The organism is Rhizobacter sp. P2_G4 (assembly GCF_056403575.1).
The window spans coordinates 55,535-167,039 of sequence record NZ_JBFUFG010000011.1 but is presented as its reverse complement, the minus strand read 5'-3'; the positions used below and the strand labels follow the sequence as shown (position 1 = coordinate 167,039).

The 111,505-nt window shown below is 65.7% G+C and carries 106 protein-coding genes and 1 pseudogene (2 of these 107 cut by a window edge); 75 read left to right on the top strand and 32 right to left on the bottom strand.

Annotated features, from left to right (window positions below):
- A protein-coding gene (gene rpoD, locus AC1DYS_RS27400; protein WP_477904727.1) for an RNA polymerase sigma factor RpoD crosses the window boundary here: on the top strand, positions 1-1,789 show its 3' portion. 218 nt of this gene lie to the left of the window's left edge; the window shows 1,789 of its 2,007 coding nt (coding positions 219-2,007); its start codon lies off the left edge, out of view; the stop codon is at positions 1,787-1,789.
- A gap of 42 nt (positions 1,790-1,831) precedes the next feature.
- Here the strand turns inward: rpoD and AC1DYS_RS27395 are convergent, their stop codons facing one another.
- Positions 1,832-2,434, bottom strand: a complete 603-nt coding sequence (locus AC1DYS_RS27395; RefSeq protein ID WP_477904726.1) for a TetR/AcrR family transcriptional regulator — start codon at positions 2,432-2,434, stop codon at positions 1,832-1,834.
- A 144-nt stretch (positions 2,435-2,578) separates the two neighbouring features.
- Between AC1DYS_RS27395 and AC1DYS_RS27390 the strand changes: the two genes are divergently transcribed.
- Positions 2,579-4,375 carry a feruloyl-CoA synthase gene (locus AC1DYS_RS27390; protein WP_477904725.1) on the top strand — a complete coding sequence of 599 codons (1,797 nt, stop codon included), beginning with the start codon at positions 2,579-2,581 and terminating at the stop codon, positions 4,373-4,375.
- On the opposite strand, the gene AC1DYS_RS27385 is transcribed toward AC1DYS_RS27390, so the two are convergent.
- On the bottom strand, positions 4,362-5,150 hold the full coding sequence (locus AC1DYS_RS27385) for an alpha/beta fold hydrolase (protein WP_477904724.1): 789 nt from the start codon (positions 5,148-5,150) through the stop codon (positions 4,362-4,364). The two genes, AC1DYS_RS27390 and AC1DYS_RS27385, sit on opposite strands and share 14 nt — an antisense overlap.
- Positions 5,147-6,712, bottom strand: a complete 1,566-nt coding sequence (locus tag AC1DYS_RS27380; RefSeq protein ID WP_477904723.1) for a benzoate-CoA ligase family protein — start codon at positions 6,710-6,712, stop codon at positions 5,147-5,149. The genes AC1DYS_RS27385 and AC1DYS_RS27380 overlap by 4 nt, the downstream gene beginning before the upstream one ends.
- Positions 6,713-6,826: 114 nt before the next feature.
- Between AC1DYS_RS27380 and AC1DYS_RS27375 the strand changes: the two genes are divergently transcribed.
- The 4 genes from AC1DYS_RS27375 to boxA all read left to right on the top strand — a co-directional run bounded on the left by AC1DYS_RS27375 (position 6,827) and on the right by boxA (position 12,211).
- Positions 6,827-7,738, top strand: a complete 912-nt coding sequence (locus AC1DYS_RS27375) for a helix-turn-helix transcriptional regulator (protein ID WP_477904722.1) — start codon at positions 6,827-6,829, stop codon at positions 7,736-7,738.
- 88 nt (positions 7,739-7,826) lie between these two features.
- On the top strand, positions 7,827-9,488 hold the full coding sequence (boxC, locus tag AC1DYS_RS27370) for a 2,3-epoxybenzoyl-CoA dihydrolase (RefSeq protein ID WP_477904721.1): 1,662 nt from the start codon (positions 7,827-7,829) through the stop codon (positions 9,486-9,488).
- Positions 9,489-9,506: 18 nt separating this feature from the next.
- The gene (gene boxB, locus AC1DYS_RS27365) at positions 9,507-10,934 is read left to right on the top strand and encodes a benzoyl-CoA 2,3-epoxidase subunit BoxB (protein WP_477904720.1); all 1,428 of its coding nucleotides are present in this window, start codon (positions 9,507-9,509) and stop codon (positions 10,932-10,934) included.
- Positions 10,935-10,936: 2 nt separating this feature from the next.
- Positions 10,937-12,211 carry a benzoyl-CoA 2,3-epoxidase subunit BoxA gene (boxA, locus tag AC1DYS_RS27360; protein ID WP_477904719.1) on the top strand — a complete coding sequence of 425 codons (1,275 nt, stop codon included), beginning with the start codon at positions 10,937-10,939 and terminating at the stop codon, positions 12,209-12,211.
- Between the two features lie 10 nt (positions 12,212-12,221).
- Here boxA and AC1DYS_RS27355 read toward each other — a convergent pair whose 3' ends face one another.
- Positions 12,222-12,845, bottom strand: a complete 624-nt coding sequence (locus AC1DYS_RS27355; protein ID WP_477904718.1) for an HD domain-containing protein — start codon at positions 12,843-12,845, stop codon at positions 12,222-12,224.
- Positions 12,842-14,344 (bottom strand): 2OG-Fe(II) oxygenase, encoded by a 1,503-nt coding sequence (locus AC1DYS_RS27350; RefSeq protein ID WP_477904717.1) that lies wholly within the window; start codon positions 14,342-14,344, stop codon positions 12,842-12,844. Before AC1DYS_RS27350 ends, AC1DYS_RS27355 begins: the two co-directional genes overlap by 4 nt.
- Before the next feature lie 117 nt (positions 14,345-14,461).
- Between AC1DYS_RS27350 and AC1DYS_RS27345 the strand changes: the two genes are divergently transcribed.
- A complete protein-coding gene (locus AC1DYS_RS27345) occupies positions 14,462-15,079 on the top strand; it encodes a TetR/AcrR family transcriptional regulator (RefSeq protein ID WP_477904716.1) in 618 nt (205 codons plus the stop codon).
- 11 nt (positions 15,080-15,090) lie between these two features.
- Here the strand turns inward: AC1DYS_RS27345 and AC1DYS_RS27340 are convergent, their stop codons facing one another.
- Positions 15,091-16,686, bottom strand: a complete 1,596-nt coding sequence (locus AC1DYS_RS27340; RefSeq protein WP_477904715.1) for a rhodanese-like domain-containing protein — start codon at positions 16,684-16,686, stop codon at positions 15,091-15,093.
- Between the two features lie 2 nt (positions 16,687-16,688).
- Complete coding sequence (locus AC1DYS_RS27335; protein ID WP_477904714.1) at positions 16,689-17,300, bottom strand: cysteine dioxygenase family protein; 612 nt, start codon at positions 17,298-17,300, stop codon at positions 16,689-16,691.
- 211 nt (positions 17,301-17,511) lie between these two features.
- Here AC1DYS_RS27335 and AC1DYS_RS27330 point away from each other — a divergent pair.
- Positions 17,512-17,699: pseudogene (locus AC1DYS_RS27330) on the top strand (ABC transporter substrate-binding protein); the annotation flags it as partial.
- A gap of 117 nt (positions 17,700-17,816) precedes the next feature.
- Here the strand turns inward: AC1DYS_RS27330 and AC1DYS_RS27325 are convergent.
- Entirely contained in the window at positions 17,817-18,176 is a 360-nt protein-coding gene (locus AC1DYS_RS27325; protein ID WP_477904713.1) for a thioredoxin family protein, read from the bottom strand.
- A 136-nt stretch (positions 18,177-18,312) separates the two neighbouring features.
- Here AC1DYS_RS27325 and AC1DYS_RS27320 point away from each other — a divergent pair, with 136 nt between their 5' ends.
- Complete coding sequence (locus tag AC1DYS_RS27320; RefSeq protein WP_477904712.1) at positions 18,313-18,654, top strand: hypothetical protein; 342 nt, start codon at positions 18,313-18,315, stop codon at positions 18,652-18,654.
- Positions 18,655-18,680: 26 nt separating this feature from the next.
- Here AC1DYS_RS27320 and AC1DYS_RS27315 read toward each other — a convergent pair whose 3' ends face one another.
- On the bottom strand, positions 18,681-19,640 hold the full coding sequence (locus tag AC1DYS_RS27315) for an aliphatic sulfonate ABC transporter substrate-binding protein (RefSeq protein WP_477904711.1): 960 nt from the start codon (positions 19,638-19,640) through the stop codon (positions 18,681-18,683).
- A gap of 192 nt (positions 19,641-19,832) precedes the next feature.
- Between AC1DYS_RS27315 and ssuE the strand changes: the two genes are divergently transcribed.
- The 3 genes from ssuE (at position 19,833) to AC1DYS_RS27300 (ending at position 21,422) form a co-directional block, all read left to right on the top strand.
- Positions 19,833-20,486: an NADPH-dependent FMN reductase gene (ssuE, locus tag AC1DYS_RS27310; protein ID WP_477904710.1), complete on the top strand. Its 654-nt coding sequence runs from the start codon at positions 19,833-19,835 to the stop codon at positions 20,484-20,486.
- Positions 20,487-20,589: 103 nt separating this feature from the next.
- Positions 20,590-20,808, top strand: coding sequence for a TOBE domain-containing protein (locus tag AC1DYS_RS27305; protein WP_047489750.1), 219 nt, complete (start codon positions 20,590-20,592; stop codon positions 20,806-20,808).
- Between the two features lie 23 nt (positions 20,809-20,831).
- Positions 20,832-21,422 carry an RBBP9/YdeN family alpha/beta hydrolase gene (locus tag AC1DYS_RS27300; RefSeq protein ID WP_477904709.1) on the top strand — a complete coding sequence of 197 codons (591 nt, stop codon included), beginning with the start codon at positions 20,832-20,834 and terminating at the stop codon, positions 21,420-21,422.
- Here the strand turns inward: AC1DYS_RS27300 and AC1DYS_RS27295 are convergent.
- The 4 genes from AC1DYS_RS27295 to AC1DYS_RS27280 are packed head-to-tail and all read right to left on the bottom strand — an operon-like array spanning position 21,392 to position 23,275.
- The gene (locus AC1DYS_RS27295; protein WP_477904708.1) at positions 21,392-22,057 is read right to left on the bottom strand and encodes a DUF599 domain-containing protein; all 666 of its coding nucleotides are present in this window, start codon (positions 22,055-22,057) and stop codon (positions 21,392-21,394) included. The genes AC1DYS_RS27300 and AC1DYS_RS27295 overlap by 31 nt on opposite strands.
- A gap of 9 nt (positions 22,058-22,066) precedes the next feature.
- Positions 22,067-22,507 carry a DUF6691 family protein gene (locus tag AC1DYS_RS27290; protein ID WP_477904707.1) on the bottom strand — a complete coding sequence of 147 codons (441 nt, stop codon included), beginning with the start codon at positions 22,505-22,507 and terminating at the stop codon, positions 22,067-22,069.
- An 11-nt stretch (positions 22,508-22,518) separates the two neighbouring features.
- Positions 22,519-22,953 (bottom strand): YeeE/YedE family protein, encoded by a 435-nt coding sequence (locus AC1DYS_RS27285; protein ID WP_477904706.1) that lies wholly within the window; start codon positions 22,951-22,953, stop codon positions 22,519-22,521.
- A 1-nt stretch (position 22,954) separates the two neighbouring features.
- Positions 22,955-23,275, bottom strand: a complete 321-nt coding sequence (locus tag AC1DYS_RS27280) for a metalloregulator ArsR/SmtB family transcription factor (RefSeq protein ID WP_477904705.1) — start codon at positions 23,273-23,275, stop codon at positions 22,955-22,957.
- An 87-nt stretch (positions 23,276-23,362) separates the two neighbouring features.
- Between AC1DYS_RS27280 and AC1DYS_RS27275 the strand changes: the two genes are divergently transcribed.
- Positions 23,363-24,247 (top strand): MBL fold metallo-hydrolase, encoded by an 885-nt coding sequence (locus AC1DYS_RS27275; RefSeq protein WP_477904704.1) that lies wholly within the window; start codon positions 23,363-23,365, stop codon positions 24,245-24,247.
- A 10-nt stretch (positions 24,248-24,257) separates the two neighbouring features.
- Positions 24,258-25,076, top strand: a complete 819-nt coding sequence (locus tag AC1DYS_RS27270; RefSeq protein ID WP_477904703.1) for a class I SAM-dependent methyltransferase — start codon at positions 24,258-24,260, stop codon at positions 25,074-25,076.
- A 33-nt stretch (positions 25,077-25,109) separates the two neighbouring features.
- Here the strand turns inward: AC1DYS_RS27270 and AC1DYS_RS27265 are convergent, their stop codons facing one another.
- Entirely contained in the window at positions 25,110-25,493 is a 384-nt protein-coding gene (locus AC1DYS_RS27265; protein ID WP_477904702.1) for a DUF427 domain-containing protein, read from the bottom strand.
- 182 nt (positions 25,494-25,675) lie between these two features.
- On the opposite strand from AC1DYS_RS27265, the gene AC1DYS_RS27260 reads away from it, so the two are divergent.
- A complete protein-coding gene (locus AC1DYS_RS27260; protein ID WP_477904701.1) occupies positions 25,676-30,046 on the top strand; it encodes a DEAD/DEAH box helicase in 4,371 nt (1,456 codons plus the stop codon).
- 64 nt (positions 30,047-30,110) lie between these two features.
- Positions 30,111-30,323, top strand: coding sequence for a hypothetical protein (locus AC1DYS_RS27255; RefSeq protein ID WP_477904700.1), 213 nt, complete (start codon positions 30,111-30,113; stop codon positions 30,321-30,323).
- 1 nt (position 30,324) lies between these two features.
- On the opposite strand, the gene AC1DYS_RS27250 is transcribed toward AC1DYS_RS27255, so the two are convergent.
- A complete protein-coding gene (locus AC1DYS_RS27250) occupies positions 30,325-30,603 on the bottom strand; it encodes a hypothetical protein (protein WP_477904699.1) in 279 nt (92 codons plus the stop codon).
- A 171-nt stretch (positions 30,604-30,774) separates the two neighbouring features.
- Here AC1DYS_RS27250 and AC1DYS_RS27245 point away from each other — a divergent pair, with 171 nt between their 5' ends.
- Entirely contained in the window at positions 30,775-31,131 is a 357-nt protein-coding gene (locus AC1DYS_RS27245; RefSeq protein WP_477904698.1) for a hypothetical protein, read from the top strand.
- A 24-nt stretch (positions 31,132-31,155) separates the two neighbouring features.
- Here AC1DYS_RS27245 and AC1DYS_RS27240 read toward each other — a convergent pair whose 3' ends face one another.
- The 3 genes from AC1DYS_RS27240 to AC1DYS_RS27230 are packed head-to-tail and all read right to left on the bottom strand — an operon-like array spanning position 31,156 to position 32,794.
- Positions 31,156-31,671 carry a DUF6714 family protein gene (locus tag AC1DYS_RS27240; protein ID WP_477904697.1) on the bottom strand — a complete coding sequence of 172 codons (516 nt, stop codon included), beginning with the start codon at positions 31,669-31,671 and terminating at the stop codon, positions 31,156-31,158.
- Between the two features lie 29 nt (positions 31,672-31,700).
- Entirely contained in the window at positions 31,701-32,273 is a 573-nt protein-coding gene (locus tag AC1DYS_RS27235; RefSeq protein ID WP_477904696.1) for a GNAT family N-acetyltransferase, read from the bottom strand.
- A 23-nt stretch (positions 32,274-32,296) separates the two neighbouring features.
- On the bottom strand, positions 32,297-32,794 hold the full coding sequence (locus AC1DYS_RS27230; RefSeq protein ID WP_477904695.1) for a hypothetical protein: 498 nt from the start codon (positions 32,792-32,794) through the stop codon (positions 32,297-32,299).
- A 206-nt stretch (positions 32,795-33,000) separates the two neighbouring features.
- Here AC1DYS_RS27230 and AC1DYS_RS27225 point away from each other — a divergent pair, with 206 nt between their 5' ends.
- The 10 genes from AC1DYS_RS27225 to AC1DYS_RS27180 all read left to right on the top strand — a co-directional run bounded on the left by AC1DYS_RS27225 (position 33,001) and on the right by AC1DYS_RS27180 (position 43,176).
- Positions 33,001-34,212 carry an acyl-CoA dehydrogenase family protein gene (locus tag AC1DYS_RS27225; RefSeq protein ID WP_477904694.1) on the top strand — a complete coding sequence of 404 codons (1,212 nt, stop codon included), beginning with the start codon at positions 33,001-33,003 and terminating at the stop codon, positions 34,210-34,212.
- Positions 34,209-35,039, top strand: a complete 831-nt coding sequence (locus AC1DYS_RS27220; RefSeq protein WP_477904693.1) for a methionine ABC transporter ATP-binding protein — start codon at positions 34,209-34,211, stop codon at positions 35,037-35,039. The genes AC1DYS_RS27225 and AC1DYS_RS27220 overlap by 4 nt, the downstream gene beginning before the upstream one ends.
- The gene (locus AC1DYS_RS27215) at positions 35,032-35,700 is read left to right on the top strand and encodes a methionine ABC transporter permease (RefSeq protein ID WP_477904692.1); all 669 of its coding nucleotides are present in this window, start codon (positions 35,032-35,034) and stop codon (positions 35,698-35,700) included. Before AC1DYS_RS27220 ends, AC1DYS_RS27215 begins: the two co-directional genes overlap by 8 nt.
- A gap of 114 nt (positions 35,701-35,814) precedes the next feature.
- Positions 35,815-36,636, top strand: coding sequence for a MetQ/NlpA family ABC transporter substrate-binding protein (locus tag AC1DYS_RS27210; RefSeq protein WP_477904691.1), 822 nt, complete (start codon positions 35,815-35,817; stop codon positions 36,634-36,636).
- 7 nt (positions 36,637-36,643) lie between these two features.
- Positions 36,644-38,044 carry an LLM class flavin-dependent oxidoreductase gene (locus tag AC1DYS_RS27205; RefSeq protein WP_477904690.1) on the top strand — a complete coding sequence of 467 codons (1,401 nt, stop codon included), beginning with the start codon at positions 36,644-36,646 and terminating at the stop codon, positions 38,042-38,044.
- Between the two features lie 43 nt (positions 38,045-38,087).
- A complete protein-coding gene (locus AC1DYS_RS27200) occupies positions 38,088-39,062 on the top strand; it encodes an aliphatic sulfonate ABC transporter substrate-binding protein (protein WP_477904689.1) in 975 nt (324 codons plus the stop codon).
- The gene (locus AC1DYS_RS27195) at positions 39,059-40,039 is read left to right on the top strand and encodes an aliphatic sulfonate ABC transporter substrate-binding protein (RefSeq protein ID WP_477904688.1); all 981 of its coding nucleotides are present in this window, start codon (positions 39,059-39,061) and stop codon (positions 40,037-40,039) included. Before AC1DYS_RS27200 ends, AC1DYS_RS27195 begins: the two co-directional genes overlap by 4 nt.
- Positions 40,039-40,884 (top strand): ABC transporter permease, encoded by an 846-nt coding sequence (locus tag AC1DYS_RS27190; protein WP_477904687.1) that lies wholly within the window; start codon positions 40,039-40,041, stop codon positions 40,882-40,884. Before AC1DYS_RS27195 ends, AC1DYS_RS27190 begins: the two co-directional genes overlap by 1 nt.
- Before the next feature lie 750 nt (positions 40,885-41,634).
- On the top strand, positions 41,635-42,360 hold the full coding sequence (locus AC1DYS_RS27185; protein ID WP_477904686.1) for an ABC transporter ATP-binding protein: 726 nt from the start codon (positions 41,635-41,637) through the stop codon (positions 42,358-42,360).
- 21 nt (positions 42,361-42,381) lie between these two features.
- Positions 42,382-43,176 (top strand): MetQ/NlpA family ABC transporter substrate-binding protein, encoded by a 795-nt coding sequence (locus tag AC1DYS_RS27180; RefSeq protein WP_477904685.1) that lies wholly within the window; start codon positions 42,382-42,384, stop codon positions 43,174-43,176.
- Here the strand turns inward: AC1DYS_RS27180 and AC1DYS_RS27175 are convergent.
- Positions 43,148-44,032 (bottom strand): helix-turn-helix transcriptional regulator, encoded by an 885-nt coding sequence (locus tag AC1DYS_RS27175; RefSeq protein ID WP_477904684.1) that lies wholly within the window; start codon positions 44,030-44,032, stop codon positions 43,148-43,150. The genes AC1DYS_RS27180 and AC1DYS_RS27175 overlap by 29 nt on opposite strands.
- A 116-nt stretch (positions 44,033-44,148) precedes the next feature.
- Here AC1DYS_RS27175 and AC1DYS_RS27170 point away from each other — a divergent pair, with 116 nt between their 5' ends.
- Both AC1DYS_RS27170 and AC1DYS_RS27165 read left to right on the top strand, forming a co-directional pair.
- A complete protein-coding gene (locus AC1DYS_RS27170; protein ID WP_477904683.1) occupies positions 44,149-45,018 on the top strand; it encodes an alpha/beta fold hydrolase in 870 nt (289 codons plus the stop codon).
- A gap of 27 nt (positions 45,019-45,045) precedes the next feature.
- A complete protein-coding gene (locus AC1DYS_RS27165) occupies positions 45,046-46,851 on the top strand; it encodes a DUF885 domain-containing protein (RefSeq protein ID WP_477904682.1) in 1,806 nt (601 codons plus the stop codon).
- Between the two features lie 18 nt (positions 46,852-46,869).
- On the opposite strand, the gene AC1DYS_RS27160 is transcribed toward AC1DYS_RS27165, so the two are convergent.
- Both AC1DYS_RS27160 and AC1DYS_RS27155 read right to left on the bottom strand, forming a co-directional pair.
- Positions 46,870-47,856 carry an AraC family transcriptional regulator gene (locus AC1DYS_RS27160; RefSeq protein WP_477904681.1) on the bottom strand — a complete coding sequence of 329 codons (987 nt, stop codon included), beginning with the start codon at positions 47,854-47,856 and terminating at the stop codon, positions 46,870-46,872.
- A complete protein-coding gene (locus tag AC1DYS_RS27155; RefSeq protein WP_477904680.1) occupies positions 47,856-48,383 on the bottom strand; it encodes an OsmC family protein in 528 nt (175 codons plus the stop codon). Before AC1DYS_RS27155 ends, AC1DYS_RS27160 begins: the two co-directional genes overlap by 1 nt.
- Positions 48,384-48,633: 250 nt before the next feature.
- Here AC1DYS_RS27155 and AC1DYS_RS27150 point away from each other — a divergent pair, with 250 nt between their 5' ends.
- The 3 genes from AC1DYS_RS27150 (at position 48,634) to AC1DYS_RS27140 (ending at position 51,114) form a co-directional block, all read left to right on the top strand.
- Positions 48,634-49,449 carry a class I SAM-dependent methyltransferase gene (locus tag AC1DYS_RS27150; RefSeq protein ID WP_477904679.1) on the top strand — a complete coding sequence of 272 codons (816 nt, stop codon included), beginning with the start codon at positions 48,634-48,636 and terminating at the stop codon, positions 49,447-49,449.
- Between the two features lie 2 nt (positions 49,450-49,451).
- On the top strand, positions 49,452-50,312 hold the full coding sequence (locus tag AC1DYS_RS27145) for a class I SAM-dependent methyltransferase (protein WP_477904678.1): 861 nt from the start codon (positions 49,452-49,454) through the stop codon (positions 50,310-50,312).
- A 103-nt stretch (positions 50,313-50,415) separates the two neighbouring features.
- The gene (locus AC1DYS_RS27140) at positions 50,416-51,114 is read left to right on the top strand and encodes an alpha/beta family hydrolase (protein WP_477904677.1); all 699 of its coding nucleotides are present in this window, start codon (positions 50,416-50,418) and stop codon (positions 51,112-51,114) included.
- A 15-nt stretch (positions 51,115-51,129) separates the two neighbouring features.
- On the opposite strand, the gene AC1DYS_RS27135 is transcribed toward AC1DYS_RS27140, so the two are convergent.
- A complete protein-coding gene (locus AC1DYS_RS27135) occupies positions 51,130-52,005 on the bottom strand; it encodes an SDR family oxidoreductase (RefSeq protein ID WP_477904739.1) in 876 nt (291 codons plus the stop codon).
- A gap of 207 nt (positions 52,006-52,212) precedes the next feature.
- Here AC1DYS_RS27135 and AC1DYS_RS27130 point away from each other — a divergent pair, with 207 nt between their 5' ends.
- The 13 genes from AC1DYS_RS27130 (at position 52,213) to AC1DYS_RS27070 (ending at position 70,631) form a co-directional block, all read left to right on the top strand.
- Positions 52,213-53,205: a Bug family tripartite tricarboxylate transporter substrate binding protein gene (locus AC1DYS_RS27130; protein WP_477904676.1), complete on the top strand. Its 993-nt coding sequence runs from the start codon at positions 52,213-52,215 to the stop codon at positions 53,203-53,205.
- 25 nt (positions 53,206-53,230) lie between these two features.
- On the top strand, positions 53,231-54,103 hold the full coding sequence (locus AC1DYS_RS27125; protein WP_477904675.1) for an SDR family oxidoreductase: 873 nt from the start codon (positions 53,231-53,233) through the stop codon (positions 54,101-54,103).
- Between the two features lie 4 nt (positions 54,104-54,107).
- A complete protein-coding gene (locus AC1DYS_RS27120) occupies positions 54,108-55,691 on the top strand; it encodes a class I adenylate-forming enzyme family protein (protein WP_477904674.1) in 1,584 nt (527 codons plus the stop codon).
- Complete coding sequence (locus AC1DYS_RS27115) at positions 55,688-57,142, top strand: acetate--CoA ligase family protein (protein WP_477904673.1); 1,455 nt, start codon at positions 55,688-55,690, stop codon at positions 57,140-57,142. The genes AC1DYS_RS27120 and AC1DYS_RS27115 overlap by 4 nt, the downstream gene beginning before the upstream one ends.
- Complete coding sequence (locus tag AC1DYS_RS27110) at positions 57,135-58,316, top strand: acetyl-CoA C-acyltransferase (protein WP_477904672.1); 1,182 nt, start codon at positions 57,135-57,137, stop codon at positions 58,314-58,316. The genes AC1DYS_RS27115 and AC1DYS_RS27110 overlap by 8 nt, the downstream gene beginning before the upstream one ends.
- A 142-nt stretch (positions 58,317-58,458) precedes the next feature.
- The gene (locus tag AC1DYS_RS27105) at positions 58,459-59,493 is read left to right on the top strand and encodes an alpha/beta fold hydrolase (protein WP_477904671.1); all 1,035 of its coding nucleotides are present in this window, start codon (positions 58,459-58,461) and stop codon (positions 59,491-59,493) included.
- Positions 59,494-59,831: 338 nt separating this feature from the next.
- On the top strand, positions 59,832-61,784 hold the full coding sequence (gene epsE, locus AC1DYS_RS27100) for a polysaccharide export protein EpsE (protein ID WP_477904670.1): 1,953 nt from the start codon (positions 59,832-59,834) through the stop codon (positions 61,782-61,784).
- A gap of 242 nt (positions 61,785-62,026) precedes the next feature.
- Positions 62,027-62,206, top strand: a complete 180-nt coding sequence (locus AC1DYS_RS27095) for a hypothetical protein (protein ID WP_477904669.1) — start codon at positions 62,027-62,029, stop codon at positions 62,204-62,206.
- 298 nt (positions 62,207-62,504) lie between these two features.
- Complete coding sequence (locus tag AC1DYS_RS27090; RefSeq protein WP_477904668.1) at positions 62,505-64,061, top strand: type I restriction-modification system subunit M; 1,557 nt, start codon at positions 62,505-62,507, stop codon at positions 64,059-64,061.
- Positions 64,058-65,257, top strand: a complete 1,200-nt coding sequence (locus tag AC1DYS_RS27085) for a restriction endonuclease subunit S (RefSeq protein ID WP_477904667.1) — start codon at positions 64,058-64,060, stop codon at positions 65,255-65,257. Before AC1DYS_RS27090 ends, AC1DYS_RS27085 begins: the two co-directional genes overlap by 4 nt.
- 1 nt (position 65,258) lies before the next feature.
- The gene (locus tag AC1DYS_RS27080) at positions 65,259-66,452 is read left to right on the top strand and encodes an AAA family ATPase (RefSeq protein ID WP_477904666.1); all 1,194 of its coding nucleotides are present in this window, start codon (positions 65,259-65,261) and stop codon (positions 66,450-66,452) included.
- A gap of 38 nt (positions 66,453-66,490) precedes the next feature.
- On the top strand, positions 66,491-67,540 hold the full coding sequence (locus AC1DYS_RS27075) for a PDDEXK nuclease domain-containing protein (protein ID WP_477904665.1): 1,050 nt from the start codon (positions 66,491-66,493) through the stop codon (positions 67,538-67,540).
- Positions 67,518-70,631, top strand: a complete 3,114-nt coding sequence (locus AC1DYS_RS27070) for an HsdR family type I site-specific deoxyribonuclease (RefSeq protein ID WP_477904664.1) — start codon at positions 67,518-67,520, stop codon at positions 70,629-70,631. The genes AC1DYS_RS27075 and AC1DYS_RS27070 overlap by 23 nt, the downstream gene beginning before the upstream one ends.
- Before the next feature lie 27 nt (positions 70,632-70,658).
- On the opposite strand, the gene AC1DYS_RS27065 is transcribed toward AC1DYS_RS27070, so the two are convergent.
- Positions 70,659-71,378: a TetR/AcrR family transcriptional regulator gene (locus tag AC1DYS_RS27065; RefSeq protein WP_477904663.1), complete on the bottom strand. Its 720-nt coding sequence runs from the start codon at positions 71,376-71,378 to the stop codon at positions 70,659-70,661.
- Entirely contained in the window at positions 71,375-72,283 is a 909-nt protein-coding gene (locus tag AC1DYS_RS27060; protein ID WP_477904662.1) for a LysR family transcriptional regulator, read from the bottom strand. Before AC1DYS_RS27060 ends, AC1DYS_RS27065 begins: the two co-directional genes overlap by 4 nt.
- A gap of 342 nt (positions 72,284-72,625) precedes the next feature.
- On the opposite strand from AC1DYS_RS27060, the gene AC1DYS_RS27055 reads away from it, so the two are divergent.
- The 9 genes from AC1DYS_RS27055 (at position 72,626) to AC1DYS_RS27015 (ending at position 82,341) form a co-directional block, all read left to right on the top strand.
- Positions 72,626-73,606, top strand: coding sequence for a Bug family tripartite tricarboxylate transporter substrate binding protein (locus AC1DYS_RS27055; RefSeq protein WP_477904661.1), 981 nt, complete (start codon positions 72,626-72,628; stop codon positions 73,604-73,606).
- A 12-nt stretch (positions 73,607-73,618) separates the two neighbouring features.
- Positions 73,619-75,133, top strand: a complete 1,515-nt coding sequence (locus AC1DYS_RS27050; protein WP_477904660.1) for a class I adenylate-forming enzyme family protein — start codon at positions 73,619-73,621, stop codon at positions 75,131-75,133.
- Positions 75,134-75,191: 58 nt separating this feature from the next.
- Entirely contained in the window at positions 75,192-76,388 is a 1,197-nt protein-coding gene (locus AC1DYS_RS27045; protein ID WP_477904659.1) for a CaiB/BaiF CoA transferase family protein, read from the top strand.
- A gap of 23 nt (positions 76,389-76,411) precedes the next feature.
- Complete coding sequence (locus tag AC1DYS_RS27040; RefSeq protein ID WP_477904658.1) at positions 76,412-76,822, top strand: Zn-ribbon domain-containing OB-fold protein; 411 nt, start codon at positions 76,412-76,414, stop codon at positions 76,820-76,822.
- Positions 76,819-77,994, top strand: coding sequence for a thiolase family protein (locus AC1DYS_RS27035; protein ID WP_477904657.1), 1,176 nt, complete (start codon positions 76,819-76,821; stop codon positions 77,992-77,994). Before AC1DYS_RS27040 ends, AC1DYS_RS27035 begins: the two co-directional genes overlap by 4 nt.
- Entirely contained in the window at positions 77,994-78,854 is an 861-nt protein-coding gene (locus tag AC1DYS_RS27030; RefSeq protein WP_477904656.1) for an HTD2 family dehydratase, read from the top strand. Before AC1DYS_RS27035 ends, AC1DYS_RS27030 begins: the two co-directional genes overlap by 1 nt.
- 91 nt (positions 78,855-78,945) lie before the next feature.
- A complete protein-coding gene (locus tag AC1DYS_RS27025) occupies positions 78,946-80,106 on the top strand; it encodes an acyl-CoA dehydrogenase family protein (protein WP_477904655.1) in 1,161 nt (386 codons plus the stop codon).
- Positions 80,107-80,146: 40 nt separating this feature from the next.
- Positions 80,147-81,502 carry an MmgE/PrpD family protein gene (locus AC1DYS_RS27020; protein ID WP_477904654.1) on the top strand — a complete coding sequence of 452 codons (1,356 nt, stop codon included), beginning with the start codon at positions 80,147-80,149 and terminating at the stop codon, positions 81,500-81,502.
- Entirely contained in the window at positions 81,499-82,341 is an 843-nt protein-coding gene (locus AC1DYS_RS27015) for an HpcH/HpaI aldolase/citrate lyase family protein (protein ID WP_477904653.1), read from the top strand. Before AC1DYS_RS27020 ends, AC1DYS_RS27015 begins: the two co-directional genes overlap by 4 nt.
- Before the next feature lie 33 nt (positions 82,342-82,374).
- Here the strand turns inward: AC1DYS_RS27015 and AC1DYS_RS27010 are convergent, their stop codons facing one another.
- The gene (locus AC1DYS_RS27010) at positions 82,375-83,808 is read right to left on the bottom strand and encodes an NAD-dependent succinate-semialdehyde dehydrogenase (RefSeq protein ID WP_477904652.1); all 1,434 of its coding nucleotides are present in this window, start codon (positions 83,806-83,808) and stop codon (positions 82,375-82,377) included.
- Positions 83,809-84,040: 232 nt separating this feature from the next.
- Here AC1DYS_RS27010 and AC1DYS_RS27005 point away from each other — a divergent pair, with 232 nt between their 5' ends.
- From AC1DYS_RS27005 to AC1DYS_RS26985, 5 genes are read left to right on the top strand one after another with little or no spacing between them, the layout of a single operon-like run.
- Positions 84,041-85,024 (top strand): sulfonate ABC transporter substrate-binding protein, encoded by a 984-nt coding sequence (locus AC1DYS_RS27005; protein WP_477904651.1) that lies wholly within the window; start codon positions 84,041-84,043, stop codon positions 85,022-85,024.
- A 5-nt stretch (positions 85,025-85,029) separates the two neighbouring features.
- Positions 85,030-86,028: a sulfonate ABC transporter substrate-binding protein gene (locus tag AC1DYS_RS27000; RefSeq protein ID WP_477904650.1), complete on the top strand. Its 999-nt coding sequence runs from the start codon at positions 85,030-85,032 to the stop codon at positions 86,026-86,028.
- 10 nt (positions 86,029-86,038) lie between these two features.
- The gene (ssuD, locus tag AC1DYS_RS26995) at positions 86,039-87,208 is read left to right on the top strand and encodes an FMNH2-dependent alkanesulfonate monooxygenase (protein ID WP_477904649.1); all 1,170 of its coding nucleotides are present in this window, start codon (positions 86,039-86,041) and stop codon (positions 87,206-87,208) included.
- Positions 87,209-87,210: 2 nt separating this feature from the next.
- On the top strand, positions 87,211-88,032 hold the full coding sequence (gene ssuC / locus AC1DYS_RS26990; RefSeq protein WP_477904648.1) for an aliphatic sulfonate ABC transporter permease SsuC: 822 nt from the start codon (positions 87,211-87,213) through the stop codon (positions 88,030-88,032).
- A 20-nt stretch (positions 88,033-88,052) separates the two neighbouring features.
- Entirely contained in the window at positions 88,053-88,967 is a 915-nt protein-coding gene (locus tag AC1DYS_RS26985; RefSeq protein ID WP_477904647.1) for an ATP-binding cassette domain-containing protein, read from the top strand.
- A gap of 6 nt (positions 88,968-88,973) precedes the next feature.
- Here AC1DYS_RS26985 and AC1DYS_RS26980 read toward each other — a convergent pair whose 3' ends face one another.
- Together AC1DYS_RS26980 and AC1DYS_RS26975 are read right to left on the bottom strand one after the other, a co-directional pair.
- Positions 88,974-89,444 (bottom strand): hypothetical protein, encoded by a 471-nt coding sequence (locus AC1DYS_RS26980; protein ID WP_477904646.1) that lies wholly within the window; start codon positions 89,442-89,444, stop codon positions 88,974-88,976.
- A gap of 19 nt (positions 89,445-89,463) precedes the next feature.
- Positions 89,464-90,003: a hypothetical protein gene (locus AC1DYS_RS26975; protein WP_477904645.1), complete on the bottom strand. Its 540-nt coding sequence runs from the start codon at positions 90,001-90,003 to the stop codon at positions 89,464-89,466.
- Between the two features lie 257 nt (positions 90,004-90,260).
- Between AC1DYS_RS26975 and AC1DYS_RS26970 the strand changes: the two genes are divergently transcribed.
- The 7 genes from AC1DYS_RS26970 (at position 90,261) to AC1DYS_RS26940 (ending at position 97,482) form a co-directional block, all read left to right on the top strand.
- Positions 90,261-91,274 carry a sulfate ABC transporter substrate-binding protein gene (locus tag AC1DYS_RS26970; protein ID WP_477904644.1) on the top strand — a complete coding sequence of 338 codons (1,014 nt, stop codon included), beginning with the start codon at positions 90,261-90,263 and terminating at the stop codon, positions 91,272-91,274.
- Positions 91,275-91,288: 14 nt separating this feature from the next.
- Entirely contained in the window at positions 91,289-91,447 is a 159-nt protein-coding gene (locus AC1DYS_RS26965; RefSeq protein ID WP_477904643.1) for a hypothetical protein, read from the top strand.
- A gap of 85 nt (positions 91,448-91,532) precedes the next feature.
- A complete protein-coding gene (locus AC1DYS_RS26960) occupies positions 91,533-92,564 on the top strand; it encodes a sulfate ABC transporter substrate-binding protein (RefSeq protein ID WP_477904642.1) in 1,032 nt (343 codons plus the stop codon).
- Between the two features lie 28 nt (positions 92,565-92,592).
- Positions 92,593-93,435 (top strand): sulfate ABC transporter permease subunit CysT, encoded by an 843-nt coding sequence (gene cysT, locus AC1DYS_RS26955; RefSeq protein ID WP_477904641.1) that lies wholly within the window; start codon positions 92,593-92,595, stop codon positions 93,433-93,435.
- On the top strand, positions 93,435-94,340 hold the full coding sequence (gene cysW, locus AC1DYS_RS26950; protein WP_477904640.1) for a sulfate ABC transporter permease subunit CysW: 906 nt from the start codon (positions 93,435-93,437) through the stop codon (positions 94,338-94,340). The genes cysT and cysW overlap by 1 nt, the downstream gene beginning before the upstream one ends.
- Before the next feature lie 19 nt (positions 94,341-94,359).
- Complete coding sequence (locus AC1DYS_RS26945) at positions 94,360-95,436, top strand: sulfate/molybdate ABC transporter ATP-binding protein (protein ID WP_477904639.1); 1,077 nt, start codon at positions 94,360-94,362, stop codon at positions 95,434-95,436.
- Positions 95,437-95,445: 9 nt separating this feature from the next.
- Positions 95,446-97,482 (top strand): S9 family peptidase, encoded by a 2,037-nt coding sequence (locus tag AC1DYS_RS26940; protein WP_477904638.1) that lies wholly within the window; start codon positions 95,446-95,448, stop codon positions 97,480-97,482.
- 6 nt (positions 97,483-97,488) lie between these two features.
- Here AC1DYS_RS26940 and AC1DYS_RS26935 read toward each other — a convergent pair whose 3' ends face one another.
- A complete protein-coding gene (locus AC1DYS_RS26935; RefSeq protein WP_477904637.1) occupies positions 97,489-98,433 on the bottom strand; it encodes a CysB family HTH-type transcriptional regulator in 945 nt (314 codons plus the stop codon).
- A gap of 59 nt (positions 98,434-98,492) precedes the next feature.
- Positions 98,493-99,134, bottom strand: coding sequence for a peroxiredoxin (locus tag AC1DYS_RS26930; RefSeq protein WP_477904636.1), 642 nt, complete (start codon positions 99,132-99,134; stop codon positions 98,493-98,495).
- A gap of 246 nt (positions 99,135-99,380) precedes the next feature.
- Between AC1DYS_RS26930 and yajC the strand changes: the two genes are divergently transcribed.
- The 4 genes from yajC to AC1DYS_RS26910 all read left to right on the top strand — a co-directional run bounded on the left by yajC (position 99,381) and on the right by AC1DYS_RS26910 (position 105,082).
- Positions 99,381-99,716 carry a preprotein translocase subunit YajC gene (gene yajC / locus AC1DYS_RS26925; protein ID WP_477904635.1) on the top strand — a complete coding sequence of 112 codons (336 nt, stop codon included), beginning with the start codon at positions 99,381-99,383 and terminating at the stop codon, positions 99,714-99,716.
- A 78-nt stretch (positions 99,717-99,794) separates the two neighbouring features.
- Positions 99,795-101,678 (top strand): protein translocase subunit SecD, encoded by a 1,884-nt coding sequence (gene secD, locus AC1DYS_RS26920; protein ID WP_047489566.1) that lies wholly within the window; start codon positions 99,795-99,797, stop codon positions 101,676-101,678.
- Between the two features lie 29 nt (positions 101,679-101,707).
- Entirely contained in the window at positions 101,708-102,745 is a 1,038-nt protein-coding gene (gene secF, locus AC1DYS_RS26915) for a protein translocase subunit SecF (RefSeq protein WP_477904634.1), read from the top strand.
- A 42-nt stretch (positions 102,746-102,787) separates the two neighbouring features.
- The gene (locus tag AC1DYS_RS26910; protein ID WP_477904633.1) at positions 102,788-105,082 is read left to right on the top strand and encodes a DUF1631 family protein; all 2,295 of its coding nucleotides are present in this window, start codon (positions 102,788-102,790) and stop codon (positions 105,080-105,082) included.
- A gap of 60 nt (positions 105,083-105,142) precedes the next feature.
- Here AC1DYS_RS26910 and AC1DYS_RS26905 read toward each other — a convergent pair whose 3' ends face one another.
- From AC1DYS_RS26905 to AC1DYS_RS26895, 3 genes are all read right to left on the bottom strand, one after another.
- Positions 105,143-105,595 (bottom strand): Smg family protein, encoded by a 453-nt coding sequence (locus AC1DYS_RS26905; RefSeq protein ID WP_477904632.1) that lies wholly within the window; start codon positions 105,593-105,595, stop codon positions 105,143-105,145.
- A gap of 83 nt (positions 105,596-105,678) precedes the next feature.
- Positions 105,679-106,788, bottom strand: coding sequence for a DNA-processing protein DprA (gene dprA / locus AC1DYS_RS26900; RefSeq protein WP_477904631.1), 1,110 nt, complete (start codon positions 106,786-106,788; stop codon positions 105,679-105,681).
- A gap of 36 nt (positions 106,789-106,824) precedes the next feature.
- The gene (locus tag AC1DYS_RS26895; RefSeq protein ID WP_477904630.1) at positions 106,825-107,967 is read right to left on the bottom strand and encodes a LysM peptidoglycan-binding domain-containing protein; all 1,143 of its coding nucleotides are present in this window, start codon (positions 107,965-107,967) and stop codon (positions 106,825-106,827) included.
- Positions 107,968-108,195: 228 nt separating this feature from the next.
- Between AC1DYS_RS26895 and def the strand changes: the two genes are divergently transcribed.
- The 5 genes from def to AC1DYS_RS26870 form a co-directional block, all read left to right on the top strand.
- Positions 108,196-108,708 carry a peptide deformylase gene (gene def, locus AC1DYS_RS26890; protein WP_477904629.1) on the top strand — a complete coding sequence of 171 codons (513 nt, stop codon included), beginning with the start codon at positions 108,196-108,198 and terminating at the stop codon, positions 108,706-108,708.
- Positions 108,705-109,664: a methionyl-tRNA formyltransferase gene (fmt, locus tag AC1DYS_RS26885; protein WP_477904628.1), complete on the top strand. Its 960-nt coding sequence runs from the start codon at positions 108,705-108,707 to the stop codon at positions 109,662-109,664. Before def ends, fmt begins: the two co-directional genes overlap by 4 nt.
- Positions 109,665-109,719: 55 nt before the next feature.
- Positions 109,720-110,559 carry a zinc metalloprotease HtpX gene (htpX, locus tag AC1DYS_RS26880; RefSeq protein ID WP_477904627.1) on the top strand — a complete coding sequence of 280 codons (840 nt, stop codon included), beginning with the start codon at positions 109,720-109,722 and terminating at the stop codon, positions 110,557-110,559.
- A gap of 108 nt (positions 110,560-110,667) precedes the next feature.
- Positions 110,668-111,117 (top strand): hypothetical protein, encoded by a 450-nt coding sequence (locus tag AC1DYS_RS26875; protein ID WP_477904626.1) that lies wholly within the window; start codon positions 110,668-110,670, stop codon positions 111,115-111,117.
- A gap of 142 nt (positions 111,118-111,259) precedes the next feature.
- Positions 111,260-111,505, top strand: the 5' portion of a protein-coding gene (locus AC1DYS_RS26870) for an alpha-2-macroglobulin (RefSeq protein WP_477904625.1). The gene runs 5,676 nt beyond the window's last position; only the first 246 of its 5,922 coding nucleotides appear in the window; its start codon is at positions 111,260-111,262; its stop codon lies off the right edge, out of view.

The window sequence follows — 111,505 nt, the reverse complement described above, 5'->3', positions numbered from 1 at the left end:
GAGCCGCGGGTTCCTGACCCACCAGGAGATCAATGATCACCTGCCAGAAAAGCTGGTTGACGCCGAAGCGATCGAAGCCACTGTCGGCCTGCTCACTGACATGGGCATCGCCGTCTACGAGCACGTTCCTGACGCCGCCACGCTGCTGATTGCCGGGGGTACGGGCGCCGCTGCGACTGACGAGGAAGCCGAAGAAGCCGCCGAGGGTGCGCTCTCGACGGTCGATTCCGAGTTCGGGCGGACAACGGATCCGGTGCGCATGTACATGCGGGAAATGAGCTCGTTCGAATTGCTCACCCGTGAAGGCGAGATCGAGATCGCCAAGCGCATCGAAGGCGGTTTGCAAGCGATGCTGTTGGCGATTTCTGCCAACCCTGCCGTGGTCGCGGAGATCCTCGCGAGCGGCGCAAAAGTGGCTGCCGGCGAGTTGCCAATCTCCGACGTCGTCGATGGCCTGGTCATTGCCGACGAAGCCGACGACTACGTGGCCGAAGAAGACATCGACTCATTCGATGACGGCGACGAGGCGGATGACGCCGACGGCGGTGGCAGCCCCGCGACCACCCGCCGCCTGGAAGAGATGAAGAGCGCCGCCCTCGAGCGCTTCGAGGCGATCAATGCTGCCTTCAAGTCGTTGCGCAAAGCCTTCGAGAAGAGCGGCTATGGGTCGACCGCCTACAGCAAGGCCCAGAAGGCGCTCAGCGCCCAGTTGATGACGCTGCGCTTCACCGTCAAGACGATTGACAGGCTCTGCTCGATGTCACGCTTGCAGGTTGAAGAGGTCCGGCGCCATGAGCGCGAGATCCGCAGGATTGCGGTCGACAAGTGCCGCATGCCGCAGCAGCACTTTGTAGAGAACTTCCCGGCCAACGCGCTGAACTTGCAATGGGCCATCGACGAAGCCGCTGTCAGCGCGTCGTATGGTGCCGCGTTGGGCCGCAGCGTGCCCGCGATCCAGGAGCACCAGACCAAGCTGGCCGAGATTCAGGCGCAGAGCGTTGTTCCGCTCGATGAACTGAAGGCCATCAACAAGAGGATGAGCGAAGGCGAACGCGCGATGCGCGACGCCAAGGCCGAGATGATCGAGGCCAATCTGCGCCTGGTTATTTCCATCGCCAAGAAGTACACCAACCGCGGCATGCAATTCCTCGACTTGATCCAGGAAGGCAACGTCGGCCTGATGAAGGCAGTCGAGAAGTTCGAATACCGCCGCGGCTTCAAATTCTCGACTTACGCGACGTGGTGGATCCGCCAAGCCATCACGCGGGCGATCGCCGACCAGGCGCGGACCATCCGCGTGCCGGTCCACATGATCGAGTCGATCAACAAGATCAACCGTGCAAGTCGCGAGCATCTGCAGCAGTTCGGCTTCGAGCCGGATGCCGCCACGCTCTCCGCCAAGCTCGAGATTCCCGAGGTCAAGATTCGCCAGATCATGAAGATCGCCAAGGAGCCCATCTCGATGGAGCTGCAGCTTGGCGACGATGGCGACACCACGCTGGGCGACATGATCGAAGACACCAGCAACGTTGCCCCGATGGAAGCTGCGATGCAGTCGAACCTTCGGTCGGTCGTTTGTGAGCTGCTGGATGGCTTGGCGCCTCACGAAGCGAAGATCATGCGCATGCGCTTCGGCATCGACATGACGGGCGACCACACGGTGGACGAAGTCGGCAAGCAGTTCGACATGAGCCGTGAGCGTGTGCGTCAGATCGAGGCGCAGGCGCTGCGCAAGCTCAAGCACCCGAATCTGTCGGACAAGCTTCGCACCTTCGCCGACGCGCTGTAACGGCCGTCAGCCCCTGAAAACGCCGGCACTTCGCCAGCGTTTTCACTCCAGGCGAGCGAGCAGCAGCCGCTCAGCCAGGGCGCCTCGTTCACGTTTCTGCGAGGCCGTGCCCTGGTTGCCGAGCAACGACTCGGCCACCTCGTAGGCGTACAGCAAGAAGGCGCGGGAGCGCGCTTCCGCCAAGTCGAAGCCCAGCGCCGAGAAGCACTGCGCGATGTACGAGATGCGCCGTGAGTCGACGTCATCGACGGCATGGCGCGCCATCGGGTCGCGCCGTGCCCACGAGCGGATGGCCAGTTCGACGCGCGCTGCCCGCTCCGCCGCTCGCCCGCGAAACGGCAACGACAACAGCTCCCGAATCAGTTCTCGCGGCTGGTCGCGCTTGCGGTCGAAGCGCTCGATGATCAGCTCCGTGGCCGCGCTGCGCCAGCTGTCGAGCAAGTGCGTCAGCAAGTCGTTGCGGTCCTTGAAGTGCCAGTAAAAGCTGCCGCGCGTCACACCGATGCGCTTGGCCACCACGTCCACGCGCACATGATCGATGCCGCCGTCGACCAACAGCTCCGTGGCACTCTGCACCCATTGCTCTGGCGTGAGAGAGCCGCGTGCGGCGTCAGGGGCGGGAGGCTTTCGGGCGGCTTGGGGCATCGGTGATGGCATCAGCGGTGACTCGTCAAGACAGCAGTGTATGGGGCTCGGGGCAAACCACGATGCGGGATTCCTCTGGATCAGGCACGATTTCAACATACAGGGCTGTATGTTCATCTCGGCCCGTCGATCTGGGACGACGCGATGCCTGCACTGTTCGAAGAACCCGATTCACTGGCGCCAGCCAAGGTCCTGAAGTCGCTTCGTGCGGATGGCAGCTTCGTGCTGCGTTCCCCCGAGCCGCTGGGCGACTATGCGCGCTGCATCGGTGAATGGCTTGAACACTGGGCCGCGGAAACGCCCGACGCCTTGGCGCTGGCCGAACGCGATGGAGCAGGTGGCTGGCGGCGCTTGAGTTGGCGCGAGCTGCGCGGATTCGTCGGCCGCATCGCACAGAGCCTGTTCGATCTCGATCTGCCGCCTCAGCGGCCCGTGGTCGTGCTGTCCGACAACGCCATCGACCACGCACTGCTGATGTTCGCGGCCATGCACATCGGCCGCCCGGTGTGCACGGTGTCGAGCGCGTACAGCCGCCAGACGCAGGACCACAGCAAGATCCGCGGCATCCTGCAGGCGCTCAAGCCCGCGCTGGTCTATGCGTCTGACGGCGACGTCTACGGCGCAGCCATCAATGCTTCTGGCTCCGATGCGGTGGTGGTGCTGAGCCGGGCGATCGAGCGTGTGCCGGGCGCCCAGAGTTTCGACAGCCTGACCCAGGCCGACGAAGGCCCGAACGTGCAACGGGCCTTCGCTGCCATCGCACCCGACGACCACGCCAAATACCTGCTCACCTCGGGTTCCACCGGCACGCCCAAGGTCGTCATCAACACCCACCGCATGCTTTGCGCCAACCAGCAGATGATTGCGCAGACGTGGCGCTTTCTCGAGCGCGAGAAGCCCGTGCTGCTCGACTGGCTGCCGTGGAGCCACACCTTCGGCGGCAACCACAACCTCAACCTCGTGCTGCGCAATGGCGGCAGCCTGTACATCGACGAAGGCCGGCCCGCCCCCGGCCTGGTCGAGCGCACAGTGCGCAACCTGCGCGACGTGCGGCCCACCTTGCACTTCAACGTGCCCCGCGGTCTCGACATGCTGCTCCCGTTCCTCGAGGCCGATGACGATCTCGCGCGAGACGTGCTGTCCCGACTGCGCCTGGTGTTCTACGCCGGCGCGGCGTTGCCGCCTTCCACCTGGCGTCGGCTAGAGGTGCTTGCGGCACGGGTCTCCGACCAGCCGCTTTGGCTCACCACCTCGTGGGGCTCGACGGAGACATCGCCATCCGTCACCAGCGCGCACTGGCGACTCGAGGGCGCCGGCTGCATCGGCCTGCCCATGCCCGGCATCGAACTGAAGCTTGTGCCCAACGGCGAGAAGCACGAAATGCGCGTGCGCGGCGTCACCGTGTTCCCCGGCTACCGCGATGCGCCGCATCTCAGTGCTGAAGCCTTCGACGAAGAAGGCTTCTACAAGATCGGTGACGCTGGCCTGCTTGCCGACCCTGAGCGCCCCGAATGCGGCGTGGTGTTCAACGGCCGTGTGGCCGAAGACTTCAAGCTCACGACCGGCACCTGGGTGTCGGTGGGCAACGTGCGCGTGAACCTGGTTTCCGCACTCGCACCGTATGCGCAAGACGCGGTGATCACCGGCCATGACCGAGACGAGGTCGGCGCACTGCTGTTCCCCAGCGCTGCAGCCGGGCAGCTCTCGGCCGATGCGCTGGGGGACAAGATCCGGACCGCGCTGCAAGCGCTGCGCGCGCAAGGCGGCGGGTCATCGCAGTTCCCCGCGCGTGTGCTGGTGCTGAGCGAGCCGCCCAGTGCCGACGCCGGCGAGATCACCGACAAGGGCTACGTCAACCAACGCACGACCCTGGCGCGGCGCGACGCTGACGTGCAGGTGCTCTACGCTGAGCCTCCGAACTCACGGGTCATCCGCGCATGAACAGGCTCACCGCGCCGATCAGCATCTCGGGCTGATCGCGTTGCGGCGAATGGCCGCACTGGGGCAGCTCGACCAACTGCGTCTGCGGTACATGCCGTGCGATGCCGCGGATTTGTTCGATGCTGCCGTACTCGTCGTCCAGACCTTGCACGGCCAGCACGGGGCAGGTGATGGCCGCGAGCTCGTGCTCGATGTTCCAGGCCTTGAACGCAGGCGCCAGCCAGATGTCGTTCCAGCCCCAGAAAGCTGAGTCGACGTCGGCGTGGTACCGGGCGAGCTTGCCGCGCAGGTGGTCGGTCGCTGTGTAGGCTTCTCGCGCCTGGCGAATGCTCGCCAGGCCGTACTCCTCCACGAAGATGTGCGGTGCCATCACGATCAAGCCCGCCACCGACGACGGGAAGTGCGACGCATGGATGAGCGCGATCGAGCCGCCGTCACTGTGCCCCAGCAGCCAGGGCGGTTCGTCCACGCGCAACGCGCTCAGCAACGCCGGCAACACCTCATCGGCCTGGCGGTGCATGTAGTCGACGTCCCAGTGCTCGTCGGCCTGCCGCGGTGTCGAGCCACCATAGCCGGGCCGTGAATACACGAGCCCGCGCACGCCGACGGCGTCACACAGCGCCTGCGGGAAGTCCTTCCACATCGCCACCGAGCCCAGGCCTTCGTGCAGGAAGACCAGCAACGGCCTGTCACTCAGCTCGGGCGAAATCCACTGGTATTCGATGCGCGTTGGCCGGCCACGCCAGTCGATGTGCGCGAACTCCGAACCGCTCATCCGCGCCGCTCGAGTTCGCGCAGCCGGAAGCGCTGGATCTTGCCAGTGGCTGTCTTCGGCAACTCGCCCACGAACTCGATAAAGCGCGGGTACTTGTACGGCGCCAGCCGGTCCTTCACGAACGCTTTCAGCGTGGCCTCGTCGGTCTGCTGACCGGGCTTGAGCACGACGAAGGCCTTGCTCTTGGTCAGGCCCTCTTCGTCTTCCTTGCCGATCACCGCGCACTCGAGCACGGCGCTGTGCTGCATCAAGGTGGCCTCCACCTCGAAGGGCGAGACATAGAGGCCGCTCACCTTTAGCATGTCGTCGCTGCGGCCGGAGTAGGTGTAGTAGCCCTGCGCATTCCGCACGTACTTGTCGCCGCTCTTGGTCCACTCGCCCTGGAAAGTTTCGCGGGTCTTGTCGCGGTTGCGCCAGTACATCAGCGCGGCGCTCGGGCCCCTGATGTAGAGGTCGCCGATCTCGCCATCGGCCACGGGCCGGCCATCGTCGCCACGCAGTTCCAGCTCGTAGCCTGGCACTGGCTTGCCGGTGCTGCCGTAGCGCACGTCGCCCGGCCGGTTCGACAAGAAGATGTGCAGCATCTCGGTCGAGCCGATGCCGTCGATGATGTCGCAGCCGAAGTGCGCACGAAAGCGCTGGCCGATCTCGGCCGGCAAGGCTTCGCCGGCCGACGAGCACATGCGCAGCGCCACCTCGCCGCGCGCCGGCAGCTTGGGTGAGGCGAGCATGCCGGCAAAGCCGGTTGGCGCGCCGAAGAAGACGGTGGGCTGGTGCTGCGTCCAGCGCTTGAAGACGGCATCGGGCGTGGGCCGCTCGGCCATCAGCACCACGCTTGCGCCCACTGACAGCGGGAAGCTCAGCGCATTGCCCAGGCCGTAGGCGAAGAACAACTTGGCCGCCGAGAAGCACACATCGCGCTCGGTCAGCCCGAGGACGGGTTTGCCGTAGAGCTCGGCCGTCCAGTACAGGTTGCCGTGCGTGTGCACGGTGCCCTTGGGCTTGCCGGTCGAGCCTGATGAGTAAAGCCAGAAGCCGGGGTCATCTGGCGTGGTGGCGGCGGCGCGTGCCAGCGGCTCGCTGCGCGCCAACACGTCGCTGATGGATTGCCCGCCGGACGGCAGTGCCCCGTCGGCCTGCGACACGAAGATGCTGCCGACTTCATGCTCGCCCTGCACCATGGCGGCCATCAGCGTTGGCAACAGCGCATTCGATAGCAGAGCAGCCTGCGCGCGGCTGTGCTGCAGCATGAAGGCGTAGTCGTCGGTCGTCAGCAAGGTGTTCACGGCGACCGGCACCAGCCCCGCGTACAGCGCGCCGAGAAAGCTCACCGGCCAGTCGTTGTTGTCGTGCATCAGCAGCAGCACACGGTCTTCGCGGCGCAGGCCTGAATTCAACAGCGCGCCGGCCATGCGTTTGACGCGGTCGGCCAGCTCACCGTAGCTCAGCGTGCCGTGATCGTCGGTGTAGGCCGTCTTCGCCGTGCGCCCCGCGTTCAGCTCGATCAGGTGCTGGGCAAAGTTGAACGACGGGCCGAGCGGGGCTGCATGTGGGGCATTCATCGACGTCTCCTGAAGCACCTCTGCCCTTGCCGCGGACCATGGGATGCATTATTGTTCCAGCGAAGAATAGTGCCGGCCCGGTTGAGCGTCAAGCACTATAGTGCAGGAGATTCGGTGAACGAAGAGAACCCGGTGGCAGAGAGTAGCGCTGCCAAAGAAGAAGACAAGAACCCGTTGCTGGTGGCGTTGGGTGAGCGCTTGCGCACATTGCGGGCCCGACGTGGACTCACCCGCAAGGCTGTGGCGCTGGCGGCCGACGTGTCCGAGCGTTATCTCGCGAACCTCGAGTACGGCACGGGCAACGCCTCGCTGCTGATCCTCGACCAAGTGGCGCGGGCGATCCATTGCTCGATGGCCGAATTGATCGGTGATGTAAGCACATCCTCTCCGGAATGGCTCCTGATTCGCGAGCAACTCGAGGGGCGCAGCGAAGCCGATCTGCGGCGCGCCCGCATCGCCATCGGCCAGGCTTTGGGCACCGGCGGAGACTTGCAAGCCAAGAGCAAACGCGTGGCGCTGATCGGCCTCCGTGGTGCCGGCAAGTCCACGCTCGGCAAGATGCTGGCCGACGATCTGGACATGCCCTTCATCGAACTCAGCCGCGAAATCGAGAAGGTGGCCGGCTGCAGCATCCGCGAGATCCACGACCTCTACGGCACCAACGCCTACCGCCGCTACGAGCGGCGCGCGCTCGAAGAGGCGATCCAGATCTACCCCGAGATGGTGCTGGCCACGCCCGGCGGGCTGGTCTCCGACCCGGCCACGCTGAACCTGCTGCTCGCCCACTGCACCACCGTCTGGCTGCAGGCCGACCCCGAAGAGCACATGGGGCGCGTGGCAGCCCAGGGCGACCTGCGGCCGATGGCCGCAAGCGCCGAGGCGATGGAAGACCTGAAGCGCATCCTGGCCGGCCGGGCGGCCTTTTATTCCAAGGCCGACCTCAGCGTGGACACCAGCGGGCAGACGCTGGAACACAGCTTCCAGACTCTGCGCGAGCAAGTTCGGACGTCGCTCAATCTCGCGTAAGCATGAAACCGACATGCAGTTTGATGCATGTTTCCTTTGACGTGATAAAACTCATGCACTATGCTTCATTGACTCTGAAGGAGATTGCATGAGCACCGACACCTTGCGCGTGGACTACCGCACCGACCCTTCCCAATACCGCCACTGGAAGCTGAGCTTCGAGGGCGAGGTAGCCAAGCTGTTGCTCGACATCGCCGAAGAAGGTGGCCTGCGCCCCGGTTACAAGCTCAAGCTCAACAGCTACGACCTTGGTGTCGATGTCGAACTGCACGACGCGCTGAACCGCGTGCGCTTCGAGCACCCTGAGGTGCGCAGCGTCATCGTCACCAGCAACAAGGAACGCATCTTCTGCTCGGGCGCCAACATCTTCATGCTGGGCCTCTCGAGCCACGCGTGGAAGGTGAACTTCTGCAAGTTCACCAACGAGACACGCAACGGCATCGAAGATTCGTCGCGCCACTCCGGCCTCAAATTCATCGCGGCGGTGAACGGCGCTTGCGCCGGCGGCGGTTATGAACTCGCGCTGGCCTGCGACGAGATCGTGCTGGTCGACGACCGCTCGTCGTCGGTCTCGCTGCCCGAGGTGCCCTTGCTCGGCGTGCTGCCCGGCACCGGCGGCCTCACCCGCGTCACCGACAAGCGCCATGTGCGGCACGACCTGGCGGACATCTTCTGCACCAGCGTCGAAGGTGTGCGCGGCCAGCGCGCTGTGGAGTGGCGCCTGGTTGATGCGGCCGTGAAGCCCGCCAAGTTCGGCGCGCATGTTCAGGAGCGCGCCACCGAGCTGGCCCGCCAGAGCGACCGGCCCGCCGGCGCGAAGGGCGTGGCCCTGTCGCGCATCGAGCGCACGGACAGCGCCGATGCCTTGCGCTATGAGCATGTGAATGTCGAGATCGACCGCGCCAAGCGCACCGCCACCATCACGATCAAGGCGCCGACGAATGCGACGCCACAAGACGTCGCCGGCATCGAAGCCGCCGGCGCTGCCTGGTGGCCCCTCGCGATGGCGCGCCAGCTCGACGATGCCATCCTCTGCCTGCGCACCAACGAGCTCGACATCGGCACTTGGCTGCTCAAGACCGAAGGTGATGCAGCGTCGGTGCTCGCCGTCGACGCGTCGCTGCTGCAGCACCAGAACCACTGGCTGGTCCGCGAAACCATCGGCGTGCTGCGCCGCACGCTGGCGCGGCTCGATGTGTCGTCGCGCACGCTCTTCGCGTTGATCGAACCGGGTTCGTGCTTCGCCGGTACCCTCGCCGAGTTGGCCTTCGCGGCCGACCGCACCTACATGCTCGCGCTGCCTGACGACGCCGACCGCGCACCGCGCCTTGCATTGAGCGAAGCCAACTTCGTGCTCTACCCGATGGTCAACGACCAGACCCGCCTGGCCCGCCGCTTCTATGACGAAGCCGCGCCGCTGCAAGCCGCGCGCGCCGCGATCGGCCAGGCACTCGACGCCGACCAGGCTCATGCGCTCGGCCTCGTCACCGCTGCTCCTGACGACATCGACTGGGACGACGAGATTCGCATCGCCATCGAAGAGCGCAGCGCCATGTCCCCCGACGCGCTCACCGGGCTCGAAGCCAACCTGCGCTTCGCCAGCAAGGAGAACATGGCCACACGTATCTTCGGCCGTCTCACTGCATGGCAGAACTGGATCTTCCAGCGGCCCAATGCGGTGGGCGAGAAGGGGGCGCTCAAGGTCTACGGCAAAGGCGATAAAGCGCAGTTCGACCTCAACCGCGTCTGATCGAATTCAGGAACCACCATGTCCAGCATTGACTACAGCGAGAAGATCCCCAACAACGTCAACCTCGGCGAAGACCGCACGCTGCAGCGCGCGCTCGAGCAGTGGCAGCCCAACTTCATCAACTGGTGGGACGACGTGGGCCCCGAGGGTTCGACCGACTACGAGGTCTACCTGCGCACCGCCGTGAGCGTCGACCCGTCGGGCTGGGCGCAGTTCGACTTCGTGAAGATGCGCGACTACCGCTGGGGCATCTTCCTCAACCCCGGTGACGCCAACCGCGAAGTGCACTTCGGCGACCACAAGGGAGAGAAGGTGTGGCAAGACGTGCCAGGCGAGCACCGCGCCAACCTGCGTCGCATCATCGTCACGCAGGGCGACACCGAGCCTGCATCCGTCGAGCAGCAGCGCCACCTCGGGCTCACCGCGCCGTCGATGTACGACCTGCGCAACCTGTTCCAGATCAACGTCGAAGAAGGCCGCCACCTGTGGGCCATGGTCTACCTGCTGCAAAAGCATTTCGGCCGCGACGGTCGCGAAGAGGCCGGCGCGCTGCTCGAGCGCCGCAGCGGCGACGAGAACAACCCGCGCATCCTCGGCGCCTTCAACGAGCAGACGCCCGACTGGCTCGCCTTCTTCATGTTCACCTACTTCACCGACCGCGACGGCAAGTTCCAGCTGTCGGCGCTGGCCGAGAGCGCGTTCGACCCGCTGGCCCGCACGACCAAGTTCATGCTGACCGAAGAGGCGCATCACATGTTCGTCGGCGAGAGCGGTGTCTCGCGCGTGGTGTCGCGCACCGCGGCCGTGATGAACGAGCTGAAGACCGACGACCCGAAGACGCTGCGCGCCGCCGGCGTGATCGACCTGCCGACCATCCAGCGCTACCTCAACTTCCACTACAGCGTGACCATCGACCTCTTCGGCGCCGACCAGTCGAGCAACGCTGCCACCTTCTACAGCTCGGGCCTGAAGGGCCGCTACGAAGAAGGCAAGCGAACCGACGACCATGTGCTCAAGGGCCAGACCTACAAGGTGCTCGAAGTGCAGAACGGGCAGTTGGTGGAAAAAGAGGTGCCGATGCTCAATGCCTTGAACGAAGTGCTGCGTGACGATTTCATCAAAGACTCGGTGGCCGGCGTCGGCCGCTGGAACAAGGTGCTTGAGAAGGCCGGCATCCCGACCCGCCTGGTGGTCCCGCACAAGGCCTTCAACCGCCAGATCGGCGCGCTCGCCGGCATCAAGATGTCGCCCGACGGCCGTGTGGTCAGCGATGCCGAATGGGCCGCGCACCAGGACGAATGGCTGCCCACCGCAGGCGACCGCGCCTTCGTCGCCTCGCTGATGGGCCGCGTGGTCGATGCCGGCAAGTTTGCCAACTGGATCGCGCCGCCGGTGATGGGCATCAACCGGCAACCGGCGGACTTCGAGTACGTGCGGTTCAACTAGAGATGGACATGGCCGTCGAAGCTGCCGTCATCAAGCAGCACCTGATCGATCCCGAGATCTGCATTCGCTGCAACACCTGCGAAGCGACTTGCCCGATCGGTGCGATCACACACGACGACCGCAACTACGTCGTGCGTGCCGACGTGTGCGACGGCTGCATGGCCTGCATCTCGCCGTGCCCCACGGGTTCGATCGACAACTGGCGCACGGTGCCGCGCACCAAGGCGTACTCGATCGAAGAGCAGTTGACCTGGGATGAGCTGCCCCTTGAACTGACGGCCGATCAACTCGCGGCTGATGGCGTGGCCGAATCCCAGGTCGAAGCGGCGCCGGTCGCAACACCCACCGCGACCGCATCGCCCGGCGAAGAAGCCCCCTTCAACTCCGCCTCGTTCGGCGCCCGCGTGCCGCCGTGGTCGGCCGCCCACGCCTACACCAACCTCTACGGCCCAAAGCACCCCACCACCGCCACGGTGGCCGGCAACTTCAACTGCACCGAAGCCGGCTTCGCAAGCGAGACCCATCACATCGTGCTCGACTTCGGCAACATGCCGTTCCCGGTGCTCGAAGGCCAGTCCATCGGCATCGTGCCGCCGGGTGTGGACGACAAGGGCCGTCCGCATGTCGCGCGCCAGTACTCCGTGGCCAGCCCGCGCAATGGCGAGCGCCCTGGCTACAACAACGTCTCGCTCACGGTGAAGCGCGTCACCGAAGACCACCAGGGCCAGCCCGTGCGCGGCGTGGCGTCCAACCACCTGTGCGACCTGAAGGTGGGTGACGCCGTGCAGGTCATCGGCCCGTTCGGGAGCAGCTTCCTGATGCCGAACCACCCGAAGTCGAACATCGTGATGATCTGCACCGGCACTGGCAGCGCCCCGATGCGCGCGATGACCGAGTGGCGCCGTCGCCTGCGCAAGACGGGAAAATTCGAAGGCGGCAAGCTGATGCTCTTCTTTGGAGCGCGCACGCAGCAAGAGCTGCCGTACTTCGGCCCGCTGCAAAGCCTGCCCAAGGACTTCATCGACATCAACCTCGCCTTCTCACGCACCCCAGGCCAACCCAAACGTTATGTGCAAGACCTGATGCGCGAGCGCGCCGCCGACCTCGCGGCGCTGCTGCAAGACCCTGCCACCTTCATCTACGTGTGCGGACTCAAGAGCATGGAAGAGGGCGTGGTGCTGGCGCTGCGCGACGTGGCCACCGACGCCGGCCTGTCATGGGACGCAGTGGGTGCCACCTTGCAGCGCGAAGGGCGACTGCATCTCGAGACCTATTGACTGACGGCGATCAGCCGCCCAACTGATCGATCGAGCGGCGCAGGTTGCTACGCGCCTGCGCTTCCAACTCGCCGGCGAACGCCTCGGTGTTGAAGATGCGCGGCCGCTGCAGAAAGCCTTCCAGCACTTCTCGCCGCTTGCTGCGGAACAGCAACTCCGGGACGTGCCGATATTCATCGCGCACCTGCCGCTCGTACTCGTCGAAGCGAATGGGCGCCGCGCCCAGGATGGACAAGTCCACGTCGACGAGCACCTGCGCGTCGCGGGTGATGGGCATGGCATGGTGCTCCGTGGCCATCACCAGATCGTGCACGCGCTGCGTGGCTTCATCGTCTCCACCGGCCGCCCGCACGGCATCGCGTGCCATCACCGCGCTGCGAGCTTCGTTGTCGCGGTGGCCGATGTCGTACACCGCGTCATGGAACCACAGGGCAATCAGCACTTCGCCCGGTCGCTCGGCCAGGGCGGTGACGCGTGGGGCCTGGGCCAGGCACTCGCTCAGATGCTGCAGCGTGTGATAGTGGCGTTGCGGTTCGTTGTAGCGCTGCAGCAGATCGTCGAGCAGGGCGTGGTCAGGAGCGGCCCAGCCTGCTGCGGTCCATGCCGACTGCCAGCTTGCATCAAGGTCCTTCACATCGCGCTCGCAGGTGAGTGGGTGGCAATGCGCCCATCGTACGAGCAGCTCAGGTGCCCGCCATCGGGCAACGCGAGCACATCGGTGACGAAGTTGTCGTGCCGGGACTGCGACAGCAACGACCAGTCCGCCAGCCGCCAGATGCGGACCCGGTTGTCTTCTCCTGCCGTCGCCAGCAAACCGGGGCCCAGCATGCGCAGCCGGCGCACGGCGGCGTCGTGTGCCCGCAGGCGATGACGCATGTGCCAGCGACGGCCATCCGACTCCCAGACGGCAAGCCGGCCTTCGATGTCGCCGCTCAGCAGCCGGCGGCCATCGAGCGCGAGCACATCGCGCAGCGGCACGCTGCCGGGCAACGTGAACAGGCACCGCCCATCTCCACGCCGCCACAGTTTCAGCGTGCCGTCTTCCGAGGCCGAGGCCAGCACGTCATTGGTCAATGCCACGACGCTCCAGACCCAGCCCTCATGACCGTCGAGCGTCGCGAGCGCGTCGCCATTGCTACGCCAGAGTTTCACCAGCGCGTCGGCACCGCCTGTGGCGAGATCGCCACCGGGCAAGGCGGTCACGGACAGGGCGCTTGAAGTGTGGGCAGTGACGACGCGCTCACATCGCCGCACTTCCACATCCCACAAGCGCAGGCTGCGGTCGCGAGAGACGGAGGCCAGGCGCCCGCCCGGCAACGCTGCGAGCCCGAGCACCGACTGGCGGTGGCCTTGCAGCGAACCCAGCGACCGGCCGTCGTTGCGCCAGAGGCGGATGAGGCCGTCGCGCCCGCCGCTGGCCAGGGCGTTTGCGCCAGTGCGAGCCAGCGCCCACACATAGCCTTCGTGTGCGGGTTCGAAAGCGCCTGGTGGCGTGTCCGCGTTGACTGCTTGCTGGCGATAGATCACATCGCTGCGCAGGATGTGCTTCACACCCGAGGTGACGGCCTCGCCGGCGTGCCACAGCGTGTGGTCGAAGAGGATCAGGCTGCCGGCGCGTGGCCTCACGCGGCCGATGAGGCGTGCGGCCGTGCCGTGGGCGTCGCCCGCCGGGCCGGCCGAATAGAACAAGGTGTCGCCGCCGCCGAAGTCATCGCCATCGGTGAGGTAGATCATGAAGGTGAGGCACGACTGCCGGTCCCCGCCGCGGTGGTGAACGCCGTCCTGGTGGATGTTGAATTGCTGGCCCGCACGGTAGCGGCAGAAGCGAAAGCGCTCGTTGATGCCCTCCAGGGCCCAGAGCGCTTTGTCCCGAGTCAGCGTGGCCGGTGCGTGCGGAACCAGGCGCTCCAGCAAGAAGTGTGCAAACGCCGCGTCGTCGAGCACCTGCCGGTCGTTGTTGCGATACGAAGGCGGGTAGTCGCTGTCGGCCGGCGCATATCCGCGTGCCTCGCTTCGCTCGACGTGCTGCCGGCATTCGTCGGCCGACAGAATGCCGGGGACCACGGCGCAGAAGCCGAAGTTCGCGGGAAGAGGGTAGGTGACGAGGGCGTCAGGTGAAACCAGGGCATGCATAAGCCGCTTTCCGAGGGTCTGCCATTAATTGGTTGATTGACCAATTAATTGAAGTCTAGAGCCGGTGCCCATCGTGTGCAACTAGAATTTGGTCGATCAACCAAATAAATCACGCACATGGCCCGAACCGCAAGCGCAGCGAACACCGAACACCGCCGGGCCGCGATCGTGGCTGCCATGCTGCCGGTGATGGCTCGCCACGGGTACGACAAGGCGACCATTCAAGCCATTGCGCGCGAAGCCGGGCTCACGCCGGGGCTGATTCACTACCACTTCAAGAGCAAGCAGGAGATCCTGGTCTCCCTGGTCCAGGGCATCGTCGAGTTCGCACGCGCCCGCTTTGAGCATGCTGCCGCCAAGGCGGGTGGGCCCGGCGAGAGGCTGCGCGCCTACATCGAGGCTCGCCTGGGCCTGGGGGCGGGTGCCGCGCCCGACATGGTGGCGGCCTGGGTGATGGTCGGCGCCGAAGCCGTGCGCCAGCCGGAGGTGAGGGCGCTGTACCAAGAGGCCGTGGCAGCCGAGCTGGCAGAACTGACGCAGCTGGTGGCCGACTGCTGCACCGAGCGCCGCCGTTCGACGGACGGCGCTGCTGCACTCGCTGCAGGCCTGGTGGCGCTGATGGAAGGCGCGTTCCAGCTCTCCAGTGCCGCCGGTGACGTGATGCCGGCCAGCTATGCGGCTGACGCGGCAATCAGCTTTGCGATGCTCGGCATCACTGCCGCGCCGAAGGCCTAAGCCGACGCTGGTTAAGCAGCCGCGTCGATCGCCTCGGCGCTCAGCACCTCGAACCCGTGCGTGCCATCGCGCGCCAATTGAGCGACGAGGCCGAACTCCCAGTCCAGGTAACCCTGCATCGCCTCGCGCGGGTTGTCGGTGCCTTCATACGGCCGGCGGTAGCGGTCGATGCGTGGTGAGGCCAAGCGCTCTTCGCCTTTCTCGGTGTGGTGGCCCGCCGCGATCCACGCGGCGTTGCCGCCTTCGAGCGACCAGACTTCGGCTTCACCCTTCAGGCTGTCGTCGTTCACGGCAAAGGCGCTGAGGTCGCCGGTGTCGTCGGTGAGCACGATGCGTTCGTGCGGCGGCAGGGCCTTCAACGCGCTGGCGAGCTGCGAGCGCAGTGCGAACCAGGCGCTCGGCACGTGCTGCTTCCCGTAGCGGATGCTGGGGCCGAGGTCGATGACGAGCGTGGTGTCACCGCCGTCCGCGCGCCACTGGAAGAGCTGCGCGGGCGTCACCATGCGCGAGCTATCGACGGTGGGTTGGCGTTGCACAGGTTGTGTTTCGTCGAAGTCTTTCGCTTGCGCACCATCGACCACGTAAACCTCCCAGCCCATCTGGGCCAACCACGAGGCCGTCATCGAGGCGCGCACGCCGTCGTCGTCGATCAGTGCGATGCGTGCGCCACGCACCGGCGCGAACACGTCGGTCTCCTGCACCAGCTGCCCACCCGGCGCGCTGCTGAAGCCGCGCACGTGCCCGCCGGCGTAGTCCTCGGGGTGGCGCACGTCGAAGCGGTAGAGCGTGCGCCCCGGCTCCTCCAGTGCGGTGAGGGCATCGAGCGAGATGCGGCGCACGCCGGCTGCATTGGCCACCTGCCTGGCTCGGGACAAGGCGGCGCGGTGCGTGGCTTCGTCGACCGGGCCGGCGCGCCGCGCTTGCCCATGGTCCAGCGCTTGGCCTGCGAGCGTCCACCCGATGGTGCCGTTGCGCAGGGCCGCCACCGGGTTGGGCAAGCCGGCGTTCACCAGCGATTGCGTGCCGATGATGCTGCGCGTGCGCCCTGCGCAGTTCACGACCACGCGTGTCTTCGGATCGGGAGCGAGCGCACGTGCACGCAGCACCAGCTCGGCACCCGGCACGCTGATCGCGCTGGGGATGCTCATGGTGTTGTACTCGTCGAAGCGCCTTGCATCGAGCACCACCATGTCGGTGCCGGCGTCGAGCAAGGCCTTCACTTCTTCGGCAGCGAGCGAGGGCGTGTGGCGTTGCGACTCCACCAGCTCGCCGAAGGACTTGCTCGGCACGTTGACGTCGCGGAACAGCTCGCCGCCGGCATCGCGCCAGCCGGCCAGGCCACCATCGAGCAGGCTCACGTCGGTGTAGCCTAGCGCGCGCAGGCGCTCTGCGGCATCGGCGGCCAGGCCCTCGCCGTCGTCATACACGACCACGCGGGTGTCACGCCGCGGAATGCGCTGCCACGCATCGAGCTCGATCCGCGACCACGGCAGGTTGGCCGCGAACAGCGGGTGGGCCTGGGCGAACGGGTCTTCCTCGCGCACGTCGAGCACTGCGATCTCTTCGCGCGCCAGCAATGCGGCGCGCACGTCTTGGTAGGTGGTCACGGTCACTGAGTCAGTTCCTTGGAGCGGTCCCACAGGTTCGGAAGCCACGCGTTCGAATAGCCCGAGACGAAGGGCTTGCGCTGGCCGTCTTCGGTGTAGACATGGCGGTGCACCGCACCGATGTTGGCGCCGTAGACGTGGATGCTGATCGACACCTGGTCGGAGTAGAAGTTGCTCACGCGGTGCACGTCGCCGAGCGTTGGTGACACGGTTTCCACGTCACCCGGTTTCAGTGTGCGCGGCGCGCCGTGCGCCACCAATGCGCCGCCCGGACCGGGCCGGTAGTCTTGCGCGACTTCGCCGCCGCGCAGCATGCCGATCAGGCCCCACACCGTGTGATCATGGATCGGCGTGGCCTGGCCCGGCCCCCACACGAAGCTGACCACGCTGAAGCGCTCCTGCGCGTCGGCATGCAGCAGGTACTGCTGGTAGTACTGCGGGTGCGGCTTGGTCAACTCTTCGGGCAACCAGTCATCACGCGCAATCAGCTCGCGCAACAGCGCGCTGCCTTCGCGCACGAGAAGCGCTTCGTCCTGGCTGCGGTTGACCAGCGCCGTGAGCGCGCCGACGAAGCGGCGCAACGCTGCGGTGTTGGTGTGTGGTGAGGTGCTCATCGATGTTCCTTCGCGCCTGAGCCTGCAGTCTCGCAAATCTGCAGCAAATAAGCATGCTCGCTTTCATTCGCATGCCGCTGCGGCTGCCGCCGATACCTTTGCGCATGAGGCGCCGCCCGTTCAATGCCTTGATCGCGCCGAGTGCAGCGATTCCTTTCTCTCGTGAGGCCCACAGCACAGGCGCGAATGGTGGCTATGGCACGGCGGTTTTGCTGTGAGCCTCAAAGGAAAAAGTGTCGGCACGAACCGCGCTTCCATCGGTCACTTTGTCACGCTGCGCGCTTTGGCATCGGCAGGTTTGACCGGCAATGACGTCCATTTCCGCTTGTCGCCACCTGCCCAAGCCAAGCTCGCGCTGACCGCAGGCATCGGTCGATGCATGGACCCACCCGGGAGCCTTAAACCGCACTCGCCGGGACCGACAGTCACGCGCGTGTTCTGGTCAATGGGCGCGGCGCGACGTGCGCAACACCTTCGAGCGAATTCTGGAAGCCTGAGGGCTTGTTCCGCGTTGCTCTAGGCCTCGCGCGCCTGCAGGCGCTTCGTCAAGGCCTGCACATCGGCATCGACGAGCAGCGCGCCGCCGACCGTGTCGGCCTGCACCTGCAGCAGCCGCACCAGCGTTTCCTTGTGCGGCAGCATCGGCCCGAAGAAGCGTGCGCCATCGGGTGATGCAATCAGCAGCGTGGGGAAGTTTTCCACCTCCACCGGGTCCACGAAATCGGCCTCGTCTTCGATGTCGACCCACACGAAACGCATGCCGGGAAAGGCATCGGCCACTTCATCGAACGTGCTGCGGTAGTCGCGGCAACTGCCGCACCATTGGGCGCACAGGCAAACCACGAGCAAGGGCGATTGAGGCGCGGGTGAAGTCATAGGTGCGCATCATCTCAAAGGTCGACAAATCAGGCGTCGGCAAATATTGCCGGACACATTTGCCACGTGGTGCGCGGCACACCACTTGCCGGTTTCTCGGTAGGCTGGGCCGTCCAGTCGACTCATAGGAGATCGCATGAACAAAAAACTACTTGCCACCATGATTGCCGCAACCCTGAGCTATGGCGTGGCGTCTGCCCAGACGCAGCCCGATTCGCCGTCCACCCCGGAGCCCAACGTTCCGTCGCAGGAAGCGAAGGACGCGAAGGTTCACTCCAAGGCCGAATACAAGGCACGCAAGAAGATTGCCGATGCCAACAAGGAGTTGAACAAGGCTGATTGCGAGACCTCTGCCAACGGCATGGCCGAGCATGCGTGCAAGAAGGAAGCGCGCGCGACTGCGAAGGCAGACAAGGCGCATGCGCAGAAGATCCATGAAGACGAGAAGAAGGAAATCAAGGAAGGCACCAAGCCCTGATTGATTTCCTGAGTGAGGTGGGCGGGTCAGCCGCGTTTCCAGACCGGTGACTCGTTCACCACCACCTTCTTCGGGATGATGCTTTGCTGGGTGAACACGTCGGCGATGCGCTGCTGTTCGCTCAGCGAGGCAGCATCCACCGATTGCACCGCGTAGCTTCGGCGCTTGTTGGCGGCCTCCACGGTCGCTGCGTCGAGCCCGAGCACCGGTGCATTCCACTCCGCCGCAGCCACCGGGTTCGCCTTGATCCACTCGCCGGCACGCGCCAGTTCGTCGTACACCACGGTGAGCACATCGGCGCGTCGCTGGGCATACGGTGTGCTCGCCAGGTAAATGCGTCGGTAACTGGCGAGACCGGTACCGTCTTGCAAGATGCGCGCGTTGGCCTGCCTCTGCACCGCGGCGAGAAACGGGTCCCAGATCACCCACGCCGCCACGCTGCCGCGCTCGAAGGCGGCGCGTCCATCTGCTGGGGACAGGTAGGCCGGGTCGATGTCCTTGATCGTCAGGCCGTGCTTGGCCAGCGCCTCCAGCACCAGGTAGTGCGCTCCGGCGCCTTTCGCGAAGGCCACACGCTGGCCCTTCAGTTGCGCCACGCTGGTGATGGGTGAATCGTGTTTCACCACGATTGCCTGCGCGGTGGGCGAGGGCGTCTCGCTTGCGTAGTAGGTGAGCTTGGCACCCGCTGCCAACGCGAACGGCGGCACGGCGTCGGCCACGTCAGCGCTCAGATCGAGCCCACCCACGTTCAAGGCTTCGAGCAAGGGCAGGCCCGAGCTGAACTCGTGCCACTGCACCGCCACCTTTAACGGCGCGAGCGCTTTCTCGAGCGTGCCGCGAGACTTCAAGAAGATCATCAGCGTCGACGACTTCTGGTAGCCGATGCGGATCGGTTCGCTCGCCTGCGCCCACGCGGGCACGCTGCCGGCCAGCAGGCCGGAGAGCAGCAGGCCGCGGCGGCCGGTGTCGATGGAGTCGCGTGACATGAGTGCAAGCCTCTGCTGAAAAGAGGCGAGCCTAGGCTGCAGGTGCCGCGATGCAAACGTCGCATTTCGCATATGCATGCGCGGTCGATGTGCCCATCGGTATTCGGAATGCCTCTATCGAAAGCCGTTCTTGTTCGTTTACCAACTGAGGGCCGCTTCGTATCGTGGTGACCTTCCATCACGAACGCCTCTATGAAGATCGTCGGCATTCTCGGCAGCCCCTCCGTCACATCACGCTCCGGCAGCCTGCTGCACCTGGCCCAGTCGCAATTGCAAACGGTGGCGAGCAGCCTGCACACCATCTCGGTCCGCGAGCTGCCGGCCGAAGCGCTGCTGCACGCGCAGTTCGACCACCCGCTGATCCGCCAAGCGCTCGGCGAGGTGGCGCAGGCGCAGGTGGTGCTCGTGGCCACACCCATCTACAAGGCGGCCTACAGCGGGCTGTTGAAGGCCTTCCTCGACCTGCTGCCGCAAGACGGCCTGCGCGACAAGACCGTGCTGCCGCTGGCCACCGGTGGCAGCATTGCCCACCTGCTTGCGCTCGACTACGCGCTCAAGCCCGTGCTGTCGGCGCTCGGTGCGCGCGACATCCTCGACCCGGTGTTCGCCACCGACCCGCAGATTCTCAAGCACGACACGCAGGGCTACCAGCCCTCAGCCGACGTGCAGGAGCGCGTGCGCCGCAGCCTGCAGACGCTGATCGAGCGTAGCGAAGAATTCCAGCGCCAGGAAGACGCCGCCCGAGAGCGCGACGCGCTGCTGCAGCGCGCCCGCGGCGGCGATGAGCTCGCGCTCGTCGCCGCTCCATCGGCCTGGGCGAGCGGTGACGTTCGCTGGTCGGTCTGAGCCTTCGCCCTGCTGCATTTGTCATCTGTCGTCACGCATCTCTCAACGCGTCATCTCGCCCCTCAACCCACCCCTCACCCACCGTTCCTCCAGGAGTTCCAGCATGAGCATCACCGCCATCAACGTACGCAACCAGTTCCGCGGCAAGGTCAAGCAAGTCATCCTCGGCGACGTCGTTTCCGAAGTCGACGTCGAGACGCCCTCGGGCCTGGTCGTCACGTCGGTCATCACCACGCGCTCGGTCAAGGAGCTCGGGCTCGCACCGGGGCGTGACGTGGTCGCACTCGTCAAGTCGACCGAGGTGTCGATCGCGACGCTGTAAACCGTTCACCAACGCGCACCACCATGGCCTTCAGAGGCAACCCCGTTCGCGTGCTCATCGTGCCCGGCCTGCACAGCAGCGGCCCGGCACATTGGCAGACCTGGCTCGAAGCGCACTACCGCAGCTCGTCGCGCGTGGTGCAAGACGACTGGACCACCGCGGATCTCGACCGCTGGACCGAGCGCGTGGCCATGGCCATCGCGCGCGACCCCGATGCGCGCTGGGTCGCGGTGGGCCACAGCTTCGGCTGCCTCGCCATCGCTCGCCACCTGGCCCGCGGCGGCGGGGGCCTGCATGCCGCGCTGCTGGTGGCCCCGGCCGACCCGGAGAAATTCGGCGTCGCCTCGCGCTTGCCGCAAGGCAAGCTTGACGTGCCCAGCGTCGTTGTCGGCAGCGACACCGACCCGTGGATGCGCGCCGACAGTGCCCGTGCCTGGTCGCGCCTGTGGGGTTCGCACTTCGTCAACCTGGGGGACGTGGGCCACATCAACGTCGAATCGGGCTTCGGCCCCTTGCCGCAGGCGAAGACGCTGACCGAGCTGCTGATCCACCGCGTCGAACGTGCGCAGCGCATGGCGCGGTCTCACCCGCTCGAGTTCTCTTTCGCGATCTGATCGAGACCGATGCGGTCGAAGTGGAACAGCGTTGCCGTGACCGCCAACGCAGCCACTGGCCCGGCTGCCGGTTCGAGGATCGATGCGAGCACGGGCACCACCAGCACCAGGTAGCGCCAGCCCCAGCTGTAGAGCTCGCCGGCGCGGCGCACGCATGCCAGACCCGCATCGGATCGGCGTTGACGCGCGGCCGAGCCGACCCGCATGGCGACGATGAAGCTGGCGTGATGGTAGTAGCGCAAAGCCATCGCCGAGCACCACGCCGACGCGAAGAGCAGCGCCATCAACACCAGCTCCAATGCCGGGCGGGTGCCGGATGCTGACGCGCCCGGCGAGTCGCCGAAGCCTGCATGCAGCGATGGCGCGGCCAGCGTGATGCTGCCCATCAAGGCCAGCACCGCGGTCGAGGCCGTGACCGTGGCCGACATCATCGCGTTGCGCAGCGTTTGCACCGCCAGCAGCTCAGAGCCTTCCTGCGCCGACAACGCGGTGAACCATTCCTCACGCAGAGCGGCGTGCGCACTTCGGGCCAGACGCTCAGGGTGTCGGCGACGGGTACCGGCGAGGGCGGCTTCGTAGGCTGCCAGTACCGCCATGGTGGCCAGTGCAGCCAGCCATGGCCAGTGCGGGCTCATGTCCACCGTTCAGGCGCTCAGGCTCGCCGCAGCGCGCTTGCGGTGCTCCAGCCACTCGAACACGCCCATGCCCACCAGCATGGCGGCCACGAAGACGAGTGCCTTGACCTCGCCCAGCCCCACGGCCACCAACGCTGGCCCGGGGCAGAAGCCGGCGAGGCCCCAGCCGATGCCGAACAGCGTGCTGCCCACGACGAGGCGGCGGTCAATGTGGCGTGCGCTGGGGAGCTTCATCTCCGCACCAATCAGAGAGTGCGTGCGCCGACCCGCCGCCGCGAACGCGATGGAGCCGACCGCAATCGCGCCGGCCATCACGAGCGCGAGCGATGGGTCCCACGCACCGGCGAGATCCAGGAAGCCCAGCACCTTGGCCGGGTTGGCCATGCCCGAGACGATGAGCCCCAGCCCGAAGACCAGGCCGGCCAGCAGAGAAGCGAGAGTCAAGCGCATGTCGATATTCCTCAGGCCGCCAGCAGATGGCGGAGCACGAGCACCGTGGCGAAGCCGGCGGCCATGAACACGGCGGTGGCCACCAGCGAACGCGGCGACAGGCGCGAGATGCCGCACACCCCGTGGCCGCTGGTGCAGCCCGCGCCGTAGCGCGTGCCGATGCCCACCAACAGACCGGCGATGACCAGCATGGCGTACGACGCATCAATCTGCAGCGCCGGCCCTGCTGCGAACAGCGCGTACACGACGGGTGCGGCCACGAGCCCGACGACGAACGCGGCGCGCCAGGCAATGTCTCCGCGGGCCGGCCGCAGCAGCCCGCCCACGACGCCGCTGATGCCGGCGATGCGCCCGTTCAGCAGCGCCAGCATTCCAGCCGCGGTGCCGATCAGCACGCCGCCGGTCAGTGCAGACCATGGCGTGAAGGCGTTCCAGTCAATGCTCACGTCACTCCTTCGGGCAGTAGAGCCGGTAAAGCACCGGCAGGATCTCGAGCAAGGCCGGGTCGACCACGCGGTAGTAGATGTTCTTGCCCTCCCGGCGCGTGTCGACCGCGCCCTCGTTGCGCAACACGCCGAGCTGCTGCGACAAGGTGGGCTGGTGGATCTGAAGACGCTCTTCGAGGTCGCTCACGCACATCTCGCCTTGCGAGAGCTGGCACAGCAGCAGCATGCGGTCGGCGTTGGCGAGCAGCTTCATCGCCGCAACGGCTTCGCCAGCGGCGCTGCGCAAAAGGTCGGGGTCGATGGCCAGGGCCGAGCGTTTCATGTCGAACGTGATCAGGTTGGGTTGACTACAATATATGAACAAACATAATATCAGTCAATAGATTGAAGAATCGCGCACAGGAGCCCCATGAGCACACGCACCATCACCCGAGCCTTCTTTGACCCCAAGACGTGGACGGTCTCTTACGTGGTGTGGTGCCGCGCCACGCGCCGCGCAGCCATCATCGACCCGGTGCTCGACTACGACTTCAAATCCGCCCACACCGACACGGCGTCTGCCGCCAAGGTGCTGGCGTACCTGCAAGACAATGCGCTGCACGTCGACTGGATCCTCGAGACCCACGCGCATGCCGACCACCTCTCGGGCGCCCGCTACCTGCAAGAGCGCGTTGGCGGGCGCATCGGCATCGGCTACAAGATCCGCCAGGTGCAAGCCACCTTCAAGAAGCTCTACAACCTGGAGCGCAGCTTCCTGCCCGACGGTAGCCAGTTCGACCACTTATTCCACGATGGCGAAACCTTCCACATCGGCGAAGCCGAGGTCACGGCCATGCTCGTGCCGGGCCACACGCCGGCCGACATGGCCTATGCGGTGGACGGCTCGGTCTTCGTCGGCGACACGCTGTTCATGCCCGACGTCGGCAGCGCCCGTGCCGACTTCCCCGGTGGCGATGCGCATGAGCTTTACCGCTCCATGCGCCGCCTGCTCAGCCTGCCGCCCGAGACCACGATGTACGTCTGCCACGACTACCCGCCGGGCTCGCGCGAGCCGGCCTGGCAGACGACCGTGGCCGAGCAACGCGCGAGCAACATCCACGTGCGCGACGGCATCGGCGAAGATGAGTTCGTGGCGATGCGGCAGGCGCGCGATGCCACGCTCGAGGTGCCGACGCTGATCCTGCCCTCGATCCAGGTCAACGTGCGCGCCGGCCAGCTGCCGCCTGCCGACGAAAACGGTGTTGCCTACCTGCGCATTCCATTGAACGCGCTGCCCCTTCATTCCGCTCACTGAAAGACGTCCGATGAGACTTGCCTCGCTCGTGCTGTCCGCCGCCCTGGTGCTCCTGGGTGCCTGTGCTTCCACGCCGTCTGCCGACGGCCTGCTCGACCAGTCCCTCGCCGGACCGCAGCGCAGCGAAGCCAACAAGGCGCGAGACGCGGCGCGCCACCCGAAGGAGACGCTGCTCTTCTTCGGCCTGCGGCCTGACATGAAGGTGATCGAGATTGCACCCGGTGGCGGCTGGTACACGGAGGTGCTGGCACCGGTGCTGCGCGATCGCGGCGAGTTCTACGCCGCCCACTACCCGCTCGACAGCACGCCGGGCGAGCTGAAGGCGCGTGGCCGTTTCGAAGACAAGCTCAAGGCCAACCCGACGGTGTACGACCGCGTGAAGCTGGGCTCGATGCCGGTCAAGGCCGGCTTCACCGACATCAGCGTGCCCGGTGGGGCCGACATGGTGCTCACCTTCCGCAACATCCACAACTGGATCGAGGCCGGCCACTTCGACGACTCGCTGAAGGCCTTCTACGCCGTGCTCAAGCCGGGCGGCGTGCTCGGCGTTGAAGAGCACCGCGCGCCAGACGGCGCCTCGCTCGAGTGGATCAACCAGAACGGCTACGTGCCCGAGTCCTATGTCATCGAGCACGCGCGCGCCGCCGGCTTCGAGCTGGCCGGCCGCTCCGAGATCAACGCCAATCCGAAGGACGCGCACCAGCACCCGAAGGGAGTCTGGTCGCTGCCGCCCACGCTGGCCGGCGGCGATACCGACCGCGCGGCGTTTCTCGCGATCGGTGAGTCGGACCGCATGACGCTGAAGTTCGTCAAGCTCGCCAAGAACTGATGGGAGGCGCCAACGACAGAGCGGACAGGGCGCTCAGGCCTTCGGCTTGATCTCGATTCCCGGGATCTTCTCTTCGTAGAACGCCAGCCGGCCCTGCAGCGCGCGGTGCTCGTCGTAGGGGTCTTCGTAGGTCCACACCGTGTCGGGCCAGACCTTGTCGCCGATCTTCAGCGTGTAGTAGTGCGCCAGCCCCTTGAAGGGGCAGGTCGACGTGGTGTCGGTGCGCTGCAGCAGGCTCATCGCCACATCGCTGCGCGGGAAGTAGTAGCGCACGGGGCTCTTGTCTTCGACCACGCGAATCACGTCGATGGAATCCGCCACGACCTCGCCCCCGACCTCGACCTTCATCCAGATGCCGACCTGCTGTTCCTGGACCTTGTGCTCCGGGAACTGTTGGTGTCCGGGTGACTTGCTCATCTTCAAACTCCTTGCAACGGCGGGTTGTGATTTCCCTCTCGCGGCAAATGGCATTCCGCGGGTTCGGCAGGTCGCTTGATATCCCTTCGAAGGGCCCGATCTGTTCGCATCGGGGGCAGCGGCGATATGCTGTTTGCCCCCGGTGCCGGGTCACTCCCGCCACCTCTTGCCACGAGCGCGCCATGCCCCTTCAGGACTTCCATCCCGCCGTTGCCAACTGGTTCCGCCGAACCTTCCCTGCGCCCACCGAAGCGCAGGTGGCGGCGTGGCCGGCGATCCGCGCGGGTCGGCATGCCTTGGTGGCCGCGCCGACCGGCTCCGGTAAAACGTTCACCGCTTTTCTCGCCGCGCTCGACGGCCTGGTGCGCCAGGGCCTGCGGCCCGAAGGCCTGCCCGACGAGACCGTGGTGGTCTACGTCTCGCCGCTGAAGGCGCTGTCGAACGACATCCGCCTCAACCTCGAAGCGCCGCTCGCCGGCATCCGCGAAGAGCTGGCCGCGCTGGGCTTGCCCGACGTCGAGATCCGCAGCGCCGTGCGCACCGGCGACACGCCGCAGAAGGACCGCCAGCTCGCGCTGCGCCGGCCGCCGCACATCCTCGTCACCACGCCCGAGTCGCTCTACATCCTGCTGGGCTCGGCCTCGGGCCGCAAGATGCTCGGCACGGTGCGCGCGGTGATCGTCGACGAGATCCACGCCATCGCCGCCACCAAGCGCGGCAGCCACCTGGCGATCTCGCTCGAGCGGCTGCAGAACCTCAGCACCCACCCACTCACGCGCATCGGCCTGTCGGCCACGCAGAAACCGATCGACGAGGTGGCGCGCTTTCTCGTCGGCGCCGGGGCCGTCACCGACGGCGTGGCCGATTGCGAGATCGTCGACATCGGCTATGCCAAGCAGCGTGACCTCGCGCTCACGCTGCCGCCCACACCGCTGGGCGTCGTGATGTCGAACGACCAGTGGACGCAGGTCTACGAGATCGTGGCCGAGCTGGCCAGCGCGCACCGCACCACGCTGGTGTTCGTCAACACCCGCCGCATGGCCGAGCGCGCCACGCGCCACCTGGGCGAGCTGCTGGGCAAGGAGAGCGTGGCTGCGCACCACGGCAGCCTGGCGAAAGAGATCCGCCTCGATGCCGAGCAGCGCCTGAAGCGCGGCGAACTCAAGCTGCTGGTGGCCACTGCCTCGCTGGAGCTGGGGCTGGACATCGGCGATGTGGACCTCGTCTGCCAGCTCGGCTCGCCGCGTGCCATCGCCACCTTCCTGCAGCGCGCCGGCCGCTCCGGCCACGCGGTGGGCGGCGTGCCCAAGGCGCGGCTCTTCCCGCAGTCGCGCGACGAGCTGGTGGAGTGCGCGGCCCTGCTCGACTGCGTGCGCCGCGGGGAGCTCGACGCGCTGAGCGTGCTGCCCGCGCCGCTCGACGTGCTGGCCCAGCACATCGTGGCCGAGGTCGCCAGCACCGAGTGGGACGAAGACGAGCTCTTCGCGCTGATGCGCCGCGCCTGGCCGTATGCGCAGCTCAAGCGTGAAGACTTCAACGCCGTGGTGCGCATGCTGGCCGACGGCTTCAGCACCCGCAACGGCCAGCGCGCGAGCTACGTGCACCGCGACGCCGTGCACCACCGCCTGCGCGAGCGCAAGGGCGCGCGCCTGACCGCCCTCACCTCGGGCGGCGCCATCCCCGAGACGGCCGACTACACCGTGCTGCTCGAACCGCAGGCCGACAAGATCGGCACCGTGCACGAAGACTTTGCCGTCGAGAGCATCGCGGGCGACGTGTTCCAGCTCGGCAACACCAGCTACCGCATCCTGCGCGTCGAACCCGGCCGCGTGCGGGTGGAAGACGCGCACGGCGCCGCACCCAACATCCCGTTCTGGCTCGGCGAAGCACCGGGCCGCAGCGACGAGTTGTCGTTCGGCGTCTCGCGCCTGCGCGAAGAGGTGGCCACGTTGATCGCCTCGCAAGGCCCCGACGCCGCGACCGGCTGGCTCACCGGCACCCTTGGCCTGGACGCCGAGGCCGCGCGCCAGCTCGTCGACTACCTGGCGCGCGCGCTCGGCACGCTGGGCGCCGTGCCCACGCAAGACCGCATCGTGCTGGAGCGCTTCTTCGACGAATCGGGCGGCATGCAGCTGGTGGTGCATTCGCCCTACGGCAGCCGCCTCAACCGCGCCTGGGGCCTGGCGCTGCGCAAGCGCTTCTGCCGGCAGTTCAACTTCGAGCTGCAGGCCGCGGCCACCGAAGACGCGATCGTGCTGTCGCTCTCCACCAGCCACAGCTTCCCGCTGGAGGAGGTGTCGCGCTATCTGCACAGCAACACCGCGCTCGACGTGCTGGTGCAGGCCCTGCTGGACGCGCCGCTGTTCGGCGTGCGCTGGCGCTGGAACGCCACCACCGCGCTGGCCTTGCCGCGCTTCACCGGCGGGCGCAAAGTGGCGCCGCAGCTGCAGCGCATGAAGTCGGAAGACCTGCTCGCGAGCGTCTTCCCCGACCAGGTGGCCTGCGCCGAGAACCTGGCCGGCGAACGTGATGTGCCCGAGCACCCGCTGGTGGCGCAGACCATGTACGACTGCCTCTACGACGCGATGGACGCCGAGGGCTGGCTGCACCTGCTGCGTCGCATGGAAGCGGGGCAGGTGAGCATCGTGGCAAGAGACTTGCCGGCACCGTCGCCGCTGGCGGCCGAAGCCTTGAACGCGCGGCCCTACGCCTACCTCGACGACGCGCCCCTAGAAGAGCGCCGCACCCAGGCCGTGCAGAGCCGCCGCTACAGCGACCCCGACAGCCCGGACGACATGGGCCAGCTCGATGCCGAGGCGATTGCCGGTGTGCGCGAGGAGGCTTGGCCGCGGGCGCGCGGCGCGGATGAGATGCACGAGGCGCTGAGCGGGCTGGGGCTCGTCACGGCGGACGAGGTGTTCGGCAACGAAGGCTGGGCCGATTGGCTGAACGAGTTGGCGCAAGCTGGCCGGGCGACCTGTCTACAAATCGCCGTTCGGGCTGAGCCTGTCGAAGCCAGAGTGCAAAAGGAGGTGGGCCTGTGGGTCGTCGCCGAGCGCCTGTCGCAGGTCATCGACCTCTACCCCGGAGCCGAGACGCACCCGCCGATTGACATCCCCGCCGAATACGCCGACAAACCCGCCTCCCGCGAAGACGCCCTGCGCGACCTGCTGCGCGCGCGCCTGAGCGGCCTCGGCCCGATCACGGCGCCCGAGATCGCGCAGCAGCTCCAGTTGCAGCTCGCCGACATCGACCACGCCTTGCTCGCCCTGCAGGCCGAAGGCACGGTGATGCAAGGCAAGTTCACACCCAACGCGCAAAGCATCGAGTGGTGCGAGCGCCACCTGCTTGCGCGCATCCACCGCTACACGCTGAAGCGCCTGCGCCGCGAGATCGAGCCGGTGGAACCACGCGACTTCGTGCGCTTCCTCTTCGAGTGGCAGCACGTCGGCGCGACCAGTCGCGTCAGCGGCCCCGAGGCCTTGGCTGGCGTGCTCTCGCAGCTCGAAGGCTTCGAGGCCCCGGCCGCGATGTGGGAGGCCGAGCTGCTGCCCGCCCGCGTGAAAGACTATTCGTCGGCGTGGCTCGACGACCTGTGTACCGCCGGCCGCACGCTGTGGACGCGCCTGCGCCCGGTGGCCAGCGCCGGTGGGGGCGGTGGCTCGCTGCGGTCCACCCCCGTCGTGCTGCTGCCGCGCCGCAGCGCGCCGCTGTGGGGCCGCATCGCCCCGCCGCCGGCCGACGACGCGGCCCTGAGTTCGCGCACCCAGCGCGTAGCCACCTACCTGGCTGAGCACGGCGCTTCGTTCTTCGACGAGATCGCGCAAGGCGCCCGCCTGCTGCGCACCGAACTCGAAGACGCGCTCAGCGAGCTCGTGGTGCATGGCCGCGTCAACTGCGACAGCTATGCCGGCCTGCGTGCCCTGCTGGTGCCGGCAGGCAAGCGGGCTTCGGCGCATTCGTCGCGCCACCGCCGCCGCGTGGCGCTGTTCGGCATCGAGGATGCAGGCCGCTGGACGCTGATCCGCCAGCCCGCGCCGGCGAGCGCCGACGCGTCGACCGAGGCCATCGAGCACATCGCCCGCACGCTGCTGCGCCGCTACGGCGTGGTGTCGTGGCGCCTGCTGGAGCGCGAAGCCGCGTGGCTGCCTGCCTGGCGAGACATGGTGCGCGTGTACCGCCGGCTCGAAGCGCGCGGCGAGATCCGCGGCGGCCGCTTCATCTCCGGCCTGTCGGGCGAGCAGTTCGCGTTGCCCGACGCCATCGGCCTGATGCGCCAGGTGCGCCGCCAGCCGCCCGACGAGCACCTGGTGTGCCTGGCCGCCACCGACCCGGCCAACCTGCTCGGCACGCTGCTGCCTGGCGCCAAGGTGGCGCGCGTGGCCGGCTCGCGCGTGCTGTACCGCGGCGGCGTGCCCATCGCCACGAGCGTGAGCGGGCAGGTCGAGCTGCTGGTGGCCTTGAGCCCGGGTGAAGAGCGGGCCGCAGTGCGGGCGTTGGCGCTGGACCCGAACTTGCGTTTGCTGGAGATGGAGTCCGCGGCCGAGGCGTGAGGGTCACGAAAGGGCCAGGGCGCATCCGTCAGAATGGCCTTCGTCTCAGTCACGAAAGCCCGTCATGCCGAATCGCCTTTGCCTCGTCGCGCTCCTGGGCGTGCCGTTCTTCGCGGCCTGCTCGTCCCAGCAGTTCTACGGCTCCGGGCAGGAGTGGCAGCGCACCGAGTGCTACAAGATCAACGACCTGCAGGAGCGTAACCGCTGCCTGAAGAGCGCCAACACCTCGTACGAGGAATACCAGCGTCAGGCCGACGCTGCCAAGAACCCCAAATAGCTCAAGCAGCCTTGAACAGCGGCACGTGGCTGCCGCTCAGCACCTGGCTGGCGCGGGCGCGGATCACGTCCGTTGCCACGCGCATGGCGAACTGCACGGCGCGTTCGGGTTCTTCCCAGGCGTGGCCGCCCGACATGTTGACGTCGCGGAAGACTTCCACGGCCTCGGGCACGCCCCGCACCTGCTTCACCACCGCCGCGGCCGCATAGCCGCCACAGGCCACCTCGATGGCCCCCGCATAGATCTTGTAGTCCCCTACATCACGTTCATCGAAGTACATCGTTTGCTCCATATCGGCTGGCAGAGGCGGGACTATTGAGCGATCGAGGCGGCAAGACCATCGGCAAGATGGGGGACCCCCAAAGGGGGTGAAACCGATGTCCGGTTCCGACGGTGTTTTTCGTAGGGGAAGAGCCCTTGCCAGCCAGGCGCGCTGCGGCATAGTGGTCCCATGTACATCCTCAAGGCGCTCAAGGTTCTGCTCGTCGTGGAATTCGTGGCCGCGCTGGCGACCTTGGCCATCGTCGCCTACCGCGACGAGACCACCGCGCTGGGCATCTCCAACATCTCGACCATCGTTGCCATCGCGATCGGCTTGGTGGGCACCTTGATCAAGAATCGACCTCCCATGGGCGGCCTTGGCCCCATCGAGGCCGACATGGCCGCGTCGGTGGCCGACGACCCGAAGGGCGCGCGCTGGGCCCGCTACGACGACTATGTCGCCGGCCTCAGCTACGGCGTCATCCTGATCGTGGGCGCAGTGATCTGGCTGCTGATCACCGTTGGCTTCTACAACCTGCTGGTGTGAGTCGCCGGCGGCGATACGGCCTGATCACACCTCCCAATAGCCCGCCAGCGCTGCCTGGATGTGCTCGCGGTCGAGGGCGTGCTCATCCTCCTGTTCGCTGAGCCGAAGGTAGCCACGCACCACCTGTCGTTGCGCAGGCGTGAGCAAGGCGAACCGATCGGATGCGAAGGCCGTATGAGCGAGGGTGTAGGACAGATCGAACCCAAACGTCCCGTCCATGGCCGCCATCAGAAAGGCGGGTAGGTGAAAGCGCATTCCCTCTTCATCGAAGAACGAGAGGCTGCTGTAGTACCGGTTGAGCAGCTCCAGGCCGATGGCCCGCCAGTCGTGTTTCTCGTCCCTCTCGCGGTAGGCAGCGCAAGTCTTCTCATCGGCGTAGTCATCCAGCCCTTGCGCCTGGAGCAGGCCGATGCCATTCCCCAGCGCGACGCCCGCGAACGCTTCGATGGTGGCGAGCTTCAGGTCCTGCAGCACCTGGCCGCGCTTGGCAAGTTCAATCTGTTCGGCGATGACGCTTGGGTCGTAGCCGCGGGCCTTCATCTCTTCGACGTCAGATGCACTGGGGTATTTCAAGCCTTGTCCTCGCCATGCTTCAGGGCCCAGTCACTCGCCAGCAGCCCGTACAAGCCCGTGTCGGAGACCTCGCCGTTCACGATCCAGCGTTCGCGCAGGTGACCTTCCTTCTGGAAGCCCAGCCGCTCCAGCGTCTTGGCAGATGGCTGGTTGCGCGGGTCGATGTCGGCTTCGACGCGGTTCAGAGCCATCTCCGAGAAGCCATATGTGAGCAGAGCCTCCAGCGCCTCGTTGATGTAGCCCTGGCCCCAGGCCTCGTGACCCAGCGCATAACCGAGCTCCGCTCGCCGGCTTTGCTGCGACCAGTTGAAGAGCGAGCATTCGCCGATCAGCGTCTCGTCGTCACGGCGGACGACGCCGAGGCACACGTATTTGCCGGTGCTCATGGCGTCGATGTCCCTGGCGATCCGTTCGTGAGCCAACGAGATGCTCGACCACGCGCCCCGGGCCAGATACCGCGCGACGCGTGCATCGGAAAAGACGCCGAACAGGGCGGGTGCGTCCTGCTCGTTCAGCGGCCGCAGGAGCAGCCGCGTCGTGTTCAAGGCGAGCTGATGAAAGCTGGGCATGGAAGATGGTTCCGGCGGCGCGGTCAGTTCTGTTCGGTGGCCATGCCCGCGGCGAAGGCCACCACGAAGACGACGGCGATGAAGGCGAAGAAAACCAGCAGTGCGTACAGCAGCGGGCGACCCCAGCCTCTCTTCGCGTAATCGGTGCCGAAGCGCCGGGTGATGAATCGCACCTGGTCCCGCGCGCTGAGGCTGTACCACGCAATCAGCAGCCCGAGCCCTGCGCCTCGCGAGAGCAGGTCGATCTCTCGGGTGTCGGGGAGCACCATGCCGGCAGCTACCAGCAGCACGAAGAACGCGACGCTTCCCCAGACCCACTTCTTGGATTGCGCCGCCTTCTCCGTCTCACCCATCGCCTGCCAGTTCTTCATGTGCAGCATCGCGCCGAAGATCGGGCTCAACAGAAGGCTCCACCGCGCCGCGGCGCTCGGGTTCCACAGCCGTGGTGCTTCATTGCTCACCGGCACGACGGGTATGTCGTCGACATCGGCTTTCGGTGGGGCGTAGGGGTTGGTGCTCATGCGATTGGCGAGGGAGTTGAATGGCGCCGCGGTGACGGCCGGCTCAGTTCAGTTTGCCAGACGAGACCATCGCCTCGATGCGTCGCATGCCCGCGTGCTGCGATTCAAGCCCATGTTTGATTTGCGCAGAACCTAACCCGTTTTGCTTCGTTCCCAACAGCGCATGCCGCTGAAACACTGCCAGTCTTCGAATCCTTCGAGCTGGCATGTCCCCTGTGATTTCTCTTCAACGCCGCGTGACGCACGACGAGGGTTCGGCGGCGTGGGTGCGCGACGCCGTCGAGACGCTGGCTCTGCAGCTGCAGGCCACGGCCATCGAGCGTGACCGTGCCGGCGGCCATGCGGCGCATGAGCGTGAGCTGATCCGCCAGAGCGGCCTGCTGACGCTGACCATCCCCACCGAGCATGGCGGGCAGGGCGCCGATTGGCCGACGCTCTTCACATCGCTGCGGCGCCTGGCCGAGGCCGACAGCGCCCTGGCGCATCTGTTCGGCTTTCACCACCTGCAGCTGGCGGGTGTGCGCCTGTACGGCACGGCCGACCAGCAGTCGCGCCTGTTGCGCGACACGGTGGCGCAGGGCTGGTTCTGGGGCAATGCACTCAACCCGCTCGACAAGCGCCTGCTCGCCACGGAGGTCGATGGCGGCTATCTGCTCAACGGCATCAAGAGCTTTGCCTCGGGCTCGGTCGGTTCGGACCAGCTCACCGTCTCCGCCTGGCACGAGGCCTCGCAGACGCTGCTGATCGGCGCGGTTCCCACGCAGCGCGAAGGCGTGAGCGTGCAGGCCGATTGGGATGCCTTCGGCCAGAAGCAGACCGACAGCGGCAACGTGCGCTTCGACAACGTGCTGATCACCGACTTCGAGGTGCTGCAGGCGCCGCGCGCCGTGCCCACACCGCAAAGCACGCTGCGCTCGCAGGTGGCCCAGCTGGTGCTCGTCAACCTCTACCTTGGCATCGGGCTCGGCGCATTCAACGAGGCCCGGCGCTACAGCCGCGAAGAAGCGCGGCCGTGGATCAGCTCCGGCGTGGCGGTGTCGATCGACGACCCGTTCATCCAGCACCGCTACGGCGAGCTGTGGTTGCTGCTGCGCCCGGCCATAGCGCTGGCCGACCGGGCCGCGCAGCTGCTCGATGATGCCTTCCGCCGTGGCGCCGATCTCACCGCAGCCGAGCGTGGCGAGGTGGCGATTGCCGTAGCCGAAGCCAAGGTGCTGGCGCACCGCGCGGGCGTGGAAGTGAGCTCGCAGCTGTTCGAGCTGACCGGCGCGCGCTCCACCTCGGCGCGCCATGGGCTCGACCGCTTCTGGCGCAACGTGCGCGTGCACACCCTGCACGACCCCGTCGACTACAAGCTGCGCGACATCGGCCGCCATGTGCTGACCGGTGCGTGGCCCGAACCCACGTCGTACTCATGAGCACCGTCACCCCCATCGATCCTTCACCGCGCGTTGCGATCCGCCTGGACGGCGTGTCCAAGCGCTTCGTGCTGCCCAACAAACAGACGCTGGCCGCCGTGCGCAATGTCTCGCTGCAGGTGCGTGCCGGCGATGTGTTCGGCCTCATTGGCACCAGCGGCGCCGGCAAGTCCACGCTGCTGCGTCTGATCAACCGGCTCGAGCAGCCCGACGGCGGCCGCGTGTTCGTCGGCGAGCGCGAGATCACGGCGCTCGGCAAGGCCGAGCTGCGGCTGGCGCGGCAGTCGATGGGCATGGTGTTTCAGCAGTTCAACCTGTTGCAGAACGCGAGCGTGTTCGACAACGTGGCCTTCCCGCTGCGCATCCATGGCAAGCGCAGCCCCGGCGACATCTTTCGCCGCGTGCGCGAGTGCCTGCAGATCGTGGGCCTGCTCGACAAGGTCGACAGCTACCCGGCGCAACTCTCCGGCGGGCAGAAGCAGCGCGTGGCCATCGCCCGCGCGCTGGCCACCAACCCCGAGGTGCTGCTGTGCGACGAGCCCACCTCGGCGCTCGATTCCGAAACCACGCGCTCGGTGCTCGACACGCTGCGAGACATCAACCTGCGCCTGGGCGTGACCATCGTGATCGTCACGCATGAGCTCGCCGTGGTGCGCGCACTGTGCAAGCACGTGGCGGTGATGGAACACGGCGAGGTGGCCGAGCAGTTCGCGGTGGCCGAGCCGAGCTCGGTGCCACGCACGGCCCTGGGCCGTGAGCTCACACGGCAGATGGCGCAGGCCGATGCGCGTGAAGAGCTCGACCGGCTGGAGGCTGCGTATGCCTGATCTGTCGAACGTCGTCGCCATCCTGCCCGAGCTGTGGACGGCGACCGGCCAGACGCTGACCATGCTCGCCATTGGCCTGAGCGCCGCGGTGCTGATCGGCGGGCCACTCGGCGTGCTGCTCTTCCTGCTGGGGCCGGGGCAGTCGCTGGAGCGGCCGGCGCTGTTCGGCGTGCTGAACTGGTTCGTCAACACCGTGCGTTCCTTCCCTTTCATCATCCTGTTGGTCGCACTGGTGCCGTTCACGCGTGTGATCGCCGGTACCTCGATCGGGCCGGTGGCCGCTGCGGTGCCGCTGTCGTTCGCGGCGATTCCGTACTTCGCGCGCCTGGTCGAGCAGAACCTGCGCGAAGTGCCGCGCGGCGTGATCGAAGCGGCGCACGCCATGGGCGCGAGCGAGCTGCAGATCGTGCTGCGCGTGTTGCTGGTCGAGGCACGCTCGGGCCTGGTGCTCGCGCTCACGGTGCTGGCCATCAGCTTTCTCTCGTACTCGGCGGTGGCCGGCGTGGTGGGCGGTGGCGGCATCGGCGACCTGGCCATCCGCTACGGCTACTACCGCTTCCAGACCGACGTGATGGTGCTCACCGTGGCGCTGCTGATCGTGCTGGTGCAGATCATCCAGTTCACCGGCAACCGCCTGGCGCGCCGGTTGGACAAGCGATAGCCATGAACACCACCCACCGTTCAGTCTGAGGTATCGAAGGCCCGCGCAAGGCTTCGATACCTCAGCCCGAACGGGAGTGGTGGACGAACACAGAACTCAACAAGGAAACACGCCATGTCACTCACTCGCCGCTCGCTCATCGCCTTGTCCCTCGCAGCCGTCTTCTTCACCGCCCATGCGCAAGAGAAGAAGGAACTCGTCTTCGGCGCCACCGCCGGCCCGTACGCCGACCAGATCAAGCTCGGCATCAAGCCCCTGCTCGAGAAGAAGGGCTACACGGTGAAGGTGGTCGAGTTCAACGACTACATCCAGCCCAACCACGCGCTCGCGCAGGGGGCGCTCGATGCCAATGCCTTCCAGCATATCGTCTACCTGACCAAGTTCGCGGCAGAGAACAAGCTCGCGATCAGTGAGCTGATCAAGGTACCCACCGCGCCCATTGCGCTCTACAGCCACAAGCACAAGACGCTGGACGTGAAAGAGGGCGCCGTGGTCGCGCTGCCGAACGACCCGACCAACGCTGCACGCGCGCTGGTGGTGCTGCAGGAGCTGGGTTGGGTGAAGTTGAAAGACGGCACCGACCCGATCCGCGCGAGCGAGAAAGACGTGGCCGTCAACATCAAGAAGATCAAACTCGTACCGATCGAGGCCGCACAGCTGCCGCGCTCGCTGGCCGATACCGACTACTCCTTCGTCAACGGCAATTTCGCGCTCGCCTCGGGCCTCAAGATCACCGAAGCACTGGCACTGGAGAAGACAGGCCCGACCTACCAGAACGTGGTGGCCGTGCGCACCGCCGACAAAGACAAGCCCTGGGTGAAAGACATTGCCGACGCCTACCGCTCGCGCGAGTTCCTGGCCGTCACCGAGAAGAGCTTTGCCGGTTTCGTGAAGACCGATTACCAGCAGGCCCTGCTGGCTGCCAGCGCCAAGTAAGCGGGTCATGAAGAAGGCCATCCGCTTCAATGCGTTCCAGATGAACGCGGCCTCGCACCAGTCGCCGGGGCTGTGGCGGCACCCGCGTGACCGCTCGCACCAGTACACCGACCCGGACCACTGGGTCGAGCTTGCGAAGCTGCTGGAGAAGGGCCTGTTCGACGGCGTGTTCCTGGCCGACGTGCTGGGCGTGTACGACGTGTTCGACGGGTCGGCCGATGCCGCGCTGCGCCACGGCATCCAGGTGCCGCTGAACGACCCGCTCGCGCTGGTGCCGCTGATGGCCGGTGTGACCGAGCACCTGGGCTTCGGCGTGACGTGCGCGCTGACCTACGAGCACCCGTATTCGTTCGCGCGCCGCATCAGCACACTCGACCACCTGACGCGCGGCCGCATCGGCTGGAACATCGTCACCGGCTACCTCGACAGCGCAGCGCGCAACCTCGGCCTGCCGCGGCGCGCCCACGACGACCGCTACGACCAGGCCGACGAGTACATGGACGTGGTCTACAAGCTGTGGGAGCACAGCTGGGAAGACGATGCCGTGCAGCGCAACCGCGCCACCGGCGTCTACGCCGATCCGAAGAAGGTGCACCCCATCCGACACCACGGCGAGCACTACCAGGTGCCCGGCTTCCACCTCAGCGAGCCCTCGCCGCAGCGCACGCCGGTGCTGTACCAGGCCGGCACCTCGTCGCGCGGCAAGGCCTTTGCGGCCAAGCATGCCGAGTGCGTGTTCGTGAGCGGCCCCAGCAAGGCGGTGATCGCGCGCTACGTGACCGACCTGCGCCAGGCCGTGGTCAAGGCCGGGCGCGACCCGAAGAGCCTGCTGATCTACGCGCAGGCCCTGGTGATCACCGGCGACACCGAGGCCGAGGCACAAGCCAAGCGCGCCGACTACGAAAAGCACATCGACATCGAAGCCTCGCTGGCACTGCTCTCGGGCTGGACCGACGTGGACTTCAGCCGCTACCCGCTCGACGCGACCATCGAATACATCGACACCGATGCCGGCCGCGCCGCGCTTGCGTCCTTCAGCCAGGCCGACCCGAACCGCAGATGGACGGTGGGCGAGGCCGCCCGCTTCATCGGCCTCGGCGGCCGCGGCCCGGTGATCACCGGCGACGCGAAGCAGGTGGCGAGCGAACTCGAGAGCTGGGTCGACGAGACCGGCATCGACGGCTTCAACCTCACCTTCGCACTGGCCCACGAGACGATGCGCGACGTGGTGACGCACGTGGTGCCCGAGCTGCAACGCCGTGGCCGCTACCGCAGCGAGTACCCGCAGGGCACGCTGCGCAGCAAGCTGTTCCGCCAGGGCGCGCGCTTGCCGGCGAACCATGCGGGGCGGCTGGTTCGCATCGATGCCGAGCCTGCTGCCAAGGTCTTGGAGGTCTCCGTTGCTTGAACGCCTCTTCGATTTCTTCTTGAAAAAGCTCCAAAGAAAGCCCATGAAAAAAACATCAACACGCCGCGCAGCACTGCTGTTCGCAGCCGCCGCGCTCACCCTCTCCACCACGCTGGCCCACGCCCGAGAGACGGTGCGCATCAGCTTCCAGCGTTCCTCCACACTGCTCACCCTGATCAAGCAAAACGGCACGCTAGAAAAGAAGCTCACTCCGCTCGGTTACGACGTCAGCTGGCACGAACTCAACGGCAACGCACTGCTCACCGCGCTGAACACCGGCAGCGTCGACATCCATGCCGACGTGGCCGATGCCTACGCGCTGTTCACGCAGGCGGCCAATGCGCCGCTCACCTACATCGCGAAGGAAACCTCGGCGCCCACCGCCCAGGCGGTGCTCGTGCCGGTTGGCTCGCCGATCCAGAAGGTGGCTGATCTCAAGGGCAAGCGCGTCGCGGTGCTCAAGGGCTCGGGCGCGCACTACCTGCTGCTCACTGCGCTGAAGCAGGCCGGCCTGAAGGCGAGCGACATCGACTTGCGCTTCCTCGAGCCGCAAGACGGCACCACCGCATTCGCCAGCGGCGTGGTCGACGCGCTCTCGGTGTGGGACCCCCTGCTCGCCGTGCAACTGAAAGACGGCAAGAACCGCGTGCTGATCGACGGCCGCGGCGATGGGCGCACCCCGCTCGTCGAATACAGCCGCTACTACACCGCCACCACCAGTTTCGCGAAGGCGCACCCCGAGGTGCTGAAGGTGGTGTTCGACGAACTGCAGGCCACCGGCCAATGGGTCAAGGCCAACCCGAAAGAAGCGGCCGAGCGCTTGTCGCCAATCTGGGGCAACGTGCCTGCCGCCACCATCGAGCAGGTGAATGCGCGCCGCAGCTACGCCATCGTGCCGGTGCAGCGCGAAGCGCTGGCCGAGTCGCAGCGCATTGCCGACACCTTCCGCGAGGCCGCGCTGATCCCGCGCGACCTCAAAGCCGCTGACATCGCCATCTGGTCGCCGGTGCAGCCATGAAGCGCCGCCACCTGCTCCAGTGGGCCGCCGCCAGCGGCAGCACCCTCGCCCTGCCCACGCTGCGAGCCGCCGATGCCTTGAAGGAAGTGCGCCTCGACTACGCCTACTACTCGCCCACCAGCCTGGTGCTGCGCCGCTTCGGCTGGCTCGAAGACGAGCTGAAGCGCGACGGCATCAACGTCAAGTGGACGCTCAGCGCCGGCAGCAACCGCGCGCTCGAATACCTGAACAGCAACAGCGTCGACATCGCGTCGAGCGCCGGCCTGGCCGCATTGCTGTCCAAGGCCAACGGCAACCCGATCAAGACGCCGTACATCTTCTCTCGCCCCGAGTGGACGGCGCTGGTCGTGCCCAAGGACTCACCGATCAAGACGCTCAAGGACCTGAAGGGCAAGAAGATCGCCGCCACCAAGGGCACCGACCCTTATCTCTTCCTGCTGCGCGCGCTGCACACCGTGGGCCTGAAGCGCAGCGACATCGAGCACGTGGCCTTGCAGCATGCCGATGGCCGCACCGCGCTGGAGCAGGGCCGCGTCGACGCCTGGGCCGGGCTCGACCCGCTGATGGCCGCGGCCGAGCTGGAGTCGGGTGCCCGGCTGCTGTACCGCAACGTGGCGTTCAACACCTACGGCTTCCTCAACGTGCGTGAAGACTTCCTGTCGAAGCGCCCGAACGAAGTGCGGCGTGTCATCGCCGCCTACGAGCGGGCGCGGCTGTGGACTCTCGCGAATACCAGCGAGGCCGCGAAGATCCTGTCCGAAGAGGCCAAGGTCTCGCTGCCGGTGGCGCTGCTGCAGATCAAGGCGCGCACCGACCTCAGCAACCCGGTGCCGTCGAGCGAGCACGTGAAGGCGCTGCAATCGGCATCACCGATCCTGCTCGACGAAGCGCTCGTGAAGCCCGGTACTGATCTGAACAAGGTCGTCACCGATCTCGTCGATACCCAGTTCTCGCGCAGTCTCCAAGCGAAAGCCTGATGTCGGCCGACCCGCGCCTCTTGCTGCCGCGCACCTCGGCACCGCTGCCCACAAGGCCGGCGGTGCGCATCCGTGCCGCGGCAGCACCTCGTGCATGGCTCGGTGCGGTGGTGCCGCTGTCGGTGTTGTTGCTGCTGGAGGTGGCCTCGCGCGCCGGCTGGGTCGCGGCGAACCTGTTGCCGCCACCGAGCGAGGTGCTGAACACGTTGTGGTGGCTGTTGCAGCAGGGCAGCCTGCTGTCGCACGTGGTGGCCAGCACGGCGCGTGTGCTGACGGGCTTTGCGATCGGCGCCGTGCTGGCGTTGAGCGTCGGCGCACTGGTGGGTCTGAGCCACCGCGCGGAGCGCCTGCTTGATCCGAGCTTCCAAGCCTTGCGCGCGATCCCCTCGCTGGCTTGGGTGCCGTTGCTCTTGCTGTGGCTGGGCATCGATGAGTCACCCAAGCTCGTGCTGATCGCGATCGGCGCTTTTTTTCCGGTCTACATGGGCGTGGCCGCGGGCTTTCGCGATGTCGATCGCAAGCTGGTCGAGGTGGCACGGATGGCGGGGTTGTCGTCGTTGTCGCTGGTGCGGCGGGTGCTCCTGCCGGCGGCGATGCCGTCGGTGATGACGGGGTTGAGGAATGGGTTGAGTCTGGCTTGGATGTTCATGGTGGCGGCGGAGCTCATCGCCGCTACGCGGGGGCTTGGTTATTTGCTGACGGATGGGAGGGAGACGGGGAGGGCGGACATTGTGCTCGCTGCGATCGTGCTGCTGGCGTTGCTGGGGAAGGTGAGTGATTCGGGGATGGTGTTTGTTGAGCGGCGGTGGCTGTCTTGGCGCGACACGTTTGATTCGCGTGGGTGAGGGGTCTTTTGTTCCGCTTTTGCGTGTCTCTTGTTCACTGCGTGAGGCCGCGCCGGGATGTCGCCCCGGCAGGCGACCTACTTTCTTGTATCGACAAGAAAGTAGGCAAAGAAGCGACCCCTGCCGACTCGGCCCTTGCTGCGCAAGGGCTGCCCCGCGCTGCTCGGTCTTTGCAGCTCGCGCCAAACTCGCTTTGTTCGCTGCGCTCACGCCACTCAGACAAACGTCGCGAAGGCAGATTACGAAGCGTGCTGCGCACGCAGCTGCAAAGCCCTGTGCTGCTCAGCTCGTCCGAAGGGGGAGACGAACACCAGACCCGGCTCGCTTCGCATCGGCTGGATGACGCATCGCTTCGCTCGCGCCCGATGCGAAGCGAGGTGGAGGGAAGTTGCGAAGCAACGACCTGTATTGCTCTTGGGCCCCGTGGGTGGCGTCGAGGAGCGCAGGGCTTTGGGGCCGCGCGCGATAGCGCGCTTCGTCAACTGACTTCGCGCCGTTTGTCTGAGCGCAGCGGCCGCAGGCCGCGAAGCGAGTTTGGCGCGGGCCCCAGAGCACGAGCACCGCAGAGCAGTCGGCCACAGGCCGACCGCCACCGTCGGGTCCCCCTTTCTTTGGTGACTTTCTTTCGGGGAAGCGAAAGAAAGTTACTGCCCTGTCGGGGGCATATCCCGACACGGCCTCACGCCAGTGAACATGGCCACGACAAAGCGAGGCTTCGATACCCCAGCCCGAATAGCAAGTGACAACCCCATGCTGACCCTCCATCTCCCAAACAAAAAGTTCACCACCAAGCTGGTCCTCCAAAACATCCGCCTCCACATCAGCTCAGGTGAGATCGTCACCTTGGTAGGCGCCAGCGGCTGCGGCAAAAGCACGCTCTTGCGCGTGATCGCCGGCCTCGACACCGCCCACGACGGCGAAGTGCTGCTCCAAGGCCAGCGCCTGCAAGGCCCCACCAGAGACATCCGCTTCATCTTCCAGGAACCCCGCCTCTTCCCCTGGCTCACCGTCGCCCAAAACATCGCCTTCGACCTGAACGACAACAAACACGACAACCCACGCGTCACAGAGCTCCTGCGCGAAGTCGGCCTCGAAGGCCTGGGCAACGCCCTGCCCAAGCAGCTCTCCGGCGGCCAGGCCCAGCGCGTCGCCATCGCCCGCGGCCTCTTCACGCAACCGTCACTGCTGCTGCTCGACGAACCCTTCTCCGCCGTCGATGCGTTCACGCGCATGAAGCTGCAGGACCTGCTGCTGCAGCTGGCACACACGCACGGCGTGACGGTGCTGATGGTCACGCACGACATCGGCGAGGCGGTGCACCTGAGCGACCGCGTGCTGGTGATGGACGCCAACCCGGGCACCGTGCGTGCCGACCTGCCCATCGACCTGCCGCGACCGCGCGAACGCGAGCACGCCGATGCGGCTTTTTTCACCACCCGTGTGCGCCAGGCCTTGCATGCCGCGCACGCGTTCTGATCTCACCGAGGACTTTCATTCATGCTGCTGCCCACCCGTTTTATCTCCATCGCCACGCTGGCACTCTCCGCATTTGCCGCCCTCAGCGCACACGCGCAAGACGTCATCAAGGTCGCCGTCACCGCCGGCCCGCACGCGCAGATCGCCGAGGTGGCGAAGAAGGTCGCCGAACGCGACGGGCTGAAGCTGCAGATTGTCGAGTTCAACGACTACATCCAGCCCAATGCCGCGCTCGATGCGGGCGACGTGCAGGCCAACAGCTACCAGCACCTGCCTTTCCTGCAGTCGCAGATCCAGGCGCGCGGCTACAAGATCAGCGCGGTGGGCGAGACCGTCACCTTCCCGATGGGCTTCTATTCGAAGAAGTTCAAGTCGCTGGCCGATCTGCCCAAGGGCGCGAAGGTCGGCATCCAGAACGACCCGTCGAACAGCGGGCGGGCGCTGTCGCTGCTGCAGAAGTACGGCGTCATCAAGCTCAAGCCCACGGCCGGCATCAGCGCCACCGTGCTCGACGTGACCGAGAACGTCAAGGGCATCCAGCTCGTGCAGATCGAGGCCGCGCAGCTGCCGCGCTCGCTCGACGACCTCGACGCGAGCGCCATCAACACCAACTACGCGGTGCAGGCCAACCTGGTGCCCACGCGCGATGCGATTGCGATCGAAGACGCGAAGAGTCCGTATGCCAACCTCATTGCCGTGCGCACGCAAGACGCGGGCAAGCCCTGGGTCGCGAAGTTGGTGAAGGCCTTTCAGTCGCCCGAGGTGAAGACCTTCGTGCAGGCCAACTTCAGCGGCTCGATGGTGCCGGCGTTCTAGACCCGAGCATCTTGCGATCGGAGCGCCGGAAGTCTCTCGGCGAGCAACCGATATCGCGCTGGAAGGTGCGGATGAAGTTCGAGAGATCGGCCCACCCAGCCTCGTAGGCCACGCTGGTGACGGGCAGGGCACTGTCGCGCAGCAACTCCACAGCGCGCAGCAGCCGCAGGCGGATCAGGTACTGGTGCGGCGTGACGCCCATGCTGTGGCGAAACGTGCGCATCAGGTGGAATGAACCGAGGCCCACGGCGGCGGCCACTTCGTCCAGTGACAAGGGCTCCGCCGCATGGTTTTCGATGTGGCGCGCGGCGGCCAAGGCGCGCTCGCTTTGTGCAGCAGCGGGCGATGGGGCCGAGTCGTCATTCAGCGTGCGCTGAACGGCACCGACCACCGCGAGCGCCGTCTCTTCGAGCGCAAAGCCTTCGTCGCCGTCGGCGAGCAGCGTCTTCAGCAGCGCGGCCACGCGCGGCATCGGCGGCAGGCTGGCGCGGCGGAACACCGTGCCCGTGTGGCGCTGGCCGAGCGCGCTCTGCAGCTCGTCCATGCGCTGCGCCGAAATGCCGAGCACGGCGCAATCGTCGCCTTGCCCATCGTTGTGCTCGTGCGAGCAGGTGTAGCCCTCACCGTCGTTGGCGAGCATGAGCCAGCCCGGGCTCAACACGGCCTGGCCAGCCGGGCTGCGGTAGGTGAACACGCCGCGCTCCACCAGCGTGACCGAGAACGTCTGGTGCTGCTCGTCCACCGGCCGGGCATGGCGACCTGCACGGCACTGGCAGCGCGTGAGGCGCAGGCCAGTGTCGCGCTGGAGCGGGCGGTACGCGCGGTCGGCAGAAGGTGACGAAGCAGCGGCAGGCATGGGGCTCAGAACGGGGTTTGCAGCCATGTTAGTGGAAGACCGACAGCAGTTTTCTCCAAGTTTTTGCCACCCACCGTCCGCAGACTGGCGCCTCCACATCACCGGAGAGCATCAGCATGAACCAGCAGCAATTCGAGGCCAAGCGCCATTTCGTTGACACCCCCTCGGGCCGCATCGCCTATGTCGAGCACGGCAGCGGGCCCGTGGCGCTCTTCGTGCACGGCGTGCTCGTCAACGGCTACCTGTGGCGCCACCAGCTGAGCGAGTTGGCGTCGGTGCGGCGCTGCATCGCCATCGACCTGCTGGCCCATGGCGCGACCGAGATCAGCGCCCACCAGAACGTGTCGTCGACGGCCAACGCGCTGATGCTGCGGCAGTTTCTGGATGCGCTGAAGATCGACCGCGTCGACCTGGTCGGCAACGATGGCGGTGGCGGCATGGCGCAGATCTTCGCGGCACTCAACCCCGAGCGCGTGCGCAGCCTCACGCTCACCGACTGCGACACCCACGACAACTGGCCACCCGAAGCGTTCAAGCCATTTCTCGCACTGTCGGCAGGCGGCGGGCTGAGCGCTGCGCTGAACGCGATGCTTGCGGACAAAGCCGTCTACCGCTCGCCCGGCGCTCTCGGGCCGGCCTATGAAGACCCCGCCGGCGTGAGCGACGAGACGATCGAGATCTACCTGCGGCCGCATCTGGCCAGCGCCCAGCGCACGCGCGACCTGGAGCGCTTTCTCGCCGCCTTCGATTGCGCCGACACCGTGATGATCGAATCGCAACTCAAGGACCTGAAAGCCCCCACCCTCATCGTGTGGGGGACCGACGATGTCTACTTCGACGCTCGCTGGTCGCGCTGGCTGGAGAAGACGATTCCGGGCACGCGCCGGCGCACCGAGTTCGACGGCGCCAGGCTCTTCTTCCCAGAAGAGCGCTGGGCTGAATTCAACGCTGAACTGCGTGAACATTGGGCACAGGCTGCGGCCTGACCCGTGACACCCGAACGGAAAGGTCTCATGCGCATGCGCCGCTCTCGCTTCATCGCCGCTTTCGCTTTTGTTTTCACCCTCACGTGCGCGTTCACGTGTCTTCAACCCGCCGTGGCCGCCGAGCCGGGCAAAGCCGGCGCGAGCGCAGCCCTCGCCGCGCTCGCAGACACGTACTACGAAGCCCAGGCGCGCCTCGACCCGCTGTACTCCGCCACGCTGGCCGGCGACAACCGCTTCGACGACCAGCTGCCTGTCACCATCTCGCCGGCGCATCGCAAGAAGCGCTTCGCGATGTACCACCATGTGCAGCGCCAACTCGCGGCGATCGACCGCGCGGGCTTGAGCGCAGCCGATGCATTGACCTACGACCTGCTGGCGCGAGACCTGCGCACGCGCATCGGCTTCGAAGACTTCAACGACCACCTGCTGCCGCTTGAGCAACTGGGTTCCGTGCCGGTGCTGCTGGCCACGCTCGGCGGCGGGCAGGGCGAGCAGCTGATCAAGACGGTGGCCGAACACGAGGCCTACCTGAAGCGCATCTCGAAGTTGCCGGCGTGGACCGTGCAGGCCATCGTGAACATGCGCGCCGGCATGAGGCGGGGCATCGTGCGGCCCAAGGCCGTGGTGACGGCGACGCTGACGCAGCTGCGCACGCTCGGCGCAGAGAACGCGGAAGACAGCCCCTACTACGCGCCCATCAAGAACCTGCCGGCTTCGTTCTCCAACGCCGATCGCGAGCGCCTGACGCGTGGCTACCGCGATGCCATCGAGAAACGCATCGCCCCAGCCATGCGCAAGCTCGCCACCTTCGTCGAGAACGAGTACCTGCCCGCGAGCAGCGAGACCGCCGGCTGGGGCGCGCTGCCGAACGGCGCCGCGTGGTACCGCCAGTGGGTGCGCGACCAGACCACCACCGAGCTGAGCCCCGAAGAGATCCATGCAATCGGACTGAAGGACGTCGAGCGCATCCATGGCGAGCTGGCGAAGGTGGCGCCGCAGCTGGGCTACGAGGGCGACCCGCGCCAGCTGCTGACGTGGGTGAGTGCGAACAAGAAGTTCCAGCCCTTCACCAGCGAGGCCGAGATCCTCTATGCGTTTCGCGCGGTCAACGAGAAGGTGAAGCCGCAGTTGCCGCAGCTCTTCGGCCGCGTGCCGAAGGCGGCGCTGGAGATTCGCCCCGAGCCCGAGCTCACCAAGGCCACAGCGTCCGACCACTACTCGCTGCCGGCCGAAGACGGCTCGCGGCCCGGCACCTTCTGGGCGGTGATCAACGACCCGACGACGTACGACTCGACCACGATGACGACGCTCTTCCTGCACGAAGGGCAGCCGGGCCACCATTTTCAGCTGGCGATCCAGCAGGAGCTGAGCTTGCCGAAGTTCCGCAAGCGCACCTGGATCAACGCCTATGGCGAGGGTTGGGCGCTGTACGCCGAGACGCTGGGCCGCGAGATGGGGCTGTACGAGAACCCGGTGGCGTACGTGGGCCACCTGCGGCTGGAGATCTTCCGCGCGGCCCGCCTGGTGGTCGACACCGGCCTGCATGCCAAGGGCTGGAGCCGCGACCAGGCGGTGACCTACCTGATGGAGAACGTCGGCTTCACCGAGAAGCAGTCACGCAACCAGATCGACCGCTACATGGCCTGGCCCGGGCAGGCGCTGGGCTACAAGCTCGGCTCGCTGAAGATCCAGGAACTGCGTGACCGCGCGAAGCAGAAGCTGGGCGACAAGTTCAGCATCGCGGCCTTCCACGACGCGGTGCTGGCCGAAGGCGGGCTGCCGCTCTCGCTGCTCGACGCGCACATCGATCGCTGGATCGCGAGCCGTCAGTAGCCCGAAGAACGGCATCCGTCACGACACCGCAGCAGCTGCCCGTTCGCGCGTCGACTGGTTGCGCCGCCAGGCCGCCGGTGGCGAGCCGAACTCGCGGCGAAACGCGCGGCTGAAGGCCGTGTCTGTCTGGTAACCAACGTCTTCGGCGATGCGCGCAAGCGGCGCATTGCTGCGGGTCAGCAGGTTGGCGGCGAGCAGCATGCGCCACTGCGTGAGGTACTGCATTGGCGAGCTGCCCACCAGATGCTGGAAGCGCTCGGCCAGCACCGAGCGCGAGGTGCCCGCCTCGCGCGCCAGCTCCTCCAATGTCCACGCCTGCGCGGGGCGCGAGTGCAGGGCGTTCAGCGCCGCGCCGACGATGCGGTCGCCCACGCCGGCCAGCCAGCCGGTGCGGTCGGTGCTCTGCTCGTTCATGTAGAGGCGCAGCACCTCGATGAACAGCACCTCGGACAGCTTGGCCAGCACGCCCGCGCCGCCCGGCCTCGGCGAGCGCGCTTCGGCCAGCGCATAACGCACCGACGCCTCGAGCCACATGCCGGCGTTGGAGCCGCGCACGTTGACGCGCACGATTGGCGGCAGGCCGGTGAGCAGCATCTGCGCGAGCTTGTGGTCGCAGGCCAGGTACCCGCAGACCAGGCGCGTTGCCGTGCCACCGCCGCCGTACATCAGCTGGCGCGGGCGGCGTGCGAGCACCTCGCTCAGCGGCGCACCGCCTTTTGCAGGCGGCAATCCGGGCTCCGAGGCCATGCGGTGGGCATCGCCTTGCGGAAAGATCACGGCGTCGCCGGCGATCAGCCTCATCGGCGGCTCGTCACCGAGTTCGACCCAGCACTCGCCTTCGGTGATCAGGTGAAAGATCACCACGCGCTCGGCACCGGGCTCGAGGATCGGCGCGGCCGTGTCGGCGCGTGGCGACTGGTAGCACCACGGCGCGGTGAACTTGGCGTTGATGAAGATCGCGCCGACCAGGCGCACCACGCCAAGGGTCTCTGACAGCGCGTCCATCAGCCGACGTCGACCTGCAGTGCGATGGGTGTGGCGGCCAGCAGCACCGCGGGCACCGGCGAGTGCTGGTAGCTGTACGCCACCAGCTCACGCAGGCGCTCCGGTGCGGTGCTGGGGGCGCTGAGGTGCACGTGCATCGTCACGTCTTGCGATGCGGGGCTCACCGTCGTTCCATCGGCGTCGGTCATGCCGAAGATGCCACGCGTGTCAGAGCGGCTGCCGGCCACCACCTCGAGCGTGGCAAGCGTGATGCCTTGTGCGGCTGCGTTCATCGCGATGCAGGTGGTGAGGCACGAGGCCAGCCCCGCGCGGAACATCCAGCCGGGCGAGACCTGGTCGCCGGTGCCGCCTAGTTCGGTCGGCATGTCGGTGGCCATCTGGGCGCCGTTGGCGTGGCTGGAGACGACGCGCGTGCCCCCTTGCCAGCGGGCGGTGGCGGATGCGTCGTCGTGCAGGCCGTGCTCGGGGCGACGGCGCAAGACGGCTTCGACGCGCTCCATGGCGGCTGCGATGTCCTGGGTGCTCATGGCTGTGTCTCCAAGCTGCCGTGAAGGGCTCATTCTGGGCGCGTGCGCGCCTGCCGCCAAGCCGAGGGATCACCCGATGCAGGGGTGCCCGGACGATGGGACAGCAATCCCGGACGCAGCGTCAGGCACGCGGTGTCGAGCAGCAAAAACCCGGACGCTCGATCAGCCCGCGCAGACGCACGGACAGGACGCGCGCCCAGCTCGAAATCATCATCTCGCCTCACCCACCCAACACACCAGGAGACGACCCATGAACGCACCCACCACCGACCTCGTTGCCTTGAAGAGCCGCCAGCAGACCGCCTGGGCCAGTGGCGACTACGCCGTGATCGGCACCACCTTGCAGCTCGTCGGCGAGCAGCTCGCCGAGGCCTGCGACCTGCGCTATGACGAACGCGTGCTCGACGTGGCCGCCGGCAACGGCAATGCCACCCTGGCCGCCGCTCGCCGCGGCGCCCGCGTCACGTCGACCGACTACGTGGCCTCGCTGCTCGACCGCGCTGCCGAACGCGCGAGGGCCGAACGCCTGAACGTTACCTTCCAGGTGGCCGATGTCGAAGCGCTGCCTTTCGAGAACGCGAGCTTCGACGCCGTGCTGTCGACCTTCGGCGTGATGTTCGCGCCCGACCATGCCAAGTCGGCTTCGGAGATGGCGCGCGTGTGCCGCCCCGGCGGCCGCATCGGCCTGGCCAACTGGACGCCGGCCGGCTTCATCGGCCAGCTGTTCAAGGCGCTTGGCAAGCAGATGCCACCGCCCGCCGGCGTGCAGCCGCCCTCGCTGTGGGGCACCGAAGCGCATCTGCGTTCGCTGTTCGGCGAGCAGCTCGCGTCGATCCAGATCACGCCGCGCCTGTTCAACTTCCGCTACCGCTCGGCGGCGCATTTCATCGACGTGTTCCGCAACTGGTACGGGCCCGTGCACAAGGCATTCGCCGCGCTGCCGGCGGACAAGGCAGTCGAGCTGGAACGCGACATGACCGAGCTGATGAACAGCCTGAACGTCGGCGGAGAAGGGTCGCTGGTGGTGCCGAGCGAGTACCTCGAGATCGTCATCACAAAACGCTGACCGTGGACGCCAAGCTGCAGCGCCGCGTCCAGCGTTATGGCTGGGACCTGGCGGCCGCCGACTACGAGCCGCTGTGGCAATCGCAGCTCGCGCCGGCACAAGCCAGCCTGATGGCTTGCGCGGCGCTCGCGCCCGGCGAGCGCGTGCTCGATGTGGCCTGCGGCACCGGGCTGGTGAGCTTCGCTGCGGCGCGCAACGTGGGGCCGGCGGGCAGCGTCGTCGGTGTCGACCTCTCCGGCCAGATGGTCGAGGCCGCAGCGCTCCGGGCGCATGAAGGCGGTGTGACGAACGCCCGCTTCTCGCGCATGGATGCCGAGAGCCTGGCGCTGCCCGATGCCAGCTTCGACGTCGTGCTCTGCGCGCTCGGCCTCATGTACCTGCCCAACCCCGAGCAGGCGCTGCGCGAGATGCGGCGCGTGCTGCGGCCCGGCGGCCGGCTGGTGCTGGCCGTGTGGGGCGAGCGCAAGCGCTGCGGCTGGTCGGCGGTGTTGGAGATCGTCGACGCCGAAGTGAGCAGCGATGTGTGCCCGCTGTTCTTCCGCCTGGGCCAGCCGGATGCGTTGGCTCGCGCCTGCGCCGATGCGGGGTTCGTGGCCATCGAGCAGCACCGGTTCGCCACCACGCTCCACTACGCGAGTGGCGACGAAGCCTGCCGTGCCGCCTTCGTCGGCGGGCCGGTCGCACTCGCGTGGTCTCGCTTCGACGAGGCGACGCGAGCGCGCGTCTGCGGGCGCTACCTGGAAGCCATCGACGGGTGGCGCGATGTCGGTGCGGATGGCGGTGGGTACAGCGTGCCGGGGCAGTTCGTCGTCATTTCGGCGATAGCATCCACCGACCTCAGCCCGGACCCCCATTCAGGCTGACGCACTCGACGCAATTCACCACGGGCACATCTTCATGCGAACACGGCTGGCTCTCATCATTCCACTGTGCTTCGCCTTTGCCTCACTTGCTCACGCCGGAGACATGTCGATCGTCACGCCACGCGGCGTGACCTTGCGTGCCGTGGTCTCGTTCCCCCGAGGCGCGGGGCCGTTCCCGACCATCGTGCTGGCGCCCGGCGCGGGCTATCACATGGCGTTGCCCATCATGGAAGAGGCGGCCCGCCAGTTCGTCGATCGCGGCATCGCCACCGTGCGCTTCGACTGGGGCTACTTTTCTGCCGAGCCGAAAGGCCGCCCGTCCAAGGATCTGGAGCTTGAAGCGGAAGACATGAAAGCCGTGCTGGAGAGCGCGCGCCGTGATGCACGCGTCGACAAGGGCAAGCTCTTCGTTGGCGGCAAGTCGCTCGGCTCGGGCGTGGCGTGGAAACTGCTCGCCGCCGACAAGAGCGTTCGGGGCGCAGTGCTGCTGACGCCCGTGTGCAGCTCAACGAAAGACGGCGTCGTGAGTTCCGACGCCGAAGAGAACTACCCAGGCATCGCGCAGGAAAAGCGGCCGCTGCTGTTCGTGATGGGTGAACAGGACCCGTATTGCGCCGCCTCGTTGCTGTACCGGTATGCAGGCACGGCGGCAGGTGCCGTCAGAGTCGATGTGATCGGCGGCGATCACGGGTTGGGCACACAGGGGCTTTCAGGCGAAGCCGATGAAGCGGTCAAGCAGCGCAATGCGCGCATCGCGGCTCAGCTGATGGCCGACTTCGTTACGGCGAGGTCATCGCCGTAGTCGTGCCCAGCGGCCTCAGACCGGGTCCCAGCTGAACACGTCGGCCGAGCGCTCCATCGGCACGAAGGCGGCCTTGAGTGCGGGCATGCCGTGCTCGGCCAGGCTGCGGGCGGTCCAGCCTTCCTGGCGGTGGACCGAGCGCACCGGCCGCGGCTGGCTCATCAGGAAGATCTCGTTGTTGCGCACGGTGAAGATCTGCGCGTTCACCGCGGCCGCGGCGTCGCTCAGCAGGTACACCGCCAGCGGTGCGATCTTGGCCGGCGTCATCTGCTTGAACTTCTCGACGCGTGCCACCTGGTCGGGCGTGTCGGTGGGGATCGAGCTTGTCATCGCCGTCCACGCGAAGGGGGCGATGCAGTTGGAGCGCACGTTGAACTTCTGCATGTCCAGCGCAATGCTCTTGGATAAGGCCGCGATGCCCATCTTGGCGGCGTTGTAGTTGGCCTGGCCCAGGTTGCCGATGAGCCCGGAGGTCGAGGTCATGTGCACGAAGGCGCCACCGCCCTGTTCCTTGAAGTGGTTGGCCGCCGCCCGGCTCACGTAGTAGCTGCCGTAAAGGTGCACGCGGATCACCGCGTCCCATTCATCGACGCCCATCTTGTGAAAGATGCGGTCGCGCAGGATGCCGGCGTTGTTGACGACGCCGTCGATGCGGCCGAAGGCCTCCACCGCGCCGTCGACGATGCGCTGGGCGGCAGCAGCTTCCGACACGCTCTCCACGCTGGCCAGCGCTTCGCCACCCGCGGCGCGGATCTCGGCGACCACCTGGTGCGCGGCATCGCCCACGTCGTTCACCACCACGCGGGCGCCTTCCTGYGCCATGGCCAGCGCCAGGTCACGGCCGATGCCCGCGCCTGCGCCGGTGACCACCACCACCTTGCCTTGCAACATCTTGTCCGTCGTCGTGTCGGTCGTCATCAGTGAGCTCCAAAGTCGTGAACGCGGCGCCATGAAGTACGACACCGCCAAATCTAGTCGATGAAAAGATAATAGTTGGCGGGCCGGGCCTTTTGCCTAAGAGTAACCCCCAATGCCGCCCGGGAGCCAGATTCTTAAACTAGTCACTGACTAGATTAGTCGAGCTCAAAAGGTGCCGCCATGATCGTCTCCCATCGTTTTGCCCGCGTCGTGGCCTGCGTGCTCGGCGTCCTGCTCGGGGCGGTATCCGCCGGTTCGGCCCTCGCAGCCGGGTATCCCGACAAGCCCGTCCGCTTGCTGGTGCCCTACCCACCGGGCGGCATCACCGATGTGCTGGCGCGTTCGTTCGGCGAGATCCTGCGCAAGGAACTCGGGCAGCCGGTGGTCGTGGAGAACAAACCCGGTGCGAACACGGCGCTGGCGGCACAGGCGCTGGCCGCGTCGCCTGCCGACGGCTACACGGTGATGATGGCCGCGGCCGCCACCGTGGTGATGAACCCGCTGCTCTACCCCAAGCTCGCCTACGACCCGGTGCGCGACTTCACGGCCGTGGGGCGCATTGCCGAAACGCCGCTGGTGCTGGTGGTGCGCACCGAGAGCCCCACGCGCACGCTAGCCGAGCTGATCACCGCCGCCAAGGCCAAGCCCGGCGATGCCACCTATGCCACCACCGGCGTAGGCAGCACGCTGCACCTGGCCGGCGAACTGCTGCAGTCGGAAACCGGCACGCAGATGCTGCACGTGGCCTACAAGGGCAGCGCACCGGCGCTCAACGGCGTGCTCGGCGGCGAGACGCAGTTCATGATCGATTCGGTGGGCTCGTCGATCCCGCTCATCAAAGGCGGCAAGCTGCGCGCGCTGGCGGTGACCAGCGCGAAGCGACTCCCCGCGTTGCCCGACGTGCCCACCGTGGCCGAGTCCGGCGTGCCGGGCTTCGACGTCAGCACCTGGTTCGGCCTGCTGGTTCCGAAGCAGACGCCGCCTGCCATCGTGACCCGGCTCAACGCGGCCATCGCCGTGGCGGTGCGCGACCCGGCATTCCGTGCGCAGTTCGAGGCGGTCGGGCTCATCGTGCCGGCGCCCATCGATTCCGCTACCTTCGCCAAGTTCATCCAGGCCGAGACGGCGAAGTGGGCGCCCGTCATCAAGGCCAAGAACATCACGCTCGACTGAGCCCCTCAGCAACAAGGAACGCCTCATGTTTCAACGCGATCTGCTCAAGGGCAAGCGCATCCTGATCACCGGTGGCGGCTCGGGCCTGGGCCGCGAAATCACCGCCCGGTACCTCGAACTCGGTGCCGAGGTGCACATCTGCGGCCGCCGCAAGCCGGTGCTCGACACCAGCGCGGCCGAGCTGATGGCGCAGTACGGCGGCGTGGTGGTCACGCACGCGGTGGACATCCGCCATGCCGAAGACGTAGACGCGATGATCGGCCGCATCTGGAGCGACTACGGCCCGCTCGACGGCCTGGTCAACAACGCCGCCGGCAACTTCGTCAGCCGCACGCAAGACGTGTCGCCGAAGGGCTTCGACGCGGTGGCCGGCATCGTGCTGCATGGCACCTACTACGCCACCCACCACGTCGGCCGGCGCTGGATAGAAAGCGGCCACAAGGGCTCGGTCATCTCGATCGTGGTCACCTGGGTGCGCACCGGCGCGCCCTTCGTCGTGCCATCGGCCATGAGCAAGGCCGGCGTCGACGTGATGACCAAGTCGCTCGCCATCGAGTGGGGCCGCTACGGCATCCGGCTCAACGCCATCGCGCCGGGCATCTTCCCGACCGAAGGCGCCAATGCACGGCTGAGCCCGAAGGCGCAGTGGACCGACGACACCGTGCGCAACCCGATGAACCGGCTCGGCCGCATGACCGAGCTGCAGAACCTTGCGGTGTTCCTGATGGCCGACGGCGTGGAATGGCTGACCGGCGAGACCATCGCCATCGACGGTGCCGGCCACCGCCAGAACGGCGCTTCGTTCACCGACCTCGCCGAACTGAGCGATGCGCAATGGCGCGAGATGCGCGAGGCCATCCGCGGCCAGGACGAGCGCGACAAATCGAAGGCGGGTTGAGCACATGGCCGGCATCGGTGAGCTGATCGACGACGTGGTGGCGCAAGGCCGGGGCGAGCACCCGGCGTTGGTGCTCGACGATGGCAGCAGGCTGTCGTACCGCGAGCTCGCGACCCGCATTGCCGCGGCGGCGCAAGAGTTCGCGGCTGCGGGCCTGGGCCGCGGCCACCGCTTCGTGCTGGTGGGCGAGAACAGCGCCGACATGGTGGTGGCGCTGTTCGCCGCCATGCGCACCGGCGCCTGGGCGGTGCCGCTGAATGCGCGCATGTCGGGCGGCGAGATCGATGGCATCTGCCAGCACTGCGAGCCGCGCTTCGTGTACTACGCGAGCGCGTCGTCAGCCGAAGCCACGGCCCATGCCGAGCGCCGACAAGCGGGCGGCGCAACGCTCGCGCTGCAGCAACTGCCACAAGGGCGCTTGCAGGTCTGCACCGGCGCCGGCACGGCGGCCGACGTCGATGACAACAGCGACAACGACGGCGACCCCAATGACGTCGCCGTGATGATCTACACCTCCGGCAGCACCGGCCTGCCCAAGGGCGTGATGCTCACGCACGCCAACCTCGATTTCGTGACGCGTGCGTCGCTGCAGCAGGCCGTGCTGCTGCCCGACGACGTGATCTTCCACGCCTTGCCGATCTCGCATTCCTTCGGCCTCATCAGTGCACTGCTGTGCGGCCTGCGCGCCGTTGCCACGCTGCGCCTGGTGGGCCGCTTCTCTGCGCCGGTGCTGGCAAACGCCATCGCCAGCGGCGAGATCACCGCCTTCCAGGGCGTGCCGGCGATGTACGCGCGGCTGCACGAGTGGTGCGGGCAGCAGGGCCGCACGCTGGTGCCGAACCGGCTGCGCATGATCTACATCGGCGGCTCGCTGATCGACGCTGCACGCAAGGCGCAGACCGAGGCCTTGCTCGGCCTGCGCCTGCACCATGGCTACGGGCTCACCGAGTCGGCACCCGCGGCCACGCGCACCATCGGCCATGCGCCGCCGCGCGACATCACCGCCGGCTGGCCGCTTCCCGGCATCGCGGTCGAAGTGCAGGGTGCCGATGGCCACGCACTGCCCACCGGCGAGCGCGGCGAGGTCTGCATCCGCGGCCCGAACGTGATGAAGGGCTACTTTCGTGACCCGGTGCAAACGCGCGCCGCCATCGACGAGCGCGGCTGGCTGCACACCGGCGACATCGGCGTCTTCGGCCCCGATGGCGACCTGTCCATCGCCGGGCGCAGCAAGGAGATGATCATTCGCGGCGGCTTCAACGTGTACCCGGCGGAGATCGAGCGCGCCATTGCCGAGTTTCCCGGCATCGCGCAATGCGCCGTCGTGGGCCGCACCGTCCCCGGCGACGAAGAGGTGGTCGCCTACCTCGAGCCGGTCGCCGGCCGGCCGGTGGACACGCAGGCACTCAAGGCCTTTCTACGCGAGCGCTTGGCGCCGTACAAGGTGCCCAGCACGATGGTCACGCTGGCGCAGCTGCCGGCCACCAGCACGGGCAAGCTGCTGAAGGCCAAGCTCAAGGAGATGGCCAACGCCGACGTCGCGGAAGCAGCGGTCGAAACGGAAGCACACGCGGGCGGCACGCCATGACGGCCGCCTCGCATGGTTTGCAGGCCTTGCTGGGCCCTGCGTCGATCGCCGTCGTCGGCGCGTCCGACAGTCCGCACAAGGTCGGCGGTCGGCCCTTGCAGTACTTGGCGCAACAAGGCTTTCGCGGCCGCGTCTACCCGGTCAACCCGCGTGCCGAACTCATCCAGGGGCTGCAGGCCTATCCCTCGCTCGACGCGCTGCCCGAGGTGCCCGACGCGGTGATCCTGTGCGTCGGCTCCGACGCGGTCGAAGCCCAGCTCAACCTGTGCGCAAGCCTCGGAGTGCGCGCCGTGGTGCTGTTCGCTTCCGGCTATGCCGAGGTCGGTGCGCACGGGCTGGCCGAGCAGCAGAAGCTGGTCGACATCTGCCGCCGCGGTGGCATTCGCCTGCTCGGGCCCAACAGCATCGGCGTGGCCTCGTTCGACACCGGTGCGGTGCTGTCGTTCGCCTCCATCTATGCCGACTGCGCGCCGCTCGACGGGCCGGTGGCCATCGTGTCGCAAAGCGGCGCGTTCGGCGTCTCGGTGTATGCGCTGCTGCGCGAGGCCGGCATCGGCGTGCGCTGCGTCGCCGCCACCGGCAACGAAGCCGACCTCGACACCGCCGACTTCGTGGCCGCGCTGGCGCAGTCGCCAGGTGTGCGCCTGATCCTGCTCTACCTTGAGAACGTCAGTGACGCCGAGCGCATGCGTGCGGCACTGCTAGCGGCACGCCAGCATGGCGTGTGCGTGGTGGCAGTGCGAGCAGGGCGCTCGGCCGACGGCTGCCGCTCGGCGGGCCTGCACACCGGCTCCGCCGGTGCCGCCAATGACGCGCTGGACGCGCTGTTCGCCGACAGCGGCTGCCGCACCGTGGCCGACATGGGCGAGATGCTGCGCTGCGTGCCCGGCTACCTGCGTGCCGACGGGGCGCAGAGCCCCATGGCCTCGCTGCCGTCGTCCCCCCGGCTCGCCATCGTCAGCAACTCGGGTGCCTCCTGCGTCATTGCGGCCGACGAAGCCAGCCGCGCCGGCATCACGCTGGCGCAACTGTCGCCGGCCAGCCAGGCGCGCTTGAGCGAACTGCTGCCCGACTTCTCTCTCAACCGCAACCCGATCGATCTCACCGCGATGCTGCTGGCCCGCCCAGCGCTGCTGGGTGAGGTGATGCAGTGCGCCATGGCCGACCCGGCGGTCGACTGCGTCGTGCTCGGCCTCTTGGCCATCGGCGGGCCGAGCTACGACGTCGACCGCTTCTCGCGTGACTGCCGTGCCGCCACGCTGGCCAGCGGCAAGCCGCTGTGGGTCTACAGCCCGCACCCGCGCGTGCGCGTGGCCTTCAGCGAACAAGGGCTGCCGGTGTTCGCCGGCGAAGCCGAGGCGCTGCGCGAGATCGCCGGCCACGCCGAACACCTGGGCGCGCTCGCCTCGTCCGCCATCTCGAACCCTGAAGAAGACACCTTGCATGCCTGACGCAGCCATCCTGTCCTACGCCCGCACGCCGATCGGCAAGGCGTTTCGCGGCGCACTCAACCTCACGCATGGCGCCACGCTCGGCGCCCACGTGCTGCGCCACGCCGTGCAACGCGCCGGCATCGAGGCCGCCGAGGTCGAAGACGTGGTGCTCGGCTGCGCCTTCCCTGAAGGCGCCAACGGCTTCAACGTCGGCCGCATCAGCGCCTTGGCCGCCGGCTTCCCCGAGCACGTGAGCGGCATGACGGTAAACCGCTATTGCTCATCGGGCCTGCAGAGCATCGCGATCGCCGCACAGGCCATCCAGGCCGGCTCGCTCGGCATCGCCGTGGCTGGCGGCACCGAGTCCGTCAGCTGCGTGCGCGAGCACACCAACCGCTTCATGCGCGAAGAGCCGTGGCTGGCGGCCAACCGGCCCGAGGTCTACATGCCGATGATCGACACCGCCGATCTCGTTGCAAGCCGCTACGGCATCAGCCGCCAACGCCAAGACGACTACAGCGCGCAAAGCCAGCAGCGCTACGCCACCGCGCTGGCCGCGGGCTATTTCGACGCCGAGATCGTGCCCATCGAGACCACCATGTCGCGCAAGGACAAAGACGGCAAGGTCTGGCAAGAAGGCGTGACCCTCTCGCGCGACGAAGGCGCTCGCCCCGGCACCACGGCCGAGGCGCTGTCGGCCCTGAAGCCGGTGAACGAAGGCGGCTGCGTCACCGCCGGCAACGCCAGCCAGCTGTCCGACGGCGCCGCCGCTTGCGTGCTGATGGATGCCGACCAGGCGGCACAGCGCCAGCTGCCCGTGCTGGGCTGGTTTCGCGGCTTCGCCACGGCCGGTTGCGCCCCCGACGAGATGGGCATCGGCCCGGTGTTCGCCGTGCCCAAGCTGCTGAAGCAACACGGGCTGAGCGTCGACGACATCGGCCTGTGGGAACTGAACGAAGCCTTCGCCGTGCAGGTGCTGTACTGCGCCGACCGGCTCGGCATCCCGATGGACCGGCTCAACGTGAACGGGGGTGGCATCACCATCGGTCACCCGTTCGGCATGTCGGGCACCCGCATGGCCGGGCATGCGCTCGCAGAAGGCCGGCGCCGCGACGTGCGCTACGTGGTGGTGACGATGTGCGTGGGCGGCGGCATGGGCGCGGCAGGGTTGTTCGAGGTGGCGCGCGGCTGAACCACGAGCTGCTGGAGTCCGGCTGTGCGCAACGCGAGCCGTAAGTAAGTCGGCTCCTACTCGCATTTGCGATTTCGGGAGTGGCTTCGCTGGGTGCGCTGGGTCATGCTGCATTCAGGCATCTCCACTCCCTGATCGCCCCATGCAAACGAACACCACCAAGACACTTGCCCGCACGCCTCGGGCCGTCCAAATCGCGGCGGGTGCCGCGCTGGCTGGAGCCGCAACCGCTGCCTGGGTGGAATACCAGGCGCGTCGCGCACAAAAGAGGCACCCGCCATCCGGTCGTCTGATCGAGATCGACGGCACACATCTCCACTTTGTGGAGCGCGGCGACGGACCGCCTGTGGTGTTGATCCATGGCAACACCGTGTCGCTGCTCGACTTCATGGCCAGCGGCCTTGTCGATCGCCTGGCGCTCAATCACAGGGTCATCGCTTTCGATCGGCCCGGCTTTGGCTACAGCGATCGACCACGTGATCGCCTCTGGACGCCAGCGGCGCAAGGGCAGCTGCTCCTTCGCGCGCTCAGCGCCTTGAACGTCGATCGCGAGACCATCGTCGGCCACTCGCTGGGCACGTGCGTTGCACTCGCCATGGCGCTGGACGCTCCGGAACGGGTGGACAAGCTGGTGCTGCTGGGCGGCTACTACTACCCGAGCGCGCGCATCGATTCGATACTGACTGTACCGGTCGCACTGCCTGTGCTGGGCGACGTCATGCGCTACACCGTCACCGCTCTCACGGCCCGTGCCTTGATCAAACCCGTGGCGAAAGGCATGTTCGCACCGAGAGACATCCCGCCCGACTTCTTCTCGACCCAGTCGCGCGAGATGATGATTCGCCCGCTGCAGATTCGCGCCAATGCGGAAGACGCCGCATTCATGATTCCTGCGGCGTCGCACCTCAGCAAGCGTTACGGTGAACTGAAGATGCCGGTGACGATCATGGCCGGTGCGCTCGATCGTGTCGTCGATCCGGCGGACCACTCGGTTCGCCTGCACCGCGAGCTGCCCCACAGTCGACTGATCCTGGTGCCCGGCTACGGGCACATGGTGCACTACGCCGCGATCGATTCGATCGCCGATGCCGTGGCCATGCGGGCCGGTGTGGCCAATGAGTTCGCGTTGCGCGCGCAACCTGCAGCAGCGGGTCTGCCTGTATCCACCTCACCTTGAATGTCTCGGAGCCCGTTGGTCGCTTGAGCACGTCAGGCTGAACCCCTTGGTTTGTTCGCCGCGGCTGCTCGATGGCGGCCTCCGCTCGCCGTGCAAGTCTTACGGCAAACACGATTCGCTGAGGCGTTCTTTGCAAGCGAGGGGCGATCTGAGCCTTGCGTTTGGAGCAAAGGCAGCGGTTTTGTAGCGAAAAGGGTTTGGCATCCAGATTGCTGAACGGGTTTGTTCGGAGGATTGCCATGCAGCTTTGTCCAGCTCGGAGCGAGGTTCGCGCTCCCAGTTTCAGATGCACATTTGCTGCTCCACGCGCCAAACCAGCGTCCCCGCCCGCTGGTGCATTGCGTGCTTTTATTCATACCCTGTGCCTGTACCTGTGCCTATTGCAGCTGCTGGCGCTCGGTGCCTGTGCGACGAATCCGGGCGCCACTTCCTCCACACCGGGACAACGAACGACGCGGCCGAACACGGCCGCGACCGGCGCCACTGCTGCCAAGGAGACACAGACGACAGCTTCAACGAACACGCCGGCGAAGCCTGCAAAAGCAGTCGCAGCAGAGAAAGCCGCCGCTAAAAAGACTACCGCTGCGGAGCAATCCGCTGCGAGGAAGGCTGCTATTGCGCAAAAAGCTGCCGCAACGAAAGCAGCCGCAGAAGCGAAAGCCGAAGCGGCAAGGGTCGCCAAAGCACAGAGAGCCGAGGCGGCGAAAGCAGCGGCCATCGCGAGGGCCGAGGCAGCAGCAAGGGCCAACGCCATTGCCAAAGCCGATGCCGCAGCGAAAGCCGACGCAGCGAAAGCGGCTGCGGAATCGAAAGCCGAAGCGGCAAGAGTCGCCAAAGCACAGAAGGCCGAGGCGGCGAAAGCAGCGGCTGTCGCGAGGGCCGAAGCAGCGGCAAGGGCTGACGCAGCAGCCAAAGCCGATGCAGCAGCGAAGGCCGCAGCAGTGATAGCTGCCGCAGAATCGAAAGCCGAAGCGGCAAGAGTCGCCAAAGCGCAGAGGGCCGAGGCGGCGAAAGCAGCGGCTATCGCGAGGGCCGAAGCAGCGGCAAGGGCTGACGCAACAGCCAAAGCCGATGCAGCAGCGAAGGCCGCAGCAGTGATAGCTGCCGCAGAATCGAAAGCCGAAGCCGCGAGAGTCGCCGAAGCGGCGAGAGTCGTCGAAGCAGCGAGAGCCGAGGCAGTGGCAAGGGCCAATGCAATGGCGAAAGCCGATGCCACAGCGAAAGCTGAAGCAGTAGCGAGAGCTGAAGCAAAGGCAAATGCCGATGCAGCATCACAGGCCGACGCAATAGCGAGAGCCGATGCAGTGGCCAGAGCCGACGCGGAAGCCCGGGCCGAGGCAGCGACACAAGCCCAGGCCGCAGCAAGCACCGATGCGGCAGCGAGAACCGCTGCACCAGAACCCGTCAGCTCTACGCCGGCCCCTGAGTCAATGGCGGTGACATCGCCAGTAACCAGAGCTGAGCTTGCGATGCCCACAGCCCTTGCAGCCACTGCAGTGACTTCTGCCACTGCTGCCACTGCTGCCACTGCTGCCACTGCTGGGCCTGTGGCCGAAGAAACGCGACGCGAGTACGTCGTCGGTGCCGGCGATGTGCTGCGCATCTCCGTGTACCTCACCCCTGATCTCTCGCTCGATGCGCGCGTGTCCGAAAGCGGCATGATCTCTTATCCCCTGCTCGGGCAGGTTGCCGTCGGCGGGCTGTCGATTCTGCAGGTTGAGGAGGCGATCGCCGACGGGCTGCGCAACGGCAATTTCATCAAGCAGCCGCAGGTCGCTGTGCTGCTGGTACAGGTGCGCGGAAACCAGGCATCGGTGCTGGGCATGGCCAACAGGCCGGGGCGTTATCCAATAGAAGTAAACGGAATGTTGATGAGCGAGCTGCTGGCGCTGGCCGGCGGTATTGCTCAAGGCGGCAGCGAGATTGTCACGCTGAGCGGCACCCGCGATGGCAGGCGGTTTCGTCAGCGTGTCGACGTAAGCGCACTTTTCGCGAACGGCGCTCCAAGCGAGAACCCTATCGTGAGCGGCGGCGACACGCTCTACATCGACCGCCAGCCCACCGTGTACATCTACGGCGAGGTTCGGCGCCCCGGCCCGATTCCGCTCATAGCCGACATGACGCTGATGCAAGCCGTGGCCAGCGGCGGCGGGCTCACGCTGCGCGGCACTCAGCGCGGTTTGCGCGTGCATCGGCGTGACGAGGCGGGAAACGTTCAGGAACTGCACCCCACGATGTCCGACGTGCTTCAGCCCGGGGATGTGGTTTACGTGCGCGAGAGCCTTTTCTGATTCGTGCCGGCCTGGGCTGAATCAAGGTCCATCTCAGGGTAACCGCGAGGGCACCCCGCCATGACGTCCTCACCATACCTTGAACCTGCGCATCTTCGATCGCCGAGAGCGGCGTGTGGCGGGGCCGGCCGGTCGTTCCGAGGGCATGGGTCGACCGCAGCACGACCCGTCAGGGGCCCGTAACCTGGCAATTTCCGCCGATCACGAACTCGGGTTACGGCTACCTGTGGTTCACGGGGCAGATGACCGGCCAGCCTATCGCCTACGGCCTCGGCTATGGCGGGCAGTTCGCGCTGTTCGCACCGGGCTTGCGGCTGGCGATCGCCACGACCGCCGCGCCTCCGCTGCTGGCCGCCGACATCCCGCAGCAGATGAGCGGCATCACCGCGTTGATGGCCCGGCTGGTAGCGACAGTCACCTAGACAAGCAGAGCAGCCGCTGCACTCGCGCTGCCGTCGAGCATGCGATGGGACTGAGCCGACCGGCTCGTCATCCCGATGGGCCGGCTCGACGTGAACAGCAGCGGCATCACCATCGGTGCCGTTTGGCATGTCAGGCACGGCTGGGCAGTTCAACCGTGGTATGCCTAAGGCCCACGTAGACTGGCACACGGCTTGAGGACCTGCCTACCGTCGAGACAATTGGCATTGCTCTCGATAGTGCTCAAGAAGCTGTCAGCTCAGCCCTGCCCACAACAGCGAATCGAATCCAGAAAACGACATGACCAGCATCCAACAACGTGCCGAACTCCAACGCCGCATTTGGCAAATCGCCAACGATGTCCGTGGTGCCGTGGACGGCTGGGACTTCAAGCAATACGTGCTTGGCGCCCTGTTCTACCGCTTCATCAGCGAAAACTTCGCGGCCTACATCGAAGGCGGTGACGACAGCGTTCGCTACGTGGGGCTTTCCGATGAGGTCATCACACCTGAGATCCGGGACGACGCCGTCAAGACCAAGGGCTACTTCATCTTCCCCAGTCAGCTGTTTGCCAACGTGGCCGCCAGCGCCAACACCAACGAGAGCCTGAACACCGCCTTGGCCGCCATCTTTTCTGCCATTGAAGGCTCCGCCCTGGGTTACCCGTCGGAGCGTGACATCCGAGGTCTGTTTGCCGACTTCGACACCACCAGCAACCGCCTGGGCAACACGGTCAAAGACAAGAATGCTCGACTGGCGGCCGTGCTCAAAGGCGTTGCCGAGCTGGACTTTGGCCACTTCGACGACAGCCACATTGACCTGTTTGGCGACGCCTACGAGTTCCTCATCTCCAACTACGCGGCCAACGCAGGCAAGTCGGGCGGCGAATTCTTCACGCCGCAGCATGTGTCGAAGTTGATTGCCCAGCTCGCCATGCACAAGCAGACCAGCGTCAACAAGATCTACGACCCGGCCTGCGGCTCCGGCTCGTTGCTGCTGCAAGCCAAGAAGCACTTCGACGCACACATCATCGAAGACGGTTTTTTTGGGCAAGAGCTCAACCACACCACCTACAACCTGGCGCGGATGAACATGTTCCTGCACAACGTCAACTACGACAAGTTCAACATCCAGCTGGGCGACACCCTGGCCGAGCCTCACTTCGGCGACGAGAAGCCTTTCGACGCCATCGTCTCCAACCCGCCGTACTCGGTGAAGTGGAAAGGCTCAGACGACCCCACCCTCATCAACGACGACCGCTTTGCCCCGGCCGGTGTGCTCGCGCCCAAATCCAAGGCGGACTTTGCCTTTGTGCTGCACGCGCTGAGCTACCTCTCAGCCAAGGGCCGCGCTGCCATCGTCTGCTTCCCCGGCATCTTCTACCGCGGCGGGGCCGAGCAGAAGATTCGCCAGTACCTCGTGGACAACAACTATGTGGAAACGGTGATTTCGCTGGCACCCAACTTGTTTTATGGCACCACCATCGCCGTGAACGTGCTGGTGCTGTCCAAACACAAGACCGACACCACCACCCAGTTCATTGATGCCAGCGGCTTGTTCAAGAAGGAAACGAACAACAACGTACTGCTGGACGGGCACGTCGAACAGATCATGGCGGCGTTCGACAACAAGGCGAATGTGGATCACTTCGCCAAGTCTGTTTCTTTCGAGAATGTGGTTGCCAACGACTACAACCTGTCGGTCAGCAGTTATGTCGACGCCAAGGACACCCGCGAGGTGGTGGACATTGCCGCGCTCAATGCTGCCCTGAAGACCACGGTTGCCAGGATCAATCAACTTCGAAAAGAGATTGATGCGATCGTGGCTGAGCTTGAAGGCGAGGAGTTGGAGGCATGAGCAGCGTTGCCTTTATAGACAAGCTGCTGGATGGCGCAGGAGTCGAATGGCGACCTTTGGAGCAGATTGCCAAGATAAAACACGGAAAAGATTGGAAAGGCTTGAATTCCGGTGATGTTCCCGTCTATGGCTCGGGCGGAATCATGGGGTATGTTGATGAATATTTATATGAAAAACCGACCGTATTGATTCCTCGTAAAGGCTCGATCGCAAATGTCTTTTACGTTGAAACTCCATTTTGGAACGTCGATACCATCTACTACACGGATATCGACGCTTCCAAAGTTATTCCGAAGTATTTATATCATTTCATAAAAACTGTTGATTTGATGTCGCTCGACACAGGGTCAGGAAGGCCAAGCCTGACTCAGGCAATTTTGAATAATATTCTTATCCCCATCCCCTGCCCGGAACACCCAAAAAGATCGCTTGAAATCCAAGCGGAAATCACCCGAATTCTGGACCTCTTCACCGAGCTGACCGCCGAGCTGACTACCGAATATAGGGCCCGAAAGAAACAGTACAAGCACTACCGCGACCAGTTGTTGCGCTTTGGAGAAGCAGACGTTGAATGGAAGGCGCTGGGCGAGATTGGCGAATTTATTCGCGGTAGGCGCTTCACCAAGGCTGATTATGTTGAGGGCGGAATCAGCGCTATTCACTACGGCGATATATACACCCGATACGGCGTCTTTACGGATCAAGCTTTCTCTCAGGTGAGACGCGATCTGGCCGATTCACTGCGCTATGCGGAGCCAGGTGATGTTGTGATGGCCGGTGTCGGGGAGACTGTTGAAGATGTTGGCAAGGCTGTTGCCTGGGTTGGACGTGGAAAGGTCGCCATTCACGATGACAGTTATGCCTTTCGTCATCCGATGAATCCGAAGTTTGTTTCCTATGTGATGCAAACAAGCGCATTCATAGATGAGAAGGCGAAACATGTTTCTCGCGGGAAGGTCAATAGATTGCTGATTAGTGGAATGGAGAAGGTGAGAATACCGATTCCATACCCAGGCGACACAAAGAAGTCTCTCGCCGAACAAGCACGCATCGTCTCCATCCTCGATAAATTCGACGCCCTGACCAACTCCATCAGCGCAGGCCTGCCACGCGAAATCGAGCTTCGCCAAAAGCAGTACGAGCATTACCGCGATCTGCTGTTGAGCTTCCCAAGGCCGGAAGAGGTAGCGGCCTGACATGAGTAAGACGCTGACCGAAATCGCCCAGCAGCTGAGTGATGCCAACAAGAAGGCTCAACTGATCTATGCCTTCAACGGCACCGGCAAAACACTCCTCTCGCGTGAGTTCAAACAGCTGATCGCCCCCAAAACCGACGGCGGTGAAGACGCTGATCAGCCCGAGCTATCGCGCAACAAAATCCTGTATTACAACGCCTTCACCGAGGACTTGTTTTACTGGGATAACGATTTGGAGCTGGACGCTGAGCACAAGCTGAAAATCCAACCAAATTCGTTTACCGACTGGGTTCTGAAGGATCAAGGGCAAGATCAAAACATCATCACGACCTTTCAGCGTTACACCAACGACAAGCTCACACCGCGATTTAATGTAGAGCGAAAAGAGAAAGACAAAGACGATAAAGAGATCACCATCAAAGCCTTCTCGGAAGTCACCTTTTCGATGGAGCGCGGTGATGCAACGCACTCGGGGAATCTGAAAATCTCAAAGGGTGAGGAAAGCAATTTCATTTGGAGTATTTTCTACACGCTGCTTGAGCTGGCCATTGAGGCTCTAAATGCTCCCGAGCCTGCCGATCGTGAGTCCAACGAGTTCGATCAGTTGGAGTATGTATTCATTGACGACCCAGTGAGCTCGCTGGATGAGAACCATTTGATCCAATTGGCGGTGGACCTCGCGCAGTTGATCAAAGCAAGCGAGTCTGAAGTCAAGTTCATCATCACCACCCACAATCCACTTTTCTATAACGTCTTGTACAACGAGCTGAACAGTGACGACGGCATCTACAAGAAGAAGAGTTTTGGCAAATATCGGATGACAAAATTCGAAGACGGAACCTATGAGCTGATCCCCCAGCCCAATGATTCGCCGTTTTCGTATCACCTCTACTTGAAGTCCGAGCTTGAGAAGGCCATTGCAAGCGGTCAGATTAGCAAATATCACTTCAACTTTCTGAGAAATATCTTGGAAAAGACCTCTACTTTTCTTGGTTACAAGAGGTGGGGCGACTTATTGCCGAAAGCAGATGACGGCAAGACCAATCCATATGAGACGCGAATAATCAATTTCTCCAGTCATTCGAAGCACGCGGGCGAAGAAGTGGTCGATCTCACTGAAGACGACAAACGTGTTCTGGTTTTTTTGGTTCGGCAGGTCAGCGAGATGTATCGCTTTGGTCCAGGCGCTGGTTAATTCACTTTCGGTAAGTGAGTTCTATTTGACGTGAAGGTATGAGCAAGATCACCCACCACACCGATTACCGCCAAGCACTGGCGGCCATCAAACAGCGCATTCAAGCCTCGCAAACCCGCGCGGTGCTGGCGGTGAATGCCGAGCTGCTGGGCCTGTACTGGGACATTGGCCGGCAGTTGGACGCCTGGCAGCGCGAACGCGCCTGGGGCTCGGCGGTGGTGGAGCAGATGGCGCTGGACCTGCAAGCCAGCTACCCCGGCATGAAGGGCTTCTCGCGCACCAGCCTGTTTGCCATGCGGCAGTTCTATGCCTTCTTCAGCCCTCAGTTCGAAGTTGTCCCACAGCCCGTGGGACAAATGCCCTGGGGGCATGTGYGTACCTTGCTGGCCAAGGTCAAGTCAGTGGATCTGGTGTTGCTGTACGTGCAGGCCTGCATCGAGCACGGCTGGAGCCGCACGGTGCTGGAGTGGCAGATTGAGCAGCGCTTCCATGAGCGTGCGGGCCAGGCGGTGGGCAATTTTTTCAAGACCCTGCCTGCACCCCAGTCAGAGCTGGTGCAGCAAAGCCTGAAAGACCCGTATGTGTTTGACTTCCTGACCCTCGCGCCGCAGGCCGTGGAACGCGACATCGAGAACCAGTTGGTGGCGCAGATCACCCGGTTTTTGCTGGAGCTGGGCAAGGGCTTTGCCTTCCTCGGGCGGCAGTACCCGTTGGCGGTGAATGGCAAAGACTACTTTCTGGATTTGCTGTTCTATCACGCACGCCTGAAGTGCTACGTGGTGATTGAGCTGAAGGCTGGCGCGTTCAAACCCGAATATGTTGGCAAACTCAATTTCTACCTGTCGGCGGTGGACGACCAGCTGCGAGCCGAAGGTGACCAGCCCACCATCGGCCTGATCCTGTGCAAAGACAAGGACAAGCTGGACGTGGAGTACGCCCTGCGCGACATCAACAAACCGATGGGCGTGAGCTCGTTCATCACCAAAGACATTCCCTTGTCGGTGCAGTCGCAGTTGCCGACCGTGGAGGAGATCGAGACTGAGCTGACCGCGCTGTTTCAGGACGATGAGAGCAAGCCTCATGAGTGACTACAAGACCATTGCCGAATCCAGGAACTTCATCGTTCTGGACAGGTACACCAAGGATTGGCAGGTTAATGAGAGCTACCAGAGCGAAGGTGATCTGGAGCGTGAGTTCATTCAGGATCTCATTCGCCAGGGCTATGAGGCGCCGCGGGGCCTGAACACGCCCGAGGCCTTGTTGGCCAACGTGCGCGTGCAGCTGCAAGCGCTCAACAACGTGCCGTTTGCAGACGCCGAGTGGCAGCGCTTTGTGGAGACCTGGCTGGACAAGCCCAGCGATGGCATCGCCGAGAAAACCCGCAAGATCCACGACGATTTTGTTCATGACTTCGTGTTTGACGATGGGCACATCCAGAACATCTACTTGCTGGACAAAAAGAACATCGCCCGCAACAAGGTGCAGGTGATCAAGCAGTTCGGGCAGGCTGGAACGCACGCCAACCGCTATGACGTGACCATCTTGGTCAACGGCCTGCCTCTGGTACAGGTGGAGTTGAAGAAGCGCGGTGTGGCCATTCGCGAAGCGTTCAACCAGGTGCACCGCTACAGCAAGGAGAGCTTCAACAGTGCGCAGTCCTTGTTCAAGTATCTGCAGCTGTTCGTGATCTCCAACGGCACCGACAGCCGTTACTTTGCCAACACCACCCAGCGCAACAAGAACAGCTTCGACTTCACCATGAACTGGGCGAAGGCCGACAACAGCCTCATCAAAGACCTGAAAGACTTCACCGCCACCWTCTTCCAGAAAGACACGCTGCTGAAGGTGCTGCTGCGCTACTCGGTCTTCGATACGAGCGACACGCTGCTGGTGATGCGCCCGTACCAGATTGCCGCCACCGAGCGCATTCTGTGGAAGATCAACAGCGCCTATCAGGCCAAGAGCTGGTGCACGCTGGAGGGCGGCGGTTTCATCTGGCACACCACGGGTTCGGGCAAGACACTGACCAGTTTCAAAGCGGCGCGTTTGGCCACCGAGCTGGATTTCATCGACAAGGTTTTCTTCGTGGTGGACCGCAAGGATCTGGACTACCAGACCATGAAGGAATACCAGCGCTTTTCACCAGACAGCGTGAACGGGTCGGACAGCACCGCCGGCCTCAAGCGCAACCTGGACAAGGATGACAACAAGATCATCGTCACCACCATCCAGAAGCTCAACAACCTGATGAAGAACGAGGCTGACCTGCCCATCTACGGCAAGCAGGTGGTCTTCATTTTTGATGAGTGCCACCGCAGCCAGTTTGGTGAAGCACAGAAGAACTTGAAGAAGAAGTTCAAGAAGTTCTACCAGTTTGGCTTCACCGGCACGCCGATCTTGCCGCAGAACGCCCTCGGCGCGGACACCACCGCCAGTGTCTTTGGCCGTGAGCTGCATTCGTACGTGATCACCGATGCGATTCGCGATGAGAAGGTGCTGAAGTTCAAGGTGGACTACAACGATGTGCGCCCGCGGTTCAAGGCCATTGAAACAGAGCAGGACGAGGAGAAGCTCAGCGCTGCAGAGAACAAGCAGGCCTTGTTGCACTCCGACCGCATCTCTGAGATCACCCAGTACATCCTGAACAACTTCCGGCAGAAAACCCATCGCCTGCAGTCGGGTGGCAGAGGTTTCAACGCCATGTTTGCGGTGAGCAGCGTTGATGCCGCCAAGTTGTACTACGAGGCTTTCAAGGCGCTACAGAAGGACAGCGACAAACCCCTGAAAGTGGCCACCATCTTCTCGTTTGCAGCTAACGAAGAACAAGACGCAGTGGGCGAGATCCAGGACGAGAGCTTTGACGTGTCAGCCATGAACAGCAGCGCCAAGGAGTTCCTGAGCGCGGCCATCGCAGACTACAACGCGCTGTTCAAGACGAACTTCAGTGTCGATAGCAACGGCTTTCAGAATTACTACCGCGACCTGGCCAAACAGGTCAAGGCCAGGGAGATCGATCTGCTGATCGTGGTGGGCATGTTCCTGACCGGCTTTGATGCCCCCATGCTGAACACCTTGTTCGTGGACAAGAACATGCGCTACCACGGCCTGCTCCAGGCCTACTCGCGCACCAACCGCATCTTTGACGCCACCAAGACGTTCGGCAACATCGTGACGTTTCGCGATCTGGAGCAGGCGACGATCGATGCCATCACCTTGTTCGGCGACAAGAACACCAAGAACGTGGTGCTGGAGAAGAGCTACAAGGAGTACATGGACGGCTTCACCGATGTGGTGACTGGTGAAGCGCGGCGCGGCTTTGTGGATGTGGTGAAAGAGCTGGAGCACCGCTTTCCTGACCCTGCAGCCATCGAAAAGGAGGCTGACAAGAAGGCCTTCGCAAAGCTGTTTGGCGAATATTTGCGCGTTGAGCATGTGCTGCAAAACTACGACGAATTTGCCAGCCTGAAGGCCTTGCAGAGCGTGGACATGAATGACCCGGCGGCGGTGGAGGCATTCAAGGCCAAGCACTACCTCGACGATGGTGCACTGGCCGCTTTGCGAGAGATCCACATTCCTTCTGAGCGAAAGATTCAGGACTACCGCTCAACCTACAACGACGTTCGGGACTGGTTGCGGCGGGAGAAGTCTTCAGACGAAAAGGAGAAGTCCACCATCGACTGGGACGACGTGATCTTTGAGGTCGACCTGCTGAAGTCCCAAGAAATCAACCTCGACTACATCCTGGAACTGATTTTTGAAAACAACAGGAAGGTCAAAGACAAGGCCGTGTTGGTGGAAGATGTGCGTCGGGTAATACGCGCCAGCTTGGGCAACCGTGCCAAGGAAGGCTTGCTGGTCGACTTCATCAACCAGACTGACTTGGACCAGATGGGTGATAAAGCCAGTGTGATCGCCGCCTTCTTCGCCTTTGCTCAAGCAGAACTACAGCGAGAGGCGCAAGAGCTGATCAACGCCGAGAGCCTGAATGCGGAAGCGGCCAAGCGCTATATCACCACGTCGCTGAAACGGGAGTTTGCAAGTGACAACGGCACGGAGCTCAATGCTGTTCTTCCGAAGATGAGTCCGCTGAATCCTCAGTACTTGACCAAGAAGCAGAGCGTGTTTCGAAAACTCGCTGCCTTCGTAGAGAAGTTCAAAGGCGTGGGTGGGCGGGTTTGACCACAATCCAGACGGCTACCCCTGACCTCACCCCTGGTGATCCAACCCCGCAATGAAGATCGAGAACACGTGGTGGCCGATCTTCAGCGGGTCGTCCTTGCCGACGATGTCCCATGCGTTCGATCGGTCGGCCATCACGGTGGCCAGGCCGTGGCAGGCGGTCCACGCGGCGAGCGTGGCGGAGCGCACGAGCTTCAGGTCGGCATTGCGGTGGCTGAGGTAGTCGCCGACGCAGGTTTCGAGGATGCCGTATGAGCGTGTCGCGGCCTGTTCGAGTTCTGGGAACTGCGCCTTTGCGGGCACCTCGGCGCCGAACATCACGCGGTACAGCGCGGGGTGCCCCATCGAGAAGCGCAGGTGGGCCAGCATCACGCTGAGCAACCTGTCGCGCGGGTCTTGCAGGTCGCGCAGCGCGCGGATGCGCGTCTCGAACATGAGGCGAAAGCCTTGCGTGGCAATGGCAGCCAGGTAGCCGACCTTGCCGTCGAAGTGGTGCAGCGGCGCGGCTTGCGATACGCCCACATCGCGTGCGGCCTGGCGCAGGCTCAGGGCGTCGAAGCCCTGCGTGTCCAGGATCTCGATGCCGCGCATGACGAGTGCATCGCGCAGGTTGCCGTGGTGGTAGCTGCCGCGTGCTGGCACGCCCTGCGCGAGCGTCTTCTGCGCTGGCTGCACTGACGCCTGGGGTTCTGTCGCCTCCGCGCTGTCGGCGGCCGGCGTGGCTGCGGGTCGGGCGGCACGTTTCATGGCAGCGTCTTCTCGGTGTTGAAGTCCGCCAGGTGGCGGATCAGCTCGGCCGCCAGTTTGGGCAAGGGCACGTGCGCGCGGTGGACGATCTTGGTCTCGCGCTTGGCCCACTCGTCGCTCAGGCCCACGATCTGCAGCTTCAGCGTGCGCGCATGCCGCAGCGCCGATGAGCGCGGGATGATGCCGATGCCCACGCCGGCCTCCACCAGCAGGCAGATGGATTCGAAGCTGCTCACCTGGATGCGGAACTCGAGGTTGCGGCCGATGGCGCGCGCCAGCGGTGGCAAGAAGCCGGCCAGCGCGCTGCCTTCGGCAAGCGAGATGTGGTGCTCGTCGAGCGTCTGCACGAAGCTCGTTTGCTCGCCCTGCGCCGCCAGCGGGTGGCCTTGCGGCACGACCACCACCAGCTCGTCGCCCACGAAGTCGTGCACCTCCAGGCCTTCGGTGTCGACGTTGCCGGCCACGAGGCCGATGTCAGCATGCGCCTCGTTGATGGCGATGATGATCTCGTGGCTCAGGCGCTCGTGCAGGTCGATGCTCACGTCGCTGTGGCGCGCCAAGAAGCTCGCCAGCGCGGCCGGCAGTGCGCCGCCGATGGAGGTGGTGTTGGCGAGGATGCGCACATGCCCCTTGATACCGCTCGCGTACTCGCGCAGGTCGACCTTCAGGTGCTCCACCTGCTGCAGCACCAGCCGCGCGTGGTGCAGCATGGCCTCGCCGGCGGGGTTGAGCTCCACACCCTGAGGCTTGCGGTAGAAGAGCTTGGCGCCGATGTTGTCTTCGAGCTGCTTGATGCGGGTGCTCGCCGCAGCCAGCGAAATGCAGGCACGCTCGGCGCCCTTGCGCAGGTTGGATTCTTCGGCCACATAGACGAAGAGCCGGAGGTCGAGCAGGTCGAAATGCATGGTGGTCGATTGTGCGGCAGGCCTCGCCTCATCATCCGCCCCCACCACGCCCGGGCGAACACCCCCTTCGGCAAATACAGATGGCGCCGCGTGTGAGCGGCGGCCATGCTGGGCACAGTCGGAATCTCCGGCTCCCGGCCACCCGGGCACAAGAAGAGGTTTGAATCCGTTCGGGCTGAGCCTGTCGAAGCCGGCGATGTGCACGGCGCACCCTTCGACAGGCTCAGGGCGAACGGGGTTGGGGCCCAAGCGGGCCGGGGTGGGGCCCAAGCGAGCGGAGGTGGGCTGAGGCGAGCGGAGTTGGGCTGAGGTTCGTCGCTAACCAAGAAAGAGGAGACAAACATGACACATCGATCTTTCGCACGGCGCCGTGCGCTGGGCCTGCTGGCTGCGCTGGCTTCTGTCACCGCGGTGCCGGCGTGGGCCCAAGCGCCTGCCGGCGCGACCGTTCGGCTGGTCGTCGGCTATGCCGCGGGCGGGCCGGTGGACACGGCGGCGCGGCAGTTCTCGCCGTTGCTCGCCCGTGAGCTGGGCAGTACCGTGATCGTCGACAACCGGCCCGGCGCGGCCGGCCTGCTGGGCGCAGAGATGGTGTCCAAGTCGCCGGCCGATGGCAGCACGCTGTACTTCGGCGCCAGCCCCACGCTCACCATCAGCCCGCATGTGCTGAAGACGATGACGCTCGACCCCGCCAAAGACCTGACGCCGGTGGCGCCGGTGCTCAGCTATGCCAACGCGCTGGTCGTCAACAAGGAGCTTCCGGTCAAGTCTTTGCAGGAGCTGATCGCCTATGCCAAGGCCAACCCGGCCAAGGTGTTCTACGGTTCGGCCGGCATGGGCGCGTCCAACCACCTGAGCGGCGAGCTGTTCGCCAAACAATCGGGCACGCAGCTCACGCACGTGCCGTACAAGGGCAACGCGCCGGCCATGACCGACGTGATCGGCGGCCAGCTGACGATGATGTTCGACATCGTGAGCACCGCGCGCAACTACCAGCAGTCGGGCCGCGTGCGGGTGCTGGCCGTCACCTCGCGCGGGCGCAACCCGTCGATGCCCGAGGTGCCCACCATGCGTGAGTCCGGCCTGCCGGGCTACGAGGTGATCGGCTGGTATGGCGTGTACGGCCCGGCGGGCATGGTGGCCGGGCCGGTGAAGCAGCTCAACGCCGCCGTCAACCGCGCGCTCGCCGATGAAGGCTTGCGCAAGCAATGGGCCGAGCAGGGCTACGAGCCCTGGGCAGGCGACGCGGCGAAGCTGGCGGCGCAGCAGCGCAGCGACTTCGAGATGTGGCGCGGCGTGACGGCCGGTATGAAGTTCGAGTGAGGGGCGGCCGGCATGCGGCGCATCCATGAAGCCTTCGACGCGTGGCGCGAGCGCGAGCCGGCGCGGCCGTTCCTGCACCTCAGCGACCGAGACGTTGATTTCGCAACGCTGGGCACGCTGGTCGATGCCCTGGAGCACGAGCTGCGCGCAGACGGCGTGCGCACCGGCGACCGCGTGCTCGTCGTGGCGGAGAACTGCCCCGAGCACGTGGCGTTGATCTTGGCCTGCAGCCGCGTGGGCGCCTGGTCTTGCGGCGTGAACGCGCGCATGGCGCCGGGCGAGGTGGCGGCCTTTGCGGCCAAGGCCGATGCGCGGCGGCTGTACTTCACCTCGGCAGTGTCGGCCGCGGCAGCGCGCCATGCCGAGCGCCACCACGCCACCGATGCATCGGTGCCGGGCCTCGCGCACAGCGCGTTGCGCGAAGAAGCGCGCGCCGCGACCGGTGAACTGGCCGAACGCGTGGCGGCCATCATCTTCACCTCGGGCACCACCGGCGTGCCGAAGGGCGTGATGGTCACGCACGATGGGTTGCTGCACTTCGGGCGGGTGTCGGCCCAGTCACGCCGGCTCGGGCCGCAAGACCGCTCGTATGCGTACCTGCCGATGACCCACATCTTCGGGCTGGGCACGGTGCTGATGGCCTCGCTGCACGCCGGCGCGAGCCTGGTGATGCGCAGCCAGTTCGATGCGGCCGATGTGCTGGATGCGCTGGCGCACCACCGGGTGTCGCAGCTGCAGGGGCCGCCCACGCTGTTTGCTCGGCTGCTGGCATACCTGGACGACCAGGGCATCGCGCGGCCCGAGGCACCGGCGCTGCGTTATGTCTACACCGGCGCGGGCCCGCTCGACCTGCCGCTCAAGCAGCAGGTGGAGGCGCGCTTTGCGCAGCCGCTGCACCACGGCTATGGCCTGTCGGAATACGCAGGCTCGGTGCACGTGACAGCGCTCGGCCAGCACCGCACCGACACGTCGGCCGGCAGCCGGGTCGAAGGTGCCGAGCTGTGCATCGTCGGGTCCGATGGTGCCGAGCTGCCGGCCGTTGAGCGTGGCGAGATCTGGCTGCGCGGGCGCGGGCTGATGGCGGGCTACTTTCGCGACGAGGCCGCCACCGCTGCGGTGATGAAGCCCGGCGGCTGGTACGCGAGCGGCGACCTCGGCTACGTCGATGCCGACGGCGCGCTGTTCGTGGTGGGGCGGCTGAAGGAAATGATCATCCGCTCGGGCTTCAACGTATACCCCGGCGAGGTGGAGGCGGCGCTGCAGGCGTTTGCGTCCATCCGCGGCGCCGCGGTGGCGGGCCGCCCGGAGCGCGATGGCAATGAAGAGGTGGTGGCGTTCGTGACGCTCAAGCCCGGCTGCACGCTCGACCGCGCCGCGCTCGACGCCCACCTGCGCGAGCAGCTGGCGCCCTACAAGCGGCCGGCGCGCATCGAGGTGGTCGATGCCTTTCCGATGACGCACAGCGGCAAGGTGCTCAAGCGCGAGCTGTTGGCTCTATTGCCGCCACTGGCGATGCTGCCACCGTGAACACCCCCTTCGGCATTCGCGAATTGCGCGATGGCCGCGGCATGGCCATGCTGTGGGCATGAACGCATCAAACTCACCCCGCCCGCTGGACGGCATCACCGTGCTGGCGCTCGAACACGCGGTGGCCGCGCCGGTGTGCACGCGCCACCTGGCCGACCAGGGCGCGCGTGTCATCAAGATCGAGCGGCCCGGCGTGGGCGACTTCGCGCGCAGCTACGACCAGCGCGTGGGCGGCCAGTCGTCTTACTTCGTGTGGGCCAACCGCTCGAAGGAAAGCCTCACGCTGGACGTGAAGCACGCGCAGGCGCAGCCCATTCTCGAAGCGCTGCTGGAGCGTGCCGACGTGCTGGTGCAGAACCTCGCGCCGGGCGCCGCGGCGCGCCTGGGCCTGTCGTACGAAGCGCTGGCCGCCGCGCACCCGCGCCTGGTGGTGTGCGACATCTCCGGCTACGGCGACGACGGTCCCTACCGCGACAAGAAGGCCTACGACCTGATGGTGCAGGCCGAGGCCGGCTTGCTGTCTGCAACAGGCAACGGCGACTCGATTGCCCGCGCGGGTTTCTCGGCGGCGGACGTGAGTGCGGGCATGTATGCGTACTCGTCCATCCTCTCGGCGCTGCTGCTGCGCGAGCGCACCGGCACCGGCTCGCGCGTCGACGTGGCGATGCTGGAGACGCTCACCGAATGGATGGGCAATCCGATGTACTACGCCTTTAACGGCCAGCCGCCGGCACCGCGGACTGGTGCCTCGCACCCGAGCATCGCGCCCTATGGCCCGCTCACGCTGGACGACGGCCACACGCTGCTGCTGGGCGTGCAGAACGAACGCGAGTGGCAGCGCTTCTGCAACGAGGTGCTGGGCGAGCCGGGCCTGGCGCAGGACCCGCGCTTCAACAGCAACACGCAGCGCACCGCCAACCGCGCGGTGCTAGACGACAAGCTCGCCGCCAGCTTTGCCGGTGTGGGGGTTGAAGAGGCCGAGGCTCGGCTCGACCGCGCCGGCATTGCCAACGCACGCGTCAACAGCACGGCCTCGCTGTGGCAGCACCCGCAGCTGCAGGCGCGCCGCCGCTGGACGGAAGTGGCCACGCCCGCCGGCCCGGTGCCGGCGCTGCTGCCGCCGGCCAGCAACAACCGCTACGCTCCCCGCATGGACGGCGTGCCCGCCCTGGGCCAGCACACCGAGGGCCTGCTCGCCGAGCTGGGCTATTCGTCCACCCAGGTCGGCGCGCTGCGCGATGCCGGCGTGGTGTGATGCCATCCACAACCGACCCCGCTATGACAACTCCTCTCCCCATCGACCCGCAAGGCGGCGTGCTTGCGCGCCACCAGGCCGCCTTGAACGAAGGCCGCTTCCTGATCCAGCGCTGCAGCAGCTGCGGCAAGGCCGTCTACTTCCCACGCGAGCTGTGCCCGCACTGCGGCCACGGCGAGCTGGCGTGGGTGGAGCCCGCAGGCAGCGGCACGGTGTACGCCGTGACCACGGTGCGCCGCAAGCCCGAAGCCGGTGGCGACTACAACGTCTCGCTGATCGACCTGGACGAAGGCGTGCGCCTGATGAGCCGCGTCGACGGCCTGCCCAGCAGCGAGGTTCGCATCGGCCAGCGCGTTCAGGCGCGCGTGGTGCAGCAAGGCGACCAGGGGATGGTGGTGTTCGATGCCGTGGCGGTGGAAGGAGCGCGCGCATGAGCGATCTCAGATCCCTGCGCGGCAGCGCCGCCATTGCCGGCGTGGCGACCTTCGGTTGCGGCGAGGCGCCCGGCTACACCGACATGGAGCTGCTCGCCAACGCGGCACGCGCCGCGGTGGCCGATGCCGGCCTGAAGATGAGCGACATCGACGGCCTGTGCACGGCCAGCGGCGGCGCCACGATGTGGGCGATGCCGGTGGTCGAGTACCTCGGCATCCGCCCGAGCTACATCGACAGCACCATGATCGGCGGCTCCAGCTTCATCGCGCACCTGCTGCCCGCTATGCACGCCTTGCAGTCGGGCCAGTGCAAGGCCGTGCTGGTGTGCTACGGCAGCGCGCAGCGCAGCGCCACCTTCGGCCGGCGCGAAGTGGTGGCCAGCCGCCGCTTCCTTGACCCGCAGCCTTACGAGTCGCCTTACGAGCCGATGCAGCCGCTGTCGGCCTATGCGCTGGCGGCCTCGCGGCACATGCACGAGTTCGGCACGACGCGTCGGCAGCTGGCCGAGGTGGCGGTGGCCGCGCGCGCATGGGCACAGCGCAACCCCGAGGCCTTCATGCGCGGGCCGCTGTCGATCGACGACGTGCTGGGCGCCCGCATGGTGTGCGACCCGCTGACCGTGCGCGACAGCTGCCTCGTGACCGACGGCGGCGGTGCCTACGTGCTGGTGCGTGCCGACCACGCGCGCGACCTGCCGCGCACGCCGGTGTACGTGCTGGGCAACGGCACGGCGGTGTGGAACCGCCAGATCTCATCGATGCACGATCTCACGGCGACGGCCGCGCGCGACTCTGGCCGTGCCGCGTTCGCGATGGCGGGGCTGAGCCCGAAAGACATCGACGTGGTGCAGCTCTACGACGCCTTCACCATCAACGTGCTGTTGTTCCTGGAAGACCTGGGCTTCTGCGCCAAGGGGGAGGGCGGTGCGTTCGTCGAAGGCGGCGCCATCGGCCCCGGTGGCCGGTTGCCGGTCAACACCAATGGTGGCGGCCTCTCGTGCGTGCACCCCGGTATGTACGGCATCTTTGCGCTGATCGAGGCGGTGCGGCAGCTGCGCGGCGAGGGCGGCGAGCGCCAGGTGGCGGGTGTGAAGACGGCGCTCGCGCATGGCAACGGCGGCACGCTGTCGAGCCAGTCGACCGCCGTGCTCGGCCTGGCCGAGGTGCTGTGATGCAGGGCAGCGCTGTGAGCAGCACTCCCTATGCCGATTGGATCGGCCGCAGCGAGACGCGGCACGACACCGCCACGCTCGCACCCATCGCCGCAATGTCGGCCACGCTTGACCGTGATGACGCTCCGCCGCGCGAGGGCGATGCGCTGCCGCCGCTGTGGCACTGGCTGTACTTCTTGCCGCAGCACCGCCACAGCGAGCTCGGCCCCGACGGGCACGCCAAGCTGGGCGGCTTCTTGCCGCCGGTGCCGCTGCCGCGGCGCATGTGGGCGGGGGGGCGCTTGCGCTTTCACCAGCCGGTGCGCGCTGGCGACGCGATCGAACGCGTCTCGCGCATCACCCGCATCAGCAGCAAGCAGGGCCAGTCGGGCGAGCTGGTGTTCGTGACGGTGCAGCACGAGATCCGCACCGCTGGCGGCGTGGCCATCGAGGAAGAGCACGACATCGTCTACCGCGAGGCGCCGCGGCCCGGCGCGCCGATGCCGCCGCCCCAGCCAGCACCGGCCGGCGGTGCGTTCTCGCGCAGCATGGTGCCCGACCCGGTGCTGCTGTTTCGCTACTCGGCACTCACCTTCAACAGCCACCGCATCCACTACGACCGCTCCTACGTCACCGAGGCCGAGGGCTACCCCGGCCTCGTGGTGCATGGCCCGTTGATCGCCACGCTGTTGATGGACCTGCTGCGCCGCGAGCGCCCGCAGGCCCGCGTGACGCACTTCGCCTTCAAGGCGGTGCGGCCGATCTTCGACCTGCACGCCTTCTCCGTGCACGGCCAGCCCGAGGGCGAGCACGGCGTGCAGCTGTGGGCGCGTGACCACGAAGGCTTTCTTGCGATGACCGCCACCGCCGAGATGGCCTGAAATGAAACAACCCCCACGTCGCTTCGCTCCTGCCCCCCGAAGGGGCGGTCAGTGCCTTCGCGCGGCCGGGCGCCACTGAACACCACCGACCATGAAACACGCTCAAGACAACTACCAAGACATCCGCGACGCCGTGCGTTCGCTGTGCGCCGAGTTCCCGGACGAATACCACCGCAAGGTGGACGAGGAGCGCGCCTATCCCGAGGCCTTCGTCGACGCGCTCACGCGTGCCGGCTGGCTGGCCGCGCTCATTCCGCAGGAGTACGGCGGCTCGGGCCTGGGCCTGGCCGAAGCCTCGGTCATCATGGAAGAGATCAACCATGCCGGCGGCAACTCGGGCGCCTGCCATGGCCAGATGTACAACATGGGCACGCTGCTGCGTCACGGCTCGGAGCAGCAGAAGCAGCACTACCTGCCGCGCATTGCGAGCGGCGAATGGCGGCTGCAGTCGATGGGGGTGACCGAGCCCACCACCGGCACCGACACCACGCGCATCAAGACCACGGCGGTGAAGAAAGACGGCCGCTACGTCATCAACGGCCAGAAGGTGTGGATCTCGCGCGTGCAGCATTCCGACTTCATGATCCTGCTGGCGCGCACCACGCCGCTGGCCGACGTGAAGAAGAAGTCCGAGGGCATGTCGATCTTCATGGTCGACCTGAAGCAGGCCATCGGCAAAGGCATGGAAGTGCGGCCCATCCGCAACATGGTCAACCACGAGACCAACGAGCTGTTCTTCGAGAACCTGGAGATCCCCGCCGAGAACCTGATCGGCGAAGAAGGGCGGGGCTTCAAGTACATCCTCGACGGGCTGAACGCCGAGCGCACGCTGATCGCGGCCGAGTGCATCGGCGACGGCCACTGGTTCATCGACCGCATCACCGCCTACGTGAAAGACCGCGTGGTCTTCGGGCGGCCCATCGGCCAGAACCAGGGCGTGCAGTTCCCGATTGCGGAGGCCCATATCGAGATCGAGGCCGCGAGCCTGATGCGCTGGGAAGCCTGCCGCCTGTTCGACGCCCGCCAGCCTTGCGGCGCGCAGGCCAACATGGCCAAGTACCTGGCCGCCAAGGCGAGCTGGGAGGCGGCCAACGCATGCCTGCAGTTCCACGGCGGCTTCGGCTTCGCCAGCGAATACGACGTGGAGCGCAAGTTCCGCGAGACCCGGCTGTACCAGGTGGCGCCGATCTCCACCAACCTGATCCTGAGCTACGTGGCCGAGCATGTGCTCGGGCTGCCGCGCTCGTTCTGAGCGTGAATGACTAACGCCGAAGTGACATGGAGCCATTGAGATGAGCAATCACCCCAGCAAGGTGCTCGCCGAGTTCGCGGCCGGCCTGCGCTTCGACGACATCCCGGCCGCGGTGCTGCGCCGCACCGAAGACCTGTTTCTCGACTGGCTCGGTTCGGTGCTGGCCGGCAAGGGCGCACGGCCGGTGGAAAGCATCGCCACCTTCGCGCGCGCGATGGGCCCGGCCGATGGGCCGAGCGAGCTGCTGATCTCGCGCACGCGCAGCAGCCCGCTGTTTGCAGCGATGGTGAACGCCGCTGCCTCGCATGTCGCCGAGCAGGACGACGTGCACAACGGCTCGGTGTTCCACCCTGCGGCGGTGGTGTTCCCGCCGGTGCTGGCGGTGGCGCAGGCCCTCGGGGCGTCGGGTCGCGATCTGCTTGCGGCCTCTGTGGCTGGTTATGAAGTGGGCATCCGCGTGGGCGAGTTCCTCGGGCGCTCGCACTACAAGATCTTCCACACCACGGCCACCGCCGGCACGCTGGCCGCTGCGGCTGCCGTGGGCCGGCTGCTGGGGCTGGACGCCGCGCAGATGCTGCACGCCTTCGGCTCGGCCGGCACCCAGTCGGCGGGGCTGTGGGAGTTCTTGCGCGACGCGGCCGATTCGAAGCAGCTGCACACGGCCAAGGCCGCCGCCGATGGGCTGATGGCCGCCTACCTGGCGCGCGACGGCTTCACCGGCGCACAGCGCATTCTCGAAGGCCCGCAAGGGCTGGCCGCCGGCATGTCGACCGACGCCGACCCGGCGAAGCTGACCGACCGGCTCGGCCAACGCTGGGCACTGGCTGAGACCTCGTTCAAGTTCCACGCATCGTGCCGCCACACCCACCCGGCCGCTGATGCGCTGCAGCAGGTGATGCGCACGCAGGGCCTGAAGGCCGAGGACATCGAGCGCGTGACGGCCCACGTGCACCAGGGCGCCATCGACGTGCTCGGCCCGGTGGTCGACCCGCAGACCGTGCACCAGAGCAAGTTCTCGATGGGCACGGTGCTCGGGCTGGTCGCGGTATTCGACCGCGCCGGCCTGAGTGAATTCGACGCCCACTACCGCGACCCGCGTGTGGTGGCAGTGCGCGGCAAGGTGCACATGCGCCTGGACGCCGAGGTCGACGGTGCCTACCCGCAGCGCTGGATCGGCAAGGTGGACGTGCTCACCACCGACGGCCGCACGCTGCACGGCCGTGTCGACGAGCCCAAGGGCGACCCCGGCAACACGCTGAGCCGCGACGAGATCGAAGCCAAGGCGCAGCAGCTCGCGGCCTATGGGCGTGGCGCCAGCGAGGCCGAGATGCAGGCGCTGATCGAGCGCGTGTGGCAACTGGCCGACTGGGCGCGCGTGGAGCGCCTGCTGGGATGAACGGCACCCTGGGCGCTTCGAACACCAGCACGCCGCTACCGCGCAGCTACCTGTTCGTCCCCGGCGACCGCCCCGAGCGTTTCGACAAGGCGCTGGCCTCGGGGGCCGATGCGGTGATCCTCGACCTGGAAGACGCCGTGCCGGTCGCCGCGAAAGAAGCTGCTCGACAGGCGGTGGTGAGTTGGCTGAGCGCGCGTACGGCCGCGGCGTCACCGCAGATCGTGGTGCGCATCAACGCCGTCGGCACACCGCAGCACGCGGCCGATGTCGACGCCTGCCGCCACGGCGTGCACGCGGTGGTGCTGCCCAAGAGCGAGCGGGTGGACGATCTGGCCCGGCTGGCCCAAGCGCTGCCCGGCGTGGCGCTCTTGCCGCTGATCGAAACGGCTGTGGGCTTCGCTGCTGCGCTGGAACTGGCGCGGGCACCCGCCGTGCAGCGCCTGGTGTTCGGCAGCATCGACTTTCAGCATGACCTCGGCATCGACGGCGAAGGCGAAGAGCTGCTCTTCTTCCGTTCGCAGCTGGTGCTGTATTCGCGTTTGGCCTTGCTGGCCGCGCCGGTGGATGGCGTCAGCATCGTGCTCGACGACGCTGCACTGATCCACACCGAAGCGCTGCGCGCACGCCGTCTGGGCTTCGGTGCCAAGCTGTGCATTCACCCCAAGCAGATCACGCCGGTGCATGCGGCCTTCGCACCCACGGCGGCCCAGCTCGACTGGGCGCGGCGCGTGATCGCCGCTGCGGATGCAGCGGGAGGCGCCGCCGTGGCACTCGATGGAGCGATGGTCGACCGCCCCGTGATCCTGCGCGCGCAAGCCCTGCTGGACCAGGCGCGCTGAACGCTACGGCCCCCGTGGCGGGGGCCGCTTCTCTTACAGCCCGACCTGCGTCACGAACTTGCTGTTCAGGTACGCGTTGATCGCTTCGCTGCCGCCTTCGGTGCCGTAGCCCGAGTCCTTGATGCCGCCGAACGGCACCTCGGGCAGGGCCAAGCCGAAGTGGTTGATCGAGAGCATGCCGCTTTCGATCTGCGCGCCCAAGGCGGAAGCCGTCTTCAGCGACTTGGTGAAGGCGTACGCCGCCAGGCCGAAAGGCAGGCGGTTGGCTTCGGCGATGACCTCGTCGAAGCTGCTGAACGGCACGATGGGCGCGATGGGGCCGAAGGGCTCTTCGCTCAGGATGCGCGCGTTGGCCGGCACGTCGGTCAGCACGGTGGGCTCGAAGAAGTTGCCTTCGGTGCCGATGCGCTTGCCGCCGAATGCGAGCTTGGCGCCCTTGGCCACAGCGTCGTCGACGAACATCTGCATCGCCTCGACGCGGCGGCTGTTGGCGAGCGGGCCCATGCGCGTCTCTTTGACCAGGCCGTCACCGACCTTGATGCCCGAGGTGGTGGCAACGAAGCCGTCGACGAACTTGGCGTACACCGACTCGTGCACCAGGAAGCGCGTGGGCGACACGCACACCTGCCCGGCATTGCGGAACTTGGCCGAGGCCAGCATCTTCGCGGCGACGGCCACGTCGGCATCGTCGAACACGATGGCCGGAGCGTGGCCGCCGAGCTCCATCGTGATGCGCTTCATGTGCTGGCCGGCGAGTGCCGCGAGCTTCTTGCCCACCGGCGTGGAGCCGGTGAAGGTGATCTTGCGGATAACCGGGTGCGGGATCAGGTATTCAGAGATCTCGGACGGTACACCGAACACCAGGTTCAGCACACCGGCCGGCACGCCGGCATCGGCGTACGCGCGGATCAGCGCGGCGCAGCTGGCGGGCGTTTCTTCCGGCCCCTTCAGGATGACGGAGCAGCCGGCGGCCAGCGCGGCCGAGACCTTGCGCACGGCCTGGTTGATCGGGAAGTTCCACGGCGTGAACGCGGCCACCGGGCCCACGGGCTCGCGCGTCACGAGCTGGCTCACGCCGTCGGCGCGTGCCGGGATGATCTGGCCGTAGGTGCGGCGCGCTTCTTCGGCGAACCAGTCGATGATGTCGCCGGCGGCCGTGGCTTCCATCTTCGATTCGGCCAGCGGCTTGCCTTGCTCGAGCGTCATCAGCTCGGCGATCTCGTCGGCGCGCTGGCGCATCAGCTCGGCGGCCTTGCGCAGCACCTTGTAGCGGTCGTACGGCGAGACGGCCTTCCATTGCTTGAATCCCTTGTCGGCCGCGGCGAGCGCGCGGTCGAGGTCGTCGCGGCCGGCGTGCGCCAGGCGGGCCAGCACTTTGCCGGTGGCGGGGTTGACGATGGGTTCGCTCTTGCCGCTGGTGCCGGCAGTCCACTCGCCGTCGATGAAGAGGGAGACATCTGAATACATGGGGTTCCTTGAGCTGGCTGAATGGGGTGGTGCATGCGAACGCAGCACCGAAGGCCACATTTTGAGGCCGATCGAGTGACGGCGCATGGGCGAGGCCATTCCGCACTCTGGAACGCCGCAAGGCCATGCGCCGGTATTTGGTTTCTGACCAAGCAAAGCCGATTTGCTTCGTTCTCAACAGACAAGGCACTGCTTACTGTTCGGGACTCAACAGCTAGGGAGCCCGGATTCCATGACGCACGCCATCGATTCATCGCGCCGCAAGGCACTCGTCACCGCGGCCGCTTCGGCGGCAGGCCTGTCGCTCGCAGGCGTGAGTTCGCTGACGCGGGCACAGGCCAAGGGGCAACTGCGCATCGGCTACCAGAAGTACGGCACGCTGACGCTGCTGAAGGCGCGCGGTGACCTGGAGAAGCGCTTGGCGCCGCAAGGCATCGAGGTCAAGTGGACGGAGTTCCCTGCCGGCCCGGTGCTGCTCGAAGGCCTGAACGTCGGCTCGATCGACTTCGGCACCGTCGGCGAAGCGCCGCCCATCTTTGCGCAGGCTGCCGGTGCCGACCTCGTCTACGTGGCCAACCAGCCGCCTGCGCCCAAGGCCGAGGCCATCCTCGTGCCCAAGGATTCGCCGCTCAAGACAGTGGCCGACCTGAAGGGTAAGAAGGTCGCGTTCAACAAGGGCTCGAACGTTCACTTCCTGCTGGTGAAGGCACTGGAGAAAGCGAACGTCAAGTACAGCGAGATCCAGACCGTTTACCTGGCGCCGGCCGATGCGCGGGCAGCCTTCGAGAAAGGCGCGGTCGATGCGTGGGTGATCTGGGACCCGTTCTTCGCGGCCGCCGAGAAGCAGCTGGGCGCACGCATCCTGGCCGACGGCACGGGTCTCGTCGCGAACCACCAGTTCTACCTGGCCTCGCGCAACTATGCGGAGAAGAGCCCGCAGGTCGTGCAGGCCATCATCGACGAGCTGGCCAGGCTCGACGCCTGGGCCACGAAGAACCCGTCTGATGTGGCCAAGTTCCTCGCGCCGCAGATCGGGCTCGATCTTGGCGTCACCGAGGTGGCGGCGAGCCGCTTTGCGTACGGCATTCAGCCGATCTCGGCCAAGGTGGCCGCCGACCAGCAAAAGATTGCTGATGCCTTCTTCGAGCTGAAGCTGATTCCCAAGGCCATCAAGGTGTCCGATGCCTTGCCGGCCACGCTGACCGCAGCGCGTTGATCGCCATGGGTGCGACACGCCGCCAGTTCAGCAGCTTGGTTGTGGGTGCCGCGTTGGCGCTCGCCTTGCCGGCGGGTGCCTGGGCGCAGGCCTCGAATGACCCGGCCCAGCTTCGCATCGGCTTCCAGAAGGCTGCCGTCAACCTCGTGGTCGTCAAGCAGCAAGGCGTGCTGGAGAAGCGCTTCCCTAACACCAAGGTGCAGTGGATCGAGTTCCCGGCCGGGCCGCAGTTGCTCGAGGCTTTGTCGGTCGGTGCGCTGGACTTCGGCCTCACCGGCGACTCGCCGCCCGTGTTCGCGCAGGCGGCCGGCAAGGATCTGCTTTACGTGGGTGCCGAGCCGTCGAAGCCGCTGAGCTCGGCCATCGTCGTGCAGCAAGACTCGAAGCTGCGCACGCTGGCCGATCTGAAGGGCAAGCGCGTTGCGCTGCAGAAGGGATCGAGCGCGCATTACCTGCTGGTGCGTGCGCTCGAGAAGGGCAACCTGAAGTGGGGCGACATCACGCCCATCTACCTGGCTCCGGCTGAAGCACGTGCCGCCTTCGAGAAAGGCGCGGTCGATGCGTGGGTGATCTGGGACCCGTTTTATGCGGCGATCGAGCTGGCGCAGAAGCCTCGCTTGCTGACGACCGGTGAGGGCTTGTCGGGCAACAGCTCGTTCTACCTGGCGTCGCGCCCGTTCACCGAGAAGCACCCGCAGGTGCTGACCGCGCTGTTCGAGGAACTCACGCGCGCTGATGCCTATGTGCAGAGCAACCGCAAGGAGGCCGCGCAGCTGGTGGCCGATTTCAGCGGGCTCAGCCTGGCCACGGTGCACCTCTTCATCTCGCGCCGGCCGAAGTCGCCGGTCGGACCGATCAGCGCGCAGATCGTGGCCGACCAGCAGCGCGTGGCCGATGCGTTCCATCAACTCGATTTGATCCCGCGCCCCGTGAAGGTGGCCGAGATCGTGTGGCAGCCGAAGGCTGCACAACTGGCATCCAAGCAATCACTCGCGCAGAAGTAGACCGCCCATCATGAAAATTCTCTGGTTCATTCCCACCCACGGCGACTCGCGCTACCTCGGCACCAGCCTCGGCGCGCGCACCACGAGCTTCGAGTACTTCAAGCAGATCGCCATCGCGGCCGACAGCCTGGGCTACGAAGGCGTGCTGTTGCCGACAGGCCGCTCCTGCGAAGACTCGTGGGTGGTGGCATCGAGCCTGATCGACGCGACCAAGCAGCTGAAGTTTCTGGTCGCGCTGCGGCCGGGGCTGGTGCAGCCCTCGCAATCGGCGCGCATGGCGGCCACCTTCGACCGCATGTCGGGCGGGCGGCTGCTGGTGAACCTGGTGACCGGTGGTGACGCGGGCGAGCTGGAAGGCGACGGCCTCTTCCTGCCGCATGCCGAGCGCTACAAGCAGTCGACGGAGTTCCTCACCATCTGGCGCGAGCTGCTGGCCAAGAGCCATGACGCCGAAGACTTCGACTTCGAAGGCAAGCACCTGAGCGTGAAGGGCGGCAAGGTGCTTTACCCGCCGATCAACAAGCCGTACCCGCCGGTGTTCTTCGGCGGCTCGTCGGAAGAAGCGCACGAGCTCGCAGCACAGCAGCTCGACACCTACCTCACCTGGGGCGAGCCGCCCGCGGCCGTGGCCGCGAAGGTGGCCGACATTCGCGAGCGTGCCGCCAAGTACGGCCGCACGCTGGAGTTCGGCATCCGCCTGCACGTGATCGTGCGCGAGACCGAAGAGCAGGCCTGGGCCGCAGCCGGCGAGCTGGTGTCGCACCTCGACGAGAAGGTGGTGGCGGCTGCGCAGAAGAAGTTCGGCGAGATGGACTCGGTGGGCCAGCGCCGCATGGCCGAGCTCAACAAGGGCAAGTTCAACAAGGCCAACATCCGCGAAGGCCTGGAGGTGTCGCCCAACCTGTGGGCCGGCGTGGGCCTGGTGCGCGGCGGTGCCGGCACGGCGCTGGTGGGCAACCCGCAGCAGGTGGCCGACCGCATCAAGGAATACGCCGACCTCGGGCTCGAGTACTTCATCCTGTCGGGCTACCCGCACCTGGAAGAAGCGCACCGCTTCGCCGAGCTGGTGTTCCCGCTGCTGCCGCTGAAGCTACGGGACAAGCTCGCCGGCGCCAACCTCACCGGGCCGTTCGGCGAGGTCGTCGCCAACACCTACGTGCCGCGCGTGTCGCAGAGCTGAGCATGGCGAACTCCATCGGTTTGAATTCGCCACTGAAGCGCTTCGCCGCGCATGCGCAGGTGCAGCGCGTGCTGCCGTGGCTGTTCCCGGTCTTCGTGTTGGCGGTGTGGCAGATCTCGTCGCAGGCCGGTTGGCTGTCGACGCGTGTGCTGCCCGAGCCGTGGGCGGTGCTGAAGGCGTTCTGGTCGCTCACCGTATCGGGCGAGATCTGGACGCACGTGGCGACGAGCACCTGGCGCGCGGCCGCGGGCTTCGCCATCGGCGGTGGCCTCGGTCTCTTGCTGGGCTTGCTGACGGGCACCTTCCGGCCGGCCGAGATGCTGCTCGATTCAACGCTGCAGATGGTGCGCAACATCCCTGCGCTGGCGTTGATTCCGCTGGTCATCCTGTGGTTCGGCATCGACGAGTCGGCCAAGCTGTTTTTGGTGGCGCTGGGTGTGTTCTTTCCGATCTACCTGAACACCTTCCACGGCATCCGCTCGGTCGACAAGGGCTTGATCGAGATGGCGCGCAGCTACGGGCTGAGCGGCTGGCGGCTCTACACGCAGGTGATCCTGCCGGGTGCGACGGCGTCCATCCTGGTCGGCGTGCGGTTCTCTCTGGGGCTGACCTGGGTGCTGCTGATCGTGGCCGAGACCATCTCGGCGCAGGCCGGCATCGGCTACATGACGATGAATGCGCGTGAGTTCCTGCAGACCGACGTGGTGCTGGTGGGCATCCTGCTCTACGCGTTGCTCGGCAAGCTGGCCGATCTATTGGCCAAGGGCCTGGAGCGCTGGTGGCTGCGTTGGCACCCGGGCTACCAAGTCGCCGCCAAGACCTGAAATTAATGAGAAGCCTTTCCATGAGCCAGCAGAACATCGACATCCAGCGCGCGGCATTGGCGGGCATCGCGTTGCCCTTCAGTTCGCCACTCTCGGTGACCCACGGGGCGACCCATGCCAAGGCCGGCACGCCGGAGCGCAAGGGCACCGGTGGCGCCGAGGTGAACGCCGTGGGCCTGACCAAGGGCTATGCAGGCCGCCGCGTGCTGCACGACACCGACCTGCACATCGCGCCGGGCGAGTTCATTGCCATCGTCGGCCGCAGCGGCTGCGGCAAGAGCACGCTGCTGCGTCTGCTGGCCGGGCTGGAGTCGGCGGATGCGGGGCAGATCACGCTCGATGGTGACGCGCAATCGGCGCACCACAGCGACATCCGCATCATGTTTCAGGACGCGCGCCTGCTGCCCTGGAAGCGCGTGCTCGACAACGTGGCCCTCGGCCTCACCGGCCCGGATGTGAAGGAGCGCGCCCGCGAAGCACTGGCCCAGGTGGGGCTGGCCGATCGCGCGAAGGAGTGGCCGGCCGTACTCTCAGGCGGACAACGGCAGCGCGTGGCCCTGGCACGTGCGCTGGTGCACACGCCGCGCCTGCTCTTGCTCGACGAACCGCTCGGGGCGCTGGACGCGCTCACGCGCATCGAGATGCACCGCCTGATCGAACGCCTGTGGCAGCGCCACGGGTTCACGGCGCTGCTGGTGACGCACGATGTGTCGGAGGCGGTGGCGCTGGCCGACCGCGTGGTACTGATCGAAGACCACCGCATCGCGCTCGACGAGCGGGTGTTGCTGCCGCGGCCGCGTGCGCGCGGGCAGGCCGTTGCTACCTATGAAGAGCGCATTCTGGATCGCGTGCTGCAGCAGCCCGAAGGGCACAGCGTGCCGCCGGACGACACGCTGCAGCTTCACCCGGCGCACCTGGTGCGCTGGGCGATCTAGACGAGATCAGCGCGTCGGGACGGGTGTGCCCACGCGGGTGGATGACGACGGCACCGGCGCCGGGGCGGTGGCCGGCGCAGCCGCTGGAGCGGGCGTCGGCGCTGAGTTCGCCGCGGGCGCGGCTGGCACTTCCTGCCAAGGCGACGCACAGGTGCTCACGTGCGGGTAATACATCTGCGAGTCGCGGCAGTAGTACCAGGTGTTGGACTGCTGCGCCGCACTCGGCGCGACCACCAGCGGCTCGGCCGGGGCTTGAACGATGACCGGACGCTCGACGACGTAGGGGTAGGGGTAGCCACCGTAGCCGCTGTAACCGTAGTACGGGCCGGGACCCCACCAGAACGGCCCGCCGACCCACACGCCGATGCGCGTGCGCGGATGGGCTTCGACGGTGGTGACGCCGAGGGCGGCCAGCCCCAGCATCGCCGCGGTGGCGATGACGATGGCTCTCAGGCCTTTTGACAAGCTGTTGTTCATGATCGGCTCCCGATGGATGTCATTGGACCGGCGGCGGTGGCTGGATGCCGGCGGGCGGCTGCGGTGCAGTCCGCGGAACAGGGGCCGGCGCGGTGCGGTAGCTCGTCGTCGCGTAGTGGCCCGGAATCTGGTTGCCCTTGGCATACATGCACTGCTGGTAGGCGATGTCGTAGCGCCGCTGCGAGCTGTAGCCGGTGCGCTGGCTCTGGTCGGAGCCGACGGCAGCACCCGTCACGCCGCCAATGGCTGCGCCGACGCCAACCGCGTTGTGGTTGCCGCCGGCGAGGGCGCCTGCCGCGGCGCCCAGCACCACCCCTGCGGCGGTGGCGCCGGCGAAGCGGTTGGTCGCGGCGTCGCCGTTCTGGCTGCCCGACGAGCTCAGCGCCCAGTCGCGGCACAGCTTGTCGTCGGCGACAAAGACCTCGAAAGGCTTGTTCGGGCCGGGCATCACTGTGACGGTGGGGCCGGTGGGCATCTCGGCGCAGCCGGCCAGCGCGAGCAGGCAGGCGGCGGCACCCAGTGCAGCGGCACTTTTCAGTCCAACGATGGAAGAACTCATGTTTTCACCTCGGTTTGTCAGATCGCCGCCATGGCTTAACGGCTTCGCACGGAGCGATGTTGACAGGGGATTCATTGGACGTACGTAAAGAAAGTTTGTTCCGATGCGCGTTTGCCGCATATCCATGCTCGGCAAATGCCTAAGTCTTATAACGAGTAAGCATCCGTTGATTGATTTGTTCTTTATTCGATCGGCCGTCCCTAGCATGCGAAGCCTTGGGGCACACATGGCCCGGTATTGCAACGAAAGAACGACTCATGACTCTCTCTCGCACCCTGCGCAGTCTCGTGGTGGTTTCCGCCCTTGGCGTGGCGGCCGGCGCCACCTGGGCCAAAGACATCACCCTGCTCAACGTGTCGTACGACCCGACCCGCGAGCTGTACCAGGACTACAACGTCGCTTTCGCCAAGTACTGGAAGGCCAAGACCGGCGACACCGTGACGGTGAAGCAGTCGCACGGCGGTTCGGGCAAGCAGGCCCGCTCGGTGATCGACGGCATCGACGCCGACGTGACCACGCTGGCGCTGGCCTACGACATCGACGAGATCTCCAGCCGCGCCAAGCTGATCACCCCCGATTGGCAAAGGCGCCTCAAGCACAACAGCTCGCCCTACACCTCGACCTACATCTTCCTGGTGCGCAAGGGCAACCCCAAGGGCATCAAGGATTGGGGCGACCTGATCAAGCCGGGCGTGTCGGTGATCACCGCCAACCCCAAGACCTCGGGCGGCGCGCGCTGGGGCTACCTGGCCGCGTACGGTTACGCGCTCAGGCAGCCCGGCGGCAACGACGCCAAGGCCAAGGAATTCATCACCAAGTTGTTCGAGCAGGTGCCGGTGCTCGACTCGGGCGCCCGCGGATCGACCGTGACCTTCGCCGAACGCGGCCAGGGCGACGTGTTGCTGGCCTGGGAAAACGAGGCTCATCTGTCGCTGAAGGAGTTCGGTGCCGACAAGTTCGACATCGTCTACCCGCCGACCAGCATCCTGGCCGAGCCGCCGGTGACGGTGGTCGACAAGGTGGTCGACAAGCGCGGCACGCGTGACGTGGCCACTGCGTACCTCGAGTACCTGTACAGCCCCGAAGGCCAGGAGATTGCCGCCCGCAACTTCTATCGCCCGATCGACCCCGCCGTGGCAGCCAAGTACGCGAAGAACTTCCCGTCGGTGAAGCTGTTCACCATCGACGAGGTGTTTGGCGGCTGGACCAAGGCGCAGAAAACGCACTTCGCCGACGGCGGTGTGTTCGACCAGATCTACTCCAAGAAGTAAGCCGGGGCCGCAACATGACCACCGGCCTGAACCTAGGAATCGAGCCGGTGGTCACGCAGTTGCGTGAACTGCGCGAGCAAGCCCTTCACCACCGCCAGCGCGACGACAAACCGCCGCGCCTGCCTTCGCGCAAGGCGCCCGGCTGCGGCCAGCTTTATTCGGTATTTGAATAAGCAACCTTCAAGCAAGTCGTTTCCCAACGTAACGGAATGGCCTAGCATCCGCTCTCCGCGCCTCTGCGACTCACAGGTTCTTGCCATGTTTCATGCCGCCCGCCCCGTTTCCCGCCGTCTCGGTCTGAGCCTGATCGCCAGCGCGCTTCTGCTGGGCGCCACACCGGCGGCCATGGCCGCCGGCCCGACGCTGCTGAACGTGAGCTACGACGTGGCGCGCGAGCTGTACAAGGAAATCAACCCCGCCTTCATCAAGAGCTGGAAGGCCAGCACGGGTGAAGAGCTGACGATCAACCAGTCGCACGGCGGCTCCAGCAAGCAGGCCCGTTCTGTGATCGACGGGCTCGAGGCCGACGTGGTGACGATGAACCAGTCGAGCGACATCGATGCCATCGCCAGCAAGGGCAAACTGCTGCCGGCCGATTGGGCCAAGCGCCTGCCGGACAACAGCGCGCCCAACACCTCGACCACCGTGATCCTGGTGCGCAAGGGCAACCCCAAGGGCATCAAGGACTGGGCCGACCTGGCCAAGCCGGGTACCAGCGTCGTGATCCCCAACCCCAAGATCACCGGCAACGGCCGCTACACCTACGTGGCCGCCTGGGGCGGGCTGATCAAGGGTGGTGCCACGCCGGCGCAGACGCGTGAGACGGTGCAGAAGATCTTCGGCAACGTACCGGTGTTCGACGGCGGCGGCCGCGCTGCCACCACCACCTTCGCGCAGCGCAACATCGGCGACGCACTGTGCACCTTCGAGAGCGAGATCAACCTGATCAAGGCCGAGTTCGGCGACAACTTCGACGTGGTGTACCCGAAGTGGAGCATTCAGGCTGAAAACCCGGTCGCGGTGATCGACAAGGTGGTCGACAAGAAGGGCACGCGCAAGCAGGCCGAGGCCTATCTCAAGTTCCTGTGGTCTGACGAAGCGCAGGAGATTGCCGCCAAGCACCAGCTGCGCCCGCGTTCGGCGGCCATCCTGGCCAAGTATTCGAAGGACTTCCCGAAGGTGAACCTGTTCACCATCGACGAAGCCTTTGGCGGCTGGAGCAAGGCGCAGAAGGAGCACTTCGACGACGGCGCCATCTACGACCAGATCCTCGCTGCTGCGAAGAAATAAGCGTCGCTGACCGTCGCGGCGCTCCGTCATGTTTCTTTCGCGCACTTTGCTGCGGCGGCACAGCGTGCTGCCCGGCTTCGACCTGGCCCTCGGCTTCACGGTGCTCTACCTGAGCTTCGTCGTGTTGATCCCGCTGTCGGCCGCGTTCCTGAAAACTTTCACGATGACCTGGCCGGCCTTCTGGGACGCCGTGGCCACGCCGCGCGTGGTGGCCTCGTATCGGCTGACCTTCGGCGCCTCGTTCGCGGCGGCGCTGATGAACTCGTTCTTCGGCTTGATCGTCGCGTGGGTGCTGGTGCGCTACGAGTTCCCGTTCAAGCGCGTGATCGATGCGCTGGTCGACCTGCCGTTTGCCTTGCCCACCGCCGTGGCCGGCATCGCACTCACCGCCCTTTACGCCGGCAACGGCTGGATCGGCCAGTACCTCGCGAAGGTCGGCATCAAGGTGTCGTTCACGCCGCTGGGCGTGTTCGTCGCGCTCACCTTCATCGGGCTGCCGTTCGTGGTGCGCACGCTGCAGCCGGTGCTGGAGGACATGCAGAAGGAGCTGGAAGAAGCGGCCGCCACGCTGGGTGCCACGCGCTGGCAAACCTTCACGCGCGTGATTTTCCCGATCATCTCGCCGGCGTTGCTGACGGGTTTTGCACTTGCTTTCGCTCGCGCGCTCGGTGAGTACGGCTCGGTGATCTTCATCGCCGGCAACATGCCGATGGTGTCGGAGATCACGCCGCTCCTGATCATCACCAAGCTGGAGCAGTACGACTACACCGGCGCCACCGCCATCGCGGTGGTGATGCTGGTGGCGGCCTTCGTGATGCTGCTGACGATCAACATGTTGCAGGCCTGGACGCGCAAGCGCCAGGGTCGCTGATGAGCAGCGTCATCGAAACCTCCATCACGCCGAGCGCACGCCGTGTGCCGGTGCGCAACGCGCTGACGGCCACGGCCGAGCCGGCGTGGGTGCGCCGCACGCTGATCGGCATCGCGCTGGCGTTCCTCACGCTGTTCCTGTTCGTGCCGCTGGTGTCGGTGTTCTTCGAGGCCTTCAAGAAAGGCCTGGATGTCTACCTGGCCGCCATCACGGAGGCCGACGCGCGCTCGGCCATCTGGCTCACACTGATCGCCGCGGCTGTGTCGGTGCCGCTGAACCTGGTGTTCGGCGTGGCGGCGGCCTGGTGCATTGCGAAGTTCGACTTCCGCGGCAAGAACGTGCTGCTGACGCTGATCGACCTGCCGTTCTCGGTGTCGCCGGTGATCTCGGGCCTGATCTACGTGCTGATCTTCGGCCTGCAGGGCTGGTTCGGCGAGTGGCTGCGCGACCACGACATGAAGGTCATCTTCGCGTTGCCCGGCATCGTGCTGGCCACGGTGTTCGTGACGTTCCCGTTCGTCGCGCGCGAGCTCATTCCACTGATGCAGGCGCAGGGCCTGGAGCAGGAAGAAGCTGCCCGCGTGCTGGGGGCTTCGGGCTGGCAGATCTTCTGGCGCGTGACGCTGCCCAACGTGAAGTGGGCGCTGCTGTATGGCGTGATCCTGTGCAATGCGCGGGCGATGGGCGAGTTCGGCGCGGTGTCGGTTGTGTCGGGCCACATCCGCGGGCAGACCAACACCATGCCGCTGCACATCGAGATTCTTTACAACGAGTACCAGTTTGCTGCGGCGTTTGCCGTGGCTTCATTGCTCGCCGGCTTGGCGCTGGTGACGCTGGTGTTGAAGTACCTGGTCGAGCAACGTGTGAAGGCGCAGAAGCGCGACGCGTCGAGCCGGAACGAATGAGACGAATGAGAGGCTGGGCATGAGCATCGAGATCCGCAACCTCAACAAGAGCTTCGGCAAGACCGTGGTTTGCGACAACCTGAACCTCGACATCCCGTCGGGCGAGCTGGTGGCGTTGCTGGGCCCGTCGGGCTCGGGCAAGACCTCGCTGCTGCGCATCATCGCGGGCCTGGAGCGGCCTGACTCGGGCTCGGTGCTGTTCCACGGCGCCGACGCGACCTTCGACGACGTGCGCGACCGCAACGTCGGCTTCGTGTTCCAGCACTACGCGCTGTTCGGCCACATGAGCATCTTCGAGAACGTGGCCTTCGGTCTGCGGGTGCGCCCGAAAGCCACGCGGCCGAGCGAAGAGCAGATCAAAGAGAAGGTGATGTCGCTGTTGAAGCTGGTGCAGCTCGACTGGCTGGCCGACCGCTTCCCGCACCAGCTCTCGGGCGGTCAACGCCAGCGCATTGCGCTCGCACGCGCGCTGGCCGTGGAGCCCAAGGTGCTGCTGCTCGACGAGCCCTTCGGCGCACTCGATGCCAAGGTGCGAAAGGAGCTGCGCCGCTGGTTGCGCCGCCTGCACGACGAGATGCACATCACCAGCGTGTTCGTGACGCACGATCAGGACGAGGCCATGGAAGTGGCCGATCGCGTGGTGGTGATGAACCTCGGCCGCATCGAGCAGGACGGGCCGCCAGACGAGGTCTACGACCGGCCGGCCACGCCGTTCGTGCTGCAGTTCCTCGGCGACGTGAACCTGTTCCACGGCCGCTTCGGCCATGCACCCGGCGGCAACACCGATCCGACGGACGTGAGCTACGTGCGGCCGCACGAACTCGAGATCGTGGCCGACGCATCGGACGGCACGCTCGCGGTGACGCTGTCTCAAGCGCTCACCGTAGGCCCACAGACGCGCATCGAGTTCAAGCGCGACGACGACGGCAGCTATGTCGACGTGGAGATGGCGCGCAGCGACTACACCGCGCTGCGCGACAAGCTCGACCTGCGCACCGGCAGCAAGGTGCACCTGAAGCCGCGCCGCATCACGCGCTTCTCGGCCGGCTCGAACGGTGCGCAAACGGAGCTGATCGACCCCGCCGCGATGATCTAATCCGGCCGCATGAACCCACGCATTGGGCTGCGCACGGTCGGCAGCATCGCGATCGCCATCACGCTGTTCACCGGGTTCGCGCCGGTGTCAGCACAGAACACCAGCTCAACCTCCGCCGCAGCTTCCGGCGTGCTGCAGCCAGCAGCACGCCAGCCGGTGGAGCGCTTTGCCAGCCGGCCGTTGCTGGAGCAGGTCAGGCTCTCTCCCGACGGCCAGCAGATTGCGGCGCTGATGAACCAGCAAGGCCGTACGCTGCTGATCACCCGCCCGACGGTGGGTGGCAAGCCCAAGGTCGTGCTGACGACTGACAACACTCAGTTCAACTTCAAGTGGGCCGGCTGGGTGCGCAATGACCGCCTGCTGGTCAGCGTGCGGTTTGCGTCGCGTCGCGACTTCGTCGGCACGGTCGAGACGCGGTTGCTGGCCGTAAATTTAGACGGCAGCGCGGTGATCAACCTGACTCGCAACGCGCCGGTCGCCGGCAGCATGAGCGGCGGTGTGTCATCGCAAATCCAGGATCAGGTGATCGACTGGCTGCCGGAAGACGGCCAGTACGTGCTGCTGCAGATGCCCGAACCGGGCGACGCGTCGGCGTCGGTCTACAAGGTCAACGTGGACACCGGCTCGCGCGGCTCGATCAAAGGCGCCGAGCGCAACATTCGCGGGTGGCTCACCGATGCGAAGCACCGCGTTCGGGTAGGGATTCGCAACAACGATGGCGACTACGAGATTCGTGCCTGCGATCCCGATGGCAAGAACTGGCGCACGCTGTGGGCCTTCAACGACCTGAAGGATGCCGTCTGGCCGCTGGGCTTCGGGCTCGACCCTCAAGAGTTGTACGTGCGCGCGGATCACGAGGGCCGCATGGCCGTGTTCTCGGTGCGGCTCGATGAACCAGCCCTTCCGCGCCGCCTGCGGCTGGCGAACCCTCGATTCGACGTCGGAGGCGAACTGGTTCATTCGCCAGCCACCGGCGAGGTGCTGGGCCTGCGGGGCGGTGATGGAGGTAATGGCGACGACCCACGGGCCGAGCTGTGGGAGCCGAACTGGCGTGCGCAGGCGCGGGCAGTCGATCAGGGCTTGCCCCGCCGCGAGAACAGCCTGCTCGACATCAGCCGCAACGAACAGCGCTACGTCGTCTATTCCAGCGGCAACGGCGTGCCGGGTCAGTACTACATCGGCGACCGCCGCACGGGTGAACTGGCCTTGCTGGGGGAGACCTACCCAGAGCTCGAAGTGGAACGGCTGGTCGGCAAGCACAGCGTCAAGATTCAAGCCCGCGACGGCTTGGCACTCAACTCGTACCTGACCTTGCCCGCGGGCCGCCGCCTGGCCGACAAGGGCCCCGCGCTGCCGCTGGTGCTGCTGCCGCATGGCGGGCCAGAAAGCCGCGACGATGCGGACTTCGACACCTGGACGGAGTTCCTGGCTGACCGCGGCTACGCGGTGCTGCAGGTCAACTTCCGCGGCTCCGATGGTTACGGCCACGACTTCAAGTCAGCTGGCTTGAAGCGCTGGGGTCTGGAGATGCAGGACGACCTCACCGACGCGGTGCTGTGGGCCACGCAGCAAGGCCTCGCCGACAAGGACCGCGTGTGCATCGTCGGTGCGAGCTACGGCGGCTACGCGGCCCTGATGGGGGTGGTGAAGACGCCCGACCTGTACCGCTGCGCGGTGAGCTTTGCCGGTGTGTCGGACCTGCCCGACCTGATCGAATACGAAAGCAATTACGTCGGTGGGCGCGAGGCGGCCGAACGCACGATCGGCCGAGCCTGGGGCGACCGTGAACAACTGCGTGCCACCTCGCCGGCGCGTCAGGCCGAACGCATTCGCGTGCCGGTGCTGCTGGTCCATGGCACGGCCGACCGCTCGGTGCCGGTGGACCAAAGCCGGGACATGGCCAAGGCACTGAAGCGTGCGGGCAAGCCCTACCGCTACATCGAACAGGAGGGCGGCGACCACCACCTCAGTCAGTACGCGCACCGGCTCGAGTTCTTCAAGGCGCTGGAAGCCTTTCTCGACCGGCATCTGCAGGTGCGCGACTGAAAGCGTTCAGGCTTCGATGCGCTCGCTGGGTGGCAATGCCATTGCGCGCTCGACCACGTCGCGCTTGAGCGGCGAGGCGAAGGTCTCGATGAAGTCGTAGATGTAGCTGCGCAAGAAGCTGCCGCGCCGCACCGCCAGCTTGGTGAGGTTGACGGCGAACAGGTGGCGCGCGTCGAGCGCGCGCAGGCTGCGGTCGCGGTCTTCGTCGAAGGCGATCGACGCGATGATGCCCACGCCCAGGCCGAGCTCGACGTAGGTCTTGATCACGTCGGCGTCCATCGCGGTCAGCACCAGGTTGAACGACAGCCCGGCGGCCTCGAAGGCTTCGTCGATGTGCAGGCGGCCGGTGTAGCCCGGGCCGTAGGTGATGATGGGGAACTGCGACAGACGCTCCAGCGTGAGCGGCTGACCATCGAGCAAGGGGTGGCCCGGCGGCACCATCACGCTGTGCGTCCAGCGGTAGCAGGGCAGGGCGACGAGCGTGTCGTACTGCGTCAGTGCTTCGGTGGCGATGCCGATGTCGGCCTCACCCGAGATCAGCATCTGTGCCACTTCTTTCGGTGACCCCTGGTGCAGGTTGAGCGTGACGTGCGGGTAGCGCTGGCGGAAATCGCGCACGGCGCTCGGCAGTGCGTAGCGTGCCTGGGTGTGCGTGGCGGCGATCGACAGGCGGCCGTTGGCCTGCTGGGTGAATTCTTCACCGGCGCGCTTCAGGTTCTCGGCGTCGTTGAGCATGCGCTCGACGATGGGCACGATCAGCACGCCGACTTCGGTGAGCGAGGTCAGGCGCTTGCCGGCGCGCACGAAGAGGTCGATGCCCAGCTCTTCTTCCAGCTCCCGGATCTGGCGGCTGACGCCAGGCTGGGAGGTGTGCAGCACCTTGGACACCTCGGTGAGGTTGAACCCGCAGCGCACGGCTTCGCGCACGGAGCGCAACTGTTGGAAATTCATGGGGCTGGAATGAGAACCGGGCTGCGGGCAACCCGGTGGAGTGAAAAGGTCGGCGGCGATTACTTGTTCGGCTGCGGCGTGAGGCGCAGGTACGGCGTGACGGCGGTGTAGCCCTTGGGGAACTTCTTCTTGATGAGCTCCGGGTCTTGCAGCGAGGGCACGATCACCACGTCCTCGCCGTCTTTCCAGTTGCCCGGCGTCGCGACGCTGTGGTACTCGGTGAGCTGCAAGGAGTCGATCACGCGCAGGATCTCGTCGAAATTGCGGCCGGTGCTGGCGGGGTAGGTGATGATGAGGCGGATCTTCTTCGCCGGGTCGATGACGAACAGCGAGCGCACCGTGGCCGTGGTGCTGGCGTTCGGGTGGATCAGGTCGTACAGCTCGGACACCTTGCGGTCGGCGTCGGCAATGATGGGGAAGCCGACCACGGTCTTCTGCGTGCGGTTGATGTCCTCGATCCATTTGCCGTGCGAGTCAACCGGATCGACCGACAGCGCGATGACCTTCACGTTGCGCTTGGCGAACTCGTCCTTCAGCTTCGCGGTGAGGCCCAGCTCGGTCGTGCAGACGGGGGTGAAGTCGGCCGGGTGTGAGAACAGCACGCCCCAGCTGTCGCCGAGCCACTGGTGGAAATGGATGTCGCCGAGACTGGACTTCTGGGTGAAGTCGGGTGCAGCGTCTCCGAGTCTGAGGCTGGCCATGCCGGTGCGTCCTTTCTGTGGAGGGATGGGCCGGCCAGTATCGGGAGCGCCGTCTAGTTGAGGAACGACTGAATGGTGCTTTCGTTATTCATAAAGCGATTAAGGCGGTGGCGCGTGGAACCTCTTGGCGTGTCGTCGGGTCTGCGCCCAGGGCCGTACCTTCGCAAAGGAGGGGCGGCTTACAATTCCACGCTTTCACTCCTGTCTGGCGCCACCCGGTGCGCTTGGCCCTAACGAGGATTTCCCGTGTTTATTTCCGAAGCTTTTGCGCAGGCTGCTCCTGCGGCCGCTGCTGCGTCCGACTCGCCGTTCGGCAACATCACCGGCATGCTGCCCATCGTGCTGATGTTCGTGGTGCTGTACTTCGTGATGATTCGTCCGCAGATGAAGCGGCAGAAGGAACAAAAGGCCATGATCGAAGCCCTGGCCAAGGGCGATGAAGTGGTGGTGGCCGGCGGTCTGCTCGGCAAGATCTCGAAGATCAGCGAGACCTTCCTGCACGTCGAGATCGCCAACGGCGTCGAGGTTCAGGTGCAGCGCGGTGCCGTGGTCCAAGTCCTGCCCAAGGGCACCGTCAAGTAAACAGAGACAAGCCGGCGTGGCCCGCCTGGGCCGGTGCCGGCCGCGAGCAGTGGGCATCAAGCCCGCGAAAGAGGCCTCATGAATCGCTACCCGTGGTGGAAATACACGATCCTTGGGATCGCCTTGCTGGTCGGCTTGACCTTCACCCTGCCCAACTTCTTCGGCGAAGCGCCGGCCGTTCAAGTGAGCAGCGGCAAATCCACCTTGAAGCTCGACAGCTCCTTCGTGCCGCGCGTCGAGCAGGTGCTGAAGGACGCCGGGCTGAAGCCCGACTTCGTGCAGTTCGAGGGCAACTCGATCAAGGCTCGTTTTGCCGATGGCGACTCGCAGCTCAAGGCGAAGGACGCGCTGACCAAGGCGCTGAATCCCAATGCCGAGGACCCGAGCTACATCGTTGCGCTGAACCTGCTGTCGCGTTCGCCGCATTGGCTGACGGCGGTGCACGCCCTGCCGATGTATTTGGGGCTGGACCTGCGCGGCGGCGTGCACTTCCTGATGCAGGTCGACATGAAGGCGGCGCTGACCAAGAAGGCCGAGGCACTGACCGGCGACATCCGCACCTTGCTGCGCGACAAGAACCTGCGCCACGCCGGCATCACCCGTGACAACAACAACGTCGAGATTCGCTTCCGCGATCGCGAGACGCTCAGCGCGGCGGTCGCGCTGCTGACCGAGCAGCTGCCCGACTTGCAATGGGCCGACACGCCCGAGGGCACCGAGTTCAAGCTGACCGGCACCCTGAAGCCCGTCGCCGCGCGCGCTGTGCAGGACGCAGCGCTCAAGCAGAACATCACCACGCTGCACAACCGCATCAACGAACTTGGCGTGACCGAGCCGGTGATCCAGCAGCAAGGTGCTGATCGCGTCGTCGTGCAGTTGCCCGGCGTGCAGGATACGGCGAAGGCCAAGGACATCATTGGCCGCACCGCCACGCTCGAGTTGCGCATGGTCGATGACAGCGCGGAGGCACAGGCCGCTGCGCAGGGCACGGGGCCCGTCCCCTTCGGCACCGAGCGCTACCAGGAACGCGGCAGCCGCGGCATCATCGTCAAGCGCCAAGTCGTGCTGACCGGTGAAAGTCTCACCGATGCGCAGCCTGGCTTCGACAGCCAGACGCATGAGCCGTCGGTCAACCTGACACTGGATGCCAAGGGGTCGCGCATCTTCAAGGACCTGACGCGCGAGAACGTCGGCAAGCGGATGGCCATCATCCTGTTTGAAAAGGGCAAGGGCGAGGTTGTCACCGCACCGGTGATCCGCAGCGAGATTGCTGGCGGGCGGGTGCAGATCTCGGGCGCGATGACCACGACCGAGGCCACCGACACCGCCTTGCTGCTGCGTGCCGGCTCACTGGCCGCACCGATGGAGTTCATCGAAGAAAGCACCATCGGCCCGACCCTCGGGGCAGACAACATCGCCAAGGGCTTCGACAGCGTGATCTACGGGTTCACGGCAATCGCGATCTTCATGTGCGCCTACTATTTGCTGTTCGGCGTGTTCTCGACGCTGTCGCTCGCGTTCAACTTGCTGTTGCTGGTGGCGGTGCTGTCGATGCTGCAGGCCACGTTGACGCTGCCGGGTATCGCGGCCATCGCGCTGACGCTCGGTATGGCCATTGATGCCAACGTGCTGATCAACGAACGGGTGCGTGAGGAGCTGCGAGCAGGAGCGTCGCCACAGGTGGCGATCAACTCCGGCTACGAGCGCGCCTTCGCGACGATTCTCGATTCGAACGTGACCACGCTGATTGCCGGTGTTGCGCTGCTGGCCTTCGGCTCTGGTCCGGTGAAAGGCTTTGCGGTCGTGCACTGCCTGGGCATCCTGACCTCGATGTTCTCGGCCGTGGTGTTCTCTCGCGGCCTGGTGAACCTCTGGTACGGCCGTCAGAAAAAGCTCAAGGGCGTGCTGATCGGTCAGGTCTGGAAGCCCAAGGCGGCAACCGACCTGCCGGCCAACACCTGACCCCCAAGAACTCAATCAGGATTCAAAACATGGAGTTCTTTCGCATTCATCGCGACATTCCGTTCATGCGGCATGCGCTGGTGTTCAACGTCATTTCGCTGCTGACCTTCTTGATCGCCGTTTTCTTCCTGGTGACGCGCGGGTTGCACCTGTCGAACGAGTTCACCGGCGGCACGCTGATCGAGGCCCGCTACGCGCAGGCCGCCGAGATCAGCAAGGTGCGCGCGACGGTGGAGGCGCTGCAATTCGGCGACGTGCAGGTGCAGACCTTTGGCGACACCCACAACGTGCTGATCCGGTTGCCTGTTCGCGGTGACGGCAAACAGAGCGAGGTGGTCAATCGCGTGTTCGGCGATCTGTGCAAGGTGGAAGCCGGCACGGTGAGCGTCAAGCAGGTCAAGACCGACAAAGGCGAGTTGATCGACAAGCCGGTGTGCGAAGCGGCGGGCGCTGAGCCGGTGTCGCTGCAGCGCAGCGAGTTCGTCGGCCCGCAGGTCGGCAGGGAACTGGCCGAAGATGGAGCCAAGGCGCTGGCCTTCGTCGTGATCGGCATCATGATTTACCTCGCGTTTCGCTTCGAGTGGAAGTTCTCGGTCGCGGCGATCGTGGCCAACTTGCACGACGTGGTGATCATCCTGGGCTTCTTCGCCTTCTTCCAGTGGGAGTTTTCTCTCTCGGTGTTGGCGGCAGTGCTGGCGGTGCTGGGCTATTCGGTGAACGAATCGGTCGTGATCTTCGACCGGATTCGTGAAGCATTCCGCAGGTACCGCAAGATGAACACGCACGAGGTGATCGATCACGCGATCACCAGCACGATGAGCCGCACCATCATCACGCACGGCTGTACGCAGATGATGGTGTTGTCGATGCTGTTGTTCGGTGGCCCGACGCTGCACTACTTTGCCGTGGCGCTGACGATCGGCATTCTCTTCGGCATCTACTCGTCGGTTTTCGTCGCAGCAGCCATCGCGATGTGGCTGGGCGTCAAGCGAGAGGACCTGGTGAAGTCCGGCGGACCGGCGAAAGACGTGGACCCGGACGATCCCAATGCAGGGGCGGTGGTGTAGAGTAAGGCCACCCTCAGCTGACACTCATCGACCAACCGTCCCATGGCGACCGCCGCCGATTCGTTGGCCCTGGCCGCCCAGGCTCGCCGCTCTTACGTAGAGCGATTGTTGAGTGGTGTGCCGACCGTCGTTCACGCTGTGGAAGATGGTGCGAGGCTCCTGGCCACGCAGACGGCTGAACACAATATCCAGTACAAGCGACGCGATGTCGCTGCCGATCTGCGCAAAGCTTCGCCGACGTGGATCAACGGCATCATCGCGGCACTGCGCGGCGCCTTGGTGAGCGGCATGGTGTCGGCTTCTCGACCTGGCGATTTGCCGCCGCCGGGGCGTACGCATCCCGGCATGACGTTGGTGGATGACGACACCATCGAGACAGAGATTCTGAGTTCGCGTTTGGCGCTGTCCATGATGGATCGCGCCTCGTGGGAGTTCACCGACCTGCGCTCCCGCATGTCGTCGCTCGAGAAGCGCGACGAGTTGGACACCAACGACGTGCTGCGCCCTCACGTGCTGGCGCGTATTCTGACGAGCACCTGGCGCGCGTCGTCCATGACGCAAGACGCGTGGCGTACCGTTCAACCCGTCCTGCACGAAGAATTCGCGCACTTTGCGGAAGAGGCGTATCACGAAACGAACCGCTGGCTGATTCAGCAGCGGGTGTTGCCTGAGATCGACCTTCGCCCCTTCATCCGGCGCACTCGCAATTCCTATGTGCTCCCCGGCGCGGGAGGGGCGCCCAGCGCACCTGCGCAGGCAGCCGCCGTGAGCAACAGCAGCTTTGGCCGCTTGGGGACGGTGGGCGAAGAGACCCGCATGATGACCCGTGCGGGCGGTTTTGCGCGCGGCTCAGATCACGCCGAAGCGGTGTTGGGTCGCCTCAACAAACTCATAGGCAGGCAGGTCCCCGACTTTGCCGGTACAGCGCAGATGCCTGCGGCCTCCGCCGGGCTGAAGGCCGCCATCAGCGATGCCCAGCAGGGCATTCAGCGCAGACTGACACCGACGACCAGCGACGGTCGCGTCGGCGAAGCGCCTGTTAGCACCCCTGCGTTGCTGGAAGAGTTGCACCAGCGGAAGCAGGAGTTGAAGAAGGCTGCCAGCACGCAGGTCGAGCGCGCGACGATTGAGATCGTGGCCTTACTGTTTCAGAGCATCTTGATGGAAGAGCGGATTCCGGCTGTCGTTCGTGTCTGGTTTGCACGTTTGCAGATGCCGGTGTTGCGTGTCGCGGTGAGCGAACCCGATTTCTTTGCCACGGTGGATCACCCCGCGCGGCGCTTGATCGACCGCATGGGTGCGTGTGTGATGGGCTTCGATGCCACCAGCCGGGCCGTGGCAGACACGCTGGAAAAGGAAATCAAGCGCGTGGTGCAGGTCGTCGAGGCCTACCCGGACACAGGCCGGCGCGTATTCCAGACGGTGCTTACCGAGTTCGAGAAATTCCTGGAGCACTACTTTAAGAACGAGAACGAGACGACGCGCAAAGGCGTGTCGTTGGCGCAGCAGGTCGAGCAGCGCGAGACGTTGGCCATCCAGTACACCATTGAGCTGCGCAAGATGCTCAACGAAGTGCCCGTGCAAGAGGGAGTGCGCGAGTTCCTGTTCCACGTCTGGGCCGATGTGATGGCCATGACGGCGGTGAAGCACGGCGCGCAGGGCGTCGAAACGAAGGCGATGAAGCGAGTGGCTGCCGACCTGATCTGGTCGGCCAGTGCCAAAGTGTCGCGAGAAGAGCGGGCTGAGGTGATCCGGCGCTTGCCGCCGCTGCTTAAGACGCTCCGCGAAGGCATGGACCACGCGAGCATCACGGCGGACAAGCAGGACGAGCATATCCAGAAGCTCAACAACTCCCTCGCTGCTGCATTCACCGCCAAGACAGCTGCGATTGCGCCGGAACGTCTTGAAGAATTGATGGGGCGGCTGGAAACGCTGGAAGAGCTGCTGCCAGACACCGACGACATCGAGATCGATGAATCGCTGGTGCTCGATCTGTCAGGTCATGAGAGTTCGGAGTTGGAGGTTGTTGGCGAGGGCGGCTCCATGCCGACGCCTGCCATGTTGGCGTGGGCGCGCGAACTTCAGGTGGGTGGTTGGTACATGCTGGACTACCGCAGCCGCAATGAAGCGGTGCAACTAGTCTGGCAGGGCATGCGCCGTCAGCTGACCTTGTTTGTGTCTCCGCATGGGCGTGGCATCTTGTTCCAGCAGAATCGGCTCGCGGCTTTCCTTCAGGCGGGCTTGTTGGTGCCGGCGCAAGACGAGTCACTGACGGTTCGTGCGACCCGCAGCGCCTTGGCCAAGCTGGACGTGGATCCGAGTCGGCTGCTCAACTGAGCTTGTCTAGTTCGCCACAAAAAAGCCGCCTTGAAGGCGGCTTTTTTAGTCAGTGCCAAGTCAGTGGATCAACCGATCTTCTTCATCGACAAACAACTCGTCCAGGATCAAGGCGTCGGGCTCTTCACCCAGACTCCAGAAGACCATGAGCACGATGATCTTCAGGTCTTCCAGGTCGACTGGCCCGCCGGGAATCGCGGTGGCGCGGTCGATGACCATTTCACGCATCGGAGGTGGCAGAACGCCGGCGGATTCGAGAAAGCTCACGAAGCCGATGGAGTGCTCACCCAGGTGCTCTTGTTCAGCGGGCGAATAGACGCGAAGGCTGTCGGGTTGTTGCTCCCCGGAATAGGACTGCGCGGTCGTCGCCAATCCATCCAGCCAAGTCAGCGCTTCTTCAATCTCGTCCGACTCGAACCCCATCGCCGACAGCTTGCGCGTGAGCTGCGCATGGTCGGGGCAGGCATCAGGCCGCCAGTAGTTTTCGTACAGGTAAACAAGCACGTCAAACATGATTCACTATACCCCAGGGTCGTTGGCGGGAGGCTGGAATAAATCCGCTTTCGCAGGCAGGCCTCCTTGGCGAGCGACCGAGGTCAGCCCATGCCGATGCGCTGGAAAAGCTGACCTGGCAGACGCGCTATTTCGCCGGCCAATTCGAGCTCGAGCAAGCGGGCACTGAGCTGCGGCGCAGGCCAGCCGGTGCGTGCGATCAACGCATCCAGATTGACGGGGTCGAAGCCGATGGCTTGCAACAGTGGGTCGCTGCCCGTTTCCGACTCGACGGGTGAGCTTGCTTCGCTGGTCGTCGCGCTCACATGCCAAGGCAACTCGTCAAGAATGTCCTGGGCGCTGTCCACCAGTTTCGCGCCTTGCTTGATCAATGCGTGGCAGCCGCGTGACTGGGGCGAGTGGATTGATCCAGGAATCGCGAAGACGTCGCGGCCAGCCTCGCTGGCCAATCGAGCGGTGATCAATGAGCCTGATTGAAGTGCGGCCTCGACCACCAGCGTGCCGCGCGTCAAACCCGAGATGATGCGATTTCGCAGCGGGAAGTTACCCGGGAGAGGTGGCATACCGAGCGGGTACTCACTGATGATGAGCCCCTGACTGGCAATCCGATGAGCCAGTTCCAAATGACGACGTGGGTAGACACGGTCCAGCCCCGTGCCCACCACTGCCACCGTGCGGCCCGATCCGGTCAGCCCGCCTTCGTGTGCCTCACCATCAATACCCATGGCCATGCCCGAAACAATCGTCAGCCCCGCCTGGCTGAGGTGTGCCGAAAACGAGCGAGCGTTTTCCTTGCCTTGAGGCGTGGGGTTGCGACTGCCGACAACAGCCAGCGCTGGGGTACTAAGCAGCGCGGAGTTTCCCTGCAGGTATAGCAGCAACGGAGGGTCGGCTGTTTCGAGAAGTGCCTGAGGGTAGCCAGAGTCACCGAGAGTGACCACTTGTCTTGGTGCCTCGTCTGTACCTGCAGCCAGCCATGCGACGGTGGTGTCGATCAGCGCCTGCAGCGTGTCGGAAATCTCGCCGAACGCTTTGGCAGTTTCTGCAGGGACTACTTGTTGACGCGCCGCCGTCGTGGCCGCCAACACGGCGTACGGAGAGCCAAAAGCGGCAAGCAGTTTGCGCGCGGTCTCACGGCCAACTTGCGGTGTCTCGATGAGCCGCAACCAGGCGGCGAGTTCGTCGCGGTCCATTGTCAGAAGAGGGCCGAGCCGGCCCTCTCTTCGGCGTCAGGGTTGCGTGAAGCGATCGCCTGCGCTGACGGGCACCTGAACCGAGAGGATCAAGGCATATGACATGCGGTTGAACACCCGGAAGACGAACAGACTGCCATGGCGTTCATCGGGCAGCTTGATCTTGGCGTTGCCATCGGTTTTGTCGACGGTGCGCTCGCCATCCCGCCACAACGCGAGCACGTGTCCGTTTTCCATGCCGTCTTTGCTGCCGCGATTGAGCGCGACGATCTGGTTCTGACCAGCGGTGACTGCCTCGCCGTACACCGAGACGATCTGACCGGAAATCTCTTTGCCCGGCGCATGCGGCACATAGTTGATGAACTCGCGCGACGGCACAGGCGAAAGCTTGTCTCCAGCGCGGATCTCTTGGCGCACAGTCGTCAGCGTGAACGTGTCTGGCACGATATCGCCCTTGCTGCTGTCGCCCTTGCGCGTGAACTCGGCCACGCCCAAATAGATGGCTTCGTATCCGAGCACTTCGCCAGTCGTTGGGTCTTTCAGCGGCCGCGGTTCACGGAAGACGCGGAAATTGCGGCTCTGGCCAAGATCGCCCCGGACATAGGCCAAGTCTCCACGAGACAGGAACACGCGGCCTTCTTGGGCGCCGACGATGCGCGGTGCCTTGGCCAATTCGTTCTCATCGAAGATCACCGCCTCGTTCAGGAACGGCTCGATCAGGTTCAAGGAGATGGAGGGAATGCCATTGCCCAGGTCGCTGCTGCGAACGCGAGGCGACAGGCGGCCGGAGCCACCTTCACTGCCGTCGCCAACCCGCAACGACGCGCGGCCGTTGGTTTTGACCAGATATAGGTTTTGACCCGGGTAGATCAGGTGCGGGTTGCGGATCTGATCCAGATTCATGCCCCACAGCTCGGGCCAACGCCACGGACTCTTGAGGTACATGCCGGAGATGCCCCACAGCGTGTCGCCCGACTTGACGACGTAGCTGTCTGGCGCGTTTTCGTTCAGTTCGGACAGGGGGACGCCGGTCTCAGCGACCTGTTTCGCCGTGCTGCGCTGCTTTTGGGTGATCGGGAAATTGGGTTCGGCGGCCATTGCACCGAGGCAAACGCCGAGCGCCACAGTGATCGCAGAAGCCCGGAAGAAAGTCAGGGCGGAACGGGTGCTTCGGGTCATGAACTTAAGTCTCCGGGCGCACACACAAGCACAATGCTGGGCTGTGCGGTTACTGAGCCTTGTGCGGCAAGGTGCCCGCAGTTCGGCGAAAATGTTCATTCAGTTTCGCAGATTCTGCCTCTAAACCATTGATATCGCAACGAAAGTCACCCGCCGATACCTTTGTTGTGCTGCGTGTCACACCGGCCGGCGTTGTGTGCTGCCCACAGGCTCTCCATCCTTGATTCCATGTCAAAGCTCGCCATTCTTCGGTACCCCGATCCCCGCCTCCACACTGTTGCAAAACCCGTGGCCCAGGTCGACGACCGCATCCGGCAACTGGTCGACGACATGCTTGAGACCATGTATGCCGCCGATGGCGTCGGCCTTGCCGCCACCCAGGTCGACGTGCATGAGCGGGTGATCGTGATCGACACCTCGGACACGCGTAACGACCCGCACGTGCTGATCAACCCCGAGTTGATTGCCCAAAGCGAAGAGATGAGCCTGGCTGACGAGGGTTGCCTCTCCGTGCCGGCCATCTACGACAAGGTGCCGCGGCATGAGAGGGTCAGCGTGCGCGCGCTCAACCGTGCCGGCGAGACCTACCAATTCGAAGCTGAAGGCTTGTTGTCGATCTGCGTCCAGCATGAGATGGACCACCTGATGGGCAAGGTGTTCGTGGAATACCTCAGCGCCCTCAAGCGCGATCGCATCAAGAACAAGATGTTGAAGAAGACCCGCGACGAGCAGCGCCCATGAGGCTGGCCTTTGCCGGCACACCCGAGTTCGCCGAAGTGGCGCTCGCGCGGCTGCAGGCCGCCGGCTTCGACATTCCGCTCGTCCTGACCCAGCCTGACCGCCCGGCGGGACGCGGACTCAAGCTGAATCCATCGCCGGTGAAGGCCACGGCGCAGGCACACGGCATGGCCGTGGCGCAGCCGCGCAGCCTGCGCCTCGACGGCAAGTACCCGGACGATGCGGCCCAGGCCCGCGAAGCCTTGCTCTCGGCGCAGGTCGACGTGATGGTCGTCGCTGCCTATGGCTTGATCCTCCCGCAGTGGGTGCTGGACCTGCCTCCGCGCGGCTGCTTGAATATCCATGCGTCCCTGCTGCCTCGCTGGCGCGGTGCCGCGCCCATCCACCGCGCCATCGAGGCGGGCGATGCGCGCACCGGCATCACGATCATGCAAATGGACGCCGGGCTGGACACGGGCGACATGTTGCTGACCGAGTCCGTTGCCATCGCTCCCGACGACACCACCGCCTCGCTGCACGATCGCCTTGCCACGCTCGGCGGGCGCCTGATCGTCGAGACGCTGGAGTTGGCCGCCTGCGGAGGGCTCAAGCCGACACCCCAGCCCGCAGAGGGCGTGACCTACGCACACAAGATCGACAAGGCCGAGGCCGCAATCGATTGGGCGCTCCCGGCGTCAACGATCGAGCGCCGCATCCGTGCCTTCGACCCCTTCCCCGGCGCAAGCGGGCAGCTAAGCGGTGAAGCGATCAAGCTCTGGCGAGCCCAGGTGGTGAACGCGAGTGGAACGCCCGGCACCGTGTTGGCAGTCACTGACGATGGCATCACCGTCGCCAGTGGCGATGGCGCGCTGCTCCTCACCGAATTGCAGCGCCCCGGCGGCAAGCGTTTGCCGGCCCGGCAGTTTCTGCAAGGCAAGCCGGTCCAGCCGGGCCAGGTCTTCGCGACGGCGGCCGGTTGAACTCCTGACGGCCGCCCGCATCTGATGCGGCAGAGGCATTCAAGGAGTCCCTTCCATGTTCAACCTGCTCAAGACCGCCGTGCTGATGGCCGCCATCACGGCGCTGTTCATGGCCATTGGCGCGCTCATCGGCGGGCGTACCGGCATGATGTTCGCGTTGCTGCTGGCCCTGGGCATGAATTTCTTCAGCTACTGGTTCTCAGACAAGCTGGTGCTCAAGATGTACAACGCGCAAGAGGTCGACGAGACCAGTGCGCCGCAGTTCTATCGCATGGTGCAAGAGCTGGCGCAACGCGCGCAACTGCCGATGCCGCGCGTCTACCTCATCAACGAAGACGCGCCCAACGCCTTCGCCACCGGCCGCAACCCCGAGAACGCCGCGGTCGCAGCCACGACCGGGATCCTGCGCGCACTGAGCGCACGCGAGCTGCGCGGCGTGATGGCGCATGAGCTGGCTCACGTGCGCCACCGCGACATCCTGATCAGCACCATCAGCGCCACCATGGCCGGTGCCATTTCGATGCTGGCCAACTTCGCCATGTTCTTCGGCGGGCGCGACAGTGAAGGCCGGCCGCACAACCCCATCGTCGGCCTGCTGGTGATGCTACTGGCGCCTCTGGCCGCCAGCCTGATCCAGATGGCCATCAGCCGTGCGCGCGAGTTCGAGGCCGACCGTGGCGGTGCCGAGATCTCCGGCGACCCGCAGGCCTTGGCCAGTGCGCTGCAAAAGATCCATCGCTACGCGCAAGGCATGCCGATGGAAGCCGCCGAGCGCCACCCCGAAACGGCGCAGATGATGATCATGAACCCGCTCTCCGGTGGCGGGCTGCGTGGGCTGTTCTCCACCCATCCGTCGACCGAAGAACGCGTCGAGCGCCTGCTGGCCATGGTCTGAGCGGTAATCAGCGGGCGGCGAGAAAAGCGGGGTGTTCGCCCCGCTTTTGAACCCGATCCCGCGGCGCGGCATGCAGACAATGGAGTCAGAACTCTGACCCTGCCTGTCATGCGACACACCCTTTGCATTTCCATCCTGCTGGCCGCGACCGCGCTGTCGGGCTGCGACATGCTTGGCGGTGAAGCGGCTGAAAAACTGGCGGCTGCGAAAGAAGCCGAAGGCAAGGCCATTGGTGGCGCCTGCCGCCATGCGGGCCGCGCCATCGAAGACTGCTACGCACTGAACAAGAAGGCCGACAAAGCGTCGATCTTCGCCGGCTGGCGCGACATGAACGACTACATGCGCGAGAACAAGATCGAGGCCGTGCCATCGCAAGTGATGGCTGCCAAATCCGAAGCCAAATCGGCTGAAGCCAAGGCTGAATCGAAAGCCGAAGCCAAGGTGGACATCAAGCCCGCTGAGGTTTTGCCCGAAGGGGCTCTGCCTTCCGGCGAGAAGCGCCCCGCCAAGTCGGGTGCTGGCAGCAAGGCACGCGAGCCCAAGAGCCACGACTCCTGATCGCCTGACCCGCGTGCCGCGCGGCGTACTTCACATCGGCTTCACGGAGCCTTCCCGATCCCTGCTTCTTTGTCCGGCAAGATGCGACCCGGTTTGACGTGGCGTGGGTCACTGATCTCCAGCACAACATCAGGGAGCGGACATGGGAGCGATCAAGCTCGTTTGGGGCCACGCCAGCGCGTGGCTGGGAATGCTGGTGGGCGTGTGGAACGCCCCGCCGTGGCTGCGTTGGTGTGGCAGGCGTACCAGCCAGGGCTTCCAAGCGACGCACCTGACAGTCAAGCAGCACCCGCGGATCAGCGCGGCCATTGCCGCAGGTCTGGTCGCGGCCGGTGTGGCCGGATATCACACCTACACATGGTGGCAGGCGCGCCCGAAGCCGGTTGAA

Excerpts from the sequence above, each read along its gene's own strand:
- AC1DYS_RS27225 (WP_477904694.1), top strand. The coding sequence starts at position 33,001 with ATGTCCCCTGTGATTTCTCTTCAACGCCGCGTGACGCACGACGAGGGT.
- AC1DYS_RS27300 (WP_477904709.1), top strand. The coding sequence starts at position 20,832 with ATGGCCTTCAGAGGCAACCCCGTTCGCGTGCTCATCGTGCCCGGCCTG.
- AC1DYS_RS27195 (WP_477904688.1), top strand. The coding sequence starts at position 39,059 with ATGAAGCGCCGCCACCTGCTCCAGTGGGCCGCCGCCAGCGGCAGCACC.
- AC1DYS_RS27065 (WP_477904663.1), bottom strand. The coding sequence starts at position 71,378 with ATGAAACGTGCCGCCCGACCCGCAGCCACGCCGGCCGCCGACAGCGCG.
- secF (WP_477904634.1), top strand. The coding sequence starts at position 101,708 with ATGGAGTTCTTTCGCATTCATCGCGACATTCCGTTCATGCGGCATGCG.
- AC1DYS_RS27315 (WP_477904711.1), bottom strand. The coding sequence starts at position 19,640 with ATGTCACGCGACTCCATCGACACCGGCCGCCGCGGCCTGCTGCTCTCC.
- ssuD (WP_477904649.1), top strand. The coding sequence starts at position 86,039 with ATGAAAATTCTCTGGTTCATTCCCACCCACGGCGACTCGCGCTACCTC.
- AC1DYS_RS27210 (WP_477904691.1), top strand. The coding sequence starts at position 35,815 with ATGTCACTCACTCGCCGCTCGCTCATCGCCTTGTCCCTCGCAGCCGTC.
- ssuC (WP_477904648.1), top strand. The coding sequence starts at position 87,211 with ATGGCGAACTCCATCGGTTTGAATTCGCCACTGAAGCGCTTCGCCGCG.
- AC1DYS_RS27125 (WP_477904675.1), top strand. The coding sequence starts at position 53,231 with ATGTTTCAACGCGATCTGCTCAAGGGCAAGCGCATCCTGATCACCGGT.
- secD (WP_047489566.1), top strand. The coding sequence starts at position 99,795 with ATGAATCGCTACCCGTGGTGGAAATACACGATCCTTGGGATCGCCTTG.
- AC1DYS_RS27205 (WP_477904690.1), top strand. The coding sequence starts at position 36,644 with ATGAAGAAGGCCATCCGCTTCAATGCGTTCCAGATGAACGCGGCCTCG.
- AC1DYS_RS27010 (WP_477904652.1), bottom strand. The coding sequence starts at position 83,808 with ATGTATTCAGATGTCTCCCTCTTCATCGACGGCGAGTGGACTGCCGGC.
- AC1DYS_RS26935 (WP_477904637.1), bottom strand. The coding sequence starts at position 98,433 with ATGAATTTCCAACAGTTGCGCTCCGTGCGCGAAGCCGTGCGCTGCGGG.
- AC1DYS_RS27150 (WP_477904679.1), top strand. The coding sequence starts at position 48,634 with ATGAACGCACCCACCACCGACCTCGTTGCCTTGAAGAGCCGCCAGCAG.
- AC1DYS_RS27165 (WP_477904682.1), top strand. The coding sequence starts at position 45,046 with ATGCGCATGCGCCGCTCTCGCTTCATCGCCGCTTTCGCTTTTGTTTTC.
- AC1DYS_RS27085 (WP_477904667.1), top strand. The coding sequence starts at position 64,058 with ATGAGCAGCGTTGCCTTTATAGACAAGCTGCTGGATGGCGCAGGAGTC.
- AC1DYS_RS26895 (WP_477904630.1), bottom strand. The coding sequence starts at position 107,967 with ATGACCCGAAGCACCCGTTCCGCCCTGACTTTCTTCCGGGCTTCTGCG.
- AC1DYS_RS27250 (WP_477904699.1), bottom strand. The coding sequence starts at position 30,603 with ATGTACTTCGATGAACGTGATGTAGGGGACTACAAGATCTATGCGGGG.
- boxB (WP_477904720.1), top strand. The coding sequence starts at position 9,507 with ATGTCCAGCATTGACTACAGCGAGAAGATCCCCAACAACGTCAACCTC.
- AC1DYS_RS27240 (WP_477904697.1), bottom strand. The coding sequence starts at position 31,671 with ATGAAGGCCCGCGGCTACGACCCAAGCGTCATCGCCGAACAGATTGAA.
- AC1DYS_RS27350 (WP_477904717.1), bottom strand. The coding sequence starts at position 14,344 with ATGCATGCCCTGGTTTCACCTGACGCCCTCGTCACCTACCCTCTTCCC.
- AC1DYS_RS27105 (WP_477904671.1), top strand. The coding sequence starts at position 58,459 with ATGCAAACGAACACCACCAAGACACTTGCCCGCACGCCTCGGGCCGTC.
- AC1DYS_RS26945 (WP_477904639.1), top strand. The coding sequence starts at position 94,360 with ATGAGCATCGAGATCCGCAACCTCAACAAGAGCTTCGGCAAGACCGTG.
- boxC (WP_477904721.1), top strand. The coding sequence starts at position 7,827 with ATGAGCACCGACACCTTGCGCGTGGACTACCGCACCGACCCTTCCCAA.
- AC1DYS_RS27180 (WP_477904685.1), top strand. The coding sequence starts at position 42,382 with ATGCTGCTGCCCACCCGTTTTATCTCCATCGCCACGCTGGCACTCTCC.
- AC1DYS_RS27030 (WP_477904656.1), top strand. The coding sequence starts at position 77,994 with ATGCAGGGCAGCGCTGTGAGCAGCACTCCCTATGCCGATTGGATCGGC.
- AC1DYS_RS27395 (WP_477904726.1), bottom strand. The coding sequence starts at position 2,434 with ATGCCCCAAGCCGCCCGAAAGCCTCCCGCCCCTGACGCCGCACGCGGC.
- AC1DYS_RS26985 (WP_477904647.1), top strand. The coding sequence starts at position 88,053 with ATGAGCCAGCAGAACATCGACATCCAGCGCGCGGCATTGGCGGGCATC.
- AC1DYS_RS27060 (WP_477904662.1), bottom strand. The coding sequence starts at position 72,283 with ATGCATTTCGACCTGCTCGACCTCCGGCTCTTCGTCTATGTGGCCGAA.
- AC1DYS_RS27080 (WP_477904666.1), top strand. The coding sequence starts at position 65,259 with ATGAGTAAGACGCTGACCGAAATCGCCCAGCAGCTGAGTGATGCCAAC.
- AC1DYS_RS27155 (WP_477904680.1), bottom strand. The coding sequence starts at position 48,383 with ATGAGCACCCAGGACATCGCAGCCGCCATGGAGCGCGTCGAAGCCGTC.
- AC1DYS_RS27055 (WP_477904661.1), top strand. The coding sequence starts at position 72,626 with ATGACACATCGATCTTTCGCACGGCGCCGTGCGCTGGGCCTGCTGGCT.
- AC1DYS_RS27115 (WP_477904673.1), top strand. The coding sequence starts at position 55,688 with ATGACGGCCGCCTCGCATGGTTTGCAGGCCTTGCTGGGCCCTGCGTCG.
- AC1DYS_RS27185 (WP_477904686.1), top strand. The coding sequence starts at position 41,635 with ATGCTGACCCTCCATCTCCCAAACAAAAAGTTCACCACCAAGCTGGTC.
- AC1DYS_RS27190 (WP_477904687.1), top strand. The coding sequence starts at position 40,039 with ATGTCGGCCGACCCGCGCCTCTTGCTGCCGCGCACCTCGGCACCGCTG.
- AC1DYS_RS27320 (WP_477904712.1), top strand. The coding sequence starts at position 18,313 with ATGAACAAAAAACTACTTGCCACCATGATTGCCGCAACCCTGAGCTAT.
- AC1DYS_RS26940 (WP_477904638.1), top strand. The coding sequence starts at position 95,446 with ATGAACCCACGCATTGGGCTGCGCACGGTCGGCAGCATCGCGATCGCC.
- AC1DYS_RS27040 (WP_477904658.1), top strand. The coding sequence starts at position 76,412 with ATGACAACTCCTCTCCCCATCGACCCGCAAGGCGGCGTGCTTGCGCGC.
- AC1DYS_RS27095 (WP_477904669.1), top strand. The coding sequence starts at position 62,027 with ATGACCGGCCAGCCTATCGCCTACGGCCTCGGCTATGGCGGGCAGTTC.
- cysT (WP_477904641.1), top strand. The coding sequence starts at position 92,593 with ATGTTTCTTTCGCGCACTTTGCTGCGGCGGCACAGCGTGCTGCCCGGC.
- AC1DYS_RS26905 (WP_477904632.1), bottom strand. The coding sequence starts at position 105,595 with ATGTTTGACGTGCTTGTTTACCTGTACGAAAACTACTGGCGGCCTGAT.
- AC1DYS_RS27235 (WP_477904696.1), bottom strand. The coding sequence starts at position 32,273 with ATGCCCAGCTTTCATCAGCTCGCCTTGAACACGACGCGGCTGCTCCTG.
- AC1DYS_RS26930 (WP_477904636.1), bottom strand. The coding sequence starts at position 99,134 with ATGGCCAGCCTCAGACTCGGAGACGCTGCACCCGACTTCACCCAGAAG.
- AC1DYS_RS27230 (WP_477904695.1), bottom strand. The coding sequence starts at position 32,794 with ATGAGCACCAACCCCTACGCCCCACCGAAAGCCGATGTCGACGACATA.
- AC1DYS_RS27045 (WP_477904659.1), top strand. The coding sequence starts at position 75,192 with ATGAACGCATCAAACTCACCCCGCCCGCTGGACGGCATCACCGTGCTG.
- ssuE (WP_477904710.1), top strand. The coding sequence starts at position 19,833 with ATGAAGATCGTCGGCATTCTCGGCAGCCCCTCCGTCACATCACGCTCC.
- dprA (WP_477904631.1), bottom strand. The coding sequence starts at position 106,788 with ATGGACCGCGACGAACTCGCCGCCTGGTTGCGGCTCATCGAGACACCG.
- AC1DYS_RS27220 (WP_477904693.1), top strand. The coding sequence starts at position 34,209 with ATGAGCACCGTCACCCCCATCGATCCTTCACCGCGCGTTGCGATCCGC.
- AC1DYS_RS27175 (WP_477904684.1), bottom strand. The coding sequence starts at position 44,032 with ATGCCTGCCGCTGCTTCGTCACCTTCTGCCGACCGCGCGTACCGCCCG.
- AC1DYS_RS27005 (WP_477904651.1), top strand. The coding sequence starts at position 84,041 with ATGACGCACGCCATCGATTCATCGCGCCGCAAGGCACTCGTCACCGCG.
- AC1DYS_RS27025 (WP_477904655.1), top strand. The coding sequence starts at position 78,946 with ATGAAACACGCTCAAGACAACTACCAAGACATCCGCGACGCCGTGCGT.
- AC1DYS_RS27000 (WP_477904650.1), top strand. The coding sequence starts at position 85,030 with ATGGGTGCGACACGCCGCCAGTTCAGCAGCTTGGTTGTGGGTGCCGCG.
- htpX (WP_477904627.1), top strand. The coding sequence starts at position 109,720 with ATGTTCAACCTGCTCAAGACCGCCGTGCTGATGGCCGCCATCACGGCG.
- AC1DYS_RS27390 (WP_477904725.1), top strand. The coding sequence starts at position 2,579 with ATGCCTGCACTGTTCGAAGAACCCGATTCACTGGCGCCAGCCAAGGTC.
- boxA (WP_477904719.1), top strand. The coding sequence starts at position 10,937 with ATGGACATGGCCGTCGAAGCTGCCGTCATCAAGCAGCACCTGATCGAT.
- AC1DYS_RS27050 (WP_477904660.1), top strand. The coding sequence starts at position 73,619 with ATGCGGCGCATCCATGAAGCCTTCGACGCGTGGCGCGAGCGCGAGCCG.
- cysW (WP_477904640.1), top strand. The coding sequence starts at position 93,435 with ATGAGCAGCGTCATCGAAACCTCCATCACGCCGAGCGCACGCCGTGTG.
- AC1DYS_RS27335 (WP_477904714.1), bottom strand. The coding sequence starts at position 17,300 with ATGAGCACCTCACCACACACCAACACCGCAGCGTTGCGCCGCTTCGTC.
- def (WP_477904629.1), top strand. The coding sequence starts at position 108,196 with ATGTCAAAGCTCGCCATTCTTCGGTACCCCGATCCCCGCCTCCACACT.
- AC1DYS_RS27130 (WP_477904676.1), top strand. The coding sequence starts at position 52,213 with ATGATCGTCTCCCATCGTTTTGCCCGCGTCGTGGCCTGCGTGCTCGGC.
- AC1DYS_RS27260 (WP_477904701.1), top strand. The coding sequence starts at position 25,676 with ATGCCCCTTCAGGACTTCCATCCCGCCGTTGCCAACTGGTTCCGCCGA.
- AC1DYS_RS27170 (WP_477904683.1), top strand. The coding sequence starts at position 44,149 with ATGAACCAGCAGCAATTCGAGGCCAAGCGCCATTTCGTTGACACCCCC.
- AC1DYS_RS27325 (WP_477904713.1), bottom strand. The coding sequence starts at position 18,176 with ATGACTTCACCCGCGCCTCAATCGCCCTTGCTCGTGGTTTGCCTGTGC.
- AC1DYS_RS27275 (WP_477904704.1), top strand. The coding sequence starts at position 23,363 with ATGAGCACACGCACCATCACCCGAGCCTTCTTTGACCCCAAGACGTGG.
- AC1DYS_RS26980 (WP_477904646.1), bottom strand. The coding sequence starts at position 89,444 with ATGAACAACAGCTTGTCAAAAGGCCTGAGAGCCATCGTCATCGCCACC.
- AC1DYS_RS27140 (WP_477904677.1), top strand. The coding sequence starts at position 50,416 with ATGTCGATCGTCACGCCACGCGGCGTGACCTTGCGTGCCGTGGTCTCG.
- AC1DYS_RS27015 (WP_477904653.1), top strand. The coding sequence starts at position 81,499 with ATGAACGGCACCCTGGGCGCTTCGAACACCAGCACGCCGCTACCGCGC.
- AC1DYS_RS27090 (WP_477904668.1), top strand. The coding sequence starts at position 62,505 with ATGACCAGCATCCAACAACGTGCCGAACTCCAACGCCGCATTTGGCAA.
- AC1DYS_RS27280 (WP_477904705.1), bottom strand. The coding sequence starts at position 23,275 with ATGAAACGCTCGGCCCTGGCCATCGACCCCGACCTTTTGCGCAGCGCC.
- AC1DYS_RS26975 (WP_477904645.1), bottom strand. The coding sequence starts at position 90,003 with ATGAGTTCTTCCATCGTTGGACTGAAAAGTGCCGCTGCACTGGGTGCC.
- AC1DYS_RS27215 (WP_477904692.1), top strand. The coding sequence starts at position 35,032 with ATGCCTGATCTGTCGAACGTCGTCGCCATCCTGCCCGAGCTGTGGACG.
- AC1DYS_RS27265 (WP_477904702.1), bottom strand. The coding sequence starts at position 25,493 with ATGAGCAAGTCACCCGGACACCAACAGTTCCCGGAGCACAAGGTCCAG.
- AC1DYS_RS27200 (WP_477904689.1), top strand. The coding sequence starts at position 38,088 with ATGAAAAAAACATCAACACGCCGCGCAGCACTGCTGTTCGCAGCCGCC.
- fmt (WP_477904628.1), top strand. The coding sequence starts at position 108,705 with ATGAGGCTGGCCTTTGCCGGCACACCCGAGTTCGCCGAAGTGGCGCTC.
- AC1DYS_RS27295 (WP_477904708.1), bottom strand. The coding sequence starts at position 22,057 with ATGAGCCCGCACTGGCCATGGCTGGCTGCACTGGCCACCATGGCGGTA.
- AC1DYS_RS26875 (WP_477904626.1), top strand. The coding sequence starts at position 110,668 with ATGCGACACACCCTTTGCATTTCCATCCTGCTGGCCGCGACCGCGCTG.
- AC1DYS_RS27120 (WP_477904674.1), top strand. The coding sequence starts at position 54,108 with ATGGCCGGCATCGGTGAGCTGATCGACGACGTGGTGGCGCAAGGCCGG.
- AC1DYS_RS27255 (WP_477904700.1), top strand. The coding sequence starts at position 30,111 with ATGCCGAATCGCCTTTGCCTCGTCGCGCTCCTGGGCGTGCCGTTCTTC.
- AC1DYS_RS27385 (WP_477904724.1), bottom strand. The coding sequence starts at position 5,150 with ATGAGCGGTTCGGAGTTCGCGCACATCGACTGGCGTGGCCGGCCAACG.
- AC1DYS_RS27345 (WP_477904716.1), top strand. The coding sequence starts at position 14,462 with ATGGCCCGAACCGCAAGCGCAGCGAACACCGAACACCGCCGGGCCGCG.
- AC1DYS_RS27020 (WP_477904654.1), top strand. The coding sequence starts at position 80,147 with ATGAGCAATCACCCCAGCAAGGTGCTCGCCGAGTTCGCGGCCGGCCTG.
- AC1DYS_RS26960 (WP_477904642.1), top strand. The coding sequence starts at position 91,533 with ATGTTTCATGCCGCCCGCCCCGTTTCCCGCCGTCTCGGTCTGAGCCTG.
- AC1DYS_RS27245 (WP_477904698.1), top strand. The coding sequence starts at position 30,775 with ATGTACATCCTCAAGGCGCTCAAGGTTCTGCTCGTCGTGGAATTCGTG.
- AC1DYS_RS26970 (WP_477904644.1), top strand. The coding sequence starts at position 90,261 with ATGACTCTCTCTCGCACCCTGCGCAGTCTCGTGGTGGTTTCCGCCCTT.
- AC1DYS_RS27270 (WP_477904703.1), top strand. The coding sequence starts at position 24,258 with ATGAGACTTGCCTCGCTCGTGCTGTCCGCCGCCCTGGTGCTCCTGGGT.
- AC1DYS_RS26910 (WP_477904633.1), top strand. The coding sequence starts at position 102,788 with ATGGCGACCGCCGCCGATTCGTTGGCCCTGGCCGCCCAGGCTCGCCGC.
- AC1DYS_RS27290 (WP_477904707.1), bottom strand. The coding sequence starts at position 22,507 with ATGCGCTTGACTCTCGCTTCTCTGCTGGCCGGCCTGGTCTTCGGGCTG.
- AC1DYS_RS26965 (WP_477904643.1), top strand. The coding sequence starts at position 91,289 with ATGACCACCGGCCTGAACCTAGGAATCGAGCCGGTGGTCACGCAGTTG.
- AC1DYS_RS27160 (WP_477904681.1), bottom strand. The coding sequence starts at position 47,856 with ATGGACGCGCTGTCAGAGACCCTTGGCGTGGTGCGCCTGGTCGGCGCG.
- AC1DYS_RS27035 (WP_477904657.1), top strand. The coding sequence starts at position 76,819 with ATGAGCGATCTCAGATCCCTGCGCGGCAGCGCCGCCATTGCCGGCGTG.
- AC1DYS_RS27305 (WP_047489750.1), top strand. The coding sequence starts at position 20,590 with ATGAGCATCACCGCCATCAACGTACGCAACCAGTTCCGCGGCAAGGTC.
- AC1DYS_RS27110 (WP_477904672.1), top strand. The coding sequence starts at position 57,135 with ATGCCTGACGCAGCCATCCTGTCCTACGCCCGCACGCCGATCGGCAAG.
- AC1DYS_RS27380 (WP_477904723.1), bottom strand. The coding sequence starts at position 6,712 with ATGAATGCCCCACATGCAGCCCCGCTCGGCCCGTCGTTCAACTTTGCC.